Here is a 114,747-nt window from a genome sequence, read left to right as displayed (position 1 = left end):
GACGAGGACGTGGTGAAGGAGGCCCGCCGGCTGACCGGTGGCCGGGGCGTGGACATCGTGCTGGACGCGATCGGCGGCCCCGGCTTCAACGCGCTCGGCGACGCGGTCACCTGGGACGGCACCCTGGTCAGCTACGGCTGGCTGGACGAACAGCCCATCCTGCTGCCCCGGAACTGGCCGCTCACCGTCCACGGGTACGCCAACTTCGTCCTCACCGGCACACCGGAGGGCCGCCGGCGCGGCGCCCACTACCTCGGCGCCGGACTCACCGACGGCACCCTGCGCCCCGTCGTCGCCGAGGTCTTCGACGGCCTCGACCGGATCCGGGACGCCCACCGGCTGATGGAGTCCAACCGGCACACGGGCAAGATCGTCGTACGGGTCTGAGCCGGTTCACCCGATCGCCGCAGCACCCGGAATAGCCGTCGCCCCGCCGGGGTTGACGCCCATCACTGGAAACATGCATGTGCATGAGTCACCCTCTGGAGGGTCTGTCATGAAGATCGGCATCATCGGTGCGGGCAACATCGGCGGCAACCTCACCCGGCGGCTCACCGCCCTCGGCCACGACGTCTCCGTCGCCAACTCGCGCGGCCCCGAGACGCTCAAGGAACTGAGCGAGGAGACCGGCGCGACCGCCGTCCTGGCCGCGGACGCGGCGAGGGGCGCCGAGCTCGTCGTCGTCACCGTCCCGTTGAAGGCGGTCCCGAAGCTCCCCGCCGGCCTGCTGGACGGCGCGGCCGAGGGCGTCGCCGTGATCGACACCGGCAACTACTACCCGCGGGAGCGGGACGGCCGGATCGCCGGGATCGAGGACGAGGGCCTCACCGAGAGCCGCTGGACCGAGCGGCACCTCGGCCACCCGGTGATCAAGGCCTTCAACGGCACCTACGCCGAGGACATCCTGGACCGCCCCCGCCCCGCGGGCGACCCCGGCCGCCTGGCCCTCCCGGTCGCCGGCGACGACGCGGCGGCCAAGGCCAAGGTCCGCGCCCTGATCGACGAACTGGGCTTCGACACGGTCGACTCGGGCGGCATCGACGACTCCTGGCGCCAGCAGCCCGGCACCCCGGTGTACGGCCTCCGAGAAGGCACGGCGGCGGTACAGAAGGCCCTCGCCGAGGCGCCCCGGGAACGCCCGGCGGAGTTCCGGGCGTAGCCGGGCCCGGCCGGCCGGGTTCCGGGTTACGGAGCGGCCCACCCGCGTAGTTCGTCCACGTCCGCGAAGTGGGCCACGTCCTTGTCGTGCGGCTGGGAGGTGTACTGGTGGAACCGCCAGTGCGCCTTGATGCGGGGCTTGCCGGCGGTGACGTAGTCGGCGATCCAGAGGCCGTCGCCGGCGTACGAGGTGGTGTCGACGTTCAGCCAGAAGTCGCGGCTGCAGTAGAGGACGACGCGGTTGTCCGGGCGCAGGTGCTTCAGCTTCCGGATGAAGGCGTCCTTCTCCGCGTTGGTCGCGTGCGTGCCGTCGTCGGTGGTCTCCCAGTCGACGGCGAGGATGTCGCCCGGCCGTTCCGGGGCGTGCTGGAGGAAGTGCTCGGCCTGGGCGGTGAGGTTGCCGGGCCACAGGAAGTGGTAGAAGCCGACGACCAGTCGCGCCTCGCGGGCGGTCCCGGTCTGGTGCGCGAGCCTGGGGTTGACGTACGAACGGCCCTCCGTCGCCTTGATGAAGGCGAAGGAGAGGCCGTCCGTGCTGTACGAGGAGGACTGGAACGAGCTGACGTCGATGCCGTGGAGCATGGCGGACTCCGTAAATGCCAGTGGGGTGACAGGAGTTGACTGCTGTATGCCCCACCTTGGCACGAAGGATCCCTCCGCACCCCGGAAACGTCGACTTCGGAACGGAGTACTCAGCTTCGGGTGGTCACCGAACTCAGCACCGACGCCGATTTCGCCGACCAGTCCGAGGTGATGAGACTCGCGTGGTCCCCCGCCAACAGGGCGAGCCGGGCGGCGACTTCGGCGTCCGTGGGGTTGGTGGAGGAGATTGCCGGGGACACGCCGTCGGCGCCCGTCATGATCAGGATGTAGTGGTTCGCGGAGTAGAACGCCGTGTTGTATCCGCCGTTCACGTACGTAGCCGCGTCCCCGTCGAAGAACACGAACCAGGGCCGGATCGAGGCATCGTAACTGGTGCGCGGATCGCCGTTCTCGGCGCCCAGGACGGCCGGAAAGGCCTCGGCGGAGGAGATGCGGCCGGCGGCGTACAGGTCCCGCAGATGGTCCCCGTACTCCTCGTCCGTCCAGTAGCTGTCGAACGGGTTGGCCTGCTCCACCGTGCCCGGGATCAGCTCGAACAGGAACTTGCCCTTGAGGGAGTCACGGGAGGGCCAGGCATTGGCCTTGGCCGCCGCGTCCAGGGAGGCGTACGTTCCGCCCAGCAGATCCGCCGGCTTGAAGACGCTGCTGCCGAGCTTCTGTGACACGAGCGAGTCGAACGCGGCAGGGCCGAGGCCCGCCTTGTTGTAGAAGCCGACCTTCATCTCGACCTTGACGACGATCGGCGGGTGGTCGGGGTGGAGCTGGTTCCAGGCGGCCATGTTGTCCAGGCAGCTGCCCAGATCCTGGTTGCGGCTCTTGCTGTACAGCTCGGCCGGGGTCTTCGCGGCCTCGCAGTTGTTGTCGTTGCCCCACGGATTGCTGTGACTGACCCGCCACCGGTGGCTGATCGTGTCGACGTACACGTCCAGCTCCAGCAGCGAGGCTCCCGAGTCCAACGCCTGTGCGAAGTAGGTGTACTTGGCCTTGTCGTACGCGTTGTGCGTTCCGATGGCCGTCGTCTCGGAGAGTTTCGGCGACGCCGCGCGGGCGTGTGCCGGTACTGCTACCAACAGCGCGGCGGCGCCCACCAGCGCCGCCAGCCGTCTCACCATGCGAGTCGAGCGCATGCTCAAGTCCCCCCTGCTGTGGTCGGGTTGGCGGCAGCGTAGGGGCTGACAGTTACTGTGCGGTAGCCCCTGGAGGAACTTCAGCCGCCCGCCGAGCCGGTCGCACCTCGGCGGGCCGCCGTGGCCGCCACCACTGCGTCACAGCGCCCCGAAACCACCCGGTCCTCCCGATCCGGGTCAGGTCCGGCTCGCACGACGCGCGTCCGCGGGTCCGCCTGCCGCGCCCCGGGAGGCCGCGGCGCGAGGAGGGGGCAGCTCGCCGTACTGCCCGTACTGCCCGTACCTGCCGTAGTGGTTGCCCTTGGGGACCGGAGCCATGCTGAAGACGGTGCCGAGGACGCGAACGCCCACGCGGTCCAGCGATGCCGAGGCGGAGCGAACCTGGTCCCGGCTGGTCTTGGCGGCGCGGACGACGAGCAGCGCGCCCTGGGTGAGCGACGCGAGCCCGATGGTGTCGGCGACCGGCAGCAGCGGCGCGGTGTCGACGATCACGACCTCATAGGTGTCCGCCAGCTCCCGCAGCACCTCTTCCATGCGCGCCGAGGCGAGCAGCTCCGTCGGGTTCGGCGGCACGGCGCCGGCGGCGAGCACCGAGAGGCGGGCCGCGGCCTGCTGCATCACGTCCTCGATGCGGGCCTGCCCGATGAGCACCGTGGTCAGACCCGCGTCCTGGACCAGGCCGAAGGTCGAGGCCACGCACGGGCGGCGCAGATCACCGTCCACCAGGCAGGTGGAGACGCCGGCCTCGGCGAGCGAGAGGGCCAGGTTCACCGCGGTGTTGGTCTTGCCCTCACCGGGCACCGAACTCGTCACGGCGATGATCCTGGGTCGGTCGTCGACCTGGGAGAACTGCAGATTGGTGCGCAGCTTACGGAAGGCCTCGGCGCGCTTGGAGTGCCCGCCGGCACCGGCGAGGGGCCGCTTCGGGGCGTTCTTGTCGTACGGGATGGTGGCGAGGCCCGGCAGCGTCAGCAGCTCGCCCAGCGCCTCGCTGGTCTTGAGCGTGGTGTCGAGGGTCTCGCGCAGGGCGACCGCCCCGGCACCGAGCAGCAGACCGCCGATCATTCCTGCGGCCAGGTACGGCAGCGGGCGGGGCGAGACCGGAACGGTGGGGGCGACGGCTTCCTGGGTGACGCCCAGTGAAACGGGTGATGCTGCGGCCTTGTCGTCGGGTCGGCTCTTTCCGGGCGGCGCCGGGACAGGGTTGTGCTTGGGCGTCTCCAGTCGTTCGACGACCGCGCTGAACCGCTCCGCCACGGCGTTGGCGATGCGTGCCGCCCGACCGGATGCGGTGTCCCGGACGGCGATGTCGATGAGCACGGTGTTGAGCGGGGCGGAGGCGGTGATCCGCGATGCCAACTCCTCCGGTGTGATGTGCAGTCCCAGTTCCCTCACCACGGGCTTGGTCACCTGACTGGTCGTCACGATCGCCGCGTAGGACTGCACACGTGCCTGCGAGAAGCTCTGCCCCTGGTTCAGCTGGGTGGAATCGTCGCCACTGCGGGTGGCGACGAAGAGCTGAGTCCTGGCCTCATAGACGGGGGTGCTCAGCAATGTCGCGGCGAGTGCCGCTCCGATCGAGAGCGCCAGGCAGACCGCGACGGTCGGCCAGCGTCTGGCAAGAGCCTTCAGGAATCCGTGGAGATCCACGCTGCACCCCTCGTAGGACCGGAGGGAACGGCCGGAATAGGATAGTCCGTTCCCTGTTGCGCGCAGCAGACGATAGGGACTCGTGCGCTCCGGGAGGGGCAGCCACCCCCATGTCGGCCTGTCGATTGACCCGGGCGGCACAAAGGGGCCGGATGCCCCGCCGGTGCGACGGTGTGAGCCATCGAGAAGAGGGAGGGCTAATCCTTCGGGTGACTCCTGGGCGCCACCACGTTAGTTGGCTCGGATATGTCTCATCTATTCGATATGTCCAAAACTTGAGGTCCGCACCCCGAGTCCGGCCGACGCCTGCCGTCCGGGCCGAGCCGACGAGAGTGAGTGAAGAAAATGACGACAACGCCCAGATGGCGCGCCGCACTGGCATCGGCAGCATGTGCTGCCGTGCTCGTCGCCGCACCGCTGGCAGCAGCCCAGACCACCTACGCGCAACCGTACCCGCCCACGTCGACGCTCCTGTCCGTCAGTAGCAACGACGTGACACCCGGAGCCGCGGTGAGCTTCGCGACCGGCACCATCTTCGGCCCGGGGGCGAGCGTCACGGTGTTCCTGGAATCAACGCCGGTCGTCATCGGTCACTTCGTGGCCGATAGCAACGGAGCGGTGTCGGGGACTGTGACCATCCCGAATCCGTGCCCGCCCGGCTGGCATGTCTTCCGGGTTCACGCGGACACTCCCGACCGCAGCGCCGCCGTCAGCATCTACGTGGAGGATGGCTCAACCCCGCCCCCTTCGAGCCCGCCCCCGACGAGCCCGCCCCCTTCGAGCCCGCCTCCGACGAGCCCGCCTCCGACGAGCCCGCCTCCGACACACACCCCGCCTCCGACACACACCCCGCCCCCTACGCATCATCCGAAGCCGGAACCGTCACACCACGGTGGACACCACGAAAACGGCGGGGACGACGGACGCAACCCCGGCCACCAGGGACGGGCGACGAACCAAGACAGCCTCGCGAACACGGGCAGTGACAAGGGCATGACTCTGGGCGCCGCCGCAGCGGCACTGCTCGTGACGGGTAGTGGCACGATGCTGGCCGTGCGCCGTCGCCGCAGGTCATGACGCTGCTGAACCTCCGCATGGCGGAATCATGGCGCCCCGGCTTCGGCCGGGGCGTCGTGCACCGCCGTGCCGAAGGGGAGGGGTGCGTGCGGTGCGTCAGCGTCTGCGGCGGCTGAGGGCTTTGGCGCTCGCGGCTGCGCTCACGTTCGGAGCATGCGGCGCCGGACAGCGGGCGGACGGTGGCGCCGACGCGGTCGAGCGTCTGCGGGTCAAGGTGCTCCAAGTCCTGCCGCACGACCCGAAGGCCTTCACCGAGGGCCTTGAGATGGCCGACGGCACACTCTACGAGAGCGCCGGGCTGTCTGCCCGGTCCTCCCTGCGCGCCGGGCCCCCCGGCAAACCGCCCCACGTGCGCGCCGAGTTGCCCGCACCGCTCTTCGGTGAGGGGATCACGCTGCTCGGCCGGACCCTGTGGCAGCTGACCTGGCGGGACCGGATCGCCATCGAGCGCGACGCCAAGACGCTCGCGGAGCTGCGCCGTGTCCCCTATCCGGACGATGGTTGGGGCGTATGCCTTCAGCGGGCACGGCACCGACTGGTGACGAGCGACGGTTCGGCACGGCTGACGTTCCGTGACCCCGGGACGCTCGCGAAGACGGGTGAGGTCGTTGTGACCGACGGGGGCCGCCCGGTGACGGAGCTGAACGAACTGGAGTGCGTCGGAGCCGCCGTGTACGCCAACGTGCTTTTCAGCGAGCGGATCGTGCGCATCGATCCCGCGACCGGAGCGGTGACGGCGAATGTCGACGCGTCGGGACTGCTGCGCGGCGACGAACTCGTCCCGGGGGCCGCGCTGAACGGCATCGCGGCTGTCCCCGGAACGGATCAGTTTCTGATCACGGGGAAGTTCTGGCCCAAAATGTTCCGCGTGCTGTTCGTCCCGGCCTGACGGGAGATCAGCGGGCCGAGTACGGCAGGGCCGAGTACGCCATAGGTGTGGTGCTCCTTTTGCCGGACGGCACGTCGCCGTCGCCTCCTCGGCCCGTCCTGCCAGCATGACTGCCCGTCGTGATCATGTATCGGCGCCCGCCAAGCGGTTGGCCAGGAACGCAGTGAGGCTGAATGGTGATTGCCCGGCGCCGCACGGTCGGCCCCCCATCGTCCCGTATCCGGGTGATGAGGGTCATCGCGAGAATGAACGTGGGCGGTCCGGCCCTCCAGGTCTCCGCGCTGATGCGAGGGCTCGACACCGAGTTGTTCGATCACCGGCTCTACGCCGGGTTCGTGGGCCCGGGCGAAGCCGACTACGTGGATCAGCGGGCCCCCGATGTCCAGGTCCACCGGGTACCCACCCTGGGCCGGGCTGTGCGGCCCACCGACGACCTGCGTGCGCTGGCCGAACTGTCCGCTGCCATGCTCCGGTTCCGACCGCACATCGTGCACACGCACACCGCCAAGGCCGGCGCACTCGGCCGTGCGGCGGCCCTGCTCGCGCGGGTGCCGGTACGCGTGCACACCTTCCACGGCCACCTCCTGCACGGCTACTTCACACCGGCGAAGACGCGGCTGGTGGTACACGCCGAACGCAGCCTGGCAGCCACGACCGATCGGCTGGTGGCGGTGGGGTGCAGCGTCCGTGACGACCTCCTGGCCGCCGGAATCGGCCGACCCCGGCAGTACGCCGTGGTCCCGCCCGGCACGACGCTGGCCGTGTCGCCATCGCGCTCGCAGGCACGCGAGCAGCTCGGCCTGCCGCAGGACTGCCCCGTCGTCGCCTATGTCGGGCGGGTGACGAGGGTCAAGCGGCCCGATCGATTCCTGTCGGTGGCCCGAGAGGTGCGCCGCGCCGTGCCGGACGCCCGATTCCTCGTGTGCGGGGAGGGAGACCTGCACGGCGACCTGGAAGCAGCCGCCGATCTGCGCGAGTCGCTGCATCTGCTGGGCTGGCGCGCCGATGTGGAGACCGTGTACGCCGCCGCGGATCTGGTGCTGCTCACCTCGGACAACGAAGGTATGCCGGTCAGCCTCATCGAGGCGGGCCTCGCCGGCCTACCGGCCGTGGCAACGAACGTGGGCAGCGTGGCAGAGGTGGTACAGGACGGACGTACCGGGCTTCTGGCTTCCACCGACGCCCATGACCTCACCCGTCACGTCGTCAGGCTCCTGAGCGACGACCGGCTCCGCCACCGAATGGGACAGCAGGCCCACTCCTGGACGACACGGCAGTTCGGGGCCGAGCGCCTGGTCCAGAACACCCACGACCTGTACGCCTCCGTCGCCGAAGCACGCGGCTGGTGGCCGACAGCCCTAACGAAAGGCGTGAATCGTTGAACGTTGTAGTGACCGGAGGCGCCGGCTTCATCGGATCGAACCTCTGCCGCGAGCTGGCCTCCCGGGCCTCCATCGGCAAGGTCGTCGCCCTGGACGACCTGAGCACCGGTTCCGCGGCCAATCTCGCGGGCACGGACGTGGAACTGATCGAGGGCAGCATCCTCGACCGGGACCTGGTCGACCACGTGGTGGCAGGGGCCGACGCCGTGGTCCATCTGGCCGCGCGACCGTCCGTGCCGCGTTCCCTGGCGGATCCGTTCGCCAGCCATGAGGTCAACGCCACCGGCACGGTACGCGTACTTGAGGCGTGCCGCCGCCGGAACACCCACCTGGTCGTCGCGTCGTCCTCCTCCGTGTACGGCTCGATCACCGACCTGCCCAAGCACGAGGACCTGCCGTCCCGACCACTCAGTCCCTACGCGGCCAGCAAACTCGCGGCCGAGGCCTATGCGCTCGCCTACGGAGCGGCCTTCGGCCTGCCGGCTCTCGCTTTCCGCTTCTTCAACGTCTACGGCCCGCTGCAGCCTGCGGGACACGCCTACGCCGCGGTCGTTCCGGCCTTCATCGATGCGGCACTGCGCGGTCGACCGCTGACGGTCTTCGGGGACGGCCACCAGACCCGCGACTTCACCTACGTCGGCACGGTCGCACGGGTGCTCGCCGACGCCGTCCTGCGGAAGGTGACCTGCGCAAGCCCGGTCAACCTGGCCTTCGGCACCCGGGTCAGCGTCCTGGAACTCGCGCACCACCTGGCCAAGGCGCTGGAGCTGGCGGTCGAGATCCGTCATGAGGCACCCCGCCGTGGTGACGTGCGGGACTCCCAGGCCGACGACGGGATGCTCCGCAGCCTCTTCACGGGCCTGGAGGCGGTTCCGCTGGAACGGGGCCTGGCCGAGACCGTCCGGTGGTTCCGCTCCCTGCCGGCGTACGCCTAGGTCCTGTCGTCAAATTCCCGTCGTTCGCCCGGAGGGCGGGCCGCGCGGCCGAGGACTTTGTGGCCGCCGCCGTCGGGGATGTGCCCGGGCTTCCTGACATCGATGGGGACCAACTCACCAGGGCGGGCGCGTTCGCAGCGGCGGACGGGCCCGCCATCGGTCGTGTTCGGCCCTGGACCGAGCGGCCCGATGCGGCAGCCCGCGGCACGGCGCCCCACGGGCTCTACGAACCACAGCCCGGCGGCTCCTGGTAACCGTTGGTCAGGCCACCAGGAGCCGCCGGGGCGAGGGGCGAGGGGTGCGCGGCGTCTCGGCGCCGAGACCGTCAGAGGATCTCGACGCGCCCCCCTCGGCAGCGGTTGCGCGTGTCGAGCACGTAGGCCGCGGCCTCCTCGACGAGCGCGTAGTCGAAAGCATCGTGGTCGGTCACCACGACGACCGCGTCGGCCGCCCGGATCTCCGCCTCGGTGAGTTCCACCCGGGTGATGTCCGGGGGAACGAGGTAGGAGTCGGTGTGCGGCTCCGCCACGACCAGCCGGGCGCCGAGCTTGAGCAGTGACTGGGCGAGAACGAGAGCAGGCGACTCGCGGATGTCGCCGGTGTTCTTCTTGTAGGCCAAGCCGAGTTGCAGTACCCGTGAGCCCTTCACCGACTTGCCGCGTTCGTTCAGCCCGCGGGTGATCCGCCGGACGACGTGCTCAGGCATCTGGTCGTTGATCTCGTTCGCCAGGGTGATGAACCGGAGGTCCTGCTTCAGCATCCTCTTGACCTGCCAGGACAGATAGGAGGGGTCCACGGGCAGACAGTGTCCGCCCACGCCCGGACCGGGCCTGAACGGCATGAACCCGAACGGCTTGGTGCCGGCGGCCTCGACGGCCTCCCAGATGTCGGCCCCCAACTGCCTTGCCACCATGGCCATCTCGTTGACCAGGGCGATGTTGACATGGCGGTAGGTGTTCTCCAGCAGCTTGGTCAGCTCGGCGGTGCGGCAGGAACTCACGGGCACGGTGTGCTCCACGATGTCGCCGTAGAAACGCTCGATGCTGCGCAGTGACGCGGCGTCGATCCCGGAGATGACCTTGGGCGTGTTCTCCAGGTGCCAGTCGGGGTTCCCGGGGTCGATGCGCTCGGGGCTGTAGCCGAGGTGGAAGTCACCGCCCGCCTTCAGTCCGCTGCCCGCCTCCAGCAGCGGACGCAGCAGGCTCTCGGTCGTCCCCGGATACGTGGTGGACTCCAGGATGACGGTGGCGCCGGAGGTGAGATGCGGGGCGACACTCCGTCCGGCACACTCCACGAAACTCAGATCGGGTACGCCCTCGCGCAGCGGCGTCGGCACGGTGATGACGCAGACGTCGAAACCGTCGGTCTGCCCGTACTCGGTGGTGGGGCGGAAGCGACCGCTGCCCACAGCGGCCATGAGGCGCGCGTTGCCGACACCTTCGATGTAGGAGTCGCACGCATCCAGGCGCTTGACACGCAACTCGTCCGTGTCGACCCCGACGACGGTATATCCCGCTTCGACACCTCGCATGGCCAGGGGAAGGCCTACGTATCCCAGGCCCACGACGATCAGCTTGCCCCTGTCGGCACCGCGTCTCTGCTGCACCCTCATCACCTCAGGTACTCGGGGGGAATGGCATATGCCATCCCCATTGGCGCACGTGCGGCGTCGCTAAGGTAAGAACCTGCGTGATGTGTTTTGCGGGTATCACCCTGATTCCGTAACCGGTAGGCGCGCCGAGGGCCAACCTCACCTGACGAGGTTTCAATATCCGCTATTCATCGCATAGGTGAACGTTGGCTCAGCCGTTGAGCCCCGCGGAATTTCCTACGCCCCCGAACCGGAGTGAAGCCCCACATGGATCGAAGTTCGCATTTCCTTGTCACCGGTGGAGCCGGCTTCATCGGCTCCCATCTCGTGGACGCGTTGCTGGCCGACGGACACAGTGTGGTGGTCCTCGACGACCTCACCACCGGACGGAAGGAAAACCTCCCCCAGGACGGGTCGAACCCACGCCTCCGATTCCGCCAGGGCTCCGTTCTGGATGCGCCGCTCGTCGACGAGCTGGTGCAAGAGTGCGACATCGTCGTCCATTTGGCTGCGGCCGTTGGGGTCAAACTCATCGTCGAGCAGCCACTGAGGTCGTTCATCACGAACACCAAAGGCACCGAGAACGTCATCGAGTCCGCGCAGCGACACACGCGCAGAATTCTGCTCGCCAGCACGTCGGAAATCTATGGAAAGAACTCGTCCGGGCCGCTCAGCGAGACCTCCGACCGCATCCTGGGGAGCCCCTCCGTGGCCCGGTGGTCGTACAGCACGGCCAAGGCGGTGGACGAGATCATGGCCTGCCTCTACCACCAGGAGCGAGGACTGCGGTCGACCGTCGTCCGGTTCTTCAACACCGTGGGGCCCCGCCAGAGTCCGGCGTACGGCATGGTCATCCCGCGCTTCGCCATGCAGGCCGTGCACGGCGAACCCCTGACGGTCCATGCGGACGGCAGCCAGAGGCGCTGCTTCCTTCATGTCGCCGACGCCGTCGCGGCGCTGCTGCTCCTGCTGGAAAACCCGAAGTCGGTGGGAGAGACCTTCAATATCGGCGCGGACGGTGAGATCAGCATCCGCGAGCTCGCCGAGGAGGTCATCGCTCAGGCCGAAAGCGACTCAAAGGTGGAGCATCTGTCGTACGACGAGGCGTACGGACCAGGCTTCGAGGACATGGAGCGACGGGTTCCCGACACGACGAAGCTCCGCGCCCTGACGGGTTGGCGCCCTCGGCACACCCTCACCGACATCATCGGCGATGCGATCGCGGATGCCCGTGCCGGACGGTGCGGCAACCAGTCGGATCGCGCGCCGGGCACCCCGGAGCAACGTCTTCCCCCGACCCGCCAGCCCGTTGCCGGGACTGCTCTGGCGGGGCGGTGACCGGCGTGAGCACAGCAGTGGCGACGGCCGGCGCGGCCGTCGCGGCCCTGCTGCTGGGCCTGCTGCTGACGGAGCCGCTGAGGCGCCTGGCCCTGCGCCGTGGTATCACCGACCAGCCCAGTGCCCGCAAGGCGCACACCAGGCCAACGCCTTATCTCGGGGGTGTCGCCGTTGCGGTCGCCACCCTTGCCGTGGGCACGGCCGCGGCGTTCGCCGGGGACGACTTCGACCTGGATCTCGGCGTACTGCTGGGCAGCGCGGCTCTCATGTGCGTCCTGGGGCTGATCGACGATCTGCGCCAGCTCAGCCCGCGGCTTCGGCTGTGCGTCGAGACAGCGGCGGCCGTGGTGGTGGTGCTGGCAGGGGGGCATCCCACGGTCTTCGGTGGCGCGGTCGACGCGGTGATCGCCGTCGTGTGGATCGTTTTCGTGACGAATGCGTTCAATCTGCTGGACAACATGGACGGTGCGGCATCGTCCCTGTGTGTCGTCCTCGGCGGATTCCTCTGCCTGACCGCCCTGACCGGCGGCGCGGTGGGTCTGGGAGCGGTGATGGCGGCCCTTGCCGGGGCCGGTCTCGGTTTCCTGTTCCACAACAGGCATCCGGCACGGATCTTCCTCGGCGACGCGGGCTCGCTCTTCCTCGGCTTCACGCTGGCCTCGACGACGGTGGTGGTCCACCAGGACGTCGTGGGCCTTTCCGGCCCTGTCGGCCTGCTGCTCGCCACCCTTGTGCCGACAGTGGACACCACGCTGGTGATGCTGTCCCGTTACCTGGAGTCGAGACCTCTGATGCAGGGTGGGACGGACCATGTCGCCCACCGCTTGCGTCGTTTGGGCCTGACGGTGCCGCAGGTCGCCTGGTGCCTCAGCGTTTTCGCGGTGGCGGGCTGCCTGACGGCGATGCTGGTGACCCACGGGCTGCTCGCTCCCGGCATCGCGCTCGCCGCCGCCTGCGCGGTGGGCATCGGCGCCGTGCGGCTGCTGCTCGGAGTTCCCTCCGGCGCGAAGGTTTCTCCGTATGCCGAAGTCCCGGCCGGGGCATCAGTGCCCGGCGGCGCCCGCGGCACGGTGCCGCAATCGCGTGAACATGTACGGCAACAAGCACAGGAAACAGGGAAGGGCACCACGCTGTCGCCGGCCACAGGCACTCGGGCCGCGCAGCAGTGATGACCGAGGGGCGACGGCGCCGGGCCTCAGGTCCGGCGCCGTCGCCCCTCGGTCGACGGACGTCCGTTCACTTCGTGCGAGTACGGATCACCCTGGCCGGATTCCCCGCCACGACCGTCTCGGCCGGAACATCCTTCGTCACGACGCTGCCGGCCCCGACGGCGGCGCCCCGACCGATGGTCACTCCTGGCAGGACCGTCACCCGGGCGCCGATGAAGACGTCTTCCTCCACGACGATGTCCTCATGCACCGAAGGCAGATCATGGAAGTGCCCTCCGGCTTTGGGAACGGGGTGGTCCCCCGTGATGAAGAGGCATTCCGGCCCCATGTTCACATAGGCGCCCAGGGATACGCGGCCCAGTCCGAGAATCCGGGTTCCCTGCCCGATCACGGCGTATCGTCCCAGTCGCAGGGACGGCGGCAGGCTGACCCGGGCGTGGATCATGACCGGCCTCCGCACGTCCTCGCAGATCTTCTGCGCGCACCAGGCACGTAGGGTGCGCGTGCCTGGCATGCGCCAGTCCAGCCGCTGCGCGATCAGCTTGTAGAAGCAGCGGACCCCCCAGACGATGGGTCCATTATTCATACGGGCTTTCCTTTCATCAGAAAGGCAGGTGTCGGCAGGCATCGGGCGCATGCATGAGGAGGAATGTGCTCCGCAGTGACACGCGGACGTGCAGCCACCAAAACCGCAGCTTCGAGTGATATGCCGCATATGCTATGGCAGCACGTACACGATTCACGGGAATAACGGGTGTGCCGCACATGCCATTGACTGACGAAACGCCAGCAGCCCAGGCTGCGACCGCCGAGGACACCCGTACGGTTCAACTTCCCTCGCACATCGTCCTATTGATCGGGCAGCTCGGTCTCGGTGGTGCGGAGAAACAACTCGTTCTGCTCGCCCGTGGGCTGAGTAAACGAGGCATCCGCACCCAATTGCTGGTATTTTTCGATAAGGGGCCGCGCGAGGAGGAACTCAGGGACTCCGACGTGTCCGTGGTAGGACTCGGGTTCCGGCGCCGGCCCCTGCGGTTGAAGTCACTCCTCGGTAATGTCCGCGCCTTCGTTCGCTTTGTTGCCTTCCTGCGCAAAGAAGGGCCGCAGGTTGTCCAGGCGTTCCTGCCGCATGCCCACCTGATGGCCACTCCTGCGGCGCGGCTGGCGCGTGTGCCGGTGCTGGTGGCGGGGCGGCGAAGTCTCGGTCACTACAAGAGGGGCAACCCCTTGGCGCTCCTGCTGGAGCGGGTCGCCACACGATGGACGGACTTCGTGGTCGCCAACGCGACGGCGATCGCCGACGAGGTCCGGTGCGACGAAGGGGTACCGGCGGCCAAGATCTCCGTCATCCCCAACGGAATGCGGCCGAGTGAGTTCGAGGCCGCCGAACCCGCCGATGTCGCCACATCACTGCCCGTGGTGTTGTGCGTCGCCAACCTCGGCGTCCACAAGGGGCATCGATATCTCCTGGAAGCCTGTGCGGTGCTGCGGCGCACAGGCAACCCGTGCACCCTCGTCCTCATCGGCGACGGTCCCGAGCGCTCCAGGCTGGAGGGGCTGGCCGACGACCTGGACATCGACGTCCGATTCCTCGGGGCCCGTACCGACGTGCCCCGTTTCCTGGCCCGGGCCGACGCTTTCGTCCTGCCGTCGCTGTTCGAGGGGGCCAGCAACGCCATCATGGAGGCCATGGCGGCCGGCCGTCCGGTGGTGGCCACAGCGGTGGGCGGTACCCCCGAACTCCTCGAGGGACGCGGTGTGCTGGTTCCCCCCGAGGACGCCGCCGCCCTCGCCGAGGGGCTGCGACAAGTGCTCCGCGACCCGGAAACCGCGGCTTCCCTCGGGAGGAAGGCACGCGAGTGGGCCATGGGCAACCTTACGGCCGAGGTCATGGTGGACCGGTACCTCGCTCTCTACCGGCGACTCCTGGTGGAGGTCTCCCGACACAGTGGCTGACCGCAGACCGCAATTCGCCTGGATGCTGGTGGCCCGCGCAGGCACCCTCGCCATGGGCGTTCTCGCCAGCGTCGTCGTGGCCAGAGCGCTGCCCCCCGAGGGGCGCGGCACCTACTACATGGCCGTCACCGTCGCCACAGCCGCGATGACGCTGGGCCATCTGTCCGTCGATCAGGCGCAGACAGCAATGTGGTCGGAGGAGGGGCAACGGTCCTCCCTCGATGCGAACAGCGTTCCGTTGGGGCTTTTCCTCGGTACCGCTGCGGCTGCCGTGGCGATCGGGCTCGACCTGATGTTCCAGGGCAGGGCCAACGTCCCGGACCCGTGGCTCCTGGCAACGGCCTGTGTGGGCGTGCCTCTGGGCATGAGCGTGTATTACGGGACCAACATCAGCATGCTGCGTGATCGTACGGGCGCGGCGGGACGCGCCATGCTGGCGGGCGCGGTCGCCCAGTGCCTGTGCCTGGTCGTCCTCGGGGTGACGGGACGCCTCACCGTCCGGATGGTGGTGGTCGCGTGGGTCCTCTCCATGGTCGCTTCCTTTGCCGTGCTGATCACCGCGAGAGGGGTCACCCTCGGACGGCCGGACCTGCGTCTTGCCATCGCGACCTGCGCCAAGGGCCTGAGGCTCCACGCCGGTTCCGCGGCCGCGTACCTGCTGCTCCGGTCGGACGTCTTCCTGCTCAACGCTCTGCGTGGCCCGCGCGAGGTCGGGATCTACACACTCGCGGTGACTCTGGCCGACCTGAGCCGACTGGCCATCGATGTGTTCGCGCAGGTCACGCTCTCTCTCCAGTTCGACGGCGAGGTGAGCGGCTCCGCGCTGGTCACGGTGCGGATCATCCGGTTCATGGTGCTGCTGGGCGTCGCGTCCGCGGTGACGACAGTGACCGCGGTGTCGGCTCTGATCACCCCGCTGTACGGCGATGCGTACGAGGCCACGGCCACGCTCGTCGCCTGGCTGGTCCCTGGAGTCCTTCTGCTCTCGGCAGCCAAGCCGCTGTCCACGTTTCTGCTGCGACAGCGGTCGTCTCGTCTCGTCGTGCTTCCCTCGCTGGCCGCTCTCGTTGTGAATGTGGGGGTGAACGTCGTACTGATTCCCGTCTGGGGTGCGGTCGGCTGTGCGATCGCCTCCACCGTGGCGTACGGGACGCTGGTCGTCATCCAGGTCGTGTTCTTCAGCCGGATGAGCGGACTCGGCTGGACATGTCTGCTCCCGACGAGCGCCGAGACGACACGCTTCACGATGGAAGTGAAACGCCGCTGCAAAGTACTGCGCATCGGTGGGGCGTCATGACTGTGTACGACGACTCCGCCGGCCTGTGGACGGCGACAGGGCAGCGCGTGGTCAGCTGATCCACGCGACTGCCCTGCCCGCCCACGACCCGATCGAGGCTCATCCGCCGGTTGCGGACTCTCGGGTGAACACGAACTCGTTGCAGCCGATCCCTCCTCTGCAGGTCTTCAGGTGGCGCAGTTCAAAGCCACGTTCGCGGCAGAAGGAGAACACTCCCTCGGGCGCGGCGACCTCGAAGGGGTAGCCTCCCACCCAGTCGACAAGGTCGTGCTTGCGTGACATGCCCCTGGGCCGGGGGACAGTCACGTCCGAAGCGCCCCGGGCGCGCTTGGCCAGCCTCATTGCGGCACGCAGCGGGTATTTCCTGCCGAGGAAGAGCTGGCTGCCGGTCAGCAGCAGGAAGCGCGCCACCGCCCCCGACGTGTTGTAGTGCCGCTTTACCGACATCCAGACCCTGCTCTCCGGCCCCTGGTCGTTGTAGATCGACACGTACAGCGTTCCACCAGGAGCGACGAGGCCGCATGCCGCCTCCATCGCGGCCCAGAGTTCGCCGGTGTGGTGCAGCACGCCCCACGAGTAGACGATGTCGGCCTGGTCCAGCCGCTGCACGAACTTCGCGTCGAGGATGGAAGCGCACTGGATGGTCCAGTCACTGTCCGGTGCGCATTCCCGGCGCAGTTTCTCCGTCGCCCGCACCGAGTCGGGGTCGTAGTCGAACGACCGCACCCGCGCACCCATGCGCAGGGCTGCCAGGGAGAAGAGTCCGCTTCCGCAGCCGATGTCCAGAAAGGTGCGTCCGGTCAGATCGGTGGCCCCGAGAGCCGACTCGAGTGACTTCCTGGCGCCGGCGATGCGTTCTTCGTCGATCAGTTGCCCGAATCGGAGCCAGTTCCTGCCGAACGCGAAGCGCCGGCCTTGGCTGATCTCGGTCTCGCAGTTGACCATTCGACTTTCCTTACGTCGGGACGGGGAGGGATGCGGGATCCGCCTTCCGGCGTCCCGCCCGGGCCAGCAGACAGCCCAGCGAGATCCAGAAGGGTGTGGAAATGACCAGGTCGGTAAGGGCGTTGGCGAAGAGCAACCCGGCCGCATACGACACGCACAGTGCCTGGAGAAGGGCGTGATCAGCCGTGTAGCGGCGGGTGAGGCCGAGCCACAGCAGAGCCACCAGGAGGGCGAGGGTCACCAGTCCGGTCTCGGCCGCCAGCCTCAGGTAGTCGTTGTGGGTGTTGATGAAGACGCCCAGGGACGCCCGCGCGTATTCGGGGAACATCGTGTACCCGATGCCGCGCAACGGATGGTCGAGTGCCACCCGCATGGCCAGCACAGCCGCCTGCTTGCGCACCTCGGTGTTCGCGGTGAGCTCGGTCGAGGTCCTGCCGTCCAACAGGTTGCCCTCCACCGCGTCCATGGTTCCCGGTAGCGAGATCACCGCAGCTACGATCGCAAGCGCGATCAGAAGCTTGTACCGCAGTCGACGGCGGGCGAGAAGAACACAGGCCAGACCCGCCGCAGCCATCACCAAAGCCCCTCGGGACCGTGTTTGCAGGAGCGCGAAGGCACAGACGGCAGCCGGCGCAAGCCACGCCCAGCGGCGGCCGAACCGTGCCAGCCCGACCACGGCGACGAGGGAGAGCGCGAGAGCGGCGCCCAGGTAATTCGGATTCAGGCCCAGACCGATCAGACGGTCGGAGGCGTACTCCCCGCGGACGAGGAGGTATCCGGCGACCCCTGCCCCCGACCCGGCCACGACCTGCGCGATGCGCCGGGGATCGGGAGGCGCCAGGATCGAGGTCGCGAGCAGGCAGAGCCCCACCAGCAGGAGAGTCCATGATGTCCATGGCCGCTCGACGGGGAGATGCTCCTCCGGCAGCAGACAACTCACCGTGACCGCAGCAGCCATGAGCACGATCAGCACCAGATCCAGGCGCGGCCACACGCCGTTCAACACGATCCGGAACAGCAGCGGTGCTACGGCGCCCAGGACCATCTTCAGCACCGCACCGCCGGGATCGACGGCTGCTGCTGCCGGCACCAGCGCGAGCAGCATCAGCAGCGCCACGTCCGGCCGCGGCCAGACCACCACGGCGAAACAGATCGCCACTGCCGCGGCGGCGGCAGCGGCGCCGTGGAACAGCGCCAGGTACACGGCGACCGGCCCCGCGGCCAGCAGCCCCACCCGGCCGATCACCACGGTCGAGAGCCGTCTCGTGGCCGACCTTTCGATGATCATCACTCGTCCTCCGTGGAGCCGTCGGCGAATGGACTCATCGAGCCGCCTCGTCGAGTCCGGACATCTGCCGGGGAAGCTCGGACCGGGGCTGGTCGACGAACCTGCGGTGCCAGAGTTCGAACTGCATCAGTGCCCAGATCCGTCGCGCGTGATTTGCTCCGGCCTCGTGTTCCACGAGCATGGTTCTGACCGCGTCAGGCCGGAAGAACCCCCGGTCCACCGCCGTCCGGTCGGTCAGCACGTCCCATGCCACGTCCTTGAGATCCGTACGCAGCCAGTGAGCCAGCGGAACCCCGAATCCCTGTTTGGGCCGGTACAGCACCTCGTGGGGGAGCCAGTCCTCCAGCGCCTTCTTCAGCAGGTACTTGGTGGTGCCGCCCCGCACCTTCAGCTCCGCGGGAAGTCGTGCCGCCCACTCCATGACGTGATGGTCCAGGAACGGCGACCGGGCCTCCAGGGAGTTGGCCATGGTGGTGATGTCCACCTTCACCAGGAGGTCACCGGGAAGGTAGCTGTTCACGTCGACATCCATCAGCTGGTTGATCCGGCTGACCGCATGCGATGCGCGGAAGGCCTGCTCCAACAGGTCGTAGCTGTCGCTTCCGGACGTCGCCTCGCGCAGTTGCTCCGTGTAGAGGTCCTGCTTCTGCTCCGGCATGAAGTACGACATCATCCGGGCGTAACGACGCTGCGACGTCTCGCCCAGCATGGTCAGGGCAAGGCCGGCCCGCCGCCGGTGTGAACCGGCCGCACCGGACGCGAGGAGGGTCCGGCCCAGGTGCCTGAGGGCCGGGTGTGCGGCTCGGTGAACCCGGAACCGATCCATGCGCGCGGCGCGGGCGTAGCGCGTGTAACCACCGAACGACTCGTCACCGCCATCGCCGTTCAGGGCCACCGTCACGTGTTGGCGGCTCAGTTTGGCCACGTAGAACGAGGGAATGGCGGACGAATCGGCGAACGGCTCGTCGAAATACCATGCGAGCGTGGGCAGGATGTCCAACGCGGAGGCGTCCACGACGAATTCGTGGTGATCGGTGCCGTACTGCTGTGCCACGACCCGGGCGTGCATCCGCTCGTCGAACCGGGCATCCTCGAAACCGATGGCAAATGTCTTCACCGGCTTTGCGGAGGTCCGCGCCATGGCCGCCACGACGGCGGAGGAGTCGACGCCACCGGAGAGAAAGGCTCCCAGCGGCCGTTCCGACATCATGCGAATTCGTGTCGCCTCGAGCAGGAGCTCCCGGGTCCGTTCGGCGGCCTCCTGTTCGCCGACGACCGCGGCCGGGGAGAAGTCGAGCGTCCAGTAGCGGCGTACCTGCACCTGGCCGCCCTGCCAGGTGAGCAGGCAGCCGGGCGGCAGCTTGCGGACACCGCGGAGGATCGACCAGGGTGCCGGCACGTACTGGTAGGTCAAGTAGTGGTGGAGGGCCTCCGGATCGACTTCGCGGCGACTGCCGGCGACGGTGCTCAACGCCTTGAGTTCGGAGGCGAAGGCAAGCGAACCGGCAGTGTCCCGGTAGTACAAAGGTTTCTTGCCGACGCGGTCGCGGGCCAGCAGCAGCCGTTGTCTGCCCGTGTCCCAGACGGCGAGAGCGAACATGCCACGCAGATGGCGGGCCAGGTCTTCGCCGTACTCCTCATACAGGTGGACGATGCATTCGCTGTCGCCGTTCGTGCGGAAGGTGTGACCGCGGCTGAGCAGTTCTCTGCGAAGATCCGGGTAGTTGTAGATCTCTCCGTTGAAAACCGCGACCACGCTGCGGTCTTCGTTGAAGACCGGTTGGTCTCCCCCTTCGACGTCGATGATGGCCAGCCGTCGCATGCCGAGGGCGACCTGGTCATCGGTGTAGAAGCCCTCACCGTCCGGGCCGCGATGGGCGAGTACGTCGCACATCTCTTTGACGGCTGCCGGATTGGGTGACGCCGTTGACACCATGCCCGCTACACCGCACATGGGCCCTCCCTGTCTGGGTTGAAAGGCGAGGAAAGGTAAATGGATCACCGAACGTATCCGGAAAGGGACCATACTGATGCAATCAGCGCATAGCGCGTAACTCGCAGAGTCCTGCTCCTCACGCCACCCGGTGAGCTCTACGCGTCATTTCCCGGCACCCCGTCCCGGGGCGCACCGTCACCCGCAGCGGGCGGGTCAGCGGTTGGCGCAGGACTGTGGGCGTTCGATCGGACACGGGCTCCATCAGGTTGAGCGTCACCGTCCGGCTCTTGCCGGCGGGGACCTCGATCTTGAGCGTGTACACCGGGTGTCCCCGTTCGACGCCCGGGGCAGCGAGGGCGAGCCTCCCGTCCACGGTCGCCCCGACCAGTCGCGTCCCTGCGGTCGCGAAGTAGGAGACCAGCAGCTGATTGTCACCCTCGCGAATCGCGTGAGCGGGCTTGTCCAGCCGGTTGGTGACGTAGGCGGGGAGGCCTGTGGACGGTGCGCGGTTCGTGAGGACCGCCTTGACGGTGACCTTGCGGCCGGCGGCGGTGCAGCCATCGGAGGACCAGTCCAGCGCGCGGTCGAGGTAGTAGTCCAGCTTGGTGCCGGCGGCGTTGTTCAGCACCAGCCCGGCGTAGGGCTCGGGCCCCTGCGGCACGACGCCGCCGACCGGGTGCGCCGCCAGCTCCTGTTCCTCCTGCGCATGGACGCTCCATGCGGTCATCTGTCCGCTGCTCAGCACCTTGTACAGGCCCTGAAGCAGGGCGGGTCGCCGCTGGGGATCGCTGGCGGCGGCAAGCATCCGCCCGGCAGCGGCGCGGGCCACGTCCAGCAGGAAGACCTTCCGCCTGACGGGATCGGGATACATCGCGTAGTTGGCCCGCTCGGTGAGATCCACCACGTTCTCCGCGGTGACGAGTGTGCCTTCGGCCGTCCGCGCCGGCCCGACGACCGCCAGCAGTCTGGCGAGCGCACCCGGATCCAACGACAGCACACCGTCGACACGCTCCCCGCTCTTGACGTGCCATGCGGCGGACCAGATGCGCGCGGCATAGGGAAAGTGGGGGCTCATGTTGGAGTTTGGCCAGATATGCACAGAATCGTGCTGCGCGTACATGGCCGTGAACTCGGAACCCAGGTTGATGTCCGGCCGGGCGGTCGCCATGTCGGTGTCCCGTCCGAACTCCGGCAGCGCCAGCCGGCCCTTGTCGGCCGTCAACACGGCGTAGGCACCGGGCATTCCGCCGGTGGCGCGTGCCTCCGCGGGGTTCTGAAACACCAGGAGGTAACGGCGCCGGCCGTCCTCACCCAGCATCGGAGGCAGCAGGCGGGCGCCGGCAGCGGCGTTGTTCATGGCGGGCACCATGCGGTCCAGCCCGCCGAGGAATTGGCCTCGGGCCCGGTCCACGGCGGACAGCCAGGTCCGCTGCGGCAGCCCGTCCACCTCCGCCCGGGCCACGGCCACCTCACGTGCCGCATACGCGAGGTCCGGTGCGGCCCTGCGTAGTTCCGAGAGGCTGACATGGCTGCCGCCGGCGTCGGCTTTGAGGCGACCGACGGTGCGCACCACGGCGGGCAGCGCCTTTCCGGCCAGCCGGTCGAGCGCGTCGGTCGTCCCGCGTGCGGTGTGGAAGGGGCCGCCGACGGCAGGCAGATGCGCTGCCAGGTACCACGCGGGTCCGGTGGTGAGCCAGTGCGCGCGTGCGGCCCGTTCCGCCACGGAGCGAGCGGCGTGTCGGGCGAGTTCGCTGCGGCTCGCACTGTGCCCTGCCCCCGAGTCCGTCCCGGGGGCCGCCGTCAACGAGCTGCGAAGTGTTTTCAACTCGCCTCGGACCTCGGCAAGTTCGTCGCGGACCAGCAGGCCTGTGGCGACGATCCAGCCCAGCCCCGTGAGGAGGAGGCTCATGACCGCCAGGCCCCCCCACAGCAGCAGCCTGGTGCGACGATTCCGCCGCAGGAGGCTTTTGAGGGCGGACAGGGCGGAACTGCCGGAGAGGATGCGGTTGGTCCACGCCATGGCAGGCCATCTGAGCATGGGGATCGGGCTCCTCCTGCTGTCGGCCGGTCTGTGGCCAGGGGGCTCTTCCGTCGTTCGTATCACCTCTCGGCGCTCCGCACGCGTATGCGTCGCCGAGTATGTCCACTAATGCGACACAGCCCCTGAATCATCCGATATACTCAAGTATTGTCATCATGCTCAGAGCTGCGGTCCGGCCACGGCCTCTCAGGAGTGGGCGAGGCTGGGGCCGAGCCGCGCTCAGTCGAGGGTGATGCCGAACAGGTTGTGAAGGGCGTCGGCGCCGGGTGGGGTTACCCGGAGGGCGCGGCCGGTGCCGATGGGTTCGAGCCAGCCCGTGTCCATCGCGTGCGCGCGTAGCGCTGTACCGAGGACGCCGGCGAGGTGGGGGCGGCGTTCGGTCCAGTCGAGGCAGCTGCGGACCAGCGGACGGGAGCCGCGGCGCATCTTGTCCACGTCGATGCCGATGCCGGCCAGCCATGCGCGGCCTGGTGCCGTCACGGCCAGACCTGTGTCCGTCGTGACGACGCCGCGTGCCAGCAGGGCGTCCGCAAGGGCGACGCCGAGGCGGCCGGCGAGGTGGTCGTAGCAGGTCCGAGCGCGTGCCTCCGCGCTGCGGCGGACGCTGTCGCGCAGGTTGCGCGGCGCAGGTGCGGGTGCGGTCGCCGACTCCGCCGCGAACGCAGCCATGTCCTCGATCAGCGCGGCGGTGGCGGGTCCGGCCAGGCGCAGGTAGCGGTGCCGTCCCTGGCGTTCCTCGGCCAGCAGTCCTCCGGCGACCAGCCGGGACAGCTGCTCGCTCGCGGTCGATGCCACGACGCCCACGTGATGGGCCAGTTCACTCGCCGTCCAGGCGCGGCCGTCCAGCAGCGCGAGGCAGATCGCGGCCCGGGTGGGGTCGGCCAGGAGCCCGGCCAGCCGGGCCAGAGGTTGCGCGGACACACGGCCATCATGCCCCGGCCACGGTTCGGCGCACGCCGAACTTTCCCACACCTAGCGTGAGCCGCATGACGATCTCCGACCCGTCCGCCCGCTCGTCCCGTGTCACCACGTACGCCGATGCCCGCGCGGTGCTCGACCAGCCGCAGCTGGTCCCCGAACCCGTCGCCGACGCGGCGGACGCGCCCGACGGCTCCCTGGCCTGGCTGCGCGCCACTGTCGCCCGCTTCACCGGCGATGCGCGCGCACACGCCCGTCGGCGCGCCCACGCGGTGGTGGAGCTTGCGCGCCTGGACCCGAGCGAACTGCGCTGGGCGGCTGCCGGCTCGGCGGTCGGCGCGGACGACCGGCACACGGTCGTCCGCATCCTGGCCGAGGAGCTGGGCCTGCCGGGCCCGGCCGCGGTGGCCGACGCAGTCATGACCGTCTCCGCGGGGTACTTCGGCAGCGACCTGACGCCCACGCAGGCGAAGGCCGCCGACGCGGCCATCGCGTCCTTGCTCGCCCGGACCGCCCAGGAGGACGGCGTGGAGGACCTGGAGTCCGCCGCGCAGCGGATCGGGCTGTTGGTGCAGGCGTGCGACGCGACCGCCCGGTTGGTCGAGCACGCCCGCCGGGCCGCGCCGGACGGGCTCCCACCAGGTGGCGCGGACGCCCTCCTCGCCGAGGTGCTGCGGCAGGACCCGCCGGTGACCGCGCTGCGTCGACGGGCACTCGCCGACGTGCGTGTGCGGGCGATGGACCTCCGGGCCGGGGAGGTGGTCCTGGTCGACGTGGCCGCCTCACAGCAGGACGCGGTCGCCGGCAGCGACGAGTCCGATCCGGACATCGGCTCCCACGACGATCCGTCCCCTCTCGCCTTCGGCGCGGGGCCGCACCGGTGTCCGGGCCAGGTCCAGGCACTGGCGCTCGCCGCCGGGCTGCTGGAGCGGGACGACCCGGCCGCGCAGGTCACCGAGGCGGTCGCACGGGTGCTGGACCTTGCCGCGACCTGGACCGCCTGGGACGGGCGACCGCTGGCGGTGGACGACCGCGTCTACACCCCGCACAAGGCGATCCGCCGGGTCGCCGACCATCTGGTGGATCACCTCGCCGAGTTGGAGGCCCGCCTGGCGGGTCAGGAACCGCGGCCGGACCACTGGCACGCCTCGATGACCACCACCCCGGCCGACCTCGCGCCGTTCACCACGGAGGACCTCGACGAGGCGCGCAGCCGCCTGGTCCGGCTCGGCAGGATCTGGGCCGACCGCCTCGGGGCGCTGAGCGACTCGCAGTTGGACCGCTCGCCCGGCCAGGGCTGGTCCTTCCGGCTGCTCGCCGCGCACGTCGCCAACTCGCTGGACTACTACGCCGGGGCCGTCGGCCGCCTCGGCGCCGCTGCTGACCCCGAGGAGCAGGTATGAGCACAGCCGCCCCCGCCGCCATCGCCTTCCGCGACCTGCACCACCACCCCGGCGCGCCGTTGTTGCTGCCGAATGCCTGGGACCACGCCTCCGCAGCCGCGCTGGCCGCAGCCGGCTTCGCCGCCGTCGGCACCACCAGCCTGGGCGTCGCCGCCGCGGCCGGGCTGCCGGACGGGGCCGGCCGGACCCGCGCCGAGACGCTGCGGCTCGCGCGCCGGATCGGCGGCGGGCCCTTCCTGCTCTCCGTCGACGTCGAGGGCGGCTTCAGCGACGACCCGTCCGAGGTCGCCGACCTCGCGGCGGAACTCGCCGAGGCGGGCGCGGTCGGCGTCAACCTGGAGGACGGCCGCGCCGACGGCGGCCTCACCCCGCCGCGCCTGCACGCGGCGAAGATCAGCGCGGTCAAGTCAGCCGTGCCCTGGCTCTTCGTCAACGCCCGCACCGACACCCATTGGCTGGGCGGGGGACGCGCGGCGGAGACGGCCTCCCGCCTGGCGGCTTACCAGGACGCGGGCGCGGACGGCGTCTTCGTGCCCGGTCTGACCGATCCGGCCTCCATCGCGGTGGCGGTGAGCACGACCGCGTTGCCGCTCAACGTCCTCGCCACACCGGACGGGCCGTCGCTCGCCCGCCTCGCCGAACTCGGCGTGCGCCGGGTCAGCCTCGGCTCGCTGCTGTTCCGGCTCGCCCTCGGCACGGCCGTGGACACCGCCGCCGGCCTGCGCGCCAACGGCGTGTTCCCGCAGACGCCCCCGGTCCCGGGCTATGCCGCAGTACAGGCCCTGGCGTCACCTGGGAGCTGAGGCCCCGACGGGCACGTGGAGTCAGGACGCTCTGTGATCACTGGCAAGACCTGTGCCCGTGCCGCCGTCATGGCTGACCGACCCGCTCCGGGGCACCGGTCAGTTCCGTCAGCACTCGATGATGTTCACCGCGAGCCCGCCGCGGGCCGTCTCCTTGTACTTCACCGACATGTCCGCGCCGGTGTCCTTCATGGTCTTGATGACCTTGTCCAGGGAGACCTTGTGGGAGCCGTCGCCGCGCATGGCCATCTTGGCCGCCGTGACCGCCTTCACCGCGGCCATGCCGTTGCGCTCGATGCAGGGGATCTGGACGAGGCCGCCGACGGGGTCGCAGGTGAGGCCCAGGTTGTGTTCCATGCCGATCTCGGCCGCGTTCTCGACCTGCTCGGGGGAGCCGCCGAGGACCTCGGCGAGGGCGCCCGCGGCCATGGAGCAGGCGGAGCCGACCTCGCCCTGGCAGCCGACCTCGGCGCCGGAGATGGAGGCGTTCTCCTTGAAGAGCATGCCGATGGCGCCCGCCGCGAGGAGGAAGCGGACCACGCCGTCCTCGTCGGCGCCGGGGACGAAGTTGATGTAGTAGTGCAGGACCGCCGGGATGATGCCGGCCGCGCCGTTCGTGGGGGCCGTGACCACCCGGCCGCCCGCCGCGTTCTCCTCGTTCACGGCCATCGCGTAGAGCGTGATCCACTCCATCGCGTGCGCCAGCGGGTCGCCCTCCGCGCGGAGCTGGCGGGCCGAGACCGCGGCGCGGCGGCGCACCTTCAGGCCGCCCGGCAGGATGCCCTCGCGGGACATGCCGCGCGAGACGCACGCACGCATCACCTGCCATATGTCCAGCAGGCCCTCGCGGATCTCCTCCTCCGTCCGCCAGGCCCGCTCGTTCTCCAGCATCAGGGAGGAGATCGACAGGCCCGTCTCCTTCGTCAGGCGGAGCAGCTCGTCGCCGGTGCGGAAGGGGTACTTCAGGATCGTGTCGTCCAGCTTGATGCGGTCCTCGCCGACCGCGTCCTCGTCCACGACGAAGCCGCCGCCGACCGAGTAGTACGTCTTCGACAGCAGCTCCCCGCCCGAGGCGTCGTACGCCCAGATCGTCATGCCGTTCGCGTGGTACGGCAGCGCCTTGCGGCGGTGCAGGATCAGGTCGTCGTCGAAGGAGAACGGGATCTCGTGCTCGTCGAGCACCTTCAGGCGGCCCGCCGTCTTGATCGCCTCCACCTGCTCGTCCGCCGTCTCCACGTCCACCGTGCGCGGCGAGGCGCCCTCCAGGCCGAGCAGCACCGCCTTCGGGGTGCCGTGGCCGTGACCGGTCGCGCCGAGCGAGCCGTACAGCTCGCAGCGCAGGGACGCGACCGAGCCGAGCAGGTCCTCGTTGCGCAGCCGGCGGGCGAACATCCCGGCCGCGCGCATCGGGCCGACCGTGTGGGAGCTGGACGGGCCGATGCCGATCGAGAACAGGTCGAAGACCGAGATGGCCACGGGGACTCCTCAATACGGGGGGTGGTGCAGGGGGTGCAGGGTCGCTGCGAGAGGGGGCGCGGGGCACCGCGCACACCGGACACGTGTTCTTCCAGTGTGCGCGGTGTCCCGCAAAAGGTGTCTTACTTGTTCAGAACCGCGTACAGCGGGTGCTTGTCGGCGAGCGCCTTCACGCGCGCCTTCAGGCCCTCCGCGTCGGCCGCCCCGAAGGGCGAGGGCGCCTTGAGCGCCTCGGCGATCACGTCCGCGACCTCGGCGAAGTCCTCGGCCGTGAAGCCGCGGGTGGCGAGGGCGGGCGTACCGATCCGCAGGCCCGAGGTGACCATCGGGGGACGCGGGTCGTTCGGGACGGCGTTGCGGTTGACCGTGATGCCGACCTCGTGGAGGCGGTCCTCGGCCTGCTGGCCGTCCAGCTCGGACTCGCGCAGGTCGACCAGGATCAGGTGCACGTCCGTGCCGCCGGAGAGGACGTTCACGCCGGCCTCACGGGCGTCCGCCGCCGTCAGGCGCTCGGCGAGGATCCGCGCGCCCTCCACCGTACGGCGCTGGCGCTCCTTGAAGTCCTCCGAGGCGGCGACCTTGAAGGAGACCGCCTTGGCCGCGATCACGTGCTCCAGGGGACCGCCCTGGAAGCCCGGGAAGACGGACGAGTTCAGCTTCTTCGCGAAGTCCTTCTTGGCGAGGATGATGCCGCCGCGCGGACCGCCGAGCGTCTTGTGCGTGGTGGAGGTCACCACGTCCGCGTGCTCGACCGGGTTCGGGTGCAGACCCGCCGCGACCAGGCCCGCGAAGTGCGCCATGTCGACCCACAGGTAGGCCTCGACCTCGTCCGCGATCCGGCGGAACTCGGCGAAGTCCAGCTGGCGCGGGTACGCCGACCAGCCCGCGATGATCACCTTGGGGCGGTGCTCCTTGGCGAGCCGCTCGACCTCGGCCATGTCGACCAGGCCGGTCTCGGCGTCCACGTGGTACGCGACCACGTTGAACTGCTTGCCGGAGAAGTTCAGGCGCATGCCGTGGGTCAGGTGGCCGCCGTGCGCCAGGTCCAGGCCGAGGATGGTGTCCCCGGGCTGGGCCAGCGCGAACAGCGCCGCCTGGTTGGCGGAGGCGCCGGAGTGGGGCTGCACGTTGGCGTACTCGGCGCCGAACAGCTCCTTGATCCGGTCGATGGCGATCTGCTCGGCGACGTCGACGTGCTCGCAGCCGCCGTAGTAGCGGCGGCCCGGGTAGCCCTCCGCGTACTTGTTGGTCAGCACCGAGCCCTGCGCCTCCATCACCGCGAGCGGCGCGAAGTTCTCGGAGGCGATCATCTCCAGCGTGGACTGCTGGCGGTTCAGCTCGGCGTCGACCGCGGCGGCGATCTCCGGGTCCAGCTCGTGCAGAGGCGTGTTCAGGACAGTCATACGGCTACGACTCCTCAGCCGGCGGTGAAGGCGGTGTACTCGTCGGCGGAGAGCAGGTCGGCCGGCTCGTCCTCGATACGCACCTTGAAGAGCCAGCCGCCCTCGAAGGGGACGGAGTTCACCAGCGACGGGTCGTCCACGACGTCCTGGTTGATCTCGGTGACCTCGCCGGTGACCGGCGCGTACAGGTCGCTGACGGACTTGGTCGACTCAAGCTCGCCGCAGGACTCGCCCGCGGTCACGGTGTCACCGACCTCCGGGAGCTGGACGAAAACGACATCGCCGAGCGCGTTGGCCGCGTGCTCCGTGATGCCGACCGTCGACACGCCGTCCTCGGCGGCCGACAGCCACTCGTGCTCCTTGCTGTAACGCAGCTGCTGGGGGTTGCTCATGGTCTGAATTCTCCTGTACGCGGGAGTGTGCTGATGAGTGGGGGACGGCCGGAACCGTCGGTGAGCAGGCGAAATGTGCGCAGTGTCACGTCACGGGGACAGTCCGCGTGGACGGACCGCGGGGACGGACCGCGCCCGGTGTCTACTTCTGCCGCTTGTAGAAAGGCAGCGCCACGACCTCGTACGGCTCGTGGCTGCCTCGGATGTCCACGCCGACACCCTCGGTGCCCGGCGCCGCGTGCGCCGCGTCGACGTAGGCCATCGCGATCGGCTTGCCCAGGGTGGGGGAGGGGGCGCCCGAGGTGACCTCGCCGATCACCTCGCCGCCGGCGACGACGGCGTACCCGGCGCGCGGCACCCGGCGGCCCTCGGCGATCAGGCCCACCAGCACGCGCGGCGGGTTCTGCTCGGCGCGCGCGGCGGCCTCGGTGAGCGCCTCGCGGCCCACGAAGTCGCCCTCCTTCTCGAACTTGACCACACGGCCGAGCCCGGCGTCGAAGGGGGTCAGCGAGGTGGTCAGCTCGTGCCCGTACAGCGGCATGCCCGCCTCCAGGCGCAGCGTGTCCCGGCAGGACAGGCCGCACGGCACCAGGCCGACGCCCTCGCCAGCCTTGGTCAGCGCCTGCCACAGCTCCACGGCGTGCTCCGGCTTCACGAACAGCTCGAAGCCGTCCTCGCCGGTGTAGCCGGTGCGCGCGATCAGCGCGGGGACACCGGCGACCGTGCCGGGCAGGCCCGCGTAGTACTTCAGACCGTCCAGGTCGGCGTCCGTGAGCGACTTCAGGATGCCGGGGGACTCCGGACCCTGGACCGCGATCAGGGCGTACGCGTCCCGGTCGTCGCGTACCTCGGCGTCGAAGCCCGCGACCCGCTCGGTCAGCGCGTCGAGCACGACCTGGGCGTTGGAGGCGTTGGCCACGACCATGTATTCAGGAGAAGCGGCCTCGGTGTCAGCGAGCCGGTAGACGATCAGGTCGTCCAGGATGCCGCCGTCGGCCTGGCAGATCATGGTGTAGCGGGCGCGGCCGACGCCCACGGAGGCGATGTTGCCGACCAGGGCGTGGTTCAGGAAGGCGGCGGCTTCGGCACCGGTCACGGTGATCTCGCCCATGTGCGAGAGGTCGAAGAGACCGGCCTTGGTCCGCACGGCCACGTGCTCGTCGCGCTCGGAGCCGTAGCGCAGGGGCATGTCCCAGCCGGCGAAGTCGGTCATCGTCGCACCGAGCGAGCGATGCAGGGCATCCAGCGCGGTGTGACGGAGTTCGGTGCTGCTCATCGGTCGGTCGTCTCCCAGGGCATGACGGGCGAGGTCGTTCCTCCCCATCTGTCATCGGAACCTGAGAGGTTCGCCGCGACCGCCACAGGGACGATCAGGGCTTGCACCTTGGGTGGAGCCACTGTCACAGCGGCCCGCTTTTCAGATGTGCCTCGCCCGCGCGGTAACGGGGCCTGAGAGATTCAAGGGAGGGACTTGCTCCTTCGGCGCCCCAGCGAGACGACTGCTGGGGACTCTCCCGCGCGGATTCAAGCGGCCGGTATGCAGTTGGCGGGCACATCATTGCACGCCCGGCGCCCGACCGTCAGGCCCCATCTGTAACCGACCTGTGGCCGTACGCGCACCGAACCGCCGGGCACCGCGCATTACTTTCTCTTTACATATGAGGGGCAGGAAGACCGGGCAGGGGGATCTCCGCGCCCACAGGGGAGGACGATCACGGTGAACAGGACATCCGCGTACGCCACCACCAGCGGCATCGCGGTGCCGCGGCAGCCCTCCGCCCCGGCCCGCCCGCGCCGCGCCGCCCGCGCCGAGGGACGCCCCGCCGAGCGCCCCGCCCCGGTCGTGCGCGATCTGCGCGAGCGCGCCGGGCGCAGCCCCCGTAGCCTGCGCTTCGGCCCCCGCGACCTGGTCGTGCTCACCGGCCTGCCCGGCAGCGGCAAGTCCACTCTGATGTGCCGCGCGGTCCCCGGCCGCCGCGTCGACTCCCAGGACGCCCGCGAGCGCTGGGCCGCCCGCCTGCCCCGCGTCCTGCCCTACGCCCTCTACCGCCCCCTGGTCCGCCTCGCCCACTTCGCCGCCCTGCGCCGCGCCCTGCGGACCGGCGAGGGAGTCGTCGTGCACGACTGCGGCACCCAGCCCTGGGTGCGCGGCTGGCTGGCCCGCGCCGCCCGCCGCCGCGGCGGCACCCTGCACCTGCTCCTCCTCGACGTCACCCCGGACACGGCCCGCGCGGGCCAGCACGAGCGCGGCCGGGGTGTCTCCCGGTACGCCTTCAGCCGCCACCGCCGTACGACGGCCCGGCTGCTGAGGGCGGTTGAGCGCGGCGAACTGCCCGGCGGCTGCGGCTCGGCGGTCCTGCTGGACCGGGACGCGGCGGACGCCCTGGAGCGGATCCTGTTCACAGGGTGAGGGCCTGTCACAGGCACCCGATAGCCTGTGGGCCACAGCAGTGGTTCCCAGCAGGCGGTAGGCACATGGACTTCCCGGCGGACATTCCCGCGGACTTCCCGGCACAGGCGCACCCCCATCCCCAGCCGCACGGCGGCTGGCCCGGCAACGAGCTGGAGGAGGTGCTGTCGGCCTCCCTCGGCGTGCCCGCGGCGGCCGGCCGGATCCTGGAGGTGCTGGGCCGCAGCTTCGTCTGGGTCCCGCTGCCCAACGGCGGCGGCCCGGACACCGGCCCGCTGGACCTGCCCACGCTGGAGCTCGACGGCCAGGTCTTCGTCCCGGTGTTCAGCTCGGAGGAACAGCTCCGCCAGGCGGCCGGCGCGCACATGTCGTTCACCATCGCCCCGGCCGTCGAGTTCGCCCGCGGCCTGCCTCCGCAGGCCGGGATCGCCGTCAACCCCGGCGGCATGGTGGGCGTCCCGCTCCCGCCGGAGGCGGTGGCCGTACTCTGCCGCGGGGGCCGCACCCCGCTCGACGGCCCCAGCACCGGCGGCCGGGTCCGCCTCTTCGAGCCCGACTGGCAGGACGACCCGATCGACTTCCTCTCGGCCGCCTCCGTCGAGTTCGCCGAGACGGGCGTGGTCCGCACCGCCCGCCGCTGTCTGGCCGTCATCGAGACGGGCGACCCGGTGTTGTTCGTCGGCGTGGAACTCTCCCAGTGGGAGGGCGACCTGCGAACCCGCCCCCTGGAAGCCCTGGGCCGAGCCCTCGGCAAGGTCCCGGTCCAGTGGCCGGTCAACCTCGTCCTCCTGGACGTGGCGGAAGACCCGGTGGGCGACTGGCTGAAGACGAACGTCCGCCCCTTCTACGAGCACGGCAACTGAGAAGGGGCGCGACGAACCCGAGGCCCCGAACTCCTGGGTGCTTAAGCTGTCTCCAAACGCAGGGCACACCACAGAAGGGCCGGTACGACAGGTGAGCGCGACCCCCAGCGGGAGCTTGACGCAGGCGCTGCGCCAGGTCACCCCCGGGCGCTACGACGCCTACGAGGCACTGCTGCGCGCCCTCGCCACCCCCTCCTCCGGCCAGATCTGGATGCTTCTGTGGCACGGCCAGGCGGGCTCCCCGGACGCCCAGTACGGGGACATGGAGGTCGACGGCTTCCACTACGCCCCCTGCGTCACCTCCGCCCAGGAACTCTCGGCCAGCGGGTGGAACCGCTCGTACGAGGTGGTCGACGCCCTCGACGTGGCCCGCACGCTCTACCCCGACCACTACGGCCTGTGGCTCAACCCGCACGCCCCGGGCGGCGGCGTCGGCATCCCCTGGCCGGACCTGCGCCGCATCGCCACCGGTCTGGACCGCCAGCCCGCCGGCCCGCTGCGGCTGTCGGAACCCGGCATCGAGATCCCGCAGTTCTACGCGCTGCTCGCGCAGAACGCCCACCGCACCCCGGCGCTCCGCTCGCTGCGCCGCGCCTGGGTGCAGCCCGCGCTCGGGGCGCCGTACCTCGCCCTCGGTCTGGACGTGTACGACACCTCGCCGGCCGCGGTGGACTCGGTGCGCGGGATGATGCAGCAGTCCGTCGGGGCGGTCCCGGAGGGGCTGCCCGTGTCGACGGTGGCGATGACCGACGACTACGACCCGGTCGTGATGTGGATGCGGGCCAACGCCCGCCCGTTCTACGACCGTGAGGCCCACGCGGCGGCCTCGCCGCAGGCCCCGGCCGCCGGGTACGGCTACCCGCCCGCCCACAGCTCCTACTGACCGGGGCGAGCCGCAGAATTTACGTTCTCGACATCCTTCTGCGCGCGTAGAAACCGGCCGATCGGTTCTGAACCGCGCAAATATGCCGTTCTGGCCCCACTGTGTCCTGACTTCCCCGCGTTCGGCGGTCGTTACCCCCTGTTCGGATAACGGAATCCCCTGCACTGCATCACGGTTGCGCATACTTTCGCCGTCAGCTCTGGCGAGTGATCGTGGCCACGCTGAAGACTCCCCACTCAAGACGCGAGGCCGAGGTCCCGTGTCTGATGGCAAGTCGACAAAGCCGCAATCCGCGGCAGGCGCAGGCCGGTCACCACCGGCGAGAGGGGTCGCTCACCGTGACCGCACCGATCGAGACCACCGGGGCAGAGGCAAACGCCCAGCCGGAGGCCGTGCTGGAGGGTGCCGGTAAGGGGCAGATCGAGGGTCGTTCCCTGGGCCAGATCGCCTGGACCCGGTTCAAGAAGGACAGAGTCGCTGTCGCCGGCGGCGTCATCGTGATCCTGCTGATCCTCCTCGCGATCCTCTCGCGCCCCATCCAGGCCATGTTCGGCCTCGACCCCAACGCCTTCCACCAGGACCTGATCGTGCCCGACACCTCGCTGCCCAAGGGCGGCTGGGGCGGCATGAGCATGGATCACCCGCTGGGCGTGGACCCGAAGTTCGGCCGGGACATCGCCACCCGCATCCTGGAGGGCTCCTGGGTGTCGCTGGTGGTCGCCTTCGGCGCCACGGTCCTGTCCAACGTGATCGGCGCGGTCATGGGCGTCGTCGCCGGCTACTACGGCGGCCGGGTCGACACGATCATCAGCCGGCTGATGGACATCTTCCTCGCCTTCCCGCTGCTGCTCTTCGCCATCGCCATCTCGGCGACGCTGCAGGGCGGGGCCTTCGGCCTCAACGGTCTGCCGCTCCACCTGAGCGTGCTGATCTTCGTCATCGGCTTCTTCAACTGGCCCTATCTGGGCCGGATCGTGCGAGGCCAGACCCTCGCCCTCAGGGAGCGTGAGTTCGTCGACGCTTCCCGGGGCCTGGGCGCCAAGGGCCCGTACATCCTCTTCCGTGAGCTGATGCCCAACCTGGTCGGCCCGATCATCGTCTACTCGACGCTGCTCATCCCGACCAACATCCTCTTCGAGGCGTCCCTGAGCTTCCTGGGCGTGGGTATCCAGCCTCCACAGGCCTCCTGGGGCGGCATGCTCCGGGAAGCCGTCACGTACTACCAGGTCGATCCCCAGTACATGATCGTGCCGGGCCTCGCCATCTTCATCACCGTCCTGGCGTTCAATCTGCTCGGCGACGGTCTCCGCGACGCTCTCGACCCCCGCAGCCGCTAGGCAGCTCCCGAGAGTTCATCAAGTTTCCGATCATGGAGGGGAAACAGACCATCATGCGAAGGTCAGCGCTGGCCGCCATCGCGGCCATCGGTTCCGCCAGCCTGCTGCTTGCAGGCTGCAGCAAGGCCGATGACAACAAGGACGGGACCGGCACTCCGAAGGCAGCCGGCGCCAACGCGGCGACCACCGGTGTCGTCAACGCGTCCGACAAGAAGGGTGGCACGGTCACCTACGAGCTGTCGGACGTCCCGGACTCCTTCGACCCGGGCAACACGTACTACGCGTACATGTACAACTTCAGCCGGCTGTACGCCCGCCCGCTGATGACGTTCGCGCCCGGCCCCGGCGAGAAGGGCAACACCCTCGTCCCGGACCTCGCCGCGAGCAAGGGCGTCCCGAGCGACGGCGGCAAGACCTGGACGTACAAGCTGCGTACGGGCCTGAAGTACCAGGACGGCACGGCGATCACCTCGAAGGACGTCAAGTACGCCGTCGAGCGTTCCAACTTCGCGCGTGACGTGCTCTCGCTCGGCCCGAACTACTTCCAGCAGTTCATGAAGGACGGCGACAAGTACAAGGGTCCGTACAAGGACAAGAGCGCCAAGGGCCTGTCCTCCATCGCGACCCCGGACGACAGCACGATCGTCTTCCACCTGAACCGCGCCTTCCAGGAGTTCGACTACCTGGTCGCCGCGCCGCAGACGGCTCCGGTGCCGCAGGCCAAGGACGACGGCGTCGACTACGTCAAGCACATCGTGTCCTCGGGCTCGTACCAGTTCCAGAGCTACGAAGAGGGCAAGCAGGCCGTCCTCGTCCGTAACAAGAACTGGGACCCGAAGACCGACCCGCTGCGCAAGCAGCTGCCGGACAAGATCGTCGTCAACCTGAAGGTCAACCCGGAGACGATCGACAAGGACCTGCAGTCCGGCGACGCCACCGTCGACCTCGCGGGCTCCGGCGTCCAGGCCTCCACCCAGGCCCAGCTGATCAACTCGGCCGACGGCAAGGCCGCGACCGACAACACCTACGGTGGCCGCCTGGTCTACATGGCGATCAACACCAAGGTGAAGCCGTTCGACAACGTGGCCTGCCGCAAGGCGGTCCAGTTCGCGATCGACAAGGTCTCCGTGCAGACGGCCGAGGGCGGCCCGATCCGCGGTGAGCTCGCCTCCACCGTCCTGCCGCCGGACATCACCGGCTACCAGAAGGCGGACGCCTACGCGACCACCGGCAGCAAGGGCGACGTCGCCAAGGCCAAGGACCAGCTGAAGGCCTGCGGCAAGTCCTCGATCACGACCAACATCTCGGCGCGTTCCGACCGCCAGCAGGAGATCGACGCCGCCACGGCGATCATCGCCTCGCTGAAGAAGGTCGGCATCAACGCCACCCTGAAGCAGTACCCGTCGGGTAAGTACTTCACCGACTACGCGGGTGTGCCGAAGTTCACCGTGAAGCAGAACATCGGCCTGGAGATGATGCAGTGGGGCGCCGACTGGCCCTCCGGCTACGGCTTCCTGCAGCAGATCCTGAACGGCAAGGCGATCAGCCAGTCCGGTAACACCAACCTGTCGCAGTACGACAACAAGAAGGTCAACGACCTGCTCGGTTCGGCGATCGCCTCCGAGGACGTCGCCAAGCGCAACGAGCTGTACGCGCAGATCGACAAGCAGACGATGGACGACGCCGTCCTCGTCCCGCTGACCTACTTCAAGGTCCTGCTGTACCGCTCGCCGTACGCGACCAACGTCGTCTCCACGGCCGCCTTCAGCGGTGAGTACGACTACCTCAACCTCGGCACCACGAAGAAGTAGCAGCCCCGGAAGGCAGGTGAAGGCATTGGTGCCCGCGGGCTTCGCAGCCCGCGGGCACCAGCGCCGGCTCCCGTGATCTCGTATATTCTCCGCCGGACGTTCGCAGCAGTGATCCTGCTGCTGGTCGTCACCGCGGTCACCTTCGCCATCTTCTTCCTGCTGCCGCGACTCGCCGGCCAGACGGCGGACCAGCTGGCGCAGCAGTACATCGGCAAGAGCCCCTCGAAGGCGGACATCGCCGCGGTCAAGCACAACCTCGGTCTCGACCAGCCCGTTTACACGCAGTACTGGCACTTCGTGAAGGGGATCGTGGCCGGCGCCGACTACAACGTCGGTCCCTCCAAGGTGCACTGTGACGCACCCTGCTTCGGCTACTCCTTCAAGACCCATGAAGCGGTCTGGCCGCAGCTGACCTCCCGCCTTCCGGTGACCCTCTCGCTGGCCCTCGGTGCTGCCGTCCTGTGGCTGCTTTCGGGTGTCGTCGTCGGTGTCATCTCCGCGCTGAAGCCGCGCTCGGTCTTCGACCGCACCTTCATGGGCGTCGCGCTCGCCGGTGTCTCGCTGCCCATGTTCTTCACGGGCAACCTGGCGATCCTGCTCTTCACCTACAAGTGGCCGATCTTCGGCCGCACGTACGTCCCGTTCACCGAGAACCCCGCGCAGTGGGCCAACACCCTCTTCCCGGCGTGGTGTTCGCTCGCCCTGCTCTACTCCGCCATCTACGCGCGGCTCACCCGCTCGGGCATGCTGGAGACGATGAGCGAGGACTTCATCCGCACCGCCCGCGCGAAGGGCCTGCGGGAGCGCACCGTCGTCACCCGGCACGGTCTGCGGGCGGCGCTGACCCCGATCATCACGGTCTTCGGCATGGACCTCGGCCTGCTGCTCGGCGGTGCCGTGATCACCGAGTCCGTGTTCTCGTTCCACGGTGTCGGCCAGTTCGCGGTGCAGGCCATCGACGACAACGACCTGCCCCCCATCCTCGGCGTGACCCTGCTCGCCGCCCTCTTCGTCGTGATCGCAAATCTTGTGGTGGACGTGCTCTACGCCGCCGCCGACCCGCGGGTGAGGCTCTCGTGACCGAACTCTCCAAGACCGGTGCCGCAGTGGGGGAGCCCACCGCCGGCAACGCGTCCGAAGCCTTCCTGGAGGTCCGCGACCTCAAGGTGCACTTCCCGACCGACGACGGTCTGGTCAAGTCCGTCGACGGGCTCAGCTTCTCGGTGGAGAAGGGCAAGACCCTCGCCATCGTGGGCGAGTCCGGCTCCGGCAAGTCGGTGACCTCGCTCGCCATCATGGGCCTGCACCGCCTCGGCGCCCGCGGCAAGAACGTGCAGATGTCCGGCGAGATCTGGCTGGCCGGCCAGGAACTGGTCGGCGCGAGCCCGGACGAGGTGCGCAAGCTCCGCGGCCGGGAGATGTCCATGATCTTCCAGGACCCGCTGTCCGCGATGCACCCGTACTACAAGATCGGCGACCAGATCGTCGAGGCGTACCGGGTCCACCACAACGTGAGCAAGAAGGTGGCCCGCACCCGGGCCATCGAGATGCTCGACCGGGTCGGCATCCCCGAGCCGGCCAAGCGCGTCGACGGCTACCCGCACGAGTTCTCCGGCGGTATGCGCCAGCGCGCCATGATCGCCATGGCGCTGGTCAACAACCCCGAGCTGCTCATCGCGGACGAGCCGACCACGGCCCTCGACGTGACCGTCCAGGCGCAGATCCTCGACCTGATCCGCGACCTGCAGAAGGAGTTCGGCTCCGCGGTCGTCATGATCACCCACGACCTGGGCGTGGTCGCCGAGATCGCCGACGACGTCCTGGTGATGTACGGCGGCCGGTGCGTGGAGCGCGGCTCCGCCGCCGAGGTCTTCGAGAAGCCGCAGCACCCGTACACCTGGGGCCTGCTGGGCTCCATGCCGCGCATCGACCGTGAGACCTCCGAACGGCTCATCCCGGTCAAGGGTCAGCCGCCGAGTCTCATCAACGTCCCCTCGGGCTGCGCCTTCCACCCGCGCTGCCCGTACGCGGACATTCCCAAGGGGAACGTCACCCGCACGGTGCGGCCCGAGCTGGAGATCGTGAGCACCGGGCACTGGTCCGCCTGCCACCTCCCGGCCGAGGACCGTGAGCGGATCTGGACCGAAGAGATTGCGCCGAAGCTGTGAGTGAGACGACGAACAACCAGGCCGCCGATGGCGAGGTGCTGCTCAAGGTCGAGAACCTGACCAAGCACTTCCCGATCAAGAAGGGCATCCTCCAGCGCCAGGTCGGCGCCGTGAAGGCGGTCGACGGCATCGACTTCGAGGTGCGCAAGGGCGAGACCCTGGGCGTCGTCGGCGAGTCGGGCTGCGGCAAGTCGACCATGGGCCGGGTCATCACCCGTCTCCAGGACCCGACCGGCGGCAAGATCACCTTCGAGGGCCAGGACATCACGCGGCTCAGCACCGGGAAGATGCGCCCGCTGCGCCGCGACATCCAGATGATCTTCCAGGACCCGTACGGCTCCCTGAACCCCCGGCACACCATCGGCTCCATCGTCTCCGCGCCCTTCCGGCTGCAGGGCGTGGAGCCCGAGGGCGGGGTGAAGAAGGAAGTCCAGCGCCTCCTGGAGCTGGTCGGTCTGAGCCCCGAGCACTACAACCGGTACCCGCACGAGTTCTCCGGCGGTCAGCGCCAGCGCATCGGCATCGCCCGCGCGCTCGCCCTGAAGCCGAAGCTGGTCGTCGCCGACGAGCCGGTGTCCGCGCTGGACGTGTCGATCCAGGCGCAGGTCGTGAACCTCATGGACGACCTCCAGCAGGAGCTCGGCCTGACGTACGTGATCATCGCGCACGACCTCTCGGTCGTCCGGCACGTCTCGGACCGGATCGCGGTGATGTACCTCGGCAAGATCGTCGAAATCGCCGACCGCACCTCGCTGTACGAGGCGCCGATGCACCCGTACACCAAGGCGCTGATGTCGGCGGTGCCGGTGCCGGACCCGAAGCGCCGGGGCGCGAAGAGCGAGCGCATCCTGCTCCGCGGTGACGTCCCCTCGCCGATCGCCCCGCCGTCGGGCTGCCGCTTCCACACCCGGTGCTGGAAGGCGACGCAGATCTGCAAGACGACCGAGCCGCAGCTCGTGGAGCTGAGGACCGGCCAGCGGGTCGCCTGCCACCACCCGGAGAACTTCGCCGACCAGGCCCCACAGGACACGGTCCTGCTGTCGGTGGCGAAGGAGGCGTCGGAACTCGTCCCGGACGCGGTCCTGGAGGAGAAGCCGGCGACGGTGACGGAGACGGAGGCCGAGGAAGCCCCGGCCGCCGACGCCGCTCCGGCGGCCGAAGCCCCGGCGGAGGATGCTCCGGCCGAGGAGCCCGCCACCGAGGAGCCCGCCACCGAGGAGCCCGCCACCGAGGAGGCCGCCACCGAGGAGCCCGCCACCGAGGAGGCCGCCACCGAGGAGCCCGCCACCGAGGAGGCCGACGACGAGGCCACCGAGGAAGCCGCCGCCGACGAAGCCCCCGCCGAGGAGGCTGCCGAGGAGGAGGCGCCGGAGTCCACGGAATCGGACGAAACGGCCAAGTCGGCCGCATCGAGCGAGTCGGCCGAGAAGTCGGGCGAGTCGAACGATAAATAGCTCACCGAAGCTCACACGCGTCAGGGGCCTGGCTTTGTAAGGTTCACGGCCCCTGACGGGTGAGAATGGCAGGGTGCAGCTCCAGCAACTCTTCAGCCCCTCCGTCCAGCACACGCTCGACGTCATCGGCATCTTCGTGTTCGCGATCTCCGGCGCGCTGCTCGCCGTCCGGAAGAACTTCGACGTCTTCGGGATCGCCGTACTCGCCGAGGTCACCGCGCTGGGCGGGGGGCTGTTCCGCGATCTGGTCATCGGGGCCGTACCCCCGGCCGCCTTCACGGACCTCGGGTACTTCGTGACCCCCCTGTTCGCCGCGCTCGTCGTCTTCTTCCTGCACCCGCACGTGGAGCGCATCCAGGCGGCGGTGCTGGTCTTCGACGCGGCCGGCCTCGGCCTGTTCTGTGTGAGCGGTACGACGAAGGCGTACAGCTACGGCCTCAACCTGACCGCGTCCGCGACCCTCGGCCTCGCCACCGCGGTCGGCGGCGGTGTGCTGCGCGACGTGCTCGCCAACGAGGTTCCCTCGCTGCTGCGCTGGGACCGCGACCTGTACGCGGTCCCGGCGATCGTCGGCGCCACCATGGTGGTGCTGTGCATCCGTTACGACGCGCTGACCCCGTTGACCAGCGGGCTCGCGGTCGTCACGGCCTTCGTCCTGCGCCTGCTCGCGATGCGGTTCCACTGGCGAGCGCCGCGTGCGTGGAACCGCCGGTCGACCGTGACCGAGGAGTAGTCCCGGCGCCGCCGATCCCGACCACCGACCGGTCGTGCCCCGGGGCGTGGCTCTGGCCCATCTGGAGCGTCAGCCAGCGGAAGACCGTGGTGACCTGGGGCCGCCACAGCGCCATGTTGTGGCCGCCCGCGCTGCGCGGCAGGAACACCACGTGCACGGTCGTCGGCGCCTTGGCGATGGACTCCAGCGCCACGCCCGCCTGGTAGCCGTCACCGGCCTCGCCCGAGATGTACAGCGCGATCCGCGGCGGCGCCGAGGCCTTCCGCAGGATCAGGTACGGGTTGTTCGCGGCGCGCAGCGCGGGGTTCTGCGCCGCGAGGGAGTTCCGCTCGCCGATCGGGTCGTTGTAGCCGGACAGGCTCACCGCGGCCCGGTAGCGGTCGGGGTGGGCCACGGCCAGCTTGACCGCGCAGTGCGCGCCCGCCGAGTACCCGGCCACCGCCCAGCCCGAGGGTGCCGGCACGGCCCGGAAGTTGTCCATGACCATCTTCGGCACGTCGATGCTGAGCCAGCTGTCGGCGTTGACCTGGCCGGGGATGTTGGCACAGCCGGTGTCGACGCCCGCCAGCAGGTTGGTGCGCGGGGCGACCATGATGAAGGGCGCCACCTGGCCGCTCTTCATCAGCGGCAGCAGCTGCTCGTGCGCCTTCAACGAGCCGAACCAGGCCTTCGCGGAGCCCGGGTAGCCCGGCAGCAGTTCCACCACCGGGAACTTCTTGTGGCGGTAGGCCGGCTGGTTGTACTGCGGCGGCAGCCACACGTAGACCTCGGCGTTCACGCCCGAGACCCGGCCCTTGAGCTGGGTGACGCGCACGCCGCCGGCCGCGTGCATGCCGGGCCCGTCGGCTGCCTTGAAGTCCTGCCTGACCTTGGGCAGCCGCTTTACCGCTATCCCGCCGGTTCCGTCCTGGCCGAGGTTCGCCGCCTGCTGGACATGGTTGCCGGTACCGAGCAGGTCGGCCCAGTTGTCGTACAGGTTGTTCTGGTTGTTGACCAGCACGAAGACCAGGGTGACCGCCGTGCCCTGGGCGAACAGCAGCATCAGCACCCGGGCCACGGCGCGCAGGGGCCGGGGCCCGCGCATCCTCGACCAGAGCACGAGCGGCAGTATGAGGGCGACGACGGACAGCACGATCGTCGTGTAGAGGAACGGAGTCCCGGTGAGGCTCATGTCCCCATAGAGGGTGATGGGGTGCCCTGGGTTGTGGACGTGTCCGGACACTTACCGAGAAATTGCCGGGATCTCACCCGGAGGCGGGATCCGGTCGGTCGGGTGACCGTATCTCGTCATCCCGGCGCAGACTAAAAAGCTACCGCTTAGTAATTTCCTGTTGTACGGTTCAGGCATGCCAGAAGCAGCTTCCGCCCCCTCCCCATCGCGGGCCGTGATCGGCGACAGCGAGTTCGACCGCGACACGGCGGTCACCCGTCGCGAGCCGGGCGTCTACGACATCGACCTCTCGGCCGGCTGGACCATCATCAACGCCGTGAACGGCGGCTATCTGCTGGCCGTGCTCGGCCGGGCCCTCGCGGAGGCGCTCCCGCACCCGGACCCCTTCACCATCTCCGCGCACTACCTGACCGCGTCCCAGCCCGGCCCCGCGGTGATCCGCACCGAGCAGGTCCGCACCGGCCGCACCCTCTCCACGGGCCAGGCCTCGCTCTTCCAGTACGACGACGCGGGCAACGAGGTAGAGCGCATCCGCGTCCTCGCCTCCTACGGCGACCTCTCCACCCTCCCCGACGACGTCCGTACGACGGCCCTGCCGCCCGCGCTCCCGCCGCTGGAGCAGTGCTTCGGCCCCGACGACTCACCGGCTCCGGTGCCGGGCAGCTCGGCCATCGCCGACCGGCTGATGCTCAAGCTCGACCCCGCCACCCTCGGCTGGGCGCTCGGCGCGCCCTCCGGCAAGGGCGAGATGCGCGCCTGGTTCGGCCTGGCCGACGGCCGCGACGCCGACCCGCTCTCGCTGCTCCTCGCAGTGGACGCGTTGCCGCCGACCGCGTTCGAGATCGGTCTGATGGGCTGGGTGCCGACGGTCGAACTCACCGTCCACGTCCGCCACCGTCCGGCCCCCGGCCCGCTGCGCGTGTCGATCACCACGCGCAACCTGGCCGGCGGCTTCCTGGAGGAGGACGCCGAGGTCTGGGACAGCCAGGACCGCCTGGTCGCCCAGTCCCGGCAGCTGGCCCGGGTCAGGCTCGGCTGATCGGGCAGAAGCCGCTCCGGCAGAATCCGGTGTCGTGAAGTCCGACCGGCTGCTGTCGATCCTGCTGCTCCTGCAGACCCGGGGCCGGGTCCCCGCGCACGAACTCGCCGACCGGCTGGAGGTCTCGGTCCGCACCATCTACCGGGACATCGAGGCGCTGTCGGCCTCGGGCGTCCCGGTGTACGCCGAGCGCGGGCGGCACGGGGGCATCGAACTCCTCGCCGGTTTCCGCACGGACGTCACCGGACTGACCGCCGACGAGTCCCGGGCCCTGTTCATCCTGGCCGCCCAGGGCGCGCACGCCGCGCTCGGCCTGGACAGCGCCCTCGGCTCCGCCCTGCGCAAGGTGATGGCGGCCCTGCCGGAGCCGCACCGGCCCGCCGCCGAGGTCACCAGCCGCCGCATCCTGGTCGACGCCACGCGCTGGAACAGCGGCCCGCAGCAGGCCGTCGACCTGGCGGTGCTCCAGGACGCCGTGTTCCGTGACCGGCGGCTCAGCCTGCACTACCGGCACAGCGGAGAGCGGGACCTGCGGACGTACACCGTGGACCCGTACGGGCTGGTCAGCAAGGCCGGGGTCTGGTACCTGGTCGCCGACCGGCGCGGCCGGCCCCGGCTCTTCCGTGCCGACCGGGTGCATCTGGCGCACCTGCTGGACGACCCGGTGCGGCGCCGGGCCGGTGTCGAACTCGCCGACGCCTGGGAGGTGTTGCGCCGCCAGGTGGAGGGGCGCGAGAGCGGGATCGAGGTCACGGTCCGGGTCCCGTGCGACCGTTTCGACCTGTTCCGGCGGCTGTTCGCCGCGCAGCTGACCGAAGTCCGCGACTTCGACGGCGAGAGCGAGTGGGTCACCGCCCGGCTGTCCTACCCGGTGCTCAGCGCCGTCCGCCACCTGCTCGCGTTCTCCGACCGGGTGGAGATCCTGGACCCGCCCGAGGCGCGCGCGGAACTGCTGCGAGGGGCCCGCGCCGTCATGGCTCTGTACGGGTCGGAGAAGTAGCAGGAGAGGGCTCAGTGCAGCCAGTGGTCGCGGCCGACGGTGATGAGCCGCAGCTGCCGCCGGGCGAGCTGGGTGACGCGCTCCCGCTCCTCCTCGGGCGCCTCCAGCGCCTCCAGGAACAGCGAGGCGGTGATGAGCATCTGGTCGACGTAGAGGTGCGCGAGCATCTGCAGGTCGTCCTCGCTCCAGCCCGCGGACCCGGGGTCCTTGGCCAGCTCGGCCTTGACCTCCTCGGCGAACCGGGCCAGTTGGGCGCGGATGGCCTCGCGCACCGGCTGGACCCCGCCGTGCCGCTCGCGCGCGATGAAGCGGACGTGAGCGGGATGGGTGTCCACGTGGTGGGCGATCAACTCGATGGCGCCCGCTATGCGTTCCTCGGCGTCGCCCGTCGCGGACACCGTCTGGGCCACCATCGGGTGCAGGCTGCCGAGCGCCTCGTCGACCAGGGCCACGCCGAGATCGGCGGTGGAGCGGAAGTGCCGGTAGAAGGCGGTCGGGGCGACACCGACGGCCCGGGCGACCTCGCGCAGGCCCAGGCTGCTCAGGCTCTGCTCCTCCAGCAGCGCGAGCGCCGCGTCCAGGAACGCCTGCCGGGTCTTCTGCTTCTGGGCCTGCCGGATGCCGAGGGTGTGACTCATGTCATCCAGTTAACAACTGTTCTCTGGAATTGGAAAGCCGTGGGAGGCGTTAGACTCAAAGTCAGTGAACAAGTGTTACTACAACTGTTCACCGAAACTTCACGGAGGGGGATCGAATCCCATGCTGTTCCTCGTCGCCGCACTCATGCTGCTCGGCGTCGTGCTGGGCACCGTGGCTCACGCGCCCATGCCCGTCACGGCCGTCCTGGCCGCGGTCATCGCCGTCTGGCTGGGCATCTTCGCGATCCGCGAGCGCATCGGCCGCCGTCGCCAGTCCTCGGCCAACTGACCGTCCGGAACGACATCCAGGAGCTGAGCACCATGCAACTCACCGCACCGGCCACCAGCCGCACCGACACCCGTACGCGCACCCGCGACGCCGACGGCATGGCCGTGGCGTCCTTCATCCTCGGCCTGCTCGGCCTGCTCGTCCTCAATCTCTTCCTCGGCCCGATCGCCATCGTCCTCGCCGCGGTCTCCCTCTGGCGCGGCACGGCCCGCCGGGGCCGCGCCTGGCTGGGTCTGACCCTCGGCGTGGCCGACCTGGCGGTCCTGGCGATCGCGATGCAGATGTCCAACACGGTGTCGTGGAGCCTGTGACGTCACCGACGTATGGCGCACACTCGGCCAAGGCCGAGCGCAGGGGCCCATTAGAATCGGCCTCACCATGGCATACCTCGACCACGCCGCCACGACGCCGATGCTCCCGGAGGCGGCGGAGGAACTGACCGCCCAGCTGAGCATCACCGGCAACGCGTCCTCCCTGCACGCCTCCGGCCGCCGGGCCCGCCGCACGGTCGAGGAGTCCCGCGAGACCCTCGCGGACGCGCTGGGCGCCCGTCCCAGCGAGGTCGTCTTCACCTCGGGCGGCACCGAGGCCGACAACCTCGCGGTCAAGGGCCTGTACTGGTCCCGCCGCGACGCCGACCCGGCCCGCACCCGCATCCTGGCCAGCCCCGTCGAGCACCACGCCGTGCTGGACGCCGTGCACTGGCTGGGCGAGCACGAGGGCGCCACGGTCGAGTACCTCCCCGTCGACTCCTACGGCCGCGTCCACCCCGACGCGCTGCGCGAGGCGATCTCCCGCAACCCCGACGACGTCGCCGTGGCCACCGTCATGTGGGCCAACAACGAGATCGGCACGATCCTGCCGGTCCGCGAACTGGCCGACGTCGCGGGGGAGTTCGGCATCCCGCTGCACGCCGACGCGGTCCAGGCCTTCGGTCAGGTGCCGGTCGACTTCGGTGCCTCGGGCCTCGCCGCGATGACGGTTTCCGGCCACAAGATCGGCGGCCCGTACGGCATCGGCGCGCTGATCCTCGGCCGCGAGTACACCCCCGTGCCCGTCCTGCACGGCGGCGGCCAGGAGCGCCACGTCCGCTCCGGCACCCTCGACGTCCCGGCGATCGCCTCCTTCGCGGTCGCCGGCCGGCTCGCCGCCGAGCAGTGCGAGTGGTTCGCGCGGGAGATCGGCGCCCTGCGCGACCAGTTGATCGACGCGGTCCGTACGGCCGTACCGGACGCGATCCTCGGTGGCGACCCGGCTCCGGAGGGCCGCCTCCCGGCCAATGCCCACTTCACGTTCCCCGGGTGCGAGGGCGACTCCCTGCTGCTCCTGCTGGACGCCCAGGGCATCGAGTGCTCCACCGGCTCCGCCTGCACGGCGGGCGTCGCCCAGCCCAGCCACGTCCTGCTCGCCACCGGTGTCGACCCGGACCTGGCCCGCGGCACCCTGCGCTTCTCCCTCGGCCACACGTCCACGGAGGCGGACGTCGAGGCGGTGGCCAAGGCCATCGGCCCGGCGGTGGAGCGGGCCCGCGCGGCGGGGCTCAGCTGAGCGGCGCGCACCAGCTCAGGGCGTACAAAAGCCGGCGTGCGAAAGCACGCCGGCGCACAAAAGCGACCTACGAGGCGGGTTCCCTTCGCCGGTATTGTCCGGATCAGGTAATGGGGGTCGCCTTCCGGTCCAGTACTTGCAACCTTCCGGCCTCTCAGCCCTAGCGTCGACGTCGGCACCAGCGGAGGCTTGGTGTCTCTCGCTGACGTCGGCTACTCCGCTTGAACTCCCTCACTCGTCCCGTAGGTCTATATACAGGATAGAACGCCCGATACCGGACAAAAAGGGGTTGGGCCTTGATTTTTTTCCGGAGCCTGGGGAACGGCCCCGTACCCTGGAAGAGCTATGACTGACACCCCGCAGCGCCCCCGCCCCCTCCGCGTCCTCGCCGCCATGTCCGGCGGTGTCGACTCCGCCGTCGCCGCCGCGCGGGCCGCGGAAGCCGGTCACGACGTCACCGGCGTCCACCTCGCGCTCTCCGCGAACCCGCAATCCTTCCGCACCGGCGCGCGGGGCTGCTGCACCATCGAGGACTCGCGCGACGCCCGCCGCGCCGCCGACGTCATCGGCATCCCCTTCTACGTCTGGGACCTCGCCGACCGCTTCCGCGAGGACGTGGTCGAGGACTTCATCGCCGAGTACGAGGCGGGCCGCACCCCGAACCCGTGCCTGCGCTGCAACGAGAAGATCAAGTTCGCCGCGCTGCTGGACAAGGCGCTGGCCCTGGGCTTCGACGCGGTGTGCACGGGCCACTACGCGAAGGTGATCCTGAACGAGGACGGCACCCGCGAGCTGCACCGCGCCTCCGACATGGCGAAGGACCAGTCGTACGTCCTCGGCGTCCTGGACGACAAGCAGCTCGCGCACGCGATGTTCCCGCTCGGCGACACGGTCACCACCAAGGAGGAGATCCGCGCGGAGGCCGAGCGCCGAGGCCTGGCCGTTGCCAAGAAGCCCGACTCGCACGACATCTGCTTCATCGCCGACGGCGACACCCAGGGCTTCCTCGCCAATCGGCTGGGCAAGGCCGAGGGCGACATCGTCGACGAGGACGGCAACCGGCTGGGCACGCACGAGGGCGCGTACGGCTTCACCATCGGCCAGCGCAAGGGCCTGCGCATCGGTACCCCGGCCGCCGACGGCAAGCCGCGCTACGTCCTCGACATCTCCCCGGTGAACAACACGGTGACCGTCGGCCCCGCCGCGTCCCTGGACGTCAGCGCGCTCACCGCGGTCAAGCCCCGCTGGTGCGGCACGGCCCCCGAGGGCCCCGGCAGCTACACCGCCCAGCTCCGCGCGCACGGCGGCGAGACCGAGGTGACCGCGGAACTCGTCGACGGCGAACTGCGCGTCACCTTCGCCGAGCCGGTCCGCGGGGTCGCCCCCGGCCAGGCGATCGTGCTGTACGACGGCACGCGCGTGGTCGGCTCGGCGACGATCGCGACGACCACGCGGGCGACGGCAGCGGCGGTGTAGCCCGGCTGCGGGGGGCCTGCCTGCGGGGTGGCCCGCCTACGGGGCGAAGAACTCGGCAAGCACCGGCCCCAGGACCTCCGGTTCCACCATGTGGGTCTGCCCCTCCAGGACCCGGTACGTGCCCTGGGGCACCGCCTCCGCGATCGCCTGGCTCGCCCTGTGCATCCACTCCGGGCTCGCCCCGCCCGCGACGGACAGCACGGGCACGGAGACCAAGGCCAGCCGCTCCCGCGGCAGCAGACCGTCGCCCATGACCGCGTCGTCGTAGGCGAGGCTCGGTGCGACGGCCTCCATGCCCGCCCACATCGGCGACTGGCGGGCGCTCCGGACCATCTCCTCGCCGAGGCCCGCCAGGCGCAGGAACAGCTCCACGGCGTCCCCGCGCCGGCCCTCCGCCAGCGCCTTGTCCAGCTGCTCCTTGTACCGGGCCTCCTGCTCCGCGCCGCCCGCCAGGTGGTCCGCGAACGGCACCTCGTACACGGCGGCCTGACGTACCGGCAGGCCGCTCGCCGCCGCCTCCAGCACCAGCGCGCCGCCCGAGGAGACCCCGAACAGCGCCGCGTCGCCGCCCACCGCGTCGAGCAGCGCGGCCAGGTCCTCGACCTCGCGGGCCACCGCGTAGGGCGCCGTGTCCCCGCTCGCGCCGCGCCCCCGGCGGTCGTAGACGACGGCCGTGCAGCGGTCCGCGAGCCGGTGCGCCAGAGGCGCCACGGTGCCGCCGGTGGACATCGCGCCGCTCACCAGGATCACCGTGGGCCCCTGGCCGATCGCTTCGTACGCGAGGGCGGTGCCGTCGCGGGAAGTCGTCATCTTGTCCATGCCGTCGCAGACTGCCGCACGGCACGGGGCTCGTCGGTCACGACACGTCGGTGCCGTGGAAGGTCACGCCACTTCGACCTCGTAGAAGCACAGGTGATCCTTGATCTCCGCCACGTCCGGCTTCGGGTCCGGGTACGACCACACGAGGTCGGGCGCGTCGGGCAGCGACCAGTAGGACGCAGTGCCCTTGAAGGGGCAGACGGTGTGGGTGTCGGAGGGGGTGAGCAGGTCCATGCGGACGTCCTCGGCGGGGATGTAGTACCGCGCCGGAGAACCGGTCTCGCGCAGTACGAGGGGACGGTCGCTCTCCGCGAGCACCTGTCCGCCGTGCACCACACGCACGTGCTGTTCGCCCCGTTCGATGGTGATCGTGTGTCCTTGGCTCATACTCGAAAAGCGCCCGCGGGCCCGTACTTCTTCCCGGGTACGGTGAGCGCATGAATATTTGCGTCTTCCTCTCCGCCGCCGACCTCGACGAGCGGTACACGCGCCCCGCGCGCGAGTTCGCGGAACTGATCGGCAAGGGCGGCCACACGCTGGTGTGGGGCGGTTCCGACGTCGGGCTGATGAAGGTCGTCGCCGACGGCGTGCAGGAGGCCGGGGGCAGGCTGCTGGGCGTCTCCGTCGAGTTCCTCGCGGCGAAGGCACACCCGGGGGCGGACGAGATGGTCATCGCCGCCGACCTGGCCGAGCGGAAGAAGCTGCTGCTGGAGAAGGCCGACGCCGTGGTGATCATGGTGGGCGGCACCGGCACGCTCGACGAAGCCACGGAGATCCTGGAGCTGAAGAAGCACGGCCGCACCGACAAGCCCGTGGTGCTGCTGAACACCGAGGGCTTCTACGACGGCCTGGAACAGCAGTTCCGCCGCATGGAGAAGGAGGGCTTCCTGCCGCGCCCCCTCGCCGACCTGGTGTTCTTCGCGAAGGAGCCGGTGGGCGCGCTGGCCTACCTGGAGGAGTCGCTCGGCGCCCGGTGATGCGAGCATGGCGGGCATGGCAACTCATGTGATCACCGGGGCCGGTTCCGGCATCGGCGCCGCCGTCGCCCGCCGGCTCCACGCGCGCGGGGACGAACTCGTCCTCCACGCGCGCGACGCGGGCCGCGCCAAGGAACTGGCCGCCCAGTTCCCCGGCGCGCGCACCCTGGTCGGCGACCTCGCCGACCCCGACAGGCTGTCCTGGGCCTTCTCCCACCAGTCGCTCCCGGAACGGGTCGACTCGCTGCTGCACATCGCCGGGGTCGTGGACCTCGGCGAGGTCGGCGAGCTGACCCCGAAGGCCTGGCACCACCAGCTCAACGTCAACCTGATCGCCCCGGCCGAGCTGACCCGGCACTTCCTGCCCCAGCTCCGCGTCTCCCGCGGCCATGTGATCTTCGTCAACTCCGGCTCCGGCCTCAACGCCCACGCCGGCTGGGCCGCGTACGCCGCCTCCAAGCACGGCCTGAAGGCGCTCGCCGACTCCCTGCGCCACGAGGAGCACGGCAACGGCGTCCGGGTCACCTCGGTCTACCCGGGCCGCACCGCGAGCCCCATGCAGGCCAAGGTCCACCAGCAGGAGGGCAAGGAGTACGACCCGGCCGCCTGGATCGACCCCGAGTCGGTCGCCACGACGATCCTGATGGCCCTGGACCTGCCGAGGGACGCGGAGGTCAACGACCTGACGGTGCGACCGGGGCGGTGACCGCCGGGCCGCGGTCCGGCCGCGGCTACGTAGGCTTCACCCCGTGAAGGAGAAAATGCGCTTCGGCGCCGCGACCGGTGTCGGCTCCATGCCCGGAGGGGACGCCAGGGAGGCCGCCAAGACCGTCACCGGCAGCTTCGAGGACTTCCCGTTCCTGCCCGAGCTGCCCGCGCGCGGCCCCGGCGCCGACATGATCGGCCGTACCGCCGGGATGCTGGTCGAGCTGTATGCGCGCGTGGAGCCCAGCGGCTGGCGCATCGGCGACCGGCCGGGCCGGGACACCCGCCGGGCCCGGTCCTGGCTGGTGGAGGACCTCGACGCCCTGGAGGAGTTCACCCAGGGCTACGAGGGCGACCTCAAGGTGCAGGCGGTCGGCCCGTGGACGCTGGCCGCCGCCCTGGAGCTGAGGAACGGCGAGGCCGCCCTGTCGGACCCCGGCGCCTGCCGCGACCTCGCCGCCTCGCTGACGGAGGGCCTGCGCCTGCACCTGGCGGAGGTGCAGCGGCGTGTCCCCGGCGCCCGCGTGGTGCTCCAGCTCGACGAGCCCTCCCTCACCGCCGTACTGCGGGGACAGGTGCGCACCGCCAGCGGCTACCGCACCCACCGGGCCGCCGACCGGCAGGTGGTCGAGGCCACGCTGCGGGACGTGGTCGGGGTGCACGGCGGCGGACCCGTCGTCGTCCACTCCTGCGCGCCGGACGTCCCCTTCGCCCTGCTGCGCCGGGCCGGGGCGGCGGCCGTCTCCTTCGACTTCGCGCTCCTCACCGAACGTGACGACGACGTCATCGGCGAGGCCGTCGAGGGCGGCACCCGCCTGTTCGCCGGTGTCGTGCCGGGCACGGACGGCCCATTGTCAGACCCTGCCGGTAGCGTCATGGGTGTCAGGACGCTGTGGCGCAGGCTGGGGCTGCATCCGGGGCTGCTCGCGGAGGCGGTCACGGTCACCCCGGCGTGCGGTCTCGCGGGCGCTTCCCCCGCCTACGCACGCCAGGTGCTCGCCCACTGCGTCCGGGCGGCGAGATCCCTCGCGGACAACCCAGAGTAACGGGAGGACAACACGGTGGCCGGCGACAAGCAAGCGGAGACGACGGGGGTTCCCGCCGAGGCTCGCGTGAAGCACGCGCAGTTGGCGGAGCAGGTCGAGGAGCACCGCTTCCGGTACTACGTGAAGGACGCTCCCGTCATCAGCGACGCGGAGTTCGACCAGCTCCTGAAGTCCCTGGAGGCGCTGGAGGAGCAGTACCCGGAGCTGCGCACCCCGGACTCCCCGACCCAGAAGGTCGCGGGGTCCTACGCCACGGAGTTCACGGCGGTCGAGCACCGCCAGCGGATGCTGTCCCTCGACAACACCTTCAACGACGAGGAGCTGGCCGCCTGGGCCGACCGCATCGCGCGCGAACTGGGCGACCAGGAGTACCACTTCCTGTGCGAGCTGAAGGTCGACGGCCTCGCCGTGAACCTCACCTACGAGCACGGCCGCCTCACCCGTGCGGCCACCCGCGGCGACGGCCGCACCGGCGAGGACATCACCCCGAACGTCCGGACGATCGCGGAGATCCCGGACCGCCTCCAGGGCGAGGAGGTGCCCGACCTGGTGGAGATCCGCGGCGAGGTCTACTTCCCGATGGAGAAGTTCGAGGAGCTGAACGCCCGTCTGGTCGCGGCCGGTGACAAGCCCTTCGCCAACCCCCGCAACGCCGCAGCCGGTTCGCTGCGCCAGAAGGACCCGCGTGTCACCGCCACCCGCCCGCTGCACATGGTCGTCCACGGCATCGGCGCCCTGGAGGGCTTCACGGGCATGACCCGCCTCTCCCAGGCGTACGACCTGCTGAAGACCTGGGGCCTGCCCACCTCCACGCACAACCGGGTGGTCGACGACCTCGACGGCGTACGGGAGTTCATCGCCCACTACGACGGCGAGAACCGCCACTCCGTGGAGCACGAGATCGACGGCGCCGTCATCAAGCTGGACGAGATCCGGCTCCAGGGCCGCCTCGGCTCCACCGCGCGCGCCCCGCGCTGGGCGATCGCCTACAAGTACGCGCCGGAAGAGGTCAACACCAAGCTCGTCGACATCAAGGTCGGCGTCGGCCGCACCGGCCGGGTCACGCCGTACGCCCAGGTCGAGCCGGTCAAGGTCGCGGGCAGCGAGGTCGAGTTCGCCACCCTGCACAACCAGGAGGTCGTCAAGGCCAAGGGCGTGCTCATCGGCGACACGATCGTCATCCGGAAGGCCGGTGACGTCATCCCGGAGATCCTCGGCCCGGTCGTCGACCTGCGCGACGGCAGCGAGCGGGAGTTCGTGATGCCGGCCGAGTGCCCCGAGTGCGGGACGCCGCTCAGGCCCATGAAGGAGGGCGACATCGACCTCCGCTGCCCCAACGCCCGCACCTGCCCGGCCCAGTTGCGCGAGCGTGTCTCCTTCCTCGCGGGCCGCGAGTGCCTGGACATCGAGCACTTCGGCGCGGTGGCCGCCGCCGCGCTCACCCGCCCGCTGGAGCCGGCCGAGCCGCCGCTGGTGGACGAGGGCGACCTCTTCGACCTGACGGTGGAGAAGCTGCTGCCCATCAAGGCCTACGTCCTCGACCCGGACAGCGGGCTGCCCAAGCGGGACGCGAAGACCGGCGAGGAGAAGGTCGTCACGGTCTTCGCCAACCAGAAGGGCGAGCCGAAGAAGAACACCCTCGCGCTGCTGGAGAACATCGAGGCGGCCAAGTCCCGTCCGCTCGCCCGGTTCCTCAACGGCCTGTCCATCCGGCACGTCGGACCGGTCGCGGCGCAGGCCCTCGCGCGCGAGTTCCGCTCGATCGACCGCATCCAGGCGGCCACCGAGGAGGAGCTCGCGGGCACCGACGGCGTGGGGCCCATCATCGCCGCGGCCCTCAAGGAGTGGTTCGCCGAGGACTGGCACTGCGAGATCGTCCGCAAGTGGAAGGCGGCCGGGGTCCCGCTGGAGGACGAGACGTCCGGCGAGGACGAGGGGCCGCGCCCGCTGGAGGGGCTCACGGTCGTCGTCACCGGCACGCTGGAGAACTTCACGCGGGACGGCGCCAAGGACGCGCTGCAGAGCCGCGGAGCGAAGGTGACCGGTTCGGTGTCGAAGAAGACCTCGTTCGTCGTTGTGGGTGACAACCCCGGCTCGAAGTACGACAAGGCGATGCAGCTGAAGGTTCCGGTGCTGAACGAGGACGGTTTCGGCGTCCTGTTGGAGCAGGGCCCCGAGGCGGCGGCCGAAGTCGCGCTTTCGGCCGAGGAATAGCGGTTGAAGGCCACCCGATCGGCGCATATCTGTTGCATACGGGTGGCTCGGGCGCATTCGGGCAACCGTCGACGACCGGTGCCCGAGGAAGCCTTCTGCGGCCTACTGTTGGGATGTGCACCTGCCGTGCCCAGCTGCGGTTGGGGCATCCCCGCGCGCGCCAACGGCACGGGGAAGGGTTTTCCAACGCGGAGCCGCTGATGGTTGTCGGGCATCGGGCCGCGTGGCGTGGGCACCGCCGGCTGTGAGAGGGACGGGAATGGAACCGACCGAAAGCGTCGCCCCGGACTCACGGCTGCGCCTGCGCCGCCGCGCGGTCAGCTGGCGCGGGTACCGGTGGCCGGCGTGGGTCGCCCAGCGCACCGGCGCGCGTACGGGAACACGCCCGGGAACGCGCCCGCACCCGGCCGGAGCGGGCACCGCGCCCGCGGCGCACCCCGCGCTGCCCCTGGCCATCGAGCCCGCGCGGGGCCTGCCCGGCACCGAACCCGAACGGCAGCTGTCCTGGCCCGCCCTGCCCGCGGCCGTCATGGCCGCCGCCGGAGTCGTTCTCGGCGCGGGCTTCATCCGCGCCTTCACCGGCAACCACGCGCTCTTCCCGGGCGGCACGGTCGGCTGGTCGCTGGCCGTGCTCACCGGCATCATCGTCGGCCACCTCGTCATGCTGGGCCGCGCCCGCTGGTGGGGCGGCACCGGCTCCGGCGCCGCCCTCACCCTCGCCGTCCTGATGCTCTACGGCTGGGTGCCCGCCGGCATGGTCAGCCTGACCGTCGTCGTCCTGGTCGGCATAGCCAGACGGCACCGCTGGCGGCAGGGCGTGCTGCACGGCGCGGTGGACATCCTCGGCATCGGTGCCGGCGCCCTGGTGCTCGGGCTCTGCGGCCGGGTGCCGAGCGTCGAGTCGCCCTGGCGGCCCGGCACCTGGACCTTCAGCACGCTGCCCGAGGTGGTGCTGACGACCGGCGCCTACCTCGCCGTCAACCGGGGCCTGCTGTGGTACCTGCACGCCCCGCGCGGCGGCGGACTGCCCACCATCGCCCGCACCGCCCTGGTCAGACAGGGCCTGGTCGCCGTGGCGCTGCTCGGCATCGCGCCGCTGGTCTGCGTCGTCGCCGACGCCGAGCCCGTCCTGCTCCCGCTGTTCGCCGTCCCGCTGATCGCCCTCGACTCCACGCTGTGGATGGCCCGCGCCCGCGCCGAGGAGCAGCTGCGTGACCCGCTGACCGGACTGCCCAACCGGCAGTGGCTGCTGGAGCGGATCTGGACGGCCCTGGACGACGCCGAACGCATCGGCGCGCGCTCCGCCCTGATGCTGATCGACCTCGACCGCTTCCGGTCGGTGAACGACACCCTGGGGCATCTCGCCGGTGACCGCCTGCTGCTCCAGATCGCCGACCGGCTCCGGCTCGCCCTGCCCCGCGGAGCGGAGGCCGCCCGGCTCGGCGGCGATGAGTTCGCCGTATTACTGCCCGTCGCCGACTCCACCACGTCGGCCACGCGCGTCGCCCGCGGCCTCGTCGCCGCGCTCAGCTCCCCGCTCGACCTCGACGGGCTCACCCTCGTGCTGGAGGCCAGCGCGGGAGTGGCCGTCTTCCCCGACCACGCCGTGGACGCCGAAGGGCTGCTGCGCCGCGCGGACGTGGCGATGTACCAGGCGAAGCGGGACCGCACCGGCGTCGAGGTGTACGAGTCCAAGCGGGACTCCAACACCCCGGACCGGCTGGGCCTGCTGGGGGACCTGCGCCGGGCGCTGGACGCGCACGAGGTGCAGCTGCACTACCAGCCCAAGGTCCGCTTCGACGGCCAGGTCGCCGGCCTTGAGGCGCTGGTCCGCTGGGTGCATCCGGAGCGCGGGAAGGTTCCGCCGGACGAGTTCATAGCGATAGCCGAGTCCTCCGGGCTGATGCCCCATCTGACGGAGTACGTACTGGAGACCGCGCTCGGCCAGGTCGCCAAGTGGCGGGCGCAGGGGCTGCCCGTGCCGGTCGCCGTCAACGTCTCCCCGCGCGATGTGCACACACCGGGTTTCGCGGGCTCGGTCGCCGCCCGGCTGGCCCGGCACGGGGTCCCTGCGGGAGCGCTCCAGCTGGAGATCACCGAGCACGTGCTGCTGGAGGACCCGCAGCGGGCCGCCGACACCCTCGCCGGGCTCACCGGGCACGGCGTGAAGATGTCGCTCGACGACTTCGGCACGGGCTACTCCTCCCTGGTGCATCTGCGGCGGCTGCCGGTGAGCGAGCTGAAGATCGACCGCTCCTTCGTGGCCCGGCTCGCCGTCGACACCGAGGATGCGGAGATCGTGCGCTGCACGGTCGACCTGGCGCATTCCCTCGGGCTGCTCGTCGTCGCGGAGGGCGTGGAGGACGACGAGACCTGGGAGCGGCTGCGGGACCTCGGCTGTGACGCCGTGCAGGGCTGGCTGGTCGCCGCGGCGATGCCGCCCGAGGAGACGACGGCGTGGCTGCGGGCGCGGGGGTCGAAGGGCTGGCAACGGTCGCCTGCGGCGCTTCCGGCCGCCGAGTAGCTTTTCCCACCCACCCACCCACCCACCCACCCACCCACCCACCCGCCGTCCGTTCAGCTCGCTCAGCTGCCCGCGAAGTGGGCGATCAGCAGCGCCAAGCGCCTCTCATGCGCCTCTTCCGGCAGGCGTCCGCTGCGCGTCAGGGTGACCAGGCCGTGCAGGCCCGCCCAGAACGTCTCCGTCAGCAGGCCCGGATCGTCGCCCTCGGCCGCGATCGGCTCCACCGCGAGGAACAGTTCGCCGAAGGCCTCGCGCAGGGCGGCCGGTGCCTGCGGCGTGGCGAACGGCAGGTCCACCAGGTGGGTGAACATCGCGTCGTAGAGGGCAGGGCGGCGCCGGCCGAAGGTCGTGTACGTCTCGGCCACCGCCATCAGTGACTCCCGTGTGCCCTTGGCCGCCGTACGCGCCGCATGCAGCTCCGCCGTGAGGTCCGCGCAGCCCTGGACGGCGACCGCCGCCATGATCGCGTCCTTGCCCTTGAAGTGGCTGTAGAGGACCGGCTGGCTGTACTCGATCGCGGCGGCCAGCCGGCGCGTGGTCACCGCCTCCCAGCCCTCGGCCTCCGCGAGTTCCCGCGCGGCCGTCACGATCAGCAGCTCGCGTTCCGCTCGTTCGCGCTCCCGGCGCGTCTGGATCGACATGACTGCGATTCTAGCGGCGCTAGCATTTATGTCATCGTTCTGGTAGCTTCGCTCTTGTTCCTAGCAGTGCTAGAGAAAACGGAGAAGAGAGCCGTGATCATCACCGCGTACACCCTTGCCGTCGTGCTCGACCTGTTCTGCGTGTTCCTCGGCTACCGGTTCCTGTTCCAGCCCGCCTCCGCCGCCGCCGGTTACGGCGTCCCGGCCGACCCCGGCGGCGACGCCCGCGCCTACCTCACGATCAAGGGCCTGAGAGACGGCACCTTCGGCCTCCTCGGCCTGGCCCTGCTGGCCTTCGCCGGAGCCCGGCCCGAGGCGTGGTTCATGGTGTGCGTCGCGCTCGTGCCGCTCGGCGACACGCTGATAGTCCTGCGCAACGGAGGCACGAAGGCGATCGCGTTCGGGATCCACTTCGCCACCGCGGTCGTTGTACTCATCAGTGCCGGACTGCTGTTCGCGGTCTGACCACACCACCAGGGGGATTCACCATGTCGCTGTTCGTACCGAAGTTCGACGAGACCGTGCTCGTCCGTGCCGCCGAGGCCGAGGCGGTCGGCCAGGCGCCCAGCACCGTCAGGCTGCTGGCCGACAGCAGCGCCACCGGAGGCGCGCTGTCCACCGTGCGCGTCACGCTCACGGAGGGGGCCGACGGCGCCTACCCGCACCTGCACCGCAACTCCGCCGAGATGTTCTTCGTGCTCGACGGCGAGGCCGAGCTGCTGTCCGGCGACGACGTCGTCACCGCCGAGCGCGGCGACCTGGTCATAGTCCCGCCGGGCCGCCCGCACGCCTTCGCCGCGACCCCGGGGAGCCCGGCGGACATCCTGATCGTCATCGCCCCGGGCGTCGAACGCTTCGAGTACTTCCGTCACCTCAAGCGCATCCGCCTCGGCGAGGTCACCCCGGAGAGCCTGCTGGAGGTGCAGGAGCTGTACGACAACCACTTCCTGAAGAGTGAAGTCTGGGACGGCCGCCGCGGCTGACAGAGTGCTGAGGCAGGGGGCCCCGGCAAACCGTTTCACGGGCACCGGGGCCCGCCCCATAGGATTGGGACGACTAGCCCCAGCCCAAACCACCAACACTCACCCCAGAGGATCGCTGCATGCCTGGCATCACGCGCGAGGAGGTCGCCCACCTCGCCCGGCTGGCGCGTCTGGAGCTGAAGCCCGAAGAACTCGAACACTTCGCAGGCCAGCTGGACGACATCATCGGCGCGGTCGCCCGCGTCAGCGAGGTCGCCGACCAAGACGTACCGCCGACCTCGCACCCGCTCCCGCTGACGAACGTCATGCGCGCGGACGAGGTCCGTCCCTCGCTCACCCCCGAGCAGGCGCTCTCCGGCGCCCCGGCCCAGGAGCAGCAGCGTTTCAAGGTGCCGCAGATCCTGGGGGAGGAGTGACCGTCATGACGGACAGCAACATCATCAAGCTCACGGCCGCGCAGATCGCCGAGAAGATCGCCTCCGGCGAACTCACGGCCGTCGAGGTCACCGAGGCCCACCTCGCCCGCATCGAGGCCGTCGACGAGAAGGTGCACGCCTTCCTGCACGTCGACCGCGAGGGCGCCCTCGCCCAGGCCCGCGCCGTGGACGAGAAGCGGGCCCGCGGCGAGAAGCTCGGCCCGCTGGCCGGCGTCCCGCTCGCGCTCAAGGACATCTTCACCACCGAGGGCGTGCCGACGACCGTCGGCTCGAAGATCCTCGAGGGCTGGATCCCGCCGTACGACGCGACGCTCACCAAGCGGCTCAAGGCCGCCGACGTCGTCATCCTCGGCAAGACCAACATGGACGAGTTCGCCATGGGCTCCTCCACCGAGAACAGCGCCTTCGGCCCGACCGGCAACCCCTGGGACCTCACCAAGATCCCCGGCGGCTCCGGCGGCGGTTCCTCCGCCGCGCTCGCCTCCTTCGAGGCCCCGCTCGCCATCGGCACCGACACCGGCGGCTCCATCCGCCAGCCGGCGTCCGTCACCGGCACGGTCGGCGTCAAGCCGACGTACGGCGCGGTCTCCCGCTTCGGCATGGTGGCGTTCTCCTCCTCCCTCGACCAGGGCGGCCCCTGCGCCCGTACGGTCCTGGACGCGGCCCTGCTGCACGAGGTCATCGCCGGGCACGACCCGCTCGACTCCACGTCCATCGACGCCCCGGTCCCGCCGGTCGTCGAGGCCGCCCGCAACGGCAGCGTCCAGGGCATGCGCGTCGGCGTGGTCAAGCAGTTCCGCGGCGAGGGCTACCAGGCCGGCGTCATCCAGCGCTTCGACGAGTCCGTCGAGCTGCTGAAGGAGCTGGGCGCCGAGATCGTCGAGCTGGACTGCCCGTCCTTCGACCTCGCGCTGTCGGCGTACTACCTGATCGCGCCCTCCGAGTGCTCCTCCAACCTCGCCCGCTTCGACGGCCTGCGCTACGGCCTGCGTACGGGCGACGACGGCGGCCACTCCGCCGAGGAGGTCACCTCCCTCACCCGTGAGGCGGGCTTCGGCCCCGAGGTCAAGCGCCGCATCATGCTCGGCACCTACGCGCTGTCGAGCGGTTACTACGACGCGTACTACGGCTCCGCGCAGAAGGTCCGCACGCTCATCACGCGCGACTTCGAGAAGGCCTTCGAGCAGGTCGACGTCATCGTCTCCCCGACGACCCCGACCACCGCCTTCGCGATCGGCGAGCGCGCCGACGACCCGATGGCGATGTACCTCGCGGACCTGTGCACCATCCCGACCAACCTGGCGGGCAACGCGGCCATGTCCCTGCCCTGCGGCCTCGCCCCGGAGGACAACCTCCCGGTGGGCCTGCAGATCATCGCCCCCGCGATGAAGGACGACCGCCTGTACAAGGTGGGCGCCGCCGTCGAGGCCGCCTTCGTGGAAAAGTGGGGTCACCCGCTGCTGGAGGAGGCTCCGTCGCTGTGAGTAGTGCACTGTCGAAGGCCAAGGGCTTCAAGAAGTCCAAGTCCGGTACGTACCTGTCCATGGCCACCACCGCGTTCGGCGCGATCGGGGTCACCAAGCAGATCAAGAAGGCTCGCGCCGAGCACGACACGCTGCGGCTGATCGACGCCACCGTGTCCGCCGTCGCGATCGTCACCGGCCTCGCCATCCTCTACCGCGAGCTGAAGCGGCTGGGCGACGACGACGTCCTGCTGGGCTGAGAGGGAAGTTTCACCGTGACCACCACGACCGACCTGGTGTCGTACGAGGACGCGCTGGCGTCGTACGACCCCGTCATGGGCCTTGAGGTCCATGTCGAACTCGGCACCAAGACCAAGATGTTCTGCGGCTGTTCGACCGAGCTGGGCGCCGAGCCCAACTCGCAGACCTGCCCGACCTGCCTCGGCCTGCCCGGCGCGCTCCCGGTCGTCAACGCGACCGGCGTGGAGTCCGCCATCAAGATCGGTCTCGCGCTCAACTGCGAGATCGCCGAGTGGTGCCGCTTCGCCCGGAAGAACTACTTCTATCCGGACATGCCGAAGAACTTCCAGACCTCCCAGTACGACGAGCCGATCGCCTTCAACGGCTACCTCGACGTGCAGCTGGAGGACGGCGAGGTCTTCCGCGTGGAGATCGAGCGCGCCCACATGGAGGAGGACACCGGCAAGTCGACGCACGTCGGCGGCGCCACGGGCCGTATCCACGGCGCGCAGCACTCGCTCCTCGACTACAACCGCGCGGGCATCCCGCTCATCGAGATCGTCACCAAGCCGATCGTCGGCGCCGGCGACCGCGCCCCCGAGGTGGCGAAGGCGTACGTCCGCGAGCTGCGCGAGCTGATCCGGGCGCTGCGCGTCTCCGAGGCCCGTATGGAGATGGGCCAGATGCGCTGCGACGTGAACCTCTCGCTGATGCCCAAGGGCAGCGAGAAGTTCGGCACGCGCTCCGAGACGAAGAACGTCAACTCGCTGCGGTCCGTGGAGCGCTCGGTCCGCTTCGAGATCATGCGGCACGCGGCCGTCCTCAATGAGGGCGGCAAGATCATCCAGGAGACCCGCCACTTCCACGAGGACACCGGGTCCACGACCTCGGGCCGCGTGAAGGAGGAGGCCGAGGACTACCGGTACTTCCCGGAGCCCGACCTGGTCCCCGTGGCGCCCGCGCGCGCGTGGGTCGAGGAGATCCGCGCGGCTCTGCCCGAGCTGCCGCTGGTGCGTCGCACCCGGCTGCTGGCCGAGTGGGGCATCTCCGCCACCGACATGCAGGCGATCCTCAACGCCGGTGCGCTTGACCCGATCGTCGCCACGATCGACGCCGGTGCCGACGCCGCCTCCGCCCGCAAGTGGTGGATGGGCGAGCTGGCGCGCAGTGCCAACGAGTCGGGCAAGGCGCTGGACGAGCTGGCGATCACGCCCGAGCAGGTCGCGCGCGTCACCGAGCTGGTGACCTCCGGTGACCTGAACGACAAGCTGGCCCGCCAGGTCATCGAGGGCGTCCTCGCGGGCGAGGGCACCCCGGACGAGGTCGTCGAGAAGCGCGGCCTGAAGGTCGTCTCCGACGAGGGCGCGCTGACCGCCGCCGTCGAGGAGGCCATCGCCGGCAACCCGGGCGTCGCGGACAAGATCCGCGGCGGCAAGGTGGCCGCGGCCGGTGCCCTGGTCGGCGCGGTCATGAAGGCCACCCGCGGCCAGGCCGACGCGGCCCGCGTCAAGGAGCTGATCCTGGAGAAGCTGGGCGTCAGCGAGGGCTGACCTCCCGCGCGCCACCCGCGCTCGGTACGGCCCCGGAGGGACCCCCCTCCGGGGCCGTACCCGTTTCCCGTCCTGTTTCCCGTCCTGTGAGGTCACTCCAGCTTGTGTGAATAAGCCCACGAAGACGGCAAACGATCATTTTCGCCTGCAAGAGTGTCTTCGTTTGCTCATACGTTCTTTGCGGGCTGTTCAGTTCATGGACGATGGTTCCCGGCCAAAGATCCACAAATCATCTTCTGGGAGCACGTCCGTGGCAGCCCTCGCGCGTTGGTGTGTCCGGCACCGCCTGGCCGTCGTCCTGCTGTGGCTCCTCGCCTTCGGCGGGGTCACCGCGGGCGCCGCCGTGGCCGGTTCGGCGTACTCGAACGACTACGAGGCCCCCGGCACCGAGTCGGGCCGCGCGGCCCAGCTGCTCCAGGAGGGCTTCCCGGGCCTCGGCGGGGACAGCGACACCGTCGTCTGGCACACCACGGGCGGCACCGTCCGCGCGGCCGACGTCGAGCAGACCATGACCCGCACCCTGGACCGGATCGCCGCCCTGCCCGAAGTGGCCTCGGTGTCCGGCCCGTACGGCGGCCAGGGCGCCCACCGGATCAGCGCCGACGGCCGTACGGCCTACGCCACCGTCACCTTCGAAAAGCCGGCCGAGGACATCCGCAAGGCCGAGGCGCAGGCCGTCGTGCGCACCGCCGAGGCCGCCGAGGCCGACGGCCTCCAAGTGGAGCTGGGCGGCAGCGCCATAGGACTGACCGAGTCCCCGCGCGGGCATCTGGCCGAGGTGGTCGGCGTCATCGTCGCCGCCGTCGTGCTGTTCCTCGCCTTCGGCTCGCTCGCCGCCTCGCTGCTGCCCATCGCCACCGCCCTGGTCGGCGTCGGCACCGCGTACGCCGGGATCGGGCTGCTCGGACACGCCATGACCGTCGCGGACTTCGCGCCCATGCTCGGCATGCTGATCGGTCTCGGCGTCGGCATCGACTACGCGCTGTTCATAGTGACCAGACACCGGCGCGGTCTCAAACGCGGCCTGGGTGTCACCGAGGCCGCCGAGAACGCCGTGGCCACCACCGGACGCGCGGTCGTCTTCGCGGGTGCGACCGTGTGCATCGCCCTGCTGGGCATGCTGATCCTGCGCCTGGGCTTCCTCAACGGGGTCGCCGTGGCCGCCTCGTTGACGGTCGTGCTGACCGTCGCGGCCTCCGTCACCCTGCTGCCCGCCCTGCTGTCGTACCTCGGACCGCGCGCCCTCAGCCGCCGCGAGCGGCGCCGGCTCGCCGAGCACGGGCCACGGCCGGAGCTGCCGACCGGGCTCGCCGCCCGCTGGTCCGCGTTCGTGGAACGCCGGCCCAAGCTGCTCGGCGTCCTCGCGATCGCCGTGATCGCCGTGCTCGCGCTGCCCACGTTCTCCCTCCGCCTGGGCACCTCCGACCAGGGCAACGACCCGCGCTCGTCCACCACCCGGCAGGCCTACGACCTGCTCGCCGAGGGCTTCGGGCCCGGCGTCAACGGCCCGCTGACGCTGGTGACGCGCGTGGACGGCGCCGACGACAAGCTCGCCCTGGACAACCTCGACGACACCCTGCGCGCGACCGAGGGCGTCGCCTCCGCCACCCCGGTGACCTACGCCACCGGCGGCGACACCGCCTACCTCACCGTCGTACCCGACTCCGCGCCGCAGTCGCAGCGCACCAGCGACCTCGTGGACCGGCTGCGCACCGAGGTGCTGCCCCGCGCGGAGAAGGGCACCTCCCTCGACGTGCACGTGGGCGGGGTGACGGCGAGCTACGACGACTTCGCGGATGTGATCGTCGGCAAACTGCCGCTGTTCGTCGGCGTGGTCATCGGGCTCGGCTGCCTCCTGCTGCTGGCCGCCTTCCGCTCGTTCGGCATCCCGCTGAAGGCCGCCGCGATGAACGTCGCCGCCGTCGCCGCCGCGTTCGGCATCGTCGTCGCCGTCTTCCAGTGGGGCTGGGGCAGCGAACTGCTCGGCCTCGGCCGCGCGGGCCCCATCGAGCCCTTCCTGCCGGTGATCATGGTCTCCGTCCTCTTCGGACTCTCCATGGACTACCAGGTCTTCCTGGTCAGCCGGATGTACGAGGAGTGGCTGGAGACCGGCGACAACCGGCGGGCCGTCCGGGTCGGCCTCGCCGAGACCAGCCGCGTGATCAACTCCGCCGCGGTCATCATGATCTCGGTCTTCCTCGCCTTCGTGCTCAGCGGCGACCGCGTGATCGCCATGTTCGGCATCGCGCTCGCCGCCGCCGTCGCCCTCGACGCCTTCGTGCTGCGCACCCTGCTCGTGCCCGCGCTGATGCATCTGCTGGGCGCCGCCAACTGGTGGCTGCCGGCCTGGCTGGAGCGCCGCCTGCCGCGCATCAGCATCGAGCCGCCCGAGTGCCGCGCCGCCCATGAGAGGCTCGAGAGGGTCTCGGTCGAGGAACTGCGGAAGGAAGAACAGCACGATGTACGCGATATCCCTGGGTGACGGCGCCGAACTGCGGCCCCTGGAGGTCTGGCACGCAGAGGAGTTCCTCGCGCACCTGGACCGGGGCAGGGAATTCATCGGGCAGTTCATCCCGTTCGGCTCCCAGGCGACCGACGTGGCCTCCGCGCGCGATACGCTCCAGCGCTACGCCGACATGCGCGCCGCCGACACCGCCTCCTACCACGGCATCTGGCTCGACGGGACGCTCGTCGGCGGGGTGCTCACGCTGAACTTCGACGCCGCGCAGGGCAACTGCGAGGTCGGCTGCTGGCTGGAGCCCGCCGCCACCGGACGCGGGCTGATCACCCGCGCGATGCGGCTGCTCATCGACTGGGCGATCGAGGAGCGGGGCATCCACCGGGTGGAGTGGCACGCGGCAGCCGGCAACACGCCGAGCATCAACGTCGCCCGGCGGCTGGGGATGAGCCGGGACGGCGTACTCCGCGAGAACCACCTGCACAAGGGCGTCCGGCAGACCACCGAGGTGTGGTCGCTCCTCGCCCCCGAGTGGCGAGCGGCACGGCCGGCCTGACACATCCCCGCAGGTCAATGGGGGCCTTAGGGAACCGTGAGCACCTTACGGTCTCCCTAAGGCCCCTTATGCGTTCCCGGGGCCCGCGGCCCGGCGGAAGATGCGGAACTCTCCCGATGTGGCGCACCCCCCTGGGAGACGAGAGTGGAGGCATCGCAGAAAGCGAAGCACCACACCTCTCCTCTCCAGAAGGACACGTCATGATCGAGATCGAGTACCACCGGATGCGTTCCGCCGAGCTGCTCCGCGAGGCCGAGCAGGAGCGCCTGGCCCGCGAGGCCGTCCGCGCCCGGCGCCACGGCCGTCACGGGAACGCGGCCCGCAGGGCCCTGGCCCCCGAGTCGCATATCGGCAGCCCCCGCCGGTCCCGGTTCGCGCGCACCGCGTGAACGCCGGGCCGGCGGCCCTTCCGCCCACCGGTACGACGAACGCACCGGACCTGTGGAAAACCCCTGCCCCGGTACCGGGACCTCATGCGATGCTCGGGCCCGTGGAGAACAGGTCCGTCAGTCCCGTGTTCGTCGGCCGCACCGACGAGTTGAGCACCTTGAACGACGCGCTCGCCCGTGCCGCCGCTGGGGGTACCTCCCAGGCTTTCGGCACGGGGGGAGAGCCGCAGGCGCTGCTGCTCGGCGGCGAGGCCGGGGTGGGCAAGACCCGCCTCGTGGAGGAGTTCGCCGCGGCGGCGGCCGGCCGGGACGCCGTCGTGGCCGTGGGCGGCTGCGTGGAGATCGGCGCCGACGGGCTGCCGTTCGCCCCCTTCTCCACCGCGCTGCGCGCCCTGCGCGACGCCCTGCCCGAGGAGTTCAGCGCAGCCGCGACCGGACAGGAGGAGGAACTGGCCCGGCTCCTGCCCGAGCTGGGCGAGGCCACCTCCAGCCGCCACGACGAGCAGGGCATGGCCCGCCTCTTCGAGCTGACCGCCCGGCTGCTGGAGCGGGTCGCCGCCGACCGCACGGTCGTGCTGGTCCTGGAGGACCTGCACTGGGCCGACGCCTCCACCCGCCACCTCCTCGCCTACCTCTTCCGCACCCTGCGCACCGGCCGGCTCCTCGTCCTCGCCACCTACCGCTCCGACGACATCCACCGCCGCCACCCGCTGCGCCCTCTGCTCGCCGAACTCGACCGGCTGCGCACCGTCCGCCGCCTCGAACTCGCCCGCTTCACCCGCGAGGAGGTCGGCCGCCAGATCGCCGGCATCCTCGCCACCGAACCCGACCCCGCCCAGGTCGACGAGATCTTCGAACGCTCCGACGGCAACGCCTTCTTCGTCGAGGAACTCGCCGTCGCCTCCAGCGAGGGCTGCCGCACGGGCCTCACCGACTCGCTGCGCGACCTGCTCCTGGTCCGGGTCGAGGCGCTGCCGGAGAGCGCCCAGCGGGTCGCCAGGGTCGTCGCCGAGGGCGGCTCCACCGTGGAGTACCGGCTGATCGCAGCCGTCGCCCAACTCACCGAGGACGACCTCATCGAGGCGCTGCGCGCCGCCGTGGGCGCCAACATCCTCACCGCGACCCCGACTTGCGACGGCTACCGCTTCCGGCACTCCCTGGTCCGCGAGGCCGTCGCCGACGACCTGCTGCCCGGCGAGCGCTCCCGCCTCAACCGCCGCTATGCCGAGGCCCTGGAGACCGACCCGGCGCTCGTCCCCGCCGACGCGCGCGTGATGCGCCTGGCCGCGTACTGGTACCACGCACACGACGCCGCCAAGGCCCTGCCCGCCGTCCTGGACGCCTCCGTCGTGGCCCGCCGCCGGCACGCCTACGCCGAGCAACTGCGGCTGCTGGAGCGGGCGATGGAGCTGTGGGACGCGGCACCCGAAGAGACCCGCGCCGCCCTGCGCATGCTCGGTTACACCGAGGTCTGTCCCCCCTGCGGCTGCGACCCCGCCACCACCCCGCTGACCTACCTCGACCTCATGGCCGAGGCGGCCGTCGCGGGCCGTCTGTGCGGGGAGCGCGAACGCGCCCTGAAGATCACCAAGCGGGCGCTGCGCCTGCTGGACGACGAGCCGGACGCCCTGCGCGCCGCCTGGTTCTGGGTGCAGCGCTCCCGGCTGGTCCAGGCCCAGGCGCGCGGCGACGGCTGGCAGGAACTGGCCACCGCGCAGGACCTGGTGCGCGGCCTGCCGCCGTCCGAGGTGCACGCCGAGGTGCTGGCGGTGGTCGCCAACTGGTCCATGCTGCACCGGCCCGGCCCGGAGGCCTTCGCCGCCGCCGAACGGGCCGTCGAGTACGCCCGGATGGTCAGCGCCCGCGACATCGAACTGCACGCGCGCCTCACCCGGGGCGGCCTCCAGGTCGAGTCCGGCGACACCGACGCCGGACTCGCGGAGATGCGGCAGGTCCTGGAGCACTGCCTGGCGGAAGGCGTGCCCCATGTCGCCAGCCGCGCCTATGTGAACCTGCCCTCCTCGCTGCAGGGCGTCGGCCGCCACGGGGAGGCCGAGCCCCTGCTGCGCGAAGGGATCGCCTTCAGCCGCAGACACGGGGTGCCGGACTTCGAGGCCTGGGCGTGGGGCAACCTCTCCGAGGCGCTCTACTCCCTCGGCCAGTGGGAGGAGGCCGCCGAGGCCGCCGCGCACGCGACCCGGCTCGGGCACAGCACCAAGCCCCGCGCTCTGGGCGCCCTGCACCTGGCCCACCTCGCCCTGGCCCGCGGCGACCTCGCCGAGGCCGCCCGCCGGCTGGCCACCACCCGCGCCCTCTACGGCAGCCACGACCCGATGCCCCAGCAAGGGCTGCCCGTGGCCCGTATCGCCCTCGGCGTGGCCGCCGAGGAGGGCCGCATCCTCGACGCCCGCGCCGAACTGCTCCAGGCACTGGAGGCCGGCTTCCCGCCCGGCACCCACCGCCACGCCTGGCCGCTGCTGCTGGCCGCCGCCACCGCCGAGGCCGACGCCCGCACCCTGCCCGCCGCCGAACCCGGCCGCGCCGAACTCCTCGACCGCCTCTTCGAGTCCGTCCGCAAGCTGACCACTGGTGTGCCCCTGTGGCAGGCGTACGAGCAGTGGACCCGCGCCGAACTGCTGCGCGCCGAGGGCCGGGACACCGAGGACACCTGGTCCGCGGTGGTCACCGCCTTCGAGTGCCTGAGCCGGCCCTACGACCTCGCCCGCGTCCGGCACCGCCTCGCCCAGGCCCTGCTGGCACAGGGAGACGACGACGAGCGCGAGCGCGCCGTGGAACTGCTCCGGCTGGCCGGAGCGGTCGCCGGCCACCTCGGCGCCCGCCCGCTCGCCGACGCGGTCACCCGGCTCGCCCATCGCGCCCGCCTCACCCTCGCCCCCGCGCCACGAACGGGACTCGCCCCCGCCGACCCCGTGAAGGCGCTCGGCCTGACCAGCCGCGAGGCGGACGTCCTGCGCCTGGTCTCGGCCGGCCGCACCAACCGCCAGATAGCCGAAGAACTCTTCATCTCCCCGAAGACGGCGAGCGTCCACGTCTCCAACATCCTTGCCAAGCTGGGCGTCTCGGGCAGAGGCGAGGCGGCGGCGGTGGCCCACCGGCTGGGGCTGTTTCCGGCGGAGCTGGAGGACCGGGCAGCCGCGGGCTGACAGCAGGGTGCCGGCAGCCGGGCGCCGGCCCGGCCCCGCCGCTCAGCTCACCTCCGCCTCCAGGAGGCGGTCGTCGCTCTGCTTCGGTCTGCCGCGGCCGTCCGTGTTGCTCGTGAGCAGCCACACCCTGTGGCCGCCGGCGGGGAACACCGTGCGCAGGCGGCCGTACTCGCCGGTGAGGAAGGCCTGCGGGGCGGCGGCTGCCTCGGTTTCCTTCAGGGGGATGCGCCACAGGCGTTCGCCCCTGAGGGCCGCCATCCAGATCACGCCGTCGACGTAGGCGATCCCGCTGGGGGAGGCGTCGTCGGTGTGCCACTGGGCGAGCGGGTTCTGGAAGCGGGGGTCGGAGGACCTGCCCTCGGCGTCCGGCCAGCCGTAGTTGCCGCCGGGCTTGATCGCGTTCAGCTCGTCCCAGGTGTCCTGGCCGAACTCCGAGGCGAACAGCCGCTGTCGGTCGTCCCAGGCCAGGCCCTGGACGTTGCGGTGGCCGTAGGAGTACACGGGTGAGCCCGGGAACGGGTTGCCCGGGGCCGGTTCGCCGTCCGGGGGCAGCCGCAGGATCTTGCCGCCGAGCGACTTCTGGTCCTGCGCCAGGCCCTTGTCGCCGGTCTCGCCGGTGCCCACGTAGAGCATCCGGTCGGGGCCGAAGGCGATCCGGCCGCCGTTGTGGATGTATCCCTTCGGGATGCCCCTGAGCACCGTGTCGGGGGCGCCCAGTTGCTCACCGGCCGGCTTGCGCTCGTCGTACAGCATGCGGACGATGCGGTTGTCCGAGGCCGAGGTGAAGTAGGCGTAGATCATGTGGTCCGAGGCGTAGGCGGGGGAGAGGGCGATGCCCAGCAGGCCGCCCTCGCCGGCCGGGGAGACCCCGGAGACCGTGCCCAACTCCGTCGTACGGCCGGTCTTCTCGTCGATCCGGGTGATCGTCCCCTCGTCCCGGGAGGAGACCAGCAGCCCGCCGCCCGGCAGCGCGGCCAGCCCCCACGGGGTCTTCAGGCCCTCGGCCACCGTGCGCAGCACCTTCACCGACCCCTTGGCCGGCGGGACCGGTTCGCTCGCCCGCGCGGAGGCGGAGGCGCCCGGTGCCGTAGCGGCCGTACCGCCCGGGGGCGTCCCCCCGAGGCCCGGCGGGCCTCCGCCGTCGGCGGAGCAGCCGGCCGCCAGCAGCAGGGCGGCCACGGCCGACACGGCCGTCACAGCTCGACGTTGCACGATCAGGGTCCCTTCGGGGCGGAGTTCCGGCGGGAGTTCCGGCGGCTGTTCCCAGTCACTCATACTCCGCGCCGTTCGAGGACCGGAACTGCCGGTCCAACGGAACGGCCGGTCCACCGGAACGGGTCAGTCCCAGGACCCCTGGGCCGCCGGCAGCCGGGACACCTCCGCCAGGTCCTCCGGGGTCAGCCGCAGCCCGGCCGCCGCCGCGTTCTCCTCGGCCCAGCGCTCGTGCTTGGTGCCGGGCACCGCGATCACGTTGCGGCCCTGGGCCAGCACCCACGCCAGGGCCACCTGGGCCGGGGTGACGTGCTCGCCGTGCCGGCGGGCGATGCGGCGCAGGCCCGCGACGATCGGCTGGTTGGCGGCCATCATCTCGGCGGTGAAGCGCGGGTGGCGGGCGCGTACGTCGTCCGGTTCGAAGCCCTCGCCCGGGGTGAGCGTGCCGGTCAGGAAGCCGCTGGCCAGCGGCATCGCCGCGAGGAAGCCCACGCCCCGCGCCGCACACCACGGCAGCAGCGTCTGAAGCGCCTCCGGCGACCACACCGACAGCTCGGCCTGCACCGCGCTCACCGGGAACACCTGCTGCACCCGCTGGAGCTGGCCCAGCGCGGCGTCGTACGGCCGTGAGCGGCGCCCGCCGCGCGCGCCCACCGCGCACAGGCCGAGCGCCCGGACCTTCCCGGCCCGCACCAGGTCCGCCATCGCGCCCCAGGTCTCCTCGACCGGCACCTCGGGGTCGGCGCGGTGCAGCTGGTAGAGGTCGATGACGTCCGTCTGGAGGCGCCGCAGCGAGGCGTCGCAGGCCCGCCGCACATACCCGGGGCGGCCGTTGGCCACGATGTGCTGCTCGCCCACCAGCAGCCCCACCTTGGTGGACACGAAGGCGTCCGCGCGCCGCTCCTTGAGTACCCGCCCCAGCAGCAGCTCATTGGTGAACGGTCCGTACATGTCGGCCGTGTCCAGGAGGGCCGAGCCGAGGTCCAGCGCCCGGTGCACGGCGCGCAGCGACACGTCGCCCCGCTGCCGCGAGGCACTGTACGCCCAGCTCATCGGCATGCACCCGAGTCCGACGGCCCCCATCGCGAGTCCCCCCGCGCCGATCGTCCTGCGCTCCACGTGCTCGTGAACCTCCCTCTCCCTGGCCCCCCAACCTAACCTCTGCCTGTTCACGGCCCTGACTGAGGGCCTGTCCGGCGGATCCTGTCGCAGGCGCGGGGTCTGGCACGCACATCTGCGCTCATCAGGCGCCGTCGGCCCCCTGCGACCTGATCCGCCGGACAGGTCCTAGCCTCCTGTCATGACTGCAGACGTCTGGCTTCCGATTCCGCCCGAGGAGATCGACGGGCTTCCCGAGGGGCCCCGCTACCTGTTCTGGGACGGGGGCGAGGAGTTCCCCGGCGACCCGGGCGACTGCGCCTTCTACGTCGTGCCCTACATGAAGCCGGTCGATGTCAGCGTGCGTCCGCTGCCCGGGATGGGGTCCGTCCAGGTCGTACAGACGCTGACGGCCGGCATCGACCACGTGGAGCCCGGTCTGCCGTACCTGCGCGACGGAGTGCGGCTGTGCAACGCGCGCGGGGTGCACGAGGCGAGCACCGCCGAGCTGGCGCTGACCCTGACCCTCGCGTCGCTGCGCGGCGTCCCGGACTTCGTGCGGGCCCAGGACCGGGGGGAGTGGCTCGGCGGGTTCCGGCCGGCGCTCGCCGACAAGAGCGTCCTCATCGTCGGCTACGGTTCCATCGGCGCCGCCATCGAGGACCGGCTCGCACCCTTCGAGCTTGCGCGGGTGGCGCGCGTCGCGCGCTCCGGGCGTGCCACAGCGCGCGGTCCCGTGCATCCGCTCACCGAATTGCCCGCTCTGCTTCCGGGCGCCGATGTCGTGATCCTCTCCACGCCCTTGACGGAACAGACCCGAGGCCTGGTCAACGCCGGTTTCCTGGCGCGGATGAAGGACGGGGCGCTGCTGGTCAACGTCGCCCGCGGGCCGGTCGTGGACACCAAGGCGCTGCTGGCGGAGCTGGAGAGCGGCCGGATCCACGCGGCCCTCGACGTCACCGACCCCGAGCCGCTGCCGCCGGGACACCCCTTGTGGCACGCGCCCGGCGTGCTCATCAGCCCGCATGTGGGCGGGCCCAGCTCGGCCTTCCTGCCCCGCGCGAAGCGGCTGCTCACCGACCAGTTGACCCGGTTCGTGAACCACGAGCCCCTGCGGAACGTGATCCTCACAACGGGGGCGTAACCGCCTTTCGGCACCCTCCGCAGTCCTCCGGATGCGGGCTGTGGTGGCATCCTCGCTGGTCGTCACGGAGCGTAGAGAAGCTATGTCCCTGAGTGACGATACTGGTGTATCGTCCCGACAGGGGCTGCGCCGCGGACCGTTCGGCGCCGGGGATGGACATTTCAGATTTGTGAGGGGGGCGACGGGCGATGCACGGCCTATGGACGAACGATCCGACGCGGCGGAGCCGCCGACGGCGACCCTGGCGCACGGCGGCGCGCAGACGCGGCCACCACACGAGCCATCACAGCCACCATCCGCGCAGACACAGCGGACGCAGGAGGCAGGCGCACCCAGCGCACCGGGACCCGCGGGACCGGGGAGCGCGGACCGGGAGGCCCCGGTGAGCGCGCCGCCCTCGCTGACGACCGCCCTCGACGGACGGTGGCGGGCACCGCACCCGCCGGGGCCCCTGCCGCCCCGTCCGCCGGCCGGCGGCGACTCGCGCCTGGTCCAGCAACTCTCCCTCGCCCTGGTCTGCGCGGCCTACGCCGTCGGTGCCGCGTTCGACTGGGGGGCGGGCGAAGTCGCCAAGATCATGGGCGACTTCGGGCTGAGCGCCGCGGCCGGCACCGCCGCCGTCTCGTGCTTCCTCTACGCGCGCAGCCAGCGGGTCCGCTTCCGGCCGGCCTGGCTGCTGTTCGCCCTCTCCTCGGCCATGGCGTCCCTGGGCAACGCGGTGTGGGGGTGGTACGAGGTCGTCCTGGACCGCCCCGTGCCCAGCCCCAGCTACGCCGACCTGTTCTTCCTGTGCTTCGCGCCGCCGGCCATCGTGGGCCTGCTGGTCCTCGCCAAACGGCCGGTGACCAAGGCGGGCTGGATCTGCCTGGCGCTGGACGCCTGGCTGATCGGCGGCTCGCTGCTCACCCTGTCCTGGAGCCTCGCGCTCGCCCAGGCCGCCCGCTTCGACGGGCCGAGCGTCGCGCACACCGCGCTGTCGCTGGCGTACCCGCTGCTCGACATCGCGCTCGTCAGCATGGTGCTCGCGCTGCACTTCCGCCGCGCCCCGGGCAACCGCACGGCGGTGAACACCGCGATCGGCGCGCTCGCGCTGACCGTGATGTGCGACGCCCTGTTCACCTCGCCGCTGCTGCACAGCAGTTACCGCTCCGGACAGCTTCTGGACGCGGGCTGGTTCGCCGGTTCGCTGCTGCTCGCCTACGCCCCCTGGGCCGCGCCCCGGCAGCAGGGCGCGCAGGAGGCGCACGTACCGGACGGGCACACGCGCGTCGTCCACGAGCACGTGCCCGGACAGCGTGGCACCGGCCACCACCACGTGCCGGTGCCCGCACCGGGCGGTGACCACAGCCGGTACCCGGCCGGCCGGCCGATCACCGGCTCCCTGGCCGCGCTCACCCCGTACCTGGCCGCTGCCGTCTGCACGCTGGGCATCCTGTACAACGTCCTCAACGACCGCAGGCCCGACCACGTGGTGCTGATCACCGCCGGGGCCGTCGTGCTCGCCCTCGTCATGCGCCAGGGCATCATGCTGCTGGACAACATCACCCTCACCCAGGAGCTGGCGCAGAAGGAGAACCACTTCCGCTCCCTGGTGCAGGGCTCCAGCGACGTCATCATGATCGCCGCGCCCAACGGCGTCCTGCGGTACGTCTCCCCGGCCGCCGCCGGGGTCTACGGCCGGCCCGCCGAGGACCTGGTGGGCACCGAACTCGCCAATCTCATCCACCCGGAGGACCTGGGCTGCGTGGTGCACGAGGTGCGCCGCTTCCTCGCCGCCAGCCCGTTGCAGGAAGCCACCACCCGCATCGAGTGCCGGTTCCGCTCCGGCGGCGGCGGCTGGCTCAACGTCGAGTCCACCGTCAACCGGCACCACGGCGGCCTCATCTTCAACAGCCGGGACGTCACCGAACGCGTGCGCCTGCAGGCCCAGTTGCAGCACAACGCCGAGCACGACCCGCTCACCGACCTGCCCAACCGCGCGCTGTTCACCCAGCGCGTGCAGCAGGCCCTGTCCGGCCGCCGGGCCACCGACCGGGGCGCCGCCCTGCGAGGCACGGCCGTGCTTTTCATCGACCTGGACGGCTTCAAGGCCGTCAACGACACCATCGGGCACCAGGCCGGGGACGAGCTGCTCGTCCAGGCCGCCCGCAGACTCCAGGACGCGGTCAGGCACGGGGACACCGCCTCCCGGCTGGGCGGCGACGAGTTCGCGGCCCTGATCGTCGGGGACGGCACCCGTGACCGTGCCGCCCGGGAGCGGAACATTCTGGAGCTTGCCGACCGCCTCAGAGTGACCCTCTCCCAGCCCTACCCGATCGACGGCAACGACGTCCGGGTCAACGCCTCCATCGGCGTCGCCTTCGCCGAACCCGGCCTCGGCGCGGGCGAGTTGCTGCGCAATGCCGACCTCGCGATGTACCGCGCGAAATCGGCCGGAAAGGGCCGGGTCGAGCTGTACAAGCCGCAGATGCAGCAGGACGTCGTACGCAAGGCGGAACTGGCCACGCGCCTGCGTGCCGCCCTGCACGACGGTGAGTTCGCCCTGCTGCACCAGCCGGTGGTGTGCCTGGAGAACGGCCGGATCTCGTCGGTCGCCGCGCAGGCGCGCTGGCGCTCCTCCCAGGGGGTGCTCTTCACGCCGGCCGAGTTCCTGCGGGTGACCGAGGGCGGCGACAAGACCGCCGAGCTGGACCACTGGATCCTCCAGGAGGCGGTGGAACAGGCCGCGGAACGGGCCGCGACCGGGAACGCCGTACCGGTGGCCGTCCGGATCAGCGCCCGGCGGCTGCTGGACCGCTCGCACCCGCTCGGCTCCGTGGAGGCGCTGCTGACCCGGCACGGGCTGCCGCCCGGGGCGCTGGTCCTCGAACTGTCCGACACCGACCCCCGGGTCTCGCTGGACGAGCTGGAGCGGCGCCTGACCGTGCTCAGCCGGCTCGGGGTGCGGATCGCGCTGGACGGCTTCGGCAGCGGCTTTGCGGCGATCACGGCCCTCAGGAGGCTGCCCGCGGACATCCTGAAGCTCGACCGCAGCCTGGTCGAGGGCGTGGTGGAGTCCGCGCGGCTGCACAAGATCACCGGTGGGCTGCTGCGCATCGCCGGCGATCTGGGCCTGCAGTCCGTGGCCGAGGGTGTGGACCTGCCCGAGCAGGTGGTCGCGCTGCGCGCGCTGGGCTGCACGCACGGGCAGGGCATGGCCTTCGCGGGCGCGCTGGACGAGTACCGGCTGCGCCGGGCGCTCGCCTCCGGCCACTACCCGGTGCCGCACGCCTCCGCCGAACCGGCGCTCGCCGGGAAGGGCTCAGGGGTGTACACAGGGGGTGTACCCGCTGTCTTCGGAGGCGGAAGTGCCCTTCGTTCACATTCTGAGACTCCCGTCCCGCCTACTTGACACTTGGTGCGTGCCGGGGGGAGGGTCGGTTCCATGCGCACCCGAATTCTCGTACTTGGAAAGCGCGTCGGCTGAGCTGGGACTCACCGGAGGAACTCCGGAATCCCCAGCGACCCTCACCGGCGCGCTCCCCTCGCTTGCCTCCTGGCGCGAGGGGTTTTTTGTTGCACGAGCACCTTTCGTGCATCGCTCGAACTCCGCCCAAACCTCGCAAAAACCTCAGCATCGAGAAGAGAATGCCGATGACCGAGCAGGCCACCGGGGCCCACCATCCGCAGCCGCGGCCCCGTTCCGGAGGACAGCAGTCCGCCCCCGTCGAGCACGTCACGGGTGCGCAGTCCCTCATTCGCTCCCTTGAGGAGGTCGGCGCGGACACGGTGTTCGGCATTCCCGGCGGCGCGATCCTCCCGGCGTACGACCCGCTGATGGACTCCACCCGGGTCCGGCACGTCCTGGTCCGCCACGAGCAGGGCGCCGGCCACGCGGCCACCGGATACGCGCAGGCCACCGGCAAGGTCGGCGTCTGCATGGCGACGAGCGGCCCGGGGGCGACGAACCTGGTCACGCCGATCGCCGACGCGCACATGGACTCGGTGCCGCTCGTGGCGATCACCGGCCAGGTCGCGTCGAAGGCGATCGGCACGGACGCCTTCCAGGAGGCGGACATCGTCGGCATCACCATGCCGATCACCAAGCACAACTTCCTCGTCACCAAGGCCGAGGACATCCCGCGGATCATCGCGCAGGCGTTCCACATCGCCTCCACCGGCCGCCCGGGTCCGGTCCTGGTCGACATCGCCAAGGACGCGCTCCAGTCGAAGACCGTCTTCTCCTGGCCGCCCACCATGGACCTGCCCGGCTACCGCCCGGTGACCAAGCCGCACGCCAAGCAGATCCGCGAGGCCGCCAAGCTGATCACCTCCGCCAGACGGCCCGTCCTCTACGTCGGCGGCGGCGTCCTCAAGGCACAGGCCACCGCCGAACTGAAGGTCCTCGCCGAACTCACCGGAGCGCCCGTCACCACCACCCTGATGGCGCTCGGCGCGTTCCCCGACAGCCACCCGCTGCACGTGGGAATGCCGGGCATGCACGGTGCGGTCACCGCCGTCACCGCGCTGCAGAAGGCCGACCTGATCGTCGCCCTCGGCGCCCGCTTCGACGACCGCGTCACCGGCAAGCTGGACAGCTTCGCCCCCTACGCCAAGATCGTCCACGCCGACATCGACCCGGCCGAGATCGGCAAGAACCGCGCCGCGGACGTGCCGATCGTCGGTGACGCCCGCGAGGTCATCGCCGACCTGATCCAGGCCGTGCAGAAGGAGCACAGCGAGGGCCACAAGGGCGACTACACCGCCTGGTGGAGCGACCTCAGCCGCTGGCGCGAGACCTACCCGCTCGGCTACGACCAGCCCGACGACGGCTCGCTCTCCCCGCAGCAGGTCATCCAGCGCATCGGACAGCTCGCCCCCGAGGGCACGATCTTCGCGGCGGGCGTCGGCCAGCACCAGATGTGGGCCGCGCACTTCATCGAGTACGACAAGCCCGCCACCTGGCTCAACTCCGGCGGCGCCGGAACCATGGGCTACGCCGTGCCGGCCGCGATGGGCGCCAAGGCCGGCGCGCCGGAGCAGACGGTCTGGGCGATCGACGGCGACGGCTGCTTCCAGATGACCAATCAGGAGCTGACCACCTGCGCCCTGAACAACATCCCGATCAAGGTCGCCATCATCAACAACGGCGCCCTCGGGATGGTCCGCCAGTGGCAGACCCTCTTCTACAACCAGCGCTACTCCAACACCGTGCTGCACTCCGGCCCCGACGACATCAACCCGGACGCCCGGGGCACCCGCGTGCCGGACTTCGTGAAGCTGTCCGAGGCGATGGGCTGTGTCGGTCTGCGCTGCGAGTCCCCCGAGGACCTCGACAAGGTCATCGAGGAGGCGAACTCCATCAACGACCGCCCGGTCGTCATCGACTTCATCGTCCACGAGGACGCGATGGTGTGGCCGATGGTCGCCGCCGGCACCTCCAACGACGAGATCATGGCCGCCCGGGACGTCCGCCCCGACTTCGGCGACAACGAAGACGACTGAGAGCCGTAGGAAAAGGAACGAGACCCATGTCCAAGCACACGCTCTCCGTCCTGGTGGAGAACACGCCGGGCATCCTCGCCCGCATCGCCGCCCTGTTCTCCCGCCGCGGCTTCAACATCGACTCGCTCGCGGTCGGTGTCACCGAGCACCCCGAGATCTCCCGCATCACCATCGTGGTGGGCGTCGAGGACCTGCCGCTGGAGCAGGTGACCAAGCAGCTCAACAAGCTCGTCAACGTGCTCAAGATCGTCGAGCTGGAGCCCGGTCAGGCCGTTCAGCGCGAACTCGTTCTGGTGAAGGTCCGCGCCGACAACGAGACCCGCTCCCAGATCGTCGAGATCGTCCAGCTGTTCCGCGCCAAGACCGTCGACGTCTCCCCGGAGGCCGTGACGATCGAGGCCACCGGCAGCAGCGACAAGCTGTCCGCCATGCTCAAGATGCTGGAGCCGTACGGCATCAAGGAGCTGGTCCAGTCCGGCACGATCGCGATCGGCCGTGGCGCCCGTTCGATCACCGACCGCTCGCTGCGCGCCCTCGACCGCTCCGCGTAAGGCTGAAAACGGGCGGCACGCGCCGCCCGTATGCCGAGACCCCCGAACTTCCTTCCCGCTCACCGTCATACGGTGGGACGCACCATCTGCACACCAAGGAGAGAACCCAAAGTGGCCGAGCTGTTCTACGACGCCGACGCCGACCTGTCCATCATCCATGGCCGCAAGGTCGCGGTCATCGGTTACGGCAGCCAGGGCCACGCCCACGCGCTGTCGCTGCGCGACTCGGGTGTCGACGTGCGTGTCGGTCTGCACGAGGGCTCCAAGTCCAAGGCCAAGGCCGAGGAGCAGGGCCTGCGCGTGGTGACGCCGGCCGAGGCCGCCGCCGAGGCCGACGTCATCATGATCCTGATCCCGGACCCGATCCAGGCGAAGGTCTACGAGGAGTCGATCGCTCCGAACCTGAAGGACGGCGACGCGCTGTTCTTCGCCCACGGCTTCAACGTCCGCTTCGGCTTCATCAAGCCCCCGGCCGGCGTGGACGTCGCCCTGGTCGCCCCGAAGGGCCCGGGCCACCTGGTCCGCCGCCAGTACGAGGAGGGCCGCGGCGTCCCGGCGATCGCCGCCGTCGAGCAGGACGCCACCGGCAACGCCTTCCCGCTGGCCCTGTCGTACGCCAAGGCCATCGGCGGCACCCGCGCCGGCGTCATCAAGACCACCTTCACCGAGGAGACCGAGACCGACCTCTTCGGCGAGCAGGCGGTCCTGTGCGGTGGCACCGCGGCTCTGGTGAAGGCGGGCTTCGAGACCCTGGTCGAGGCCGGCTACCAGCCCGAGATCGCCTACTTCGAGTGCCTGCACGAGCTGAAGCTGATCGTCGACCTCATGTACGAGGGCGGCCTGGAGAAGATGCGCTGGTCCGTCTCCGAGACCGCCGAGTGGGGCGACTACGTCACCGGCCCGCGCATCATCACCGACGCCACCAAGGCCGAGATGAAGCAGGTCCTCACCGAGATCCAGGACGGCACCTTCGCCCGCAACTGGATGGACGAGTACCACGGCGGTCTGAAGAAGTACAACGAGTACAAGAAGCAGGACTCCGAGCACCTGCTGGAGACCACCGGCAAGCAGCTGCGCAAGCTGATGAGCTGGGTCGACGAGGAGGCGTAAGCCTCACCTCGGGGCCGGGGCGGACTGCCCCGGCCCCGTTGTCCACCCCGTCCAGCCACGGACGGGTGATACTTCCGCAGTGGCGCAATGAGACCCCCTCAGCGCCACTAGACTGCTGAACAACACGCGTCAGGCCCACAGCGTCGTGCGTCTTCCGCGGCTAGCCCCCCTCCTCCGCCTGCGGCCGTCGGGACGGCCGTCCGCATGCTCTGGACTTGTGAGGACTCACGTGAGCTCGAAACCCGTCGTACTCATCGCTGAAGAGCTGTCGCCCGCCACCGTCGACGCACTGGGGCCGGACTTCGAGATCCGGCACTGCAACGGAGCCGACCGAGGCGAACTGCTCCCGGCCATCGCGGATGTCGACGCCATCCTGGTCCGCTCCGCCACCAAGGTCGACGCCGAGGCCATCGCCGCGGCGAAGAAGCTCAAGGTCGTCGCCCGCGCCGGTGTCGGCCTGGACAACGTCGACGTCTCCGCCGCCACCAAGGCCGGCGTGATGGTCGTCAACGCCCCCACCTCCAACATCGTGACCGCCGCCGAGCTGGCCTGCGGTCTGATCCTCGCCTCCGCCCGCAACATCCCGCAGGCCAACACCGCGTTGAAGAACGGCGAGTGGAAGCGCAGCAAGTACACGGGCGTCGAGCTGGCCGAGAAGACCCTCGGCGTCGTCGGCCTCGGCCGCATCGGTGCCCTGGTCGCCCAGCGCATGTCCGCCTTCGGCATGAAGGTCGTCGCCTACGACCCCTACGTGCAGCCCGCGCGGGCCGCGCAGATGGGCGTCAAGGTGCTGTCCCTGGACGAGCTCCTGGAGGTCGCGGACTTCATCACCGTCCACCTGCCCAAGACCCCCGAGACCCTCGGTCTCATCGGCGACGAGGCGCTGCGCAAGGTCAAGCCGAACGTGCGCATCGTCAACGCCGCGCGTGGCGGCATCGTGGACGAGGCGGCGCTGTACGCGGCGCTGAAGGAGGGCCGCGTCGCCGGCGCCGGCCTCGACGTGTACGCCAAGGAGCCGTGCACCGACTCGCCGCTGTTCGAGCTGGACCAGGTCGTCTGCACCCCGCACCTCGGCGCCTCCACCGACGAGGCCCAGGAGAAGGCGGGCATCGCGGTCGCCAAGTCCGTGCGCCTCGCGCTCGCCGGTGAGCTGGTCCCGGACGCGGTGAACGTCCAGGGCGGCGTCATCGCCGAGGACGTCAAGCCGGGCCTGCCGCTCGCCGAGCGCCTCGGCCGCATCTTCACCGCGCTCGCCGGCGAGGTCGCGGTCCGCCTCGACGTCGAGGTGTACGGCGAGATCACCCAGTACGACGTGAAGGTGCTGGAGCTGTCCGCGCTCAAGGGCGTCTTCGAGGACGTCGTGGACGAGACGGTGTCGTACGTCAACGCGCCGCTGTTCGCGCAGGAGCGGGGCGTCGAGGTCCGCCTGACGACCAGCTCGGAGTCGGCCGACCACCGCAACGTCGTGACCGTGCGCGGCACGCTCGCGGGCGGCGAGGAGGTGTCGGTCTCCGGCACGCTGGCGGGCCCGAAGAACGTCCAGAAGGTCGTCGCGGTCGGCGACTACGACGTCGACCTGGCGCTCGCCGAGCACATGGTCGTCCTGCGCTACGAGGACCGTCCGGGTGTCGTCGGCACCGTCGGCCGCATCCTCGGCGAGGCGGGCATCAACATCGCCGGCATGCAGGTCGCCCGCGCGGTGGCCGGCGGCGAGGCGCTCGCGGTACTGACCGTGGACGACACGGTGACCGCCGGCGTGCTGGCCGAGGTCGCCGCGGAGATCGGGGCCACGTCGGCCCGGTCCGTGAACCTCGTCTGACGCACACACACGAACGCCGGGCGGGCTGACGAAAGTCAGCCCGCCCGGCGTCGTTCTGTACTGCCCTACTTGTCGTCCCTGACCTCGATCCTCCGCAGCGTCACCGCCGCGCCGACCGCCGCCACCGCCAGGACCACCGCCCCGGCGATCGCCGCCCCGTGCATCGCGCTGGTGAACGCCTCCCGCGCCGTGGCGAGCAGGGAGTCGCCGGTACGGCCGGGCAGGCGGGCCGCAGTGGCGAGGGCGCCGCCCAGGGTCTCGCGGGCCGTGGCCGGGGCCGCGGCCGGCATCTCGTGGCGGTAGACCGCCGTGCCGATGGAGCCGAGGACCGCCATGCCGAAGGCGCCGCCGAACTCCGTGCCGGTCTCCAGCAGCGAGGACGCCGTGCCCGCCCGCTCCAGCGGAGCCGTGCTCATGGCCAGGTCGGTCAGCTGGGACATCACCATGACCACCCCGGAAGCGAGGACACCGGCCGCCGTCAGCGACAGCCACAGGGAGTCGGTGCCGGTGAAGGCGAGCAGCGCGTAGCCGGCCGCCGAGACCGCGAAGCCGGAGGCGACGACGTAGCCGCGGTTGGCACCCCGGGCGACGAGCACCCCGGTGACCGGACCCGCGACGCCGATCAGCACCGACGGGAGCAGGCTCCACAGCGCGGCCGAGAGCGGGCTCTTGCCGAGGACCGACTGCAGGTACTGCGTGGTGAAGATCGCCGAGCCCATCATGCCGAACGCCGAGACCAGGGTCAGGACCAGCGCCGGGGTGAAGCCGCGGCCCCGCAGCAGGGCCGGCGGGACCAGCGGGGACTCAGCGGTGCGCTGGCGGCGGACGAAGAGCGCGGCGAACACCAGACCGACCACCACCGAGACGACGTACTGCGGGTGCCAGCCCTCGGAGGGGATCTCCTTCAGGCCGTAGATCACGGGGAGCACGGCAGCCAGCGACAGCGGCACGCTCACCCAGTCGAAGCGGCCCGGGTCCGGGTTCTTCGACTCGGGCAGCAGCACCGGGCCGAGGATCAGCAGCAGGGCCATCGCGGGCAGGTTGACCAGGAAGACCGAACCCCACCAGAAGTGCTCGACCAGGATGCCGCTCATCACCGAGCCCAGCGCGATACCGCCGGTCATCACGCCGGACCACAGCCCGATCGCCTTCGCCCGCTGAGCGGGGTCGGTGAACATCGTGCGCAGCAGGGCCATCGTCGACGGCATCAGGGTCGCGCCGCCGATGCCGAGGATCGCGCGGGCTGCGATCAGGGTCTCGGCGCTGTTCGCGTAGGCCGCGAGGACCGACGCGGCGCTGAAGGCGGCGGCGCCCGCCAGCAGGAGCTTGCGGCGGCCGATCCGGTCGCCGATCGAGCCCATCGTCATCAGCAGGCCGGCCAGGACGAAGCCGTAGACGTCGAAGATCCACAGCTGCTGGGTGCCGCTCGGCCGCAGGTCGGCGCTGATCGCGGGGGCCGCGAAGTACAGGACGGACACGTCCATCGAGACCAGCAGCAGCGGGAGCATCAGCACGCCGAGTGCGGTCCACTCACGGCGGCCGGCGCGGGTGGTGGCGGGCGGGGGAGCGGTCGGGGTGGTGCTCGAGGCGGTGCTCGCGGGGTTCGTCATGCCGAGAAATGTACGCGCGTCTTAAACGCTTGTCTAGAACGCATGTATAAGTCATGCGTCTAGGACGTGCGTATGGATCGGGAGTAGGGTGACGGGCATGGGACACCGTGAGGATCTGCTCGAAGGCGCCAAGCGCTGCCTGCTGGAGAAGGGCTTCGCGCGCACGACCGCGCGGGACATCGTGAAGGCGTCGGGGACCAACCTGGCCTCGATCGGCTACCACTACGGCTCGAAGGACGCGCTGCTGGCGCAGGCCTACGTCGCGCTGGTGGAGAACACGTCCGACGCCTCCGACGCGCCCGACGACGTCGCGGTCATGGGCGCGCCCGGTTCGCTGGAACGCTTCCGGTGGGTGTGGTCGAACATCGTCGACACCATGCGGGAGCCGGGCTCCATCTGGCGGCTCAGCATGGAGGTCATGACCATCGACATGCCCGAGGTGCGCGAGCACCTCTCCCGCGCACAGCGGGAGGGCGGGCGCGGACTCGTGGCCATCATCCAGGGCATGCCGGAGGACCAGGTCTCCGACCAGGTGGCGGACACCCTCGGCCGGTTCTACTTGACGCTGATGACCGGGCTCATCGCGCAGTGGACCTTCGACCCGAAGACCGCGCCCGACGGCGACGCGCTCACCGAGGGGCTCCGGCAGATCATCGAGGCGGCGGGCGCCGCCTAGCCCGGCCCGGCGCGTCCACGGTCAACCCCGTTTGCGGCCGGCAGGCGCGCGGAAGAGATGGGGGCCGTGGACGTACTGATCGTCGGCGCCGGGCCCGTGGGGCTCACCGCGCGGGCGCTGCTGGAGCGCTGGGGCGTACCCGTCCTGCTGGTCGAGAAGCACCGCGAGCTGTCGCCCTTTCCGCGGTCCAGGGCCGCCCGCCGGGTGACGCCGCCCTCCGCCAGGCCCTCACCGCGATCACCGGCCCGGCCGTCCTGCGCCCGTGATCTGCCGGGGTGCCTACAGCCGCGCCCTCTTCAGCGCCATGTGCAGCAGCAGCCGGTCCTCGCCGTCGTCCAGGTCGAGGCCGGTCAGCGACTCCACCCGGGACAGCCGGTAGTACAGCGTCTGCCGGTGGATGCCCAGCGCGGCTGCCGCCCGGCCCGCCTGGCCCGCGCAGTCGAGGTAGATCTCGGCGGTGCGGGCGAGTTCCTGCTGGGCGGGGGAGAGGAGCGGGCCGACCGCCGGGTCGTGTGCGGCCTGCGGGGGCAGCGCCGTCAGCAGCCGGTACGGCCCGATGCGCGACCACTCGGCGACCGGCCCGAACCGCGGCTCGGCCAGTGCGGCGCGCGCGGCGGCGGAGGCCTCCTGCCAGACCGTGCCCAGCTCGGCCAGGCCGGTGCGCGGCTCGCCGACACCGGCGGCGAACCCGGTGGCCGCGGCGACCTGCGCCGCCCCGGCGAACCCCGTGGCCGCAGCGGCGGCGGCACGCGCCCCGGCGCCGCGCGCCCCCGCGCCACGGCTCCCTTCCGCCTCCTTCAGCAGCCGGGCGGCGGCCGTCAGCGCCGGGACCGTCACGTCCGTGCTGCGCAGCCGGACCAGCACCGCGAGGCTCTGCCCGGTCACGCCCCACGGCAGCGTGCACAGCGCGGCGGCATGCGGGACGGCCCGGACGGAGGGGGCCTCGTCCGGGTCGGCCGAGAGCCAGGGGGCGACACAGATCACCGTGTGCGGGCCGTCCGCGCGGGCGCCCAGGGCCGTACGGAGTTCGGCCAGCGCCATGTCCTGCTGCCAGCCGCGCTCGGCGGTGAGCACCGCCCGCAGCTCCCGGCTCAGCCCGGCCCCCGCCTGCGCCTCGTCGGCGAGCAGCGCGCCGATCCGGGCGGCCACCTGCATGGCGGCGGTCAGCTGCGCGTCCGTGAGGCCGGGGTCGTCGTCCAGCAGCCAGACGTAGCCGAGGACGACACCGCGGTGGCGTACCGGCAGGCAGATGCGGCCCCGGTACACGCCCGCGTCCGGAGACGGCGGGATCCGTACCGGTCCGGTCGCGCGCGTGATGCCGAAGCCCTCGAACCACGAGCGCACCGCCGCCGTGGAGCGCCGGGTCAGGATCGAGCGGGTGCGCACCGGGTCCAGCGCCGAGGGATCGAGCTCGCCCTCGCTGTCGTACGCACCGAAGGCGATCAGCTCGAAGTCCCGGTTCTCCAGGGTCGCGGGCACGCCCAGCAGCTCCGAGATCTCGTCGACCAGCTCTTGGTAATCACCCTTGAAATCGGCCGTCACTCCGCAATTCTTGCGCATTTTCGCGGCGCCTTCATACATCTGTCTGAGATCCAGGGCACGGATGCGTGACAGCTGTCGATGGCCGACGATCGGAGAGATCCTTAGGTTTCACGGTGGTTCTCCGTGCCGTACCCGAATCGTCGGGTGGCGGCCGTTTCGGTGCTTGTCTGTGGAGGTGCCCCGTGCTGGGTCCCGTGATTCTCGCCGCGTCGCGCAGCGACCGGATGCGTCGCCTGATCTCGGCGGCCCCGGTGACCAAGCAGGTCGTCGACCGCTTCATCCCCGGCGAGACCGTGGCCGACATCGTCCCGATCATCAAGGAGCTGACGGCCAAGGGCCTGGAGCTGACGATGGACGTCGTCGGCGAGGACATCACCCGCCCCGAGCAGGCCACCGCCGCCCGGGACGCCTACCTGGCGCTGATCGACCACCTCAAGGAGCTTGAGCTGGGCGAGAGGGTCGAGATGTCCGTCAAGCTCTCCATGTTCGGCCAGGCCCTGGAAGGCGGCCACGAGCTGGCGCTCGCGAACGTCCGCCCGGTCGTCGAGGCCGCCGCCGCCATCGGTACGACCGTGACGCTGGACGCCGAGGACCACACCACCCTCGACTCGATGTTCGCCATCCACGAGGAGCTGCGGAAGGACCACCCGCAGACCGGCTGCGTGATCCAGGCCTACCTCTTCCGCACCGAGGCCGACGCCCGCCGCCTCGCCGAGAGCGGCAGCCGCGTCCGCGTGGTGAAGGGCGCGTACAAGGAGCCCGCCGAGGTCGCGTACCAGCAGAAGCACGAGATCGACAAGGCGTACGTCCGGATCCTGCGGATCCTGATGGAGGGCGAGGGGTACCCGATGATCGGGTCCCACGACCCGCGCCTGATCGCCATCGCCCAGGAGCTGGCCCACAAGGCCGGCCGCAAGCTGGACGAGTACGAGTTCCAGATGCTCTACGGCATCCGCAGCGACGAGCACCTGCGCCTGGCCGCCGAGGGCCACCGCATGCGCGTCTATACCGCGTACGGCACCGACTGGTACGGCTACTTCATGCGCCGTCTCGCGGAGAAGCCGGCGAACCTGCGCTTCTTCCTCCGCTCGATGGTCAGCAAGGGCTGAACCCGAACACCCGCTCAAGTACAAGGAGTACGGATCTCATGGACGCTGTGACCCAGGTCCCCACCCCCGTCAACGAGCCGGTGCACGGCTACGCCCCCGGCTCGCCCGAGCGCGCCCGGCTGGAGGCCAAGCTGAAGGAGCTGGCCGAGAACCCGATCGACCTGCCGATGACCATCGGCGGGGAGCAGCGGATGGGCGGCGGCGAGACCATCCAGGTGGTCCAGCCGCACAACCACAAGGCCGTCATCGGCACCCTGCGCAACGCCACCCAGCAGGACGCCCAGGACGCCATCGACGCGGCGCTCGCCGCCGCGCCGGCCTGGCGCGCGATGTCCTTCGACGACCGCGCGGCGATCATCCTGCGCGCCGCCGAGCTGCTGGCCGGTCCGTGGCGCGAGACCATCGCCGCGTCCACCATGCTGGGCCAGTCCAAGACCGCCCAGCAGGCCGAGATCGACAGCCCGTGTGAGCTGGTCGACTTCTGGCGGTTCAACGTCCACTACGCCCGCCAGATCCTGGCCGAGCAGCCCCCGGCGAACTCCCCGGGCGTGTGGAACCGTCTGGACCACCGCCCGCTGGAGGGCTTCGTCTACGCGATCACGCCGTTCAACTTCTCGGCGATCGCGGGCAACCTGCCCACCGCCCCGGCCCTGATGGGCAACGTGGTCGTGTGGAAGCCGTCCCCGACCCAGACCCACGCCGCCGTGCTGCTGATGCAGCTCCTGGAGGAGGCGGGTCTCCCCAAGGGTGTCATCAACCTCGTCACGGGCGACGGCATAGAGGTCTCCAAGGTCGCGCTGGAGCACCGCGATCTGGCCGGTATCCACTTCACCGGCTCGACCAAGACCTTCCAGTACCTGTGGAAGACGGTCGGCAACAACATCGAGAAGTACCGCTCCTACCCGCGTCTGGTTGGCGAGACCGGCGGCAAGGACTTCCTGGTCGCGCACCCGAGCGCCGACCGCGCGGTGCTGAAGACCGCCCTGACCCGCGGTGCCTTCGAGTACCAAGGCCAGAAGTGCAGCGCGACCTCCCGCGCCTACATCCCGGCCTCCATCTGGAACTCGGGCTTCAAGGAGGAGTTCGCGGCCGAGGTCGACTACCTGACCATGGGTGACGTCACCGACCTGTCGAACTTCATCGGCGCCGTGATCGACGACCGCGCGTTCGCCAAGAACAAGGCCGCGATCGACCGCGCCAAGGAGGACCCGACCTGCACGATCGTCGCGGGCGGCAGCTACGACGACTCGGTCGGCTACTTCGTCCGCCCGACCGTCATCGCCTCCACCGACCCGGAGAACGAGGTCTTCCGTACCGAGTACTTCGGCCCGGTCCTCGGCGTCTACGTCTACGAGGACGACAAGTACGACGAGATGCTGGAGCAGATGGAGTCGGTCTCCGACTACGCCCTGACCGGCGCCGTCATCTCCAACGACCGTGCGGCGGCTGCCCACACGATGGAGAAGCTCCGCTTCGCCGCGGGCAACTTCTACATCAACGACAAGTCGACCGGTGCCGTCGTCGGCCAGCAGCCCTTCGGCGGTGGCCGCGCCTCCGGCACCAACGACAAGGCCGGCGCCCCGCAGAACCTCCTGCGCTGGACCCTGACCCGGGCCATCAAGGAGACCCTGGTCGCGCCGACCGACTACACGTACCCGCACATGGGCTGATCCTCAGCCACCCCGCGCAACGGGCCGGGAAGCCTGACCCACGAGCAGGCTTCCCGGCCCGTTTCCATCAAGGACGGGTCTCCTTCACGGGCAGGTCCTCACGAGAAGTTCAGACTGACGTCATCGTCGTCGCTCAGGTCTCGCTCGGTGACCTTCGTGTTGAACTGGTGGCTCTTGCCACCCGGGATCGTGCACGTCACGGTGACGCCGAGCTTGAACTTCGCGTTCACCGGCACGATGAGGTCGACAGGACCGTAAGGCGCGGTCACCTGGTCGTTGTTGTCCACCTCGTCCGAGACGGAATGGCCCGGGGCCCTCAGGATCACTTTGGAGGGAAAGGCGTTCGGGACCTTGCTCGCACAGCTCACTTGCCCGGAGTAGTGCACCGTTCCCGTCTCGACTGCGGAGTGCGCCGGACCTGCGAACAGCAGGCCGCCGGCGGTGGCCGCGGCGAAGACCGCCAGCGTGCGGGACCTGCGGAAGACGCGTGATGTATTCGTGGACATGCCACCACCTGCCTCAATGGCGTGGGGGTTCGAGGGGGCCGCATGCGCGCGCCGCGAGGCGAGCTGCCGCTCGGGGGTAGGCGCAGGATGGTCGGCGGGTCGGCCGTACGGGCCAGGTGTCCGCCCCCCCTGCTTTCGCGTCCCCTGCTTTCACGGCAACACCGGCAGCCCCTTCCATTCCACTGAACACGCTCCTACAACGTTCCCCGCCCTGCAACCGCAGGCCCGGCAGTCGTCAGGAGGCCTTCCGCACCAGGATCTTGCCCGTGTTGCCGCCGCGCAGCATCAGCAGGAACGCCTCCACGATCCGGTCGAAGCCGTCCACCACGGTCTCGTCCAGCGCGAGCGCCCCGCTGCGCAGGTGCGGTACGGCGAAGTCGTACAACTCCTGCTGTGCGTCCTGGTAGTCGCGGACCAGGAAGCCCTCGATGCGCAGGCTCTTCTCCACCACGTCGGAGTGGTTGAAGACGACCGGCGGGGCGTCCGGGGTGTTGTACCGGCTGATCGTGCCGATCCGCACCACCCGGCCGCGCTCGCGCAACGCGCCGATGGCCGCGCCGAGTTGGTCGCCGCCGACGTTGTCGACGAAGACGTCGATGCCGGTGGGGGCGGCCTCGGTGAGGAGGTCGGCGGCCGGGGCCGCGTGGTAGTCGAAGGCGGTGTCGTAACCCACCTGTTCCGTCAGGTACTTCACCTTCTCCGGCGATCCCGCGCTGCCGATCAGGCGGCCCGCGCCCAGGAGGCGGGCGAAGCGGCCGGTCGCCGTGCCGACCCCGCCGGCCGCTCCGGAGACGAACAGGTCCTCGCCCTCGCGCAGTCGGGCGATCCGGGTGAGGCCGACGTAGGCCGTCAGGCCCGTGCCGCCGAGCACGCTCAGGTACGCCGACAGCGGGATGCCCTCGTAGTGGGGGAGCCGTCTGACCTCCTCGGGGCTGACCACCGCGTGCGTGCGCCAGCCCTGGCGATGGAAGACGACCTCGCCCTCGGGCAGCTCAGGGGTGCGCGAGGCGATGACCCGGCCCAGCGTGCGGCCCTCCAGCGGGGCGTTCAACTCGAAGTCGCCGTCCATCATTTCGCGGTGGTAGGGGTCCACGGACCAGTAGAGGTTCTCCACCAGGGCCGTGCCCGGGGCCGGTTCGGGGACCGGGGACTCGGCGAAGCGGAAGTGGTCTGCGGTGGGGAAGCCGTCGGGGCGGGCGGTCTGCTGCACGGTGAGCGCGATCTCGGTCATGGGAAAGGACCGTAGGCAGGAATGCCGGGGGTGAGCAGAGGGTTGGGCTCATGGAACGCGCCGATCCATGAAACGGCCTCATAGACGCAGGTGGGAGCCTCTCAGTGACAGCAGTCGATCTTGCCCCGCAGGAGTTGCGGATCCTCGTCGCCGTGGCCGACGAGGGCGGCTTCTCCAGCGCCGCCGCGAAGCTGGGCGCCACCCAGTCCGCCGTCTCCCACGCCGTGCGCGGCCTCGAACGCAAGCTGGGGGTGGTGCTGTTCGAGCGCGGGCGGTTCGGGGCCCGGCCGACTCCGGCGGGGGAGCGGGCGGCTGCCCACGCGCGGCGCGTGCTGCGCATGCTGACCGCCCTGGCCGCCGAAGCGCGGAGCGCGGGCACCGGCGAGCTCGCCGGGCCGCTGCGCGTCGCCGCCTTCCGCAGCGCCGCCCTGTACCTGCTGCCGCCGGCCCTGGAGCGGCTGGCCGCGCTGCACCCCGGCATCGAGGTCGCCGTCACCGTCGTACGGGAGCTGGGGCCCGGCACCGCGGGCGAGGTCGAGGCGGGGCGGGCCGACCTCGGGATCGCCACCTTCGGTGCCGACGCGGCGCTCCCGCCGGGGCTGGTCGGCGGGGCGCTGCTGGAGGAGCCGTACTCCCTGGTGCATCCGGCCGGGCATCCCGACCCGCGCGGTCTGCCGCTGGTCGACTGGATGGAGAACTGCGGCTCCTACACGCGCGCGTGGTGGGCCGCCCAGGACTGGATTCCGGCCGCCACCGTCACCGCCGAGGACGACGGCGCGGTGCTGTCGATGGTGGGCAGCGGGCTCGGCATGGCGATCATGCCCGCGCTCTCCCTCACCCAGGCCCCGCCCGCCGTGGAGATCACCGATCTGGGCCCCGAGCGGCCGTATCGCTCCGTCCGCTACGTCACCACCCCGGAGCTGGCCGGCACGGACGCCGTGCGCGCGCTGATCCGCGTCCTGCGCGCACACGTTGCCGAATCACCCGTTCGGGACTCACTCATACGCACGAAGCCGCAGCTCAGGGCCGTGTGAGCCAGTGCACTGTCTCAGATAGTAGGAAGTCCGAGTAATCATGCAGACAGCGGCGGGCCGCTCCCTTACTTTGGGAGAAGCCGAACGTCCCGCTCGATCAAGCGAATGGCGGTCGTGAGCCGGGCCTTGTGCAGGTAACCCCCTGTGGCCGGCGCGCTCCACCGCGGCTTGGGGGCACCGCCCACGCCCATTAGGCAGTGGGGGAGTCTCGCGAACCCCTCTTCCGCACTCCTGTGTGCGCCATCGAAGGAGTTGATCCCTCATGCCCGAGACGACCGTCCGCCGCCGTGCCCGCCACGTGTCCCGCACGAGCGAGTCCGACCGCAAGAACGCCGCCGCCGCCCTCCAGCGCGCCCTCGACCGCCGGGACAACGGCGGCGAGACCGGCCACTGAGCCGTCCACCGGCCCAGTGGGCCCGTCACCGGTCCGGGAGCCGCACCCGTAGGAGGTGCGGCGCGGCCTCACCCGCCGCGCCGCACCTCGAACTGGTCGATCCGCGTGCCGTCCTGGGCCAGCGCCGACACGCTGAGCCTCGGCGTGCTGCCCGCCCGCGCCTCCACGGACAGCAGCGAGAAGCCGGTGTACCGCACCCGCGACCACTCGGCCGTCTCCGGCGCGCGCTGCCTCGTCCTGGTCCAGTGGAAGGTCTGTACGGCCTCGTGCCGGGTCGGGTCGGTCGAGCCGCCGACGAGCACGGCCCGGCCCACCTTCCCGGCCTTGAGCGCGTCCGTGCGCTCGTACACGTGGTTGTGCCCGTTGATCACCAGGTCCACCCGGTACCGGTCGAACAGCGGCAGCCCCGCGGCGCGCACCCCTCCGTCGGAGGCGTGCTGCGAGGTCGAGTAGGCGCAGTGGTGGAAGAAGACCACGATGAACCCGGCGTGCCCTGCGGGTCGAAGCCGCTCTCCGGCAGGGCGAAACGGGCCAGATGTCCGCCGTAGCCGTCCGGCGAGTACCAGGCCTCCATGTCGTGGTTGCCGGTCGTCACCATCCAGGGCGCCGAGCTCGCGACCGGCTCGTTCTGCTTCATGAACAGGTCCCAGAACGTGGGGTCGTAGCCGTCGGTGCGCTGTGGGGTCCCAGCCGTCGTGGCCGACGCCGTAGTAGTACGTCGCGCCGGGGCGCAGGCCGTCCACGGCCGCGTGCGCGTAGTACTGCTCCACCGCCGGGCGCACCCCCTGCACGCCCGGCGTGTGCAGGTTACGCAGCTCGGCCGGGACCTTGCGGCCCAGGTCGCCGGGGCGCAGCCCCACGCGCACGTACGGCCGACGGACCGGGAACGGCACCTGCCAGGAGATCCGCATCCCGGTCTTCGGGTCGGCGCCGAAGGTCAGGTGGCGGCCGAACGGGCGCACCAGCCCGCCGGAGACCAGCGAGGCGCCCGGCGCCGGGCGCGCGGACGCGGTCGCCGTACCGGAGCAGCCGGTCAGCAGGGCGCCGCCCGCCGCCGTGGCCGCCGCCGCCGCCGCGCCCGCGGTCACCAGCGTGCGGACCGGTCCTCAACACCGATGCCACGCACGGGTGAACGGCGCCCGACAGGATGACATCGTCCCTCGAAGGGGTGTCCGTATCGTGGACAGGCCGTGTCATGGCATGGGACGAGGAGTACGGTTCCCGCATGTCTCGCAGCATCAATCTCGCAGTGATCCCCGGTGACGGCATCGGTCAGGAGGTCGTGGCCGAGGGTCTCAAGGTCCTCTCCGCCGTCCTGCCGCAGGATGTGAAGCTGGAGACCCAGGAGTACGACTTCGGCGCCAAGCGCTACCACGCCACCGGTGAGACCCTCACCGACGCCGACCTGGAGCACCTCAAGCAGCACGACGCGATCCTGCTCGGCGCGATCGGCGACCCGTCGGTGCCGTCCGGCGTCCTGGAGCGCGGCTTCCTGCTCAAGCTCCGCTTCGCCTTCGACCACCACGTCAACCTGCGTCCGTCGAAGCTGCTCCCGGGTGTCGCCACCCCGCTCGCGGGCGAGCCGCAGATCGACTTCGTCGTCGTCCGCGAGGGCACCGAGGGCCCCTACACCGGCAACGGCGGCACCATCCGCAAGGGCACCGAGCACGAGGTCGCCACCGAGGTCTCCGTGAACACGGCCTACGGTGTCGAGCGCGTGGTCCGCGACGCCTTCGCCCGCGCCCAGGCCCGCCCGCGCAAGAAGCTCGCCCTGATCCACAAGAACAACGTGCTGACCTTCGCCGGTCACCTGTGGACGAACGTCTTCAACAAGGTGGCCGCGGAGTACCCCGAGGTCACCACCGAGTACATGCACGTGGACGCGGCCACCATCTACCTGGTCACCCAGCCCGAGCGGTTCGACGTGATCGTCACCGACAACCTCTTCGGCGACATCATCACCGACCTCGCCGCGGCCGTCTCCGGCGGCATCGGCGTCGCCGCCTCCGGCAACATCAACCCCAGCGGCGCGTTCCCGTCCATGTTCGAGCCGGTCCACGGCTCGGCCCCGGACATCGCCGGGCAGGGCAAGGCCGACCCCACCGCCACGGTCCTGTCCGTCGCCCTGCTCCTGCGCCACCTCGGCTACGGCGCCGAGGCGGACCGCATCGAGGCGGCGGTCGCCGCCGATCTCACCGAGCGCGGCGCCCTGCCGGCGCGCAGCACCTCCGAGATCGGCGACGCGCTCGCCGCCCGAGTAGCCGGCTGACCCGGCTGCACGGCACCATCCGAAGCCGCCGGGCCACCACCGCGCCCGGCGGCTTCCGCATGTCTCCGCCGGGTGCCACCATCGATCCCTGGGCCGCCACCCGGATTCCGTCAGCCGCCCCCTCCGCGCGATAATCGGACGCGGAGCCGCGGCATGAGGGAAAGCTCGGACGTCCTAACACTGGCTGAAAAGGGCCGGTTAGGGCGTTTGCGCGGCCCGTCACTACAACCGGTGAGGACAAGCACCCATGACGACGCCCACGATCGAGCTCAAGCCCTCTGCCCACCCGCTGGCCGCCGCGGAGCGCGAGGCGATCCTGGCCAGCCCCGGTTTCGGCCGCCACTTCACCGACCACATGGTGACGATCAAGTGGACCGAGGGCCGCGGGTGGCACGACGGTCAGCTCGTCCCGTACGCGCCGATCCCCCTCGACCCGGCCACCACCGTCCTGCACTACGCGCAGGAGATCTTCGAGGGCCTGAAGGCCTACCGCCAGCCCGACGGCTCGGTCGCCACCTTCCGCCCCGACCAGAACGCCCTGCGCTTCCAGCGCTCCGCCAAGCGTCTCGCCATGCCGGAGCTGCCCGTCGAGACGTTCGTCGAGGCCTGTGACGCCCTGATCCAGCAGGACCGGGACTGGGTGCCCGCGCACGGCGGCGAGGAGTCCCTCTACCTGCGCCCGTTCATGATCGCCACCGAGGTCGGGCTCGGCGTCAAGCCCGCCAACGAGTACCTCTTCATCGTGATCGCTTCCCCGGCCGGCGCGTACTTCCCGGGCGGCGTGAAGCCGGTCAAGATCTGGGCGTCCGAGGACCGCGTCCGCGCCGTCCCGGGCGGCATGGGTGACGCGAAGACGGGCGGCAACTACGCGGCCTCCCTGCTCGCCCAGGCCGAGGCCGCCGCCCAGGGCTGCGACCAGGTCTGCTACCTGGACGCCGTGGAGCACAAGTGGGTCGAGGAACTCGGCGGCATGAACCTGTACTTCGTGTACGGCGACAAGATCATCACGCCGTCGCTGACCGGCTCCATCCTGGAGGGCGTCACCCGTGACTCCCTGCTGGCCGTCGCCCGCGACCTCGGCTACACCTCCGAGGAGGGCCGCGTCTCCATCGACCAGTGGCAGCGCGACTCCGAGAACGGCACCCTCACCGAGGTCTTCGCCTGCGGCACCGCCGCCGTGATCACCCCGGTCGGCACGGTGAAGCGTTCCGGCGCCGAGTGGAAGCAGAGCGACGGCGAGCCCGGCGAGGTCACGATGCGCCTGCGCCAGGCTCTCCTGGACATCCAGCGCGGCAAGACCGAGGACAAGCACGGCTGGATGCACAAGCTGGGTTAGTTCTCGCCGGCCATGCTGAGGGCCGCCTCGGACTCCGTGTCCGCGGCGGCCTTCGCCGTTTTTGGGGCACGGGTCAGCAGCAGGTACACCGCCCCGCCGACCAGCCCCGACAGCAGGAAGCTGCAGTCCACCCCGCCGGTCAGCTCCAGCAGCGGGCCCTGGTACGACGGCAGGGACACCGCGAGCAGGCCGACGCCGGCGCCCAGCGACCATGACACGGTCGCCCGCACGTTCCAGCCCGCCCGGTACCAGTAGATCCCGCCCCGCGAACGGCGGTTGAAGACCTGGAGGGCGTCGGCGTCGTACACCCCGCGGCAGCGGGCGAAGCCGATGAGGGTGATGACCGCCCACGGGGTGCCGATGGCGGTGAGCAGCAGCACGAAGGACGTCATCGCGGACTGCGCGTCCCAGGCGTAGTGGCCGACGAAGACGCAGACCGTGGCGACGACGGCGACCGTGTAGGTGGCGCGGGCGCGGGAGGCGCGCGGCAGGATCGCGTCCAGGTCGAGGCCCATGGAGTACAGCATCAGACCCGCGTTGCCGACCGAGCCCGCCGAGGCGGACAGCAGCAGCGGCACCAGGTACCAGGCCGGGGAGGCCGAGACCAGCGGGCCCGCGTAGTCGCCGGCCGCCCGGGCCGCGTACGCCGTGAACGTGCCGAAGAGCTGCGGCACCAGCAGGCCGAGGATCAGGCCCAGCCAGGTGGCGCGCAGGACCGTGCGGCTGGAGTGGCGCGAGGGCGAGATGTACCGGGTGTAGTCGCCGAGCAGGGTGATGAAGGCGACGGGGCCGGACAGGCCCGCGGCGACGGCCGCGAGGAACCAGGTCGGCCAGAAGGAGCCCAGCAGATAACCGCCCGCGTCCGGCAGCGCCGCCGTGGTGAAGTGCGGGGCGTAGGCGAAGATCCCGAGGATCAGCAGCGCGGTCATGCCGAACGCCAGCACCCGGGACATGGCGAGCAGCACCCGGTAGCCGTAGACCGCGCCCGCCACGGTCGCCGCGGCGAGCAGCGCGTAGACGACGGAGTACGCCACCCCGTCCGCGGGCAGCCCGAACAGCCGGCCGAGCACGCTCAGCATCACGTCACCGCCGATCCACACGGTCAGCGCGGTGTAGCCGAGGGCGAGGAGCAGGCCGACGACCGAGCCGACCAGCCGGCCCCGCACCCCGAACTGGGCGCCGGAGGAGGTGGACAGGTTGGTCGCGGTGCGCAGGGAGACCAGGGCGAGGGGCGCGGTGAACAGCGCGCCGGCCACCGTGCCCACGACGATCGCGCTCACGGAGGCCCACCAGCCGAGCCCGAAGGACACCGGCAGCCAGCCGAAGATGATCACTCCGAGACAGAGGTTGGAGCCGAGCAGGATCGACACCAGGTCTCGCGGACCGCTGGTGCGCTCCTCGTCCGGGATGGTGTCGACTCCGCGCTGTTCTATCGGCATGGCTGGGTCTCCTTCGACTGCCGCCAGAGGTTTAGAGCGACGTTCAATGTCTGTGACGCGATAGTGGATGTCAATGCTTCCGTTCCATCCAACGCCCGTTTAGAGTGATGCTCTAACTTATGGAAGGCAAGGAGGTGCCGCGTCGTGAGACTGACCCCCACGGAACGTGACCGGCTGCTGCTCTTCGGAGCCGCCGAGCTGGCCCGGGCCCGCCGGGCGCGCGGCCTCAGGCTGAACGTGCCGGAGGCGACCGCGCTGATCGCCGACACCGTCTGCGAGGCGGCGCGGGACGGCAGGCGGCTCGCCGAGGCCATCGAGGCGGCCCGCTCGGTGCTGGGCCCCGAGGACGTGCTGCCGGGCGTCGCCGACGTCGTCACCGAGGTCATGGTCGAGGCGGTCTTCGACGACGGTTCGCGGCTCGCGGTGGTCTCCGACCCCATCGGCGGCGGCCTCGGCGACCGGGCCCCGGGCGCGCTGCTGCCGGGCCCCGAGCACTCCGACCCCGAGCCGGTCGTCCGGGTCACGGTCACCAACACCGCGACCGTGCCGGTCTCCGTCACCTCCCACTTCCACTTCTTCGAGGCCAACCCGCGCCTCGACTTCGACCGCGCGCTGGCCTACGGCATGCGGCTCGCCGTACCCGCCGGGTCCTCGGTCCGCTTCGGGCCGGGGGACAGCGAGAAGGTCGGGCTCGTGCCGATCGGCGGCGAGCGGATCGCGATCGGCTTCGCCGGCCTGGTCGACGGGCCGCTCGACGCGCCCGGCGCCAAGGAGGAGGCCCTGCACCGGGCCGCCGCCTGCGGGTATCTCGGAGTCGACGGAGCCACGCCGGAAGGAGGCGAGGAGCGATGAGCCGCTCGAAGGGACGCGAGGTGAGCCGCGCGATCCACGTCGACCCGCATGCCTACGCCGCCACCCACGGCCCCCGCGCCGGTGACCGCATCCGCCTCGGCGACTCGGGCTTGACCATCCGGGTCGAGTCCGACTCCCAGCGCTACGGCGACGAGTTCCTGGCGGGCTTCGGCAAGACCGCCCGCGACGGACTGCACCTGAAGGCTGCCGCCGTCCGCGAGACCTGTGACGTCGTGATCAGCAACGTCGTGGTGATCGACGCGGTGCAGGGCATCCGCAAGGTGTCCATCGGTATCCGGGAAGGCCGCATCTGCGCCGTCGGGCGGGCCGGCAACCCGGACACCCTCGACGGCGTCGACGTCGTCGTCGGCACGGGTACGTCGATCGTGTCCGGCGAGGGCCTGATCGCCACCGCCGGTGCCGTGGACACCCATGTGCACCTGCTGTCGCCACGCATCATGGAGGCCTCCCTCGCCTCCGGCGTGACCACCGTCATCGGGCAGGAGTTCGGCCCGGTGTGGGGCGTCGGCGTCAACTCGCCCTGGGCGCTCAGGCACGCGTTCAACGCCTTCGACGCCTGGCCGGTCAACATCGGCTTCCTGGGCCGGGGTTCGTCCTCGCACAGCGCCCCCCTGATCGAGGCGCTGGCCGAGGGCGGCGCGAGCGGCTTCAAGGTGCACGAGGACATGGGCGCCCACACCCGCGCCCTCGACACCGCCCTCCGGGTCGCCGAGGAGCACGACGTCCAGGTCGCCCTGCACAGCGACGGGCTGAACGAGTGCCTGTCGGTCGAGGACACCCTGCGCGTGCTCGAAGGCCGCACCATCCACGCCTTCCACATCGAGGGCTGCGGCGGCGGACACGTGCCCAACGTGCTGAAGATGGCGGGCGTTCCGAACGTCATCGGCTCCTCCACCAACCCCACCCTGCCCTTCGGCCGGGACGCGGTCGCCGAGCACTACGGCATGATCGTCTCCGTCCACGACCTGAAGACCGACCTGCCCGGCGACGCGGCGATGGCCCGCGACCGCATCCGCGCCGGCACGATGGGCGCCGAGGACGTGCTGCACGATCTGGGCGCGATCGGCATCACCTCCTCCGACGCCCAGGGCATGGGACGTGCGGGGGAGACCGTCCGGCGTACGTTCGCCATGGCCGGGAAGATGAAGGCCGAGCTGGGCCCGCTGGAGGGCGACGGCGATGGCGACGACAACGCCCGCGTCCTGCGCTACATGGCCAAGCTCACCATCAACCCGGCCATCGCACACGGTCTTTCGCACGAGGTCGGCTCGATCGAGGCCGGCAAGCTCGCCGACATCGTGCTGTGGCGCCCGGAGTACTTCGGCGCCAAGCCGCAGCTGGTCCTCAAGTCCGGCTTCCCGGCGTACGGCGTGGTCGGCGACCCCAACGCGGCCACCGACACCTGTGAACCCCTCGTACTGGGCCCGCAGTTCGGCGCGTACGGTGCCACGGCCGCCGACATCTCGGTCGCGTTCGTCGCCAGAGCCGCCGTCGACCAGGGCAACGACAAGATGCCGACCCGGCGCCGGAGGGTCGCGGTGCGCGGCACCCGGGGCATCGGCCCCGCCGACCTGCGGCTCAACTCCCGTACCGGAGCGGTAGACGTCGACCAGCGCACCGGCCTGGTCACCCTCGACGGCGACCCGCTCAGCTCGGAACCCGCCGACTCGGTCTCCCTCAACCGTCTCTACTTCCTTTGAAGGACCCCCGTATGAACACCCCCGCCGCCGACGGCTTCCGCATGCCCGCCGAATGGACCCCGCACGAGCGCACCTGGATGGCGTGGCCGAGCCCCAACCCCACCTTCGACGACCCGGACGACCTCGCCGCCTCCCGCGCCGCCTGGGCCTCGGTCGCCCGTGCGATCACCCGCTTCGAGCCGGTGACGGTGGTGTGCGGCCCCGGCCAGTCGGCCGAGGCGGAGGCCCTCCTCGGCCCCGCCGTCACCACCGTCGAGCGCGAGCTGGACGACGCCTGGATGCGGGACATCGGCCCCACCTTCCTCACCAACGGCCAGGGCGAACTGGCCGCCGTGGACTGGACGTTCAACGGCTGGGGCGCCCAGGACTGGGCCCGCTGGGAGCACGACTCGAAGATCGCCGCGTACGTCTGCGACCTCGCGGGCGCCAAGACGTACGCCTCGAAGCTGGTCAACGAGGGCGGCGCGATCCACGTCGACGGCGAGGGCACCGTCCTGCTCACCGAGACCGTGCAGCTCGGCCCCGAGCGCAACCCGCACTGGTCGAAGGAGGAGGTCGAGGCCGAGATCCACGCCCACCTCGGCACCAGCAAGGCGATCTGGCTGCCGCGCGGCCTGACCGGCGACTACCCTCCCTACGGCTTCGGCACCCTCGGCCACGTCGACATCGTCGCCGCCTTCGCCCGCCCCGGCGTCGTCGTCGCCCACCAGCAGCCGGACCCGGCCCACCCGGACCACGAGGTCACCAAGGAGGTCATCGGCATCCTGAAGTCGGCGACCGACGCCCGGGGCCGCGCCCTGGAGGTCGTGGAGGTCCCCGCCCCGACCGTCCTGGAGGCCGACGGCCACTGGGCCGACTACTCCTACATCAACCACTACATCTGCAACGGCGGCGTCGTGCTGTGCGGCTTCGACGACCCGCGCGACGAGATCGCCGCCGGGATCTTCCGCCGTCTGTTCCCGGAGCGGACCGTGACCCTGGTGGACGCGCGTACGATCTTCGCAGGCGGGGGCGGTATCCACTGCATCACGCAGCAGCAGCCGAAGGTCTGACACGTCTGACACGTCTGACACACGGGAGTAGCAGATGGCCGATGCGGCTCGTCCGCGCAGGAACGCGCCGCCGCGCGAGGAGGTCCTCGCCACCGCCATGGACATGATCGCCGAGCGCGGTCTGGAGAAGCTCACCATGGCGGGGCTCGGCCGCGAGGTCGGGATGAGCAGTGGCCATCTGCTGTACTACTTCCGCTCCAAGGACGAGCTGCTGCTGGAGACCCTGGAGTGGAGCGAGGGCCGACTGGGCGCCGAGCGCGGCCGGCTCCTCACCCGCGCGGGCAGCGCGCGCGAGCGCCTGGACGCGTACGTCGACCTGTACGTCCCCGACGGCCACCGGGACCCGCACTGGACCCTGTGGCTGGAGGTGTGGAACCGCTCGAAGAACGCCGACGACGACGCCCGCGAGCGGCAAGCCGCCATCGAGGGCGCTTGGCACCGCGACCTGGTCGCGCTGCTCGCCGAGGGCATCTCACGCGGTGAGTTCCGCGCCGTCGACCCGGACCGCTTCGCGGCCCGGCTGCGCGCCCTCCTCGACGGCTTCTCCATCCACGTGGCGGTCGGCCTGCGCGGCACGAACCGGGAGCAAGTGATGACCCACGTCCAGGAATTCCTCGGGCAGGCGCTCCTCACGCCGGACACCTGACTCTCGCATCCTGAGACAATCGGCGGGACGGAGGCGCTGCTGTGTCAGACTGCCTCCGTGCTCTCGTTCGCCACGATTATTGGCAGCAGGCGCGCCGGTCCGCAGTGACCACCTCGTACGACCAGGTGCGGGTGGCCACCGTCGTCCTCGACCCGCGCGCAGACCTCTCGCACCCGCGAGGGGTTTTTTCGTTTTCCGGCCCACCTGCAGCCGGAAGCGGTGCGCGAGGGACCATTGGGGGGACGGTGGAGCCGGTCATTCCGGTAAGACCGAAGATCCACAATCAGGAGCCTTGAGACCATGACCGAGACGGCACACAGCGAGCGGCCCGACGACTCGTTCCACGTCTTCGACACCACCCTGCGCGACGGCGCGCAGCGCGAGGGCATCAACCTCACCGTCGCGGACAAGCTCGCCATCGCACGGCACCTGGACGACTTCGGCGTCGGCTTCATCGAGGGCGGCTGGCCCGGCGCGAACCCCCGCGACACCGAGTTCTTCGCCCGCGCCCAACAGGAGATCGACTTCCGCCACGCCCAGCTGGTCGCCTTCGGCGCGACCCGCCGCGCGGGTGCGAAGGCCGCCGACGACCCGCAGGTCAACGCGCTCCTGGCGTCGGGCGCCCCGGTGATCACCCTGGTCGCCAAGTCGCACGACCGGCATGTGGAGCTGGCGCTGCGCACCACGCTCGACGAGAACCTGGAGATGGTCCGCGACACGGTGTCGTACCTGAAGGACCAGGGCCGCCGGGTCTTCGTGGACTGCGAGCACTTCTTCGACGGCTACCGGGCCAACCCGGAGTACGCGAAGGCCGTCGTACGGACCGCTTCGGAGGCCGGCGCCGATGTCGTCGTCCTCTGCGACACCAACGGCGGCATGCTCCCCGCCCAGGTCCAGGCGGTCGTCGCCACGGTCCTCGCCGACACCGGCGCCCGGCTCGGCATCCACGCCCAGGACGACACCGGCTGCGCGGTCGCGAACACGCTGGCCGCCGTCGACGCGGGCGCGACCCACGTCCAGTGCACCGCCAACGGCTACGGCGAACGCGTCGGCAACGCCAACCTGTTCCCGGTGGTCGCCGCGCTGGAGCTGAAGTACGGCAAGCAGGTGCTGCCCGAGGGCCGGCTGCGCGAGACGACCCGGATCTCCCACGCGATCGCCGAGGTCGTCAACCTCACCCCGTCCACGCACCAGCCGTACGTGGGCGTGTCCGCCTTCGCGCACAAGGCGGGCCTGCACGCCTCCGCGATCAAGGTCGACCCGGACCTGTACCAGCACATCGACCCCGAGCAGGTCGGCAACACCATGCGCATGCTCGTCTCCGACATGGCGGGCCGCGCGTCGATCGAGCTGAAGGGCAAGGAGCTCGGCGTCGAGCTGGGCGGCGACCGCGAGCTGGTCGGCCGGGTGGTCGAGCGCGTCAAGGAGCGCGAACTCAAGGGCTACACCTACGAGGCGGCCGACGCGAGCTTCGAACTGCTGCTGCGCGCCGAGGTCGAGGGCAGGGCGCTGAAGTACTTCCAGGTCGAGTCCTGGCGCGCCATCGTCGAGGACCGCCCCGACGGCACCCACGCCAACGAGGCCACGGTCAAGCTGTGGGCGAAGAGCGAGCGGATCGTCGCCACGGCGGAGGGCAACGGCCCGGTCAATGCCCTCGACCGCGCCCTGCGCGTCGCGCTGGAGAAGATCTACCCGGAGCTGGTCCAGCTGGACCTGGTCGACTACAAGGTCCGCATCCTGGAGGGCAAGCACGGCACCCAGTCCACGACCCGCGTGCTGATCTCCACCTCCGACGGTACGGGCGAGTGGTCCACGGTGGGTGTGGCGGAAAACGTCATCGCCGCGTCCTGGCAGGCCCTGGAGGACGCCTACACCTACGGCCTGCTGCGCGCGGGCGTGAAACCGGCGGAGTAACCCCCAGCTGGCGTGGCCGGCCCGGGGCCGGCCGATCACCCCGAAATCCGCTGGTCAGGGCGCACGCCAGATGTTGTCGAAGGCCGCGTTCTCGATGCGCCGCCGCTGCCGTACGGCCTCCAGCTCGGTCACGGCGTTGTTGACGGCGGCGAGCACGGTGACGGTCGCGTCGTCGGTGAGGTCCTCGTCGTCGGGCTGCTGCTCCGGGATGCCCACGGCGGCGGCGAGGGCGCCGAGGACGGGCTCGTGGGAGTCCCAGCGGTCGGCGGCGTGCCGCCGGGCCCGGGCCTCCAGGTCGGCGTCGGCCGGGTTCCGGCGGGCGGCCCGGCGGAGCGGCCAGCCGGCCGGCCGCCCCTCGTCCGTCAGGGTGTCGCCGTAGGCCGAGGCCAGCCGCAGGCCCCGGCGCCAGAGCCAGTCCTCGACGGTCTCGTACGGCTCCTGCCGGGCGAGCGCCGTCTCCGCCTCGTCCAGCAGCCGGTCACCCAGGGTGAGCGGTGGCCCGGGGACGATGCGCTCGCCGTCCAGGCTGAGGGCCCGCGCCCCCAGGAGATCGATCAGCTCGGCCCCGGCGAGCGCGAGCGACAGGTCGCCCTGCTCGACGGGACGCTCGCCCGGAACGTCCTTGCTGACGATGAAGAGGTCCTCTGCGGTTGTCACACCCACCAGCATGGTCCGGACTCGCCGTTTTCGCTCCTGGTACGGCTACTGAAGGTGCCACTTCTGGTTGGCCGCCCCCGTGCACGACCAGATCTGGGCCCGCGCACCATTCGCCGAGGAGTTGTCCGTCACGTCCAGGCACTTGTCCGCGGCCGTGTTCACGACGTCCCCGGTGGCCGTGTTGTAGGACCACCGCTGGGCGCCGGTCCCGTTGCAGTCGTAGAGCTGCGCCTTCGCCCCGTCGGCTGTCGAACCGGACGTGACATCGAGGCACTTGCCCAGCGCCTGGATCGAACCGTCCGGCTGCACCGTCCACTTCTGGGCGGCGGTGCCGTTGCAGTCGTAGAGCTGCACGGCCGTGCCGTTGGCACTCGAAGCGCCGGCCACGTCGAGGCACTTGCCCGCGAGCCCCACGAAGGATCCCGTCCGCCCGCTGCCGCCGGACTGGGTGCCGGACCAGGTGAAGGTGGCCGAGGTCCTGCCAGGCAGCGAGTAAGTGGCGTGCTGCGAGCCCCAGTTGATGGTGACCGTCTTGGCAGCCGTGGAGTCGTTGTAGGCGATCAGCGCCTTGCTGCCGTCCGGGTTGCGCCAGGCCACGTTCGGCACGGCGGTGGAGGCCGTCGACGCGATGCGCTGGGCGCCGGGGCGGACGAACTTGGTCAGCTGGCCCATGTCGTAGTACTCGACCGTGTAGTCCACGGTCCCGCTCGCCCCGTCCCCGTTGTGCACGGTGACCAGACCGGTGCAGGTGCCGCAACCGCCGTTGTGCGGGCCCATGTTCTGGTCCACGGCCAGCGACCACTTGGTCACCGACTTCGCCCAGTTGCGTGTGTAGTCGATGATGTTGGACATGTCCTCGTGCTGCTGGTCGGCGATCCAGGTGCCGCCGGAGTGCTCGGTGCCGAAGGCGTCCAGTGTCGGGTACTGGTTGTGCACGGTGGTCTGCTTGGCGATGTCACCGCCGTAGCCGTGCCAGGCGATGCCGCCGAAGTTGGGGTGGGTGCGGATCGCCGCGTCGTCCACGGACTGGGCCGCGTAGGCGTCGTAGGTGTCCCAGTTCCAGTCGTGGGCGAGGACCTTGGTCTTCAGGCCCGCCGACTGGAGCTTGGGCAGCAGCTCGTTCTTCAGGAAGTACGCCAGCCCGCTCGCGTTCCAGCTCATCGAGGGGTAGCCGGAACAGCAGGTGGGCTCGTTCTGCGGGGTGACGTAGGAGACGTCGACGCCCTGACTCTGGTACGCCTGAAGGTACTTCACGAAGTAGGAGGCGTACGACCCGTAGTCCTCCGCCTTCAGCCAGCCGCCGTTGAGCGAGCCGCTGTCCTTCATCCAGGCCGGAGCGGTCCACGGCGAGGCCATCACCGTCAGGGACGGATTCAGCTGGAGCGCCTGCTTCGTCAGCGGGACGACGTCCGCGAGATCGTGCGCGATGGAGAAATTCGCGAGATTCGGGTCCGTCTGCCCGGCGGGCACGTCGTCGTACGTGTAGCCGTACCGGGCCAGGTCCGAGGCGCCCATCGGGTTGCGCAGGAAGGACAGTCCGATGCCGTCCGTCGGCGAGAACAGCTTGCGCATGGTCGCGTCCCGGGTCGTCTGCGACAGCGCTCCGCTGCTGTTCATCAGCCAGGCCGCGGTGTCCGTGAAGGACGCGCCGCCGCCGGTGAACGTCTGGTAGCGGGTGTTCTCGTCCACGGTGATGTTCTCGCCGCTGCCGCCGGTCCCGGACTGGAAGGCGAACCGCGCCTGCGCCTGCAGCCCGCGGACGACATGGCGGCCGGCGGAGTCGTCGGTGGTGGTGAGCCAGGCCGTGACCTGTTCGCCGGCCGCGTGCGCGGGGGGTACGGCGGCGGTGAAGCCGGCGGCGGAGAGCAGTCCGGCAAGCAGCAGCCGGACGCTGCGGGGGGTTCTCCTCATGGTGCGTCGCCCTTCCTCTCGGGTCGACAAAGCTGACGGGGTGTCTTGACGGGCCTGAGAGCCGTGAGTTAACTCACGACAGTTAAATCAAGACATGAGCTAAGCCATGAGTGAACCAGAGAGCCGAGGGAAGGTCCATGCCAAGAAGCGCCCTGCTCGTCTCAGGGGCCTTGCTCGCCGCCCTACTGCCCCTGTCCGCCGCCGCGCACGCGGCCGGCGACCCGGCCCCCGTCCCCATCGACCGCTTCGAGGGCGAGGTCCCCTTCGCCGGCCAGCCGGCCGAGGGGATCTTCACCTGGGGGAGCGACGCCGACGACCCGCCCCACCTGGAACTGAGCGGCCGCACCGACGCCTCCGAGGGTGCGGAGGTCCTCACCGGCACCTACGACATCAGCGGCTACGGCGGCTTCACCCACGACTTCGCCGCCGCCGAGCCCGCCCACGACTGGTCCGCCCACAAGGGCATCCGCTTCTGGTGGGACGGGCAGGACAACGGCAAGAAGTTCGCCTTCGAGATCAAGGACGGCGGCGCCAACGGCGAGGCCTCGGAACTCTGGACGACCTCCTTCACCGACGACTTCACCGGCTGGAAGCAGATCGAGATCCCCTTCACCGACTTCGCCTACCGCACCGACTACCAGCCCGTCGGCGGCATCGACCATGTCCTCGGGCTGTCGCAGATGTGGGGGTACGCCGTCACGCTCCCCGTCGGCGTCAAGGGCCGGTTCGCCATGGACGGCGTCGAGTTGTACGGCAAGGCGGACCAGTCGCTGCGCGCCTCCGTCACCGCCGACGCGGCCGTCCACCCGGTCAAGGAGGGCGGCACGGCCACCGTGAAGGTCACCGTGGCCACGACCGACGCCAAGCCCGTCGACGACCCTGTCACCGTCACCTACGCCACCGGGGACGGCACCGCCGAGCCCGGCAAGGACTACACCCCGGTCTCCGGCACCCTCACCTTCCCGGCCGGCACCGCCTCCGGCGCCACGCAGGCCATCCAGGTTCCCACCCTCAAGGACCAGGCGGCCGAGCCCGCCGAGACGGTCCCGCTCAAGCTCACCGTCTCCGGCGCCAAGACCCCCGCCGAGTCGCCGCAGGTCGTCATCGACGCGCACGGACTGCCGTACCTGAACCCGAAGTTGCCCGTGGAACAGCGGGTCGCCGACCTGGTCTCGCGCATGTCCCTGGCCGAGAAGGCCGGCCAGATGACCCAGGCCGAGCGCGGAGCCGTGTCCAACCAGGGCGACATCACCACGTACGCCCTCGGCTCACTGCTCTCCGGCGGCGGCTCCACACCTACGCCCAACACCCCTGAGGCGTGGGCCAGGATGATCGACGGCTTCCAACTCCGCACGCAGGCAACGCGATTCCAGATTCCGCTCATCTACGGCGTCGACGCGGTCCACGGTCACAACAACCTGGCCGGTGCGACGATCATGCCGCACAACGTCGGCATGGGCGCCACCCGTGATCCCCACCTCGCCGAGCGGGCCGGGGCAGTGACGGCAGCCGAGGTCCGGGCCACCGGTATCCCCTGGGACTTCGCACCCTGCCTGTGCGTGAGCCGCGACGAACGCTGGGGCCGCTCCTACGAGTCCTTCGGTGAGGACCCGGCGCTGGTCGAGTCGATGGAGACCGTGATCCAGGGTCTCCAAGGCAGGGCCGACGGACGGGACTTGAGCCACGACGACAAGGTGCTCGCCACCGCCAAGCACTTCGTCGGCGACGGCGGCACCGAGTACGGCTCCTCGACCACCGGCAGCTACACGATCGACCAGGGCGTCACCAAGGTCACCCGGCAGCAGCTGGAGGACATCCACCTGGCGCCGTTCGGCACAGCCGTGAAGCGGGGCGTCGGCACGGTCATGCCGTCGTACTCCTCCCTCGACATCCTCGGCGACGGGCAGGGCCCGGTGAAGATGCACGCCCGCGGCGACATGATCAACGGTGTGCTCAAGGGCCGTATGGGCTTCGCCGGCTTCGTCATCAGCGACTGGAACGCCATCGACCAGCTCCCCGGCGACTACCCCGCCCACGTGCGTACGGCGGTCGACGCGGGCGTCGACATGATGATGGTGCCGTACTCCTACAAGGACTTCACCGCGACCCTGATCGACGAGGTGAAGGCGGGCCGGATCGGCGAGGAGCGGATCGACGACGCCGTCTCCCGCATCCTCACCCAGAAGTTCAAGCTGGGTCTCTTCGAGCACCCGTACGCCGACACCACCGGCGCCGCCGGGATCGGCTCCCCGGAGCACCGGGCGGTGGCCCGGCAGGCCGCGGCCGAGTCGCAGGTGCTGCTCAAGAACGCCGGGAACGTGCTGCCCCTGAGGAAGAGCGAGAAGGTGTACGTCGCCGGGTCCAACGCCGACGACCTCGGCAACCAGACCGGCGGCTGGACCATGACCTGGCAGGGCGCGTCCGGCACCCACACCCAGGGCACGACCATCCTCCAGGGCATGCGCGAGGCGGGCGGGAACGTCACCTACTCCAAGGACGCCTCCGCGCCGACGGACGGCTACGACGTGGGCGTGGTCGTCGTCGGCGAGACGCCGTACGCCGAGGGGGTCGGAGACGTGGGCAACGGCCACGACCTCCAGTTGTCGGCCGCCGACCGGGCCGCCGTGGACAGGGTGTGCGCGGCCATGAAGTGCGCGGTGCTGATCGTCTCGGGACGGCCCCAGCTGATCAGCGACCGGCTCGGGAAGATCGACGCGCTGGTCGCCTCCTGGCTGCCGGGCACCGAGGGCGGGGGTGTCGCCGACGTCCTCTACGGCCGGCGGCCCTTCACCGGCCGGCTCCCGGTCACCTGGCCCAGGTCCGAGGCCCAGCTGCCGATCAATGTCGGCGACGCGTCGTACGACCCGCAGTTCCCCTACGGCTGGGGTCTGACCACGCTCACCGAGGCCCCCGGCGGCGGCGCGGCCACCCTCCGCGCGCTCGGCGTGGCGGCGACGGCGGCCGAGCGGTCCGGCGCGGACCGGGCCGGGCGCGAGCTGGTCAACAAGGCCCGGCTGATCGTCCAGCAGAAGGCCGGGCAGGACCTCGACCTCACGGAGGCGGTCGCGAAGCCCTTCGCCGACGCCGAGCACCTGCTGCTGACCGGCAGGTACGGAGAGGCGGTGGGGAAGCTGAGGGAGGCGTACCGGGCGGCATGACGCCCGCCTGAAGGTATGCCCGGTTCTGGGAAGCTTCGGGTGCTGTCGAACGACTTCGGGTAGTTTCGAACCATGAAGGCCGTTCCGCGGATCCTCAGCCTCCCAGCCCTGCTGCTGGCCGCGCTGGCGCTGGTCGTCGCGACGACGTTCGCGGCGCCCCACGCGAGCGCGGCTACCAGCATCTCCACCATCGCCCAGGCCCTCCGCAAGAGCCCCGTCTACGTCGACCCGGCGGCCTCCGCCCAGCTGCCGAAGGCGGACGCCGACGCGCTCGCGAAACGGATCAAGGGCGCGAACAGACCCCTGTTCATCGCCGTGCTCCCCGCCGGCTACCCGACCAAGAACCTGTTCGCCGACCTGCGCACGGCCACCGGCATCACCGGCCTGTACGGCATCCGCCTCGGCGACCGCTTCGACGCCCGCGCCGACTCCTCGGTGCTCTCCCACTCGGGCGTGCAGAACCTGGTCACCAGCGTCCAGGGCGAGAGCGCCAAGGCCCAGCTCACCGACTTCACCGGCAGCGCCCTGACCAACATGGGCGGCCACGCCCCCTCGACCTGGGGCTCCTCCGGTTCCGCCGGCGGAATCTCCAGCACGGCCCTCATCGTCGCGGGCGCGGTCGTGGTGGCCGGCGGCGCGGGCGCCTACGCGCTGGTGCGCCGCAACCGCCGCCGCCACGAGGAGGAACAGCGGGCCGCGCTGGAGCGGCTGTGGGTGGTCGTGGACGAGGACATCACCGCCTTCGGCGAGGAACTGGACCGCCTGGACTTCCACCCGGCGGAGCCGGGCGCGGACGACGCCATGCGCGCGGACTACGAGCGCGCGCTGGACGCCTACGAGACCGCCAAGCAGCACATGGTCGGGGCGACAAAGCCCGAGGACGTCCGCACGGTCACCGAGGCCCTGGAGGACGGCCGCTTCTCCCTCGCCCAGCTGGCCGCCCGCCGCGAAGGACGCCCCCTTCCGGAACGCCGGCCGCCCTGCTTCTTCGACCCCCGCCACGGTCCCTCGGTCGCCGACGCCACGTGGATCCCGCCCGGCGGCTCCCCGCGCGAGGTCCCGGTCTGCGCGGCGGACGCCACCCGCCTGGCCGACGGCCGCGACCCGGTCATCCGCGAGGTCGACACCGCGTACGGCCGCCGCCCCTACTGGGACGCGGGCCCGGCCTACGGCCCCTGGGCGGGCGGCTACTTCGGCGGCGGCATCCTGCCCGGCCTGCTCGTCGGCACCCTGCTCGGCAGCATGATGGCCACCCCGTCCTACGCGGCCGACTACGGCACCGGATACGGCGACTTCAGCGGCGGCGACTTCGGCGCCGGAGGCTACGAAGGCGGCGACATGTCCGGCGCGGACTTCGACGCCGGCGACTTCGGAGGCGGCTTCGGCGACGGCGGGGACTTCGGCGGCGGGGGAGGGGACGGAGGCGGGGACTTCGGCGGGGGCTTCTGACCGTCACTCCGCCCGGGAGGGCAGCTCGGCCAGCTGATCCAGCAGCTCCGCCGCCAGCTCCAGCACCCCGCGCTCCGTGACACCGAGGGACGCGAGCGCTCCGGCCAGCCACGCGTCACGCTCGGCCATGTCCTGCTCCAGGGCGGCACGACCCGCTCCCGTCAGGGTCAGCACGGACTGTCGCCGGTCGGCCGTGCCTGGCTCCCGCATGATCAGTCCCTCCGCCTCCAGCTCCGCGAAGACCCGGGTGAGCGACTGGGGCCGCTGCCGCTCCTCGGCGGCGACCTCGCCGGGGGTCGCGGGCCCGTTCCGGTGCAGATACCCGAGCACGGCGAGCTGATTGGGGCTGAGACTCCCGTCCCCGCGCTCCTGCCGCAGCCGCCGGTTCAGCCGGACGACGGCGCGACGGAGACGGGCGGCTTCGGTGAGGTGTTCCATGGGGGCAGATGATACGTGCTTACGTACTACTAGAGCGCTAACATCCCTTGTAGTGTCGCCCATGTGCCCGAAAAACTGATACGCAATGCGTACGAAGCAGGGCTGACGATGGCTGCCGTCCTGCTCGCCTGGGCGGTCGCCCTGTGGCTGGAGGGAGCGGCCGGGCTGCACACGGACTCGGTGGTGCTCGCGGTGGTCCTCACGGTCACCCTGGCCAGGACCCAGCGGAACGCGGCCGGGCGCGAACGCCTCACCGCGCTGGCGCTGCTGCCGACGGTGGCGGCGGTGTGCGCCCTGGTCGGCCGCCTGATCGCCACGCACTACGCGCTGGGCGCCGCCGTCTTCACGGCCGGTCTCTCGTCGGCCATCTGGATCCGCCGCTACGGCCCTGCCGCGACGAAGACGGGCACGCTGATCACGCTCCCGCTGATCGCGCTCCTCGTGGTCCCGGGCCCGGCGCTGCCCGCCAACGCTCAGGATGCGCTGGTGAATTGGGCCTGGTCGGCGTTGATCGGGGTGCTGGCGTGGGGGTGCGTGTAGCTGGTGCAGGCCGTTGCCGACCGGTACGGTCCCTGGCCGGCCGAGCGCGCTGAGGACCCTCCTCGCCGCACGTCCCGCCTCCGCCCCCGCCCCAGTACCCGCATGGCTGTCCAGATGGCGGCAGCGGTGGCCGCCGCGTTTGCCCTCGGCCGGGTCCTCTATGACGATCACTGGCCCTGGTTGGTCCTCACGGCCTATGTCGTCGCGAGCGGCAACCGGGGCCGAATGGACGTGTTGCGGAAAGGCGTTGAGCGATTGGTCGGAGCCTGCGTCGGCACGCTGCTGGCCACGGGTGTGGCGGAGGCCGGGATCACGGGGCACGCGGCGGTGGCGGTGCTCATGGCCGTGCTGACGGTCGCGCTCTGGCTCCGCCCGCTCAACTACGCTTACTGGGCGGCGGGTATGACCACCGCCCTGTCCCTGCTTCTCGGCTACTTCGGCCAGGACGCGGCAAGCCTGCTGCCGACACGCCTGGCCGCGATAGCGCTCGGCGCGGTGCCGTCCGTGGCGGCGGCGTGGTGGCTACTGCCGGTTCAACGGCGGCGCCGCCGGTAGGGCTTGAAGTCGACCGAGGTCGGCTGGTCGGGGTGCAGGCCGAGGCGCCGGAGTGCACGAGCGTCGATGTTCAGGATGATGGTCCCGTGCCAGCGCCCGTCGTCACGCGGCCCGCACATGAGGTCGACCCGTATCTCCTCGTCTGCGAACGGCCAGTAGTCGACACCGCGCTCACGCAGTCAATCGACAAGGATGCGACCGGGCTTGGGGCAGCCGGGCACGTTCTCGTACGAGGTGAAGCGGAACCATTCGACTTCAGCGGGCGATACCGTCAAGGAACTCACTCCAGGTGGTGGGGGAGACGGTGAGGATGGGGCCTTCGGGGGTCTTGGAGTCGCGGACGTGGACGGCGGAGGGTTGAGTGGCGACTTCGAGGCAGTTGCCGCCTTCGTTGCTGCTGTAGCTGGACTTGAACCATGCCAGTGTCGCTGCGGTGTTCATGACTCTCCTAGCAGTCCGTTCAACAGGCGCACACTCTCGGTGGTTGAGAGGGCCTGTGACCGCAGCATTCCATACTTCAGGTGATAATCGCTGACCTCGTCGGGGTCGTCGACGAGGAAGCTGGCGCGCTGCACCTCCAGGTAAGCCAGACGCTCGTGCTCGGGAGTTTCCAGCAGTGTCATGGGGCCCGCGAGCCCGGCGTGCGGCATGCGATCCATGGGCATGATCTGCACGCTCATGTGAATCGGTGCGGTGTACTCCAGGATCCGACGGACCTGCTCCCGCATGACCTCCGGCCCACCGACCTCCCGCCGCAGGATGCTCTCCTCCAACACGAAGTGACCTACGGGCGGCCGGTCCCGCTGCCAGATCAACTGCCGTTCCATCCGGGCGTTCACCCACTGCTCGGCCGTCTCACTGCCCAATGCGGGGTAGCGAGAGTCGAAGGCGGCCAGGCAGTACTCCCGGGTCTGAAGCAATCCCGGCACCATCTGGGTCTCGTAGGCGAGGATGCTCACTGCCTCCTGCTCATGATCGACCAGCCCCTGCGCGAACTGAACGATCCGTTCCCGCACCGGCAACTTGGCCACCACCACCGCTAACGCCCCACCGGTGTCGAGCAGTTCGTCAAACTGCTCGGCCCGATCGGGCTGAAGAGCCAGCCTCCCCTGCTCGATCGACGCCACCGTGTCAACGGAGAGGTTCGCCATCTCCGCGAACTTTTCCTGCGTGAGACGGGCCTTCTTCCTGAAGTGCGCCACAAGCGCACCGACCGCGTGCCACGAACCGACCTTCTTGGGCTTCATCGCCACGTGCATGCGTGTTCCTTTCCCCCGCGCGCACCGAAACCGCTCGTAGTGGAGTCGTAGTAATCAGAACTACGACTTCACTCACTGACCCACTCTAGTGACGCACAGTGACACTGGCTTCGTGAACGCGGAACCCCAACACCCCCACACCCGCCAGGCGTTCTACCGGCGAGACCGCAGATCCGTCCGCCTGGCCCGGGACTTCACCCGCGAGGCGCTGACGGACTGGGCCATGGCCGAGCGCAGCGACGACGTACTGCTCTGCGTGAGTGAACTGGCGACGAACGCGGTACTGCACGGCGTACCACCGGGCCGGGGCTTTCAAGTGCGCTTGCTGTTGGAGGCCGATGGAGTCCTGCGGGTGGAGGTGCATGACAGCGGCCCCGGCGAGGTAGGCATCCCGGATGTCGTCCCGGAGTCGGAACACGGCCGGGGTTTGATGCTTGTCGCGGTGCTCGCGGACAAGTGGGGCGTGGGGCAACGGGATCCTGGAAAGTTTGTGTGGTGCGAGTTCGCTATGGCTCCGCCTCAGCCCTCCGCCCAGGCTTCTTCCTCCGCGCGTGCCGTGTCGTAGGCCCGGCGGGCAGTGGTGACCTGGGGCAGATGGGCGTCGGACCAGCTGGCGCAGGCGCTGGGCCGGGGGTACCTGCAGCTCACCCAGCCCAGCCCGCCGCAGATCAGGGAGGCACTACGGCGGTGGATGGCCACCGTGCTCCCCGGCACCGTCTCAGGCCGCAGCGAGATCTCCGTCCCCAGCACCTGGGCGGTGTTCCTCAGCGATGCCGCCCCCGCCCGCGGTGCCCGGCTGTTCCTGCCGCGCGGAAACGCAGAGTTCGTACACCTGCACGCCGACGGCAGTCTGCACCTGGCCCTGGACCCAGCCGATCACGCCGCGTTCCTGGCCTCCGGATGGGGCGAGAAGCACCCGCTCTACGACCGTGGCGCCAATGTCGTCATGCTCTACGCCCCGCGCGACGAGGCCGAACTGGAGGTGGCCAAGAAGGTCATCGCCGCTTCCTACCGGTACGCCACCGGCCACGCGCCGACCGCCGGGCCCGCCGCGGTCTGACCGTCGGCGATGGCCCTTCGGGCCACCCTTGACTCGGCTCGCTCCAGCACGGGTGAGAAGCGAGCGGGCGGCCGGGGGAACTGTGGGGCCCGGGCGGGGTGGGCCCTCCGGCAGTTGCTCAGGCGCCGTGGGCGGAGGGGGGCGCGGGGGCCGGTCGGGGGCACTCCGGGTGGGCTTGGCGGGTTGGGGCGCGGACGGTTCCTCGGTACACACCGGACTGGCGGCGTCCGGGTGGAGGGGCCTGGCCCTGCGGGCGCTCGGCGCTCGGCGAGTGGCTTGTCGCCTTGGGGGTGGTCCTGGTTTGGGATGGCTCCCGGGGCGGTGATTGGGAGATTTGTACCAGGGGGCGGGCGGAAGCATACGGGTGGGGCGGGTTCTTGGCGGAACGAATCCCCCAATTACCTGGCGCGAGTCGGACGACATGCCGGAGCGCCCGCCCACCTGTTTACGGAGGGGTGGGGGCGGGCGCGCTCAGGTGGGCCCTGGGCCCGGCACAAGTGGGCGGCGTTGCCGCCGGAGGCCTACGCGTTCTTGATCGCCGAGATGTCGAAGACCAGCTTGATCTTGTCGGAGACGAGGAAGCCGCCGGTCTCCAGCGCCGCGTTCCAGGTCAGGCCCCACTCGGAGCGCAGGATCTCGGTCTTGCCCTCGAAGCCGACGCGGTCGTTGCCGAACGGGTCCTTCGCCGCGCCGTTGAACTCCAGGTCGATGGAGATCGGCTTGGTGGTGCCGAGGATGGAGAGGTCACCGGTGATCCGGTAGTCGTCGCCGCCCAGGGCCTCCGCCTTGGTGGAGCGGAAGGTCATCGTCGGGAACTCGTCGGTCTTGAAGAAGTCGGACGACTTGAGGTGGCCGTCGCGGTCGGCGTTGCCGGTCTCGACGCTGTCCATCTTCACGTCGATGCTGGCGGTGGACTTGCCGGGGTCCGAGCCGTCCAGGTGCAGGGCGCCGTTGAAGTCGAGGAAGCTGCCCTTGACGTTGGTGACCATCGCGTGGCGGGCCACGAAACCGATCGAGGTGTGCGACGGGTCGATGGTGTACTCGCCGGTCAGCGCGGCCAGGCCGGGGCTGACGGTGGCGGGCGCCACGGCGGTCGTGGGGGCGGTGTCCTTGTCCTTGCGGCTGAAGATACCCATGACAGGCTCCATTCCGTTCTCGTTTAAGATTCAACGAACCTAACGACCTCGACAGTAGACCCATTCCGTTCAGTTTTCAACATCATCCGCAGCGTGTTTTCAGCGTCGCACAGAGTTATGTCCCGTGCCCCCTGGCGAACGCGCGTAGAACTCGGGCACCATCTCTCTGCACCACCCTGCACAGCCGCCCCGTAGGAAGTCCGGCCCATCGCAGGAAGGTCCCCGATGAAGGTCATGCAGCCCCTGAAGGCCCGCTCCGTCCTGACCGCCCTCACCCTCGTCGTCGCCCCCGGCGTCGCCGTCGTCGGCACCGCCACTGACGCCTTCGCCGTCACCAAGATCAGCCAGGCCACCGCCGAGTCGATGTTCCGCTCGGTCGGCATCACCTGGTCGTCCTCGGGCAACTGCTCCGACCGCAACAACCCCACCTGTACGTCGTTCGACCAGCTCAACCTGACCACCGCACAGGGCGCCCAGACGCTCAAGCGGGCCAGCGGCTGCGCGCTCAACATCACGGGCGGCACCGAGACCGGCCACGCGAGCGGCACGTATTCGCACTGGAACGGCTACAAGCTCGACTTCAGCAAGTACACGTGCGTCGGTAACTACATCAAGGCCAACTTCAGCTACATCGGCCTGCGTGGCGACGGCTCCCCGCAGTGGAAGTCCGCCTCCGGCAACATCTACGCCGACGAGGGCAGCCACTGGGACGTCACGTACTTCAACTGCGGCGGCTGCTGAGCCGGAAATCCTCGCCGTACCCGGCCTGGCCGCTGCCGATTTCTGTCAGGCCGGTACGGTGGGTGGGTTGTCTGTCTCGGCCGGAGTGAGCGTGCTCGTGCGGCGTAGAGCCGTCCGAGGCTCCGTGTCACTCCAGGGATGGCATGTGGGACCCACGAATGTGAGGTGGCTCTCAGGTGACAACCTTTGTGCCCTTCCCACAACGCCCGCGGCCTCTGAGCAGTCGGAACGGCTGCAAGCCGTCGCGGTTCTGTTCACTGGTACCAGGAAAACGGGCCGGAGACTGTACGGAGTCGACGGCTCGCTTTCCTTGGTGTCCTTCGTAAGGTCGCTACATGACCGTTTTGGAAGAGACGACGGGTGAGCCGACCGGCGAGCCGACGGACGCGCGCGGGCGGGTCGCCGAGCTGCACGACATCCGTGCGCAGGCCGTGGCGGGCCCCAGCGAGAAGGCGACCGAGGCGCAGCACGCCAAGGGCAAGCTGACGGCGCGGGAGCGTATCGAGCTGCTCCTGGACCCGGGGTCTTTCCAGGAGGTCGAGCAGCTGCGCCGGCACCGGGCGTCCGGTTTCGGTCTGGAGGCGAAGAAGCCGTACACGGACGGTGTGATCACCGGCTGGGGCACGGTGGAGGGCCGTACGGTCTTCGTGTACGCGCATGA

The 114,747-nt window shown here is 70.6% G+C and carries 100 protein-coding genes, 3 pseudogenes and 2 riboswitches (1 of these 105 only partly in view); of the genes and pseudogenes, 69 read left to right on the top strand and 34 right to left on the bottom strand.

Annotated features, from left to right (window positions below):
* Positions 1-387, top strand: partial view of a zinc-dependent alcohol dehydrogenase family protein gene (locus ACWD35_RS31745; protein ID WP_451354785.1) — the final stretch only. Its footprint begins 606 nt before the window's first position; the window shows 387 of its 993 coding nt (coding positions 607-993); the start codon falls outside the window, past its left edge; its stop codon occupies positions 385-387.
* Positions 388-496: 109 nt separating this feature from the next.
* Positions 497-1,159 (top strand): NADPH-dependent F420 reductase, encoded by a 663-nt coding sequence (locus ACWD35_RS31740; protein WP_451354784.1) that lies wholly within the window; start codon positions 497-499, stop codon positions 1,157-1,159.
* A 26-nt stretch (positions 1,160-1,185) separates the two neighbouring features.
* Here ACWD35_RS31740 and ACWD35_RS31735 read toward each other — a convergent pair whose 3' ends face one another.
* The 3 genes from ACWD35_RS31735 to ACWD35_RS31725 form a co-directional block, all read right to left on the bottom strand.
* Positions 1,186-1,740, bottom strand: coding sequence for a GH25 family lysozyme (locus ACWD35_RS31735; protein ID WP_451354783.1), 555 nt, complete (start codon positions 1,738-1,740; stop codon positions 1,186-1,188).
* A 110-nt stretch (positions 1,741-1,850) separates the two neighbouring features.
* Positions 1,851-2,888 (bottom strand): phosphatidylinositol-specific phospholipase C domain-containing protein, encoded by a 1,038-nt coding sequence (locus tag ACWD35_RS31730; protein ID WP_451354782.1) that lies wholly within the window; start codon positions 2,886-2,888, stop codon positions 1,851-1,853.
* A gap of 177 nt (positions 2,889-3,065) precedes the next feature.
* Positions 3,066-4,538, bottom strand: a complete 1,473-nt coding sequence (locus tag ACWD35_RS31725; protein ID WP_451354781.1) for a polysaccharide biosynthesis tyrosine autokinase — start codon at positions 4,536-4,538, stop codon at positions 3,066-3,068.
* Between the two features lie 345 nt (positions 4,539-4,883).
* Here ACWD35_RS31725 and ACWD35_RS31720 point away from each other — a divergent pair, with 345 nt between their 5' ends.
* The 4 genes from ACWD35_RS31720 (at position 4,884) to ACWD35_RS31705 (ending at position 8,821) form a co-directional block, all read left to right on the top strand.
* Positions 4,884-5,615 carry an LPXTG cell wall anchor domain-containing protein gene (locus tag ACWD35_RS31720; RefSeq protein WP_451354780.1) on the top strand — a complete coding sequence of 244 codons (732 nt, stop codon included), beginning with the start codon at positions 4,884-4,886 and terminating at the stop codon, positions 5,613-5,615.
* A 91-nt stretch (positions 5,616-5,706) separates the two neighbouring features.
* Positions 5,707-6,504: a glutaminyl-peptide cyclotransferase gene (locus ACWD35_RS31715; RefSeq protein WP_451354779.1), complete on the top strand. Its 798-nt coding sequence runs from the start codon at positions 5,707-5,709 to the stop codon at positions 6,502-6,504.
* A gap of 245 nt (positions 6,505-6,749) precedes the next feature.
* Positions 6,750-7,886: a glycosyltransferase gene (locus tag ACWD35_RS31710; protein WP_451354778.1), complete on the top strand. Its 1,137-nt coding sequence runs from the start codon at positions 6,750-6,752 to the stop codon at positions 7,884-7,886.
* Complete coding sequence (locus ACWD35_RS31705; protein WP_451354777.1) at positions 7,883-8,821, top strand: NAD-dependent epimerase/dehydratase family protein; 939 nt, start codon at positions 7,883-7,885, stop codon at positions 8,819-8,821. Before ACWD35_RS31710 ends, ACWD35_RS31705 begins: the two co-directional genes overlap by 4 nt.
* Before the next feature lie 38 nt (positions 8,822-8,859).
* On the opposite strand, the pseudogene ACWD35_RS31700 reads toward ACWD35_RS31705, so the two are convergent.
* Positions 8,860-8,955 (bottom strand): annotated as a pseudogene (locus ACWD35_RS31700) (IS481 family transposase); the annotation flags it as partial.
* A 191-nt stretch (positions 8,956-9,146) separates the two neighbouring features.
* Positions 9,147-10,433, bottom strand: coding sequence for a nucleotide sugar dehydrogenase (locus tag ACWD35_RS31695; protein WP_451354776.1), 1,287 nt, complete (start codon positions 10,431-10,433; stop codon positions 9,147-9,149).
* A gap of 246 nt (positions 10,434-10,679) precedes the next feature.
* Between ACWD35_RS31695 and ACWD35_RS31690 the strand changes: the two genes are divergently transcribed.
* Positions 10,680-11,750: an NAD-dependent epimerase/dehydratase family protein gene (locus ACWD35_RS31690; RefSeq protein ID WP_451354775.1), complete on the top strand. Its 1,071-nt coding sequence runs from the start codon at positions 10,680-10,682 to the stop codon at positions 11,748-11,750.
* A gap of 17 nt (positions 11,751-11,767) precedes the next feature.
* On the top strand, positions 11,768-12,919 hold the full coding sequence (locus ACWD35_RS31685; protein WP_451354774.1) for an MraY family glycosyltransferase: 1,152 nt from the start codon (positions 11,768-11,770) through the stop codon (positions 12,917-12,919).
* A gap of 67 nt (positions 12,920-12,986) precedes the next feature.
* On the opposite strand, the gene ACWD35_RS31680 is transcribed toward ACWD35_RS31685, so the two are convergent.
* Positions 12,987-13,547 carry an acyltransferase gene (locus tag ACWD35_RS31680; RefSeq protein WP_451354773.1) on the bottom strand — a complete coding sequence of 187 codons (561 nt, stop codon included), beginning with the start codon at positions 13,545-13,547 and terminating at the stop codon, positions 12,987-12,989.
* A gap of 92 nt (positions 13,548-13,639) precedes the next feature.
* Here ACWD35_RS31680 and ACWD35_RS31675 point away from each other — a divergent pair, with 92 nt between their 5' ends.
* Together ACWD35_RS31675 and ACWD35_RS31670 are read left to right on the top strand one after the other, a co-directional pair.
* Positions 13,640-14,875 carry a glycosyltransferase gene (locus tag ACWD35_RS31675; protein WP_451354772.1) on the top strand — a complete coding sequence of 412 codons (1,236 nt, stop codon included), beginning with the start codon at positions 13,640-13,642 and terminating at the stop codon, positions 14,873-14,875.
* On the top strand, positions 14,868-16,172 hold the full coding sequence (locus ACWD35_RS31670) for a lipopolysaccharide biosynthesis protein (RefSeq protein WP_451354771.1): 1,305 nt from the start codon (positions 14,868-14,870) through the stop codon (positions 16,170-16,172). The genes ACWD35_RS31675 and ACWD35_RS31670 overlap by 8 nt, the downstream gene beginning before the upstream one ends.
* 99 nt (positions 16,173-16,271) lie before the next feature.
* On the opposite strand, the gene ACWD35_RS31665 is transcribed toward ACWD35_RS31670, so the two are convergent.
* From ACWD35_RS31665 to ACWD35_RS31645, 5 genes are all read right to left on the bottom strand, one after another.
* On the bottom strand, positions 16,272-17,117 hold the full coding sequence (locus ACWD35_RS31665) for a class I SAM-dependent methyltransferase (protein ID WP_451354770.1): 846 nt from the start codon (positions 17,115-17,117) through the stop codon (positions 16,272-16,274).
* A gap of 10 nt (positions 17,118-17,127) precedes the next feature.
* Positions 17,128-18,366 carry an O-antigen ligase family protein gene (locus ACWD35_RS31660; protein ID WP_451354769.1) on the bottom strand — a complete coding sequence of 413 codons (1,239 nt, stop codon included), beginning with the start codon at positions 18,364-18,366 and terminating at the stop codon, positions 17,128-17,130.
* A 73-nt stretch (positions 18,367-18,439) separates the two neighbouring features.
* Entirely contained in the window at positions 18,440-20,359 is a 1,920-nt protein-coding gene (asnB, locus tag ACWD35_RS31655; protein WP_451354768.1) for an asparagine synthase (glutamine-hydrolyzing), read from the bottom strand.
* A 118-nt stretch (positions 20,360-20,477) separates the two neighbouring features.
* Positions 20,478-22,379, bottom strand: coding sequence for a DUF4012 domain-containing protein (locus tag ACWD35_RS31650; protein ID WP_451354767.1), 1,902 nt, complete (start codon positions 22,377-22,379; stop codon positions 20,478-20,480).
* 222 nt (positions 22,380-22,601) lie between these two features.
* Positions 22,602-23,303: an ArsR/SmtB family transcription factor gene (locus tag ACWD35_RS31645; RefSeq protein WP_451354766.1), complete on the bottom strand. Its 702-nt coding sequence runs from the start codon at positions 23,301-23,303 to the stop codon at positions 22,602-22,604.
* Positions 23,304-23,368: 65 nt separating this feature from the next.
* Here ACWD35_RS31645 and ACWD35_RS31640 point away from each other — a divergent pair, with 65 nt between their 5' ends.
* Both ACWD35_RS31640 and ACWD35_RS31635 read left to right on the top strand, forming a co-directional pair.
* Positions 23,369-24,703 (top strand): hypothetical protein, encoded by a 1,335-nt coding sequence (locus ACWD35_RS31640; protein ID WP_451354765.1) that lies wholly within the window; start codon positions 23,369-23,371, stop codon positions 24,701-24,703.
* Positions 24,700-25,506 (top strand): isocitrate lyase/PEP mutase family protein, encoded by an 807-nt coding sequence (locus ACWD35_RS31635; RefSeq protein WP_451354764.1) that lies wholly within the window; start codon positions 24,700-24,702, stop codon positions 25,504-25,506. The genes ACWD35_RS31640 and ACWD35_RS31635 overlap by 4 nt, the downstream gene beginning before the upstream one ends.
* A 108-nt stretch (positions 25,507-25,614) precedes the next feature.
* Here the strand turns inward: ACWD35_RS31635 and ACWD35_RS31630 are convergent, their stop codons facing one another.
* The 4 genes from ACWD35_RS31630 to gcvT form a co-directional block, all read right to left on the bottom strand.
* Positions 25,615-26,982: an L-serine ammonia-lyase gene (locus ACWD35_RS31630; RefSeq protein ID WP_451354763.1), complete on the bottom strand. Its 1,368-nt coding sequence runs from the start codon at positions 26,980-26,982 to the stop codon at positions 25,615-25,617.
* 122 nt (positions 26,983-27,104) lie between these two features.
* Positions 27,105-28,385, bottom strand: coding sequence for a serine hydroxymethyltransferase (gene glyA / locus ACWD35_RS31625; RefSeq protein ID WP_451354762.1), 1,281 nt, complete (start codon positions 28,383-28,385; stop codon positions 27,105-27,107).
* A 14-nt stretch (positions 28,386-28,399) separates the two neighbouring features.
* Positions 28,400-28,777, bottom strand: a complete 378-nt coding sequence (gcvH, locus tag ACWD35_RS31620; protein WP_451354761.1) for a glycine cleavage system protein GcvH — start codon at positions 28,775-28,777, stop codon at positions 28,400-28,402.
* 142 nt (positions 28,778-28,919) lie between these two features.
* On the bottom strand, positions 28,920-30,053 hold the full coding sequence (gene gcvT, locus ACWD35_RS31615) for a glycine cleavage system aminomethyltransferase GcvT (protein ID WP_451354760.1): 1,134 nt from the start codon (positions 30,051-30,053) through the stop codon (positions 28,920-28,922).
* 38 nt (positions 30,054-30,091) lie between these two features.
* Positions 30,092-30,204: riboswitch (glycine riboswitch) on the bottom strand.
* Positions 30,205-30,304: riboswitch (glycine riboswitch) on the bottom strand. It abuts the riboswitch before it with no gap.
* Between the two features lie 190 nt (positions 30,305-30,494).
* Between gcvT and ACWD35_RS31610 the strand changes: the two genes are divergently transcribed.
* The 9 genes from ACWD35_RS31610 (at position 30,495) to ACWD35_RS31570 (ending at position 40,436) form a co-directional block, all read left to right on the top strand.
* Positions 30,495-31,187 (top strand): AAA family ATPase, encoded by a 693-nt coding sequence (locus ACWD35_RS31610; RefSeq protein ID WP_451354759.1) that lies wholly within the window; start codon positions 30,495-30,497, stop codon positions 31,185-31,187.
* Between the two features lie 65 nt (positions 31,188-31,252).
* Complete coding sequence (locus ACWD35_RS31605; protein ID WP_451354758.1) at positions 31,253-32,050, top strand: enhanced serine sensitivity protein SseB; 798 nt, start codon at positions 31,253-31,255, stop codon at positions 32,048-32,050.
* Positions 32,051-32,141: 91 nt separating this feature from the next.
* Positions 32,142-32,933 (top strand): enhanced serine sensitivity protein SseB C-terminal domain-containing protein, encoded by a 792-nt coding sequence (locus ACWD35_RS31600; protein WP_451354757.1) that lies wholly within the window; start codon positions 32,142-32,144, stop codon positions 32,931-32,933.
* Between the two features lie 338 nt (positions 32,934-33,271).
* On the top strand, positions 33,272-34,270 hold the full coding sequence (locus tag ACWD35_RS31595) for an ABC transporter permease (RefSeq protein ID WP_451354756.1): 999 nt from the start codon (positions 33,272-33,274) through the stop codon (positions 34,268-34,270).
* 53 nt (positions 34,271-34,323) lie between these two features.
* Positions 34,324-36,081 carry an ABC transporter substrate-binding protein gene (locus tag ACWD35_RS31590; protein ID WP_451354817.1) on the top strand — a complete coding sequence of 586 codons (1,758 nt, stop codon included), beginning with the start codon at positions 34,324-34,326 and terminating at the stop codon, positions 36,079-36,081.
* Between the two features lie 72 nt (positions 36,082-36,153).
* Positions 36,154-37,161, top strand: a complete 1,008-nt coding sequence (locus ACWD35_RS31585) for an ABC transporter permease (RefSeq protein ID WP_451354755.1) — start codon at positions 36,154-36,156, stop codon at positions 37,159-37,161.
* The gene (locus tag ACWD35_RS31580; protein ID WP_451354754.1) at positions 37,158-38,249 is read left to right on the top strand and encodes an ABC transporter ATP-binding protein; all 1,092 of its coding nucleotides are present in this window, start codon (positions 37,158-37,160) and stop codon (positions 38,247-38,249) included. The genes ACWD35_RS31585 and ACWD35_RS31580 overlap by 4 nt, the downstream gene beginning before the upstream one ends.
* A complete protein-coding gene (locus ACWD35_RS31575) occupies positions 38,246-39,703 on the top strand; it encodes an ABC transporter ATP-binding protein (RefSeq protein WP_451354753.1) in 1,458 nt (485 codons plus the stop codon). The genes ACWD35_RS31580 and ACWD35_RS31575 overlap by 4 nt, the downstream gene beginning before the upstream one ends.
* 73 nt (positions 39,704-39,776) lie before the next feature.
* A complete protein-coding gene (locus ACWD35_RS31570; protein WP_451354752.1) occupies positions 39,777-40,436 on the top strand; it encodes a trimeric intracellular cation channel family protein in 660 nt (219 codons plus the stop codon).
* Here the strand turns inward: ACWD35_RS31570 and ACWD35_RS31565 are convergent.
* On the bottom strand, positions 40,345-41,607 hold the full coding sequence (locus ACWD35_RS31565; RefSeq protein WP_451354751.1) for an alpha/beta hydrolase: 1,263 nt from the start codon (positions 41,605-41,607) through the stop codon (positions 40,345-40,347). The genes ACWD35_RS31570 and ACWD35_RS31565 overlap by 92 nt on opposite strands.
* 175 nt (positions 41,608-41,782) lie before the next feature.
* Between ACWD35_RS31565 and ACWD35_RS31560 the strand changes: the two genes are divergently transcribed.
* On the top strand, positions 41,783-42,646 hold the full coding sequence (locus tag ACWD35_RS31560; RefSeq protein WP_451354750.1) for a thioesterase family protein: 864 nt from the start codon (positions 41,783-41,785) through the stop codon (positions 42,644-42,646).
* 34 nt (positions 42,647-42,680) lie between these two features.
* A complete protein-coding gene (locus ACWD35_RS31555; protein WP_451354749.1) occupies positions 42,681-43,646 on the top strand; it encodes a helix-turn-helix transcriptional regulator in 966 nt (321 codons plus the stop codon).
* An 11-nt stretch (positions 43,647-43,657) separates the two neighbouring features.
* Here ACWD35_RS31555 and ACWD35_RS31550 read toward each other — a convergent pair whose 3' ends face one another.
* Positions 43,658-44,284, bottom strand: coding sequence for a TetR family transcriptional regulator (locus ACWD35_RS31550; protein WP_451354748.1), 627 nt, complete (start codon positions 44,282-44,284; stop codon positions 43,658-43,660).
* Between the two features lie 121 nt (positions 44,285-44,405).
* On the opposite strand from ACWD35_RS31550, the gene ACWD35_RS31545 reads away from it, so the two are divergent.
* The 4 genes from ACWD35_RS31545 to mnmA all read left to right on the top strand — a co-directional run bounded on the left by ACWD35_RS31545 (position 44,406) and on the right by mnmA (position 47,597).
* A complete protein-coding gene (locus ACWD35_RS31545) occupies positions 44,406-44,573 on the top strand; it encodes a hypothetical protein (RefSeq protein ID WP_451354747.1) in 168 nt (55 codons plus the stop codon).
* Positions 44,574-44,605: 32 nt separating this feature from the next.
* The gene (locus ACWD35_RS31540; protein WP_451354746.1) at positions 44,606-44,884 is read left to right on the top strand and encodes a DUF4190 domain-containing protein; all 279 of its coding nucleotides are present in this window, start codon (positions 44,606-44,608) and stop codon (positions 44,882-44,884) included.
* 67 nt (positions 44,885-44,951) lie between these two features.
* On the top strand, positions 44,952-46,121 hold the full coding sequence (locus ACWD35_RS31535) for a cysteine desulfurase family protein (RefSeq protein WP_451354745.1): 1,170 nt from the start codon (positions 44,952-44,954) through the stop codon (positions 46,119-46,121).
* Between the two features lie 345 nt (positions 46,122-46,466).
* A complete protein-coding gene (mnmA, locus tag ACWD35_RS31530) occupies positions 46,467-47,597 on the top strand; it encodes a tRNA 2-thiouridine(34) synthase MnmA (RefSeq protein WP_451354744.1) in 1,131 nt (376 codons plus the stop codon).
* Between the two features lie 36 nt (positions 47,598-47,633).
* On the opposite strand, the gene ACWD35_RS31525 is transcribed toward mnmA, so the two are convergent.
* Together ACWD35_RS31525 and ACWD35_RS31520 are read right to left on the bottom strand one after the other, a co-directional pair.
* Entirely contained in the window at positions 47,634-48,416 is a 783-nt protein-coding gene (locus ACWD35_RS31525; RefSeq protein WP_451354743.1) for an alpha/beta fold hydrolase, read from the bottom strand.
* A gap of 63 nt (positions 48,417-48,479) precedes the next feature.
* Positions 48,480-48,803: a DUF427 domain-containing protein gene (locus ACWD35_RS31520; RefSeq protein ID WP_451354742.1), complete on the bottom strand. Its 324-nt coding sequence runs from the start codon at positions 48,801-48,803 to the stop codon at positions 48,480-48,482.
* A 50-nt stretch (positions 48,804-48,853) separates the two neighbouring features.
* Here ACWD35_RS31520 and ACWD35_RS31515 point away from each other — a divergent pair, with 50 nt between their 5' ends.
* From ACWD35_RS31515 to ACWD35_RS31495, 5 genes are all read left to right on the top strand, one after another.
* Positions 48,854-49,393, top strand: coding sequence for an LOG family protein (locus ACWD35_RS31515; RefSeq protein WP_451354741.1), 540 nt, complete (start codon positions 48,854-48,856; stop codon positions 49,391-49,393).
* A 7-nt stretch (positions 49,394-49,400) separates the two neighbouring features.
* Positions 49,401-50,099: an SDR family oxidoreductase gene (locus ACWD35_RS31510; RefSeq protein ID WP_451354740.1), complete on the top strand. Its 699-nt coding sequence runs from the start codon at positions 49,401-49,403 to the stop codon at positions 50,097-50,099.
* A 55-nt stretch (positions 50,100-50,154) separates the two neighbouring features.
* Positions 50,155-51,144 carry a methionine synthase gene (locus ACWD35_RS31505; RefSeq protein WP_451354816.1) on the top strand — a complete coding sequence of 330 codons (990 nt, stop codon included), beginning with the start codon at positions 50,155-50,157 and terminating at the stop codon, positions 51,142-51,144.
* A 15-nt stretch (positions 51,145-51,159) separates the two neighbouring features.
* Positions 51,160-53,358, top strand: coding sequence for an NAD-dependent DNA ligase LigA (ligA, locus tag ACWD35_RS31500; RefSeq protein WP_451354739.1), 2,199 nt, complete (start codon positions 51,160-51,162; stop codon positions 53,356-53,358).
* A 259-nt stretch (positions 53,359-53,617) separates the two neighbouring features.
* Positions 53,618-55,882 carry a putative bifunctional diguanylate cyclase/phosphodiesterase gene (locus ACWD35_RS31495; RefSeq protein WP_451354738.1) on the top strand — a complete coding sequence of 755 codons (2,265 nt, stop codon included), beginning with the start codon at positions 53,618-53,620 and terminating at the stop codon, positions 55,880-55,882.
* Positions 55,883-55,944: 62 nt separating this feature from the next.
* On the opposite strand, the gene ACWD35_RS31490 is transcribed toward ACWD35_RS31495, so the two are convergent.
* Positions 55,945-56,523 (bottom strand): TetR/AcrR family transcriptional regulator, encoded by a 579-nt coding sequence (locus ACWD35_RS31490; RefSeq protein ID WP_451354737.1) that lies wholly within the window; start codon positions 56,521-56,523, stop codon positions 55,945-55,947.
* A 93-nt stretch (positions 56,524-56,616) separates the two neighbouring features.
* On the opposite strand from ACWD35_RS31490, the gene ACWD35_RS31485 reads away from it, so the two are divergent.
* The 10 genes from ACWD35_RS31485 (at position 56,617) to ACWD35_RS31440 (ending at position 67,763) form a co-directional block, all read left to right on the top strand.
* Positions 56,617-56,988: a DUF4267 domain-containing protein gene (locus ACWD35_RS31485; protein WP_451354736.1), complete on the top strand. Its 372-nt coding sequence runs from the start codon at positions 56,617-56,619 to the stop codon at positions 56,986-56,988.
* Positions 56,989-57,011: 23 nt separating this feature from the next.
* On the top strand, positions 57,012-57,506 hold the full coding sequence (locus tag ACWD35_RS31480) for a cupin domain-containing protein (protein ID WP_451354735.1): 495 nt from the start codon (positions 57,012-57,014) through the stop codon (positions 57,504-57,506).
* A 119-nt stretch (positions 57,507-57,625) separates the two neighbouring features.
* A complete protein-coding gene (gatC, locus tag ACWD35_RS31475; RefSeq protein ID WP_070023066.1) occupies positions 57,626-57,922 on the top strand; it encodes an Asp-tRNA(Asn)/Glu-tRNA(Gln) amidotransferase subunit GatC in 297 nt (98 codons plus the stop codon).
* Between the two features lie 5 nt (positions 57,923-57,927).
* Entirely contained in the window at positions 57,928-59,427 is a 1,500-nt protein-coding gene (gene gatA, locus ACWD35_RS31470) for an Asp-tRNA(Asn)/Glu-tRNA(Gln) amidotransferase subunit GatA (RefSeq protein WP_451354734.1), read from the top strand.
* Positions 59,424-59,666, top strand: a complete 243-nt coding sequence (locus ACWD35_RS31465; protein WP_451354733.1) for a hypothetical protein — start codon at positions 59,424-59,426, stop codon at positions 59,664-59,666. Before gatA ends, ACWD35_RS31465 begins: the two co-directional genes overlap by 4 nt.
* Before the next feature lie 15 nt (positions 59,667-59,681).
* Positions 59,682-61,196, top strand: a complete 1,515-nt coding sequence (gene gatB / locus ACWD35_RS31460) for an Asp-tRNA(Asn)/Glu-tRNA(Gln) amidotransferase subunit GatB (RefSeq protein WP_451354732.1) — start codon at positions 59,682-59,684, stop codon at positions 61,194-61,196.
* A 250-nt stretch (positions 61,197-61,446) separates the two neighbouring features.
* The gene (locus tag ACWD35_RS31455) at positions 61,447-63,678 is read left to right on the top strand and encodes an MMPL family transporter (protein WP_451354731.1); all 2,232 of its coding nucleotides are present in this window, start codon (positions 61,447-61,449) and stop codon (positions 63,676-63,678) included.
* Entirely contained in the window at positions 63,656-64,210 is a 555-nt protein-coding gene (locus tag ACWD35_RS31450) for a GNAT family N-acetyltransferase (protein ID WP_451354730.1), read from the top strand. The genes ACWD35_RS31455 and ACWD35_RS31450 overlap by 23 nt, the downstream gene beginning before the upstream one ends.
* 200 nt (positions 64,211-64,410) lie before the next feature.
* A complete protein-coding gene (locus ACWD35_RS31445; RefSeq protein WP_451354729.1) occupies positions 64,411-64,599 on the top strand; it encodes a hypothetical protein in 189 nt (62 codons plus the stop codon).
* Positions 64,600-64,688: 89 nt separating this feature from the next.
* Positions 64,689-67,763: a helix-turn-helix transcriptional regulator gene (locus tag ACWD35_RS31440; protein WP_451354728.1), complete on the top strand. Its 3,075-nt coding sequence runs from the start codon at positions 64,689-64,691 to the stop codon at positions 67,761-67,763.
* Between the two features lie 42 nt (positions 67,764-67,805).
* On the opposite strand, the gene ACWD35_RS31435 is transcribed toward ACWD35_RS31440, so the two are convergent.
* Together ACWD35_RS31435 and ACWD35_RS31430 are read right to left on the bottom strand one after the other, a co-directional pair.
* Positions 67,806-68,960, bottom strand: a complete 1,155-nt coding sequence (locus ACWD35_RS31435; RefSeq protein ID WP_451354815.1) for a PQQ-dependent sugar dehydrogenase — start codon at positions 68,958-68,960, stop codon at positions 67,806-67,808.
* Between the two features lie 141 nt (positions 68,961-69,101).
* On the bottom strand, positions 69,102-70,094 hold the full coding sequence (locus ACWD35_RS31430; protein WP_451354727.1) for an aldo/keto reductase: 993 nt from the start codon (positions 70,092-70,094) through the stop codon (positions 69,102-69,104).
* 181 nt (positions 70,095-70,275) lie between these two features.
* On the opposite strand from ACWD35_RS31430, the gene ACWD35_RS31425 reads away from it, so the two are divergent.
* From ACWD35_RS31425 to serA, 6 genes are all read left to right on the top strand, one after another.
* Positions 70,276-71,217: a 2-hydroxyacid dehydrogenase gene (locus ACWD35_RS31425; protein WP_451354726.1), complete on the top strand. Its 942-nt coding sequence runs from the start codon at positions 70,276-70,278 to the stop codon at positions 71,215-71,217.
* A gap of 382 nt (positions 71,218-71,599) precedes the next feature.
* Positions 71,600-74,608 (top strand): putative bifunctional diguanylate cyclase/phosphodiesterase, encoded by a 3,009-nt coding sequence (locus ACWD35_RS31420; protein ID WP_451354725.1) that lies wholly within the window; start codon positions 71,600-71,602, stop codon positions 74,606-74,608.
* A gap of 242 nt (positions 74,609-74,850) precedes the next feature.
* Positions 74,851-76,701 (top strand): acetolactate synthase large subunit, encoded by a 1,851-nt coding sequence (locus ACWD35_RS31415; RefSeq protein ID WP_451354724.1) that lies wholly within the window; start codon positions 74,851-74,853, stop codon positions 76,699-76,701.
* Positions 76,702-76,727: 26 nt separating this feature from the next.
* A complete protein-coding gene (gene ilvN, locus ACWD35_RS31410) occupies positions 76,728-77,252 on the top strand; it encodes an acetolactate synthase small subunit (protein ID WP_451354723.1) in 525 nt (174 codons plus the stop codon).
* 111 nt (positions 77,253-77,363) lie between these two features.
* Complete coding sequence (ilvC, locus tag ACWD35_RS31405) at positions 77,364-78,362, top strand: ketol-acid reductoisomerase (RefSeq protein WP_451354722.1); 999 nt, start codon at positions 77,364-77,366, stop codon at positions 78,360-78,362.
* A gap of 229 nt (positions 78,363-78,591) precedes the next feature.
* Positions 78,592-80,181 (top strand): phosphoglycerate dehydrogenase, encoded by a 1,590-nt coding sequence (serA, locus tag ACWD35_RS31400; protein ID WP_451354721.1) that lies wholly within the window; start codon positions 78,592-78,594, stop codon positions 80,179-80,181.
* Between the two features lie 65 nt (positions 80,182-80,246).
* Here serA and ACWD35_RS31395 read toward each other — a convergent pair whose 3' ends face one another.
* Complete coding sequence (locus ACWD35_RS31395) at positions 80,247-81,791, bottom strand: MFS transporter (RefSeq protein WP_451354720.1); 1,545 nt, start codon at positions 81,789-81,791, stop codon at positions 80,247-80,249.
* A 97-nt stretch (positions 81,792-81,888) separates the two neighbouring features.
* Here ACWD35_RS31395 and ACWD35_RS31390 point away from each other — a divergent pair, with 97 nt between their 5' ends.
* Together ACWD35_RS31390 and ACWD35_RS31385 are read left to right on the top strand one after the other, a co-directional pair.
* On the top strand, positions 81,889-82,467 hold the full coding sequence (locus ACWD35_RS31390; RefSeq protein ID WP_451354719.1) for a TetR/AcrR family transcriptional regulator: 579 nt from the start codon (positions 81,889-81,891) through the stop codon (positions 82,465-82,467).
* Between the two features lie 57 nt (positions 82,468-82,524).
* Positions 82,525-82,650 (top strand): annotated as a pseudogene (locus tag ACWD35_RS31385) (FAD-dependent monooxygenase); the annotation flags it as partial.
* Positions 82,651-82,746: 96 nt separating this feature from the next.
* Here ACWD35_RS31385 and ACWD35_RS31380 read toward each other — a convergent pair.
* Positions 82,747-84,048: a PucR family transcriptional regulator gene (locus ACWD35_RS31380; protein ID WP_451354718.1), complete on the bottom strand. Its 1,302-nt coding sequence runs from the start codon at positions 84,046-84,048 to the stop codon at positions 82,747-82,749.
* A 143-nt stretch (positions 84,049-84,191) separates the two neighbouring features.
* On the opposite strand from ACWD35_RS31380, the gene ACWD35_RS31375 reads away from it, so the two are divergent.
* Both ACWD35_RS31375 and pruA read left to right on the top strand, forming a co-directional pair.
* A complete protein-coding gene (locus ACWD35_RS31375; protein ID WP_451354717.1) occupies positions 84,192-85,118 on the top strand; it encodes a proline dehydrogenase family protein in 927 nt (308 codons plus the stop codon).
* A gap of 38 nt (positions 85,119-85,156) precedes the next feature.
* The gene (pruA, locus tag ACWD35_RS31370; protein WP_451354716.1) at positions 85,157-86,788 is read left to right on the top strand and encodes an L-glutamate gamma-semialdehyde dehydrogenase; all 1,632 of its coding nucleotides are present in this window, start codon (positions 85,157-85,159) and stop codon (positions 86,786-86,788) included.
* Positions 86,789-86,886: 98 nt separating this feature from the next.
* On the opposite strand, the gene ACWD35_RS31365 is transcribed toward pruA, so the two are convergent.
* Positions 86,887-87,294, bottom strand: coding sequence for a hypothetical protein (locus tag ACWD35_RS31365; RefSeq protein ID WP_451354715.1), 408 nt, complete (start codon positions 87,292-87,294; stop codon positions 86,887-86,889).
* A gap of 235 nt (positions 87,295-87,529) precedes the next feature.
* Positions 87,530-88,525, bottom strand: a complete 996-nt coding sequence (locus ACWD35_RS31360; protein WP_451354714.1) for an NADP-dependent oxidoreductase — start codon at positions 88,523-88,525, stop codon at positions 87,530-87,532.
* A 104-nt stretch (positions 88,526-88,629) separates the two neighbouring features.
* Here ACWD35_RS31360 and ACWD35_RS31355 point away from each other — a divergent pair, with 104 nt between their 5' ends.
* Positions 88,630-89,559, top strand: coding sequence for a LysR family transcriptional regulator (locus ACWD35_RS31355; protein ID WP_451354713.1), 930 nt, complete (start codon positions 88,630-88,632; stop codon positions 89,557-89,559).
* A gap of 262 nt (positions 89,560-89,821) precedes the next feature.
* On the top strand, positions 89,822-89,953 hold the full coding sequence (locus ACWD35_RS31350; protein WP_451354712.1) for a hypothetical protein: 132 nt from the start codon (positions 89,822-89,824) through the stop codon (positions 89,951-89,953).
* 68 nt (positions 89,954-90,021) lie between these two features.
* Here the strand turns inward: ACWD35_RS31350 and ACWD35_RS31345 are convergent.
* A pseudogene (locus ACWD35_RS31345) lies at positions 90,022-91,050 on the bottom strand (purple acid phosphatase family protein); the annotation flags it as partial.
* 128 nt (positions 91,051-91,178) lie between these two features.
* Between ACWD35_RS31345 and ACWD35_RS31340 the strand changes: the two are divergent.
* Together ACWD35_RS31340 and ACWD35_RS31335 are read left to right on the top strand one after the other, a co-directional pair.
* Positions 91,179-92,222, top strand: coding sequence for a 3-isopropylmalate dehydrogenase (locus tag ACWD35_RS31340; protein ID WP_451354711.1), 1,044 nt, complete (start codon positions 91,179-91,181; stop codon positions 92,220-92,222).
* Positions 92,223-92,469: 247 nt separating this feature from the next.
* Positions 92,470-93,558, top strand: coding sequence for a branched-chain amino acid aminotransferase (locus ACWD35_RS31335; protein WP_451354710.1), 1,089 nt, complete (start codon positions 92,470-92,472; stop codon positions 93,556-93,558).
* On the opposite strand, the gene ACWD35_RS31330 is transcribed toward ACWD35_RS31335, so the two are convergent.
* Positions 93,555-94,997 carry a cytosine permease gene (locus ACWD35_RS31330; RefSeq protein WP_451354709.1) on the bottom strand — a complete coding sequence of 481 codons (1,443 nt, stop codon included), beginning with the start codon at positions 94,995-94,997 and terminating at the stop codon, positions 93,555-93,557. The two genes, ACWD35_RS31335 and ACWD35_RS31330, sit on opposite strands and share 4 nt — an antisense overlap.
* Positions 94,998-95,141: 144 nt before the next feature.
* On the opposite strand from ACWD35_RS31330, the gene ureA reads away from it, so the two are divergent.
* From ureA to cimA, 5 genes are all read left to right on the top strand, one after another.
* Positions 95,142-95,849, top strand: a complete 708-nt coding sequence (gene ureA, locus ACWD35_RS31325) for an urease subunit gamma (RefSeq protein WP_451354708.1) — start codon at positions 95,142-95,144, stop codon at positions 95,847-95,849.
* A complete protein-coding gene (locus ACWD35_RS31320) occupies positions 95,846-97,570 on the top strand; it encodes an urease subunit alpha (RefSeq protein WP_451354707.1) in 1,725 nt (574 codons plus the stop codon). The genes ureA and ACWD35_RS31320 overlap by 4 nt, the downstream gene beginning before the upstream one ends.
* An 11-nt stretch (positions 97,571-97,581) precedes the next feature.
* The gene (locus ACWD35_RS31315; RefSeq protein WP_451354706.1) at positions 97,582-98,622 is read left to right on the top strand and encodes an agmatine deiminase family protein; all 1,041 of its coding nucleotides are present in this window, start codon (positions 97,582-97,584) and stop codon (positions 98,620-98,622) included.
* A 34-nt stretch (positions 98,623-98,656) separates the two neighbouring features.
* Positions 98,657-99,268, top strand: coding sequence for a TetR/AcrR family transcriptional regulator (locus ACWD35_RS31310; RefSeq protein ID WP_451354705.1), 612 nt, complete (start codon positions 98,657-98,659; stop codon positions 99,266-99,268).
* A gap of 300 nt (positions 99,269-99,568) precedes the next feature.
* Positions 99,569-101,182 carry a citramalate synthase gene (gene cimA, locus ACWD35_RS31305; protein ID WP_451354704.1) on the top strand — a complete coding sequence of 538 codons (1,614 nt, stop codon included), beginning with the start codon at positions 99,569-99,571 and terminating at the stop codon, positions 101,180-101,182.
* A gap of 54 nt (positions 101,183-101,236) precedes the next feature.
* Here the strand turns inward: cimA and ACWD35_RS31300 are convergent, their stop codons facing one another.
* Together ACWD35_RS31300 and ACWD35_RS31295 are read right to left on the bottom strand one after the other, a co-directional pair.
* Positions 101,237-101,839 carry a GOLPH3/VPS74 family protein gene (locus ACWD35_RS31300; protein ID WP_451354703.1) on the bottom strand — a complete coding sequence of 201 codons (603 nt, stop codon included), beginning with the start codon at positions 101,837-101,839 and terminating at the stop codon, positions 101,237-101,239.
* A gap of 45 nt (positions 101,840-101,884) precedes the next feature.
* Positions 101,885-103,750: a ricin-type beta-trefoil lectin domain protein gene (locus ACWD35_RS31295; RefSeq protein ID WP_451354702.1), complete on the bottom strand. Its 1,866-nt coding sequence runs from the start codon at positions 103,748-103,750 to the stop codon at positions 101,885-101,887.
* Between the two features lie 137 nt (positions 103,751-103,887).
* Between ACWD35_RS31295 and ACWD35_RS31290 the strand changes: the two genes are divergently transcribed.
* Together ACWD35_RS31290 and ACWD35_RS31285 are read left to right on the top strand one after the other, a co-directional pair.
* Complete coding sequence (locus ACWD35_RS31290; RefSeq protein ID WP_451354701.1) at positions 103,888-106,908, top strand: glycoside hydrolase family 3 protein; 3,021 nt, start codon at positions 103,888-103,890, stop codon at positions 106,906-106,908.
* A 72-nt stretch (positions 106,909-106,980) separates the two neighbouring features.
* The gene (locus ACWD35_RS31285) at positions 106,981-108,357 is read left to right on the top strand and encodes a hypothetical protein (RefSeq protein ID WP_451354700.1); all 1,377 of its coding nucleotides are present in this window, start codon (positions 106,981-106,983) and stop codon (positions 108,355-108,357) included.
* Between the two features lie 3 nt (positions 108,358-108,360).
* On the opposite strand, the gene ACWD35_RS31280 is transcribed toward ACWD35_RS31285, so the two are convergent.
* Complete coding sequence (locus ACWD35_RS31280; protein ID WP_451354699.1) at positions 108,361-108,795, bottom strand: MarR family winged helix-turn-helix transcriptional regulator; 435 nt, start codon at positions 108,793-108,795, stop codon at positions 108,361-108,363.
* Between the two features lie 63 nt (positions 108,796-108,858).
* Here ACWD35_RS31280 and ACWD35_RS31275 point away from each other — a divergent pair, with 63 nt between their 5' ends.
* Complete coding sequence (locus ACWD35_RS31275) at positions 108,859-109,335, top strand: hypothetical protein (RefSeq protein ID WP_451354698.1); 477 nt, start codon at positions 108,859-108,861, stop codon at positions 109,333-109,335.
* 102 nt (positions 109,336-109,437) lie between these two features.
* Entirely contained in the window at positions 109,438-109,890 is a 453-nt protein-coding gene (locus ACWD35_RS31270) for an FUSC family protein (protein ID WP_451354697.1), read from the top strand.
* A 255-nt stretch (positions 109,891-110,145) separates the two neighbouring features.
* Here the strand turns inward: ACWD35_RS31270 and ACWD35_RS31265 are convergent, their stop codons facing one another.
* Both ACWD35_RS31265 and ACWD35_RS31260 read right to left on the bottom strand, forming a co-directional pair.
* Complete coding sequence (locus tag ACWD35_RS31265) at positions 110,146-110,331, bottom strand: DUF397 domain-containing protein (RefSeq protein WP_451354696.1); 186 nt, start codon at positions 110,329-110,331, stop codon at positions 110,146-110,148.
* On the bottom strand, positions 110,328-111,149 hold the full coding sequence (locus tag ACWD35_RS31260; protein ID WP_451354695.1) for a helix-turn-helix domain-containing protein: 822 nt from the start codon (positions 111,147-111,149) through the stop codon (positions 110,328-110,330). Before ACWD35_RS31260 ends, ACWD35_RS31265 begins: the two co-directional genes overlap by 4 nt.
* 112 nt (positions 111,150-111,261) lie before the next feature.
* Here ACWD35_RS31260 and ACWD35_RS31255 point away from each other — a divergent pair, with 112 nt between their 5' ends.
* The gene (locus ACWD35_RS31255; protein ID WP_451354694.1) at positions 111,262-111,714 is read left to right on the top strand and encodes an ATP-binding protein; all 453 of its coding nucleotides are present in this window, start codon (positions 111,262-111,264) and stop codon (positions 111,712-111,714) included.
* Positions 111,715-111,729: 15 nt separating this feature from the next.
* Positions 111,730-112,209 (top strand): luciferase domain-containing protein, encoded by a 480-nt coding sequence (locus ACWD35_RS31250; protein ID WP_451354693.1) that lies wholly within the window; start codon positions 111,730-111,732, stop codon positions 112,207-112,209.
* A 521-nt stretch (positions 112,210-112,730) separates the two neighbouring features.
* Here the strand turns inward: ACWD35_RS31250 and ACWD35_RS31245 are convergent.
* The gene (locus tag ACWD35_RS31245; RefSeq protein WP_451354692.1) at positions 112,731-113,345 is read right to left on the bottom strand and encodes a YceI family protein; all 615 of its coding nucleotides are present in this window, start codon (positions 113,343-113,345) and stop codon (positions 112,731-112,733) included.
* A 234-nt stretch (positions 113,346-113,579) separates the two neighbouring features.
* Between ACWD35_RS31245 and ACWD35_RS31240 the strand changes: the two genes are divergently transcribed.
* A complete protein-coding gene (locus ACWD35_RS31240; RefSeq protein WP_451354814.1) occupies positions 113,580-114,086 on the top strand; it encodes a hypothetical protein in 507 nt (168 codons plus the stop codon).
* Between the two features lie 335 nt (positions 114,087-114,421).
* The coding region (locus ACWD35_RS31235) for a carboxyl transferase domain-containing protein (protein WP_451354691.1) at positions 114,422-114,747 on the top strand (326 nt) is incomplete at its 3' end.

The sequence above is a fragment of the Streptomyces sp. NPDC002671 genome (genome assembly GCF_053592475.1).
The sequence above is the reverse complement of the archived record's forward strand: the minus strand, read 5'-3'. Positions and strand labels throughout refer to the sequence as shown.

Excerpts from the sequence above, each read along its gene's own strand:
- ACWD35_RS31540 (WP_451354746.1), top strand. The coding sequence starts at position 44,606 with ATGCAACTCACCGCACCGGCCACCAGCCGCACCGACACCCGTACGCGC.
- ACWD35_RS31270 (WP_451354697.1), top strand. The coding sequence starts at position 109,438 with ATGGCTGTCCAGATGGCGGCAGCGGTGGCCGCCGCGTTTGCCCTCGGC.
- ACWD35_RS31590 (WP_451354817.1), top strand. The coding sequence starts at position 34,324 with ATGCGAAGGTCAGCGCTGGCCGCCATCGCGGCCATCGGTTCCGCCAGC.
- ACWD35_RS31695 (WP_451354776.1), bottom strand. The coding sequence starts at position 10,433 with ATGAGGGTGCAGCAGAGACGCGGTGCCGACAGGGGCAAGCTGATCGTC.
- ACWD35_RS31505 (WP_451354816.1), top strand. The coding sequence starts at position 50,155 with ATGCGCTTCGGCGCCGCGACCGGTGTCGGCTCCATGCCCGGAGGGGAC.
- ACWD35_RS31480 (WP_451354735.1), top strand. The coding sequence starts at position 57,012 with ATGTCGCTGTTCGTACCGAAGTTCGACGAGACCGTGCTCGTCCGTGCC.
- gatC (WP_070023066.1), top strand. The coding sequence starts at position 57,626 with ATGCCTGGCATCACGCGCGAGGAGGTCGCCCACCTCGCCCGGCTGGCG.
- ACWD35_RS31365 (WP_451354715.1), bottom strand. The coding sequence starts at position 87,294 with ATGTCCACGAATACATCACGCGTCTTCCGCAGGTCCCGCACGCTGGCG.
- ACWD35_RS31735 (WP_451354783.1), bottom strand. The coding sequence starts at position 1,740 with ATGCTCCACGGCATCGACGTCAGCTCGTTCCAGTCCTCCTCGTACAGC.
- ACWD35_RS31310 (WP_451354705.1), top strand. The coding sequence starts at position 98,657 with ATGGCCGATGCGGCTCGTCCGCGCAGGAACGCGCCGCCGCGCGAGGAG.
- ACWD35_RS31285 (WP_451354700.1), top strand. The coding sequence starts at position 106,981 with ATGAAGGCCGTTCCGCGGATCCTCAGCCTCCCAGCCCTGCTGCTGGCC.
- ACWD35_RS31350 (WP_451354712.1), top strand. The coding sequence starts at position 89,822 with ATGCCCGAGACGACCGTCCGCCGCCGTGCCCGCCACGTGTCCCGCACG.
- glyA (WP_451354762.1), bottom strand. The coding sequence starts at position 28,385 with ATGACTGTCCTGAACACGCCTCTGCACGAGCTGGACCCGGAGATCGCC.
- ACWD35_RS31245 (WP_451354692.1), bottom strand. The coding sequence starts at position 113,345 with ATGGGTATCTTCAGCCGCAAGGACAAGGACACCGCCCCCACGACCGCC.
- asnB (WP_451354768.1), bottom strand. The coding sequence starts at position 20,359 with ATGTGCGGTGTAGCGGGCATGGTGTCAACGGCGTCACCCAATCCGGCA.
- ACWD35_RS31265 (WP_451354696.1), bottom strand. The coding sequence starts at position 110,331 with ATGAACACCGCAGCGACACTGGCATGGTTCAAGTCCAGCTACAGCAGC.
- ACWD35_RS31395 (WP_451354720.1), bottom strand. The coding sequence starts at position 81,791 with ATGACGAACCCCGCGAGCACCGCCTCGAGCACCACCCCGACCGCTCCC.
- gatA (WP_451354734.1), top strand. The coding sequence starts at position 57,928 with ATGACGGACAGCAACATCATCAAGCTCACGGCCGCGCAGATCGCCGAG.
- ACWD35_RS31710 (WP_451354778.1), top strand. The coding sequence starts at position 6,750 with ATGAACGTGGGCGGTCCGGCCCTCCAGGTCTCCGCGCTGATGCGAGGG.
- ACWD35_RS31280 (WP_451354699.1), bottom strand. The coding sequence starts at position 108,795 with ATGGAACACCTCACCGAAGCCGCCCGTCTCCGTCGCGCCGTCGTCCGG.
- ACWD35_RS31515 (WP_451354741.1), top strand. The coding sequence starts at position 48,854 with ATGAATATTTGCGTCTTCCTCTCCGCCGCCGACCTCGACGAGCGGTAC.
- ACWD35_RS31290 (WP_451354701.1), top strand. The coding sequence starts at position 103,888 with ATGCCAAGAAGCGCCCTGCTCGTCTCAGGGGCCTTGCTCGCCGCCCTA.
- cimA (WP_451354704.1), top strand. The coding sequence starts at position 99,569 with ATGACCGAGACGGCACACAGCGAGCGGCCCGACGACTCGTTCCACGTC.
- ACWD35_RS31450 (WP_451354730.1), top strand. The coding sequence starts at position 63,656 with ATGTACGCGATATCCCTGGGTGACGGCGCCGAACTGCGGCCCCTGGAG.
- ACWD35_RS31240 (WP_451354814.1), top strand. The coding sequence starts at position 113,580 with ATGCAGCCCCTGAAGGCCCGCTCCGTCCTGACCGCCCTCACCCTCGTC.
- ACWD35_RS31440 (WP_451354728.1), top strand. The coding sequence starts at position 64,689 with ATGCTCGGGCCCGTGGAGAACAGGTCCGTCAGTCCCGTGTTCGTCGGC.
- ACWD35_RS31415 (WP_451354724.1), top strand. The coding sequence starts at position 74,851 with ATGACCGAGCAGGCCACCGGGGCCCACCATCCGCAGCCGCGGCCCCGT.
- ACWD35_RS31510 (WP_451354740.1), top strand. The coding sequence starts at position 49,401 with ATGGCGGGCATGGCAACTCATGTGATCACCGGGGCCGGTTCCGGCATC.
- ACWD35_RS31720 (WP_451354780.1), top strand. The coding sequence starts at position 4,884 with ATGACGACAACGCCCAGATGGCGCGCCGCACTGGCATCGGCAGCATGT.
- ACWD35_RS31330 (WP_451354709.1), bottom strand. The coding sequence starts at position 94,997 with ATGCCGATAGAACAGCGCGGAGTCGACACCATCCCGGACGAGGAGCGC.
- ACWD35_RS31320 (WP_451354707.1), top strand. The coding sequence starts at position 95,846 with ATGAGCCGCTCGAAGGGACGCGAGGTGAGCCGCGCGATCCACGTCGAC.
- ACWD35_RS31665 (WP_451354770.1), bottom strand. The coding sequence starts at position 17,117 with ATGGTCAACTGCGAGACCGAGATCAGCCAAGGCCGGCGCTTCGCGTTC.
- ACWD35_RS31260 (WP_451354695.1), bottom strand. The coding sequence starts at position 111,149 with ATGCACGTGGCGATGAAGCCCAAGAAGGTCGGTTCGTGGCACGCGGTC.
- ACWD35_RS31335 (WP_451354710.1), top strand. The coding sequence starts at position 92,470 with ATGACGACGCCCACGATCGAGCTCAAGCCCTCTGCCCACCCGCTGGCC.
- ACWD35_RS31495 (WP_451354738.1), top strand. The coding sequence starts at position 53,618 with ATGGAACCGACCGAAAGCGTCGCCCCGGACTCACGGCTGCGCCTGCGC.
- gcvT (WP_451354760.1), bottom strand. The coding sequence starts at position 30,053 with ATGAGCAGCACCGAACTCCGTCACACCGCGCTGGATGCCCTGCATCGC.
- ACWD35_RS31635 (WP_451354764.1), top strand. The coding sequence starts at position 24,700 with ATGAGCACAGCCGCCCCCGCCGCCATCGCCTTCCGCGACCTGCACCAC.
- ACWD35_RS31565 (WP_451354751.1), bottom strand. The coding sequence starts at position 41,607 with ATGAGCCTCACCGGGACTCCGTTCCTCTACACGACGATCGTGCTGTCC.
- ACWD35_RS31680 (WP_451354773.1), bottom strand. The coding sequence starts at position 13,547 with ATGCCTGCCGACACCTGCCTTTCTGATGAAAGGAAAGCCCGTATGAAT.
- ACWD35_RS31520 (WP_451354742.1), bottom strand. The coding sequence starts at position 48,803 with ATGAGCCAAGGACACACGATCACCATCGAACGGGGCGAACAGCACGTG.
- ilvN (WP_451354723.1), top strand. The coding sequence starts at position 76,728 with ATGTCCAAGCACACGCTCTCCGTCCTGGTGGAGAACACGCCGGGCATC.
- ACWD35_RS31360 (WP_451354714.1), bottom strand. The coding sequence starts at position 88,525 with ATGACCGAGATCGCGCTCACCGTGCAGCAGACCGCCCGCCCCGACGGC.
- ACWD35_RS31640 (WP_451354765.1), top strand. The coding sequence starts at position 23,369 with ATGACGATCTCCGACCCGTCCGCCCGCTCGTCCCGTGTCACCACGTAC.
- ACWD35_RS31295 (WP_451354702.1), bottom strand. The coding sequence starts at position 103,750 with ATGAGGAGAACCCCCCGCAGCGTCCGGCTGCTGCTTGCCGGACTGCTC.
- ACWD35_RS31730 (WP_451354782.1), bottom strand. The coding sequence starts at position 2,888 with ATGCGCTCGACTCGCATGGTGAGACGGCTGGCGGCGCTGGTGGGCGCC.
- gcvH (WP_451354761.1), bottom strand. The coding sequence starts at position 28,777 with ATGAGCAACCCCCAGCAGCTGCGTTACAGCAAGGAGCACGAGTGGCTG.
- ACWD35_RS31675 (WP_451354772.1), top strand. The coding sequence starts at position 13,640 with ATGGCAGCACGTACACGATTCACGGGAATAACGGGTGTGCCGCACATG.
- mnmA (WP_451354744.1), top strand. The coding sequence starts at position 46,467 with ATGACTGACACCCCGCAGCGCCCCCGCCCCCTCCGCGTCCTCGCCGCC.
- ACWD35_RS31605 (WP_451354758.1), top strand. The coding sequence starts at position 31,253 with ATGGACTTCCCGGCGGACATTCCCGCGGACTTCCCGGCACAGGCGCAC.
- ACWD35_RS31340 (WP_451354711.1), top strand. The coding sequence starts at position 91,179 with ATGTCTCGCAGCATCAATCTCGCAGTGATCCCCGGTGACGGCATCGGT.
- ACWD35_RS31425 (WP_451354726.1), top strand. The coding sequence starts at position 70,276 with ATGACTGCAGACGTCTGGCTTCCGATTCCGCCCGAGGAGATCGACGGG.
- ACWD35_RS31550 (WP_451354748.1), bottom strand. The coding sequence starts at position 44,284 with ATGAGTCACACCCTCGGCATCCGGCAGGCCCAGAAGCAGAAGACCCGG.
- ACWD35_RS31740 (WP_451354784.1), top strand. The coding sequence starts at position 497 with ATGAAGATCGGCATCATCGGTGCGGGCAACATCGGCGGCAACCTCACC.
- pruA (WP_451354716.1), top strand. The coding sequence starts at position 85,157 with ATGGACGCTGTGACCCAGGTCCCCACCCCCGTCAACGAGCCGGTGCAC.
- ACWD35_RS31650 (WP_451354767.1), bottom strand. The coding sequence starts at position 22,379 with ATGCTCAGATGGCCTGCCATGGCGTGGACCAACCGCATCCTCTCCGGC.
- ACWD35_RS31445 (WP_451354729.1), top strand. The coding sequence starts at position 64,411 with ATGATCGAGATCGAGTACCACCGGATGCGTTCCGCCGAGCTGCTCCGC.
- ACWD35_RS31490 (WP_451354737.1), bottom strand. The coding sequence starts at position 56,523 with ATGTCGATCCAGACGCGCCGGGAGCGCGAACGAGCGGAACGCGAGCTG.
- ACWD35_RS31560 (WP_451354750.1), top strand. The coding sequence starts at position 41,783 with ATGCCAGAAGCAGCTTCCGCCCCCTCCCCATCGCGGGCCGTGATCGGC.
- ACWD35_RS31535 (WP_451354745.1), top strand. The coding sequence starts at position 44,952 with ATGGCATACCTCGACCACGCCGCCACGACGCCGATGCTCCCGGAGGCG.
- ACWD35_RS31690 (WP_451354775.1), top strand. The coding sequence starts at position 10,680 with ATGGATCGAAGTTCGCATTTCCTTGTCACCGGTGGAGCCGGCTTCATC.
- ACWD35_RS31380 (WP_451354718.1), bottom strand. The coding sequence starts at position 84,048 with ATGTATGAAGGCGCCGCGAAAATGCGCAAGAATTGCGGAGTGACGGCC.
- ACWD35_RS31545 (WP_451354747.1), top strand. The coding sequence starts at position 44,406 with ATGCTGTTCCTCGTCGCCGCACTCATGCTGCTCGGCGTCGTGCTGGGC.
- ACWD35_RS31525 (WP_451354743.1), bottom strand. The coding sequence starts at position 48,416 with ATGGACAAGATGACGACTTCCCGCGACGGCACCGCCCTCGCGTACGAA.
- ACWD35_RS31390 (WP_451354719.1), top strand. The coding sequence starts at position 81,889 with ATGGGACACCGTGAGGATCTGCTCGAAGGCGCCAAGCGCTGCCTGCTG.
- ACWD35_RS31315 (WP_451354706.1), top strand. The coding sequence starts at position 97,582 with ATGAACACCCCCGCCGCCGACGGCTTCCGCATGCCCGCCGAATGGACC.